The sequence below is a fragment of the Cellulophaga sp. RHA19 genome (assembly GCF_002813425.1).
Classification (GTDB): domain Bacteria; phylum Bacteroidota; class Bacteroidia; order Flavobacteriales; family Flavobacteriaceae; genus Cellulophaga.
Window position 1 is genome coordinate 1,973,357 of sequence record NZ_PHUL01000001.1, and the last position, 115,343, is coordinate 2,088,699.

At 31.8% G+C, this 115,343-nt stretch carries 112 protein-coding genes, 2 tRNA genes and 1 pseudogene (1 of these 115 cut by a window edge); 50 read left to right on the forward strand and 65 right to left on the reverse strand.

All coding sequences use genetic code 11. From position 1 onward, the window contains the following. The 8 genes from AX016_RS08655 to AX016_RS08690 all read right to left on the reverse strand — a co-directional run. Positions 1 to 1,432, reverse strand: partial view of a beta-agarase gene (locus tag AX016_RS08655; RefSeq protein ID WP_100896833.1) — the 5' portion only. 386 nt of this gene lie to the left of the window's left edge; only the first 1,432 of its 1,818 coding nucleotides appear in the window; the start codon lies at positions 1,430 to 1,432; its stop codon lies beyond the left edge, outside the window. Between the two features lie 4 nt (positions 1,433 to 1,436). Then, on the reverse strand, positions 1,437 to 2,399 hold the full coding sequence (locus AX016_RS08660; RefSeq protein ID WP_100895225.1) for a hypothetical protein: 963 nt from the start codon (positions 2,397 to 2,399) through the stop codon (positions 1,437 to 1,439). A gap of 37 nt (positions 2,400 to 2,436) precedes the next feature. Beyond that, positions 2,437 to 5,310: a glycoside hydrolase family 2 protein gene (locus AX016_RS08665; RefSeq protein ID WP_100895226.1), complete on the reverse strand. Its 2,874-nt coding sequence runs from the start codon at positions 5,308 to 5,310 to the stop codon at positions 2,437 to 2,439. A gap of 199 nt (positions 5,311 to 5,509) precedes the next feature. Continuing rightward, entirely contained in the window at positions 5,510 to 7,105 is a 1,596-nt protein-coding gene (locus AX016_RS08670) for a sulfatase family protein (RefSeq protein ID WP_100895227.1), read from the reverse strand. A 24-nt stretch (positions 7,106 to 7,129) separates the two neighbouring features. After that, a complete protein-coding gene (locus tag AX016_RS08675) occupies positions 7,130 to 8,512 on the reverse strand; it encodes a sulfatase-like hydrolase/transferase (protein ID WP_100895228.1) in 1,383 nt (460 codons plus the stop codon). A 2-nt stretch (positions 8,513 to 8,514) separates the two neighbouring features. Further along, positions 8,515 to 10,986, reverse strand: coding sequence for a beta-galactosidase GalB (galB, locus tag AX016_RS08680; protein WP_100895229.1), 2,472 nt, complete (start codon positions 10,984 to 10,986; stop codon positions 8,515 to 8,517). A 12-nt stretch (positions 10,987 to 10,998) separates the two neighbouring features. Next, positions 10,999 to 12,522 (reverse strand): sulfatase-like hydrolase/transferase, encoded by a 1,524-nt coding sequence (locus AX016_RS08685; protein ID WP_232732614.1) that lies wholly within the window; start codon positions 12,520 to 12,522, stop codon positions 10,999 to 11,001. 150 nt (positions 12,523 to 12,672) lie between these two features. Next, positions 12,673 to 16,986: a two-component regulator propeller domain-containing protein gene (locus tag AX016_RS08690; protein WP_100895231.1), complete on the reverse strand. Its 4,314-nt coding sequence runs from the start codon at positions 16,984 to 16,986 to the stop codon at positions 12,673 to 12,675. Positions 16,987 to 17,225: 239 nt separating this feature from the next. On the opposite strand from AX016_RS08690, the gene AX016_RS08695 reads away from it, so the two are divergent. From AX016_RS08695 to AX016_RS08725, 7 genes are all read left to right on the forward strand, one after another. Next, a complete protein-coding gene (locus AX016_RS08695) occupies positions 17,226 to 18,233 on the forward strand; it encodes a zinc-binding alcohol dehydrogenase family protein (protein WP_100895232.1) in 1,008 nt (335 codons plus the stop codon). Positions 18,234 to 18,242: 9 nt separating this feature from the next. Then, positions 18,243 to 19,895 (forward strand): UxaA family hydrolase, encoded by a 1,653-nt coding sequence (locus tag AX016_RS08700; protein WP_100895233.1) that lies wholly within the window; start codon positions 18,243 to 18,245, stop codon positions 19,893 to 19,895. A 34-nt stretch (positions 19,896 to 19,929) separates the two neighbouring features. Beyond that, positions 19,930 to 21,408: a tagaturonate reductase gene (locus AX016_RS08705; protein ID WP_232732615.1), complete on the forward strand. Its 1,479-nt coding sequence runs from the start codon at positions 19,930 to 19,932 to the stop codon at positions 21,406 to 21,408. A gap of 1 nt (position 21,409) precedes the next feature. Continuing rightward, entirely contained in the window at positions 21,410 to 22,237 is an 828-nt protein-coding gene (locus tag AX016_RS08710) for an amidohydrolase family protein (RefSeq protein WP_100895234.1), read from the forward strand. 11 nt (positions 22,238 to 22,248) lie between these two features. Next, positions 22,249 to 23,040: an SDR family oxidoreductase gene (locus AX016_RS08715; protein WP_100895235.1), complete on the forward strand. Its 792-nt coding sequence runs from the start codon at positions 22,249 to 22,251 to the stop codon at positions 23,038 to 23,040. A 92-nt stretch (positions 23,041 to 23,132) separates the two neighbouring features. Further along, positions 23,133 to 24,473, forward strand: coding sequence for an L-fucose:H+ symporter permease (gene fucP, locus AX016_RS08720; protein WP_100895236.1), 1,341 nt, complete (start codon positions 23,133 to 23,135; stop codon positions 24,471 to 24,473). Positions 24,474 to 24,475: 2 nt separating this feature from the next. Beyond that, positions 24,476 to 24,817: an L-rhamnose mutarotase gene (locus AX016_RS08725; protein ID WP_100895237.1), complete on the forward strand. Its 342-nt coding sequence runs from the start codon at positions 24,476 to 24,478 to the stop codon at positions 24,815 to 24,817. A 138-nt stretch (positions 24,818 to 24,955) separates the two neighbouring features. On the opposite strand, the gene AX016_RS08730 is transcribed toward AX016_RS08725, so the two are convergent. The 12 genes from AX016_RS08730 to AX016_RS08785 form a co-directional block, all read right to left on the reverse strand. After that, a complete protein-coding gene (locus AX016_RS08730) occupies positions 24,956 to 25,969 on the reverse strand; it encodes an L-rhamnose/proton symporter RhaT (protein ID WP_100895238.1) in 1,014 nt (337 codons plus the stop codon). 34 nt (positions 25,970 to 26,003) lie between these two features. After that, the gene (locus AX016_RS08735) at positions 26,004 to 27,041 is read right to left on the reverse strand and encodes an aldose epimerase family protein (protein WP_100895239.1); all 1,038 of its coding nucleotides are present in this window, start codon (positions 27,039 to 27,041) and stop codon (positions 26,004 to 26,006) included. 10 nt (positions 27,042 to 27,051) lie between these two features. Next, the gene (locus AX016_RS08740; RefSeq protein ID WP_100895240.1) at positions 27,052 to 28,143 is read right to left on the reverse strand and encodes a mandelate racemase/muconate lactonizing enzyme family protein; all 1,092 of its coding nucleotides are present in this window, start codon (positions 28,141 to 28,143) and stop codon (positions 27,052 to 27,054) included. Between the two features lie 21 nt (positions 28,144 to 28,164). After that, entirely contained in the window at positions 28,165 to 29,619 is a 1,455-nt protein-coding gene (gene aldA, locus AX016_RS08745; RefSeq protein WP_100895241.1) for an aldehyde dehydrogenase, read from the reverse strand. A gap of 11 nt (positions 29,620 to 29,630) precedes the next feature. Next, on the reverse strand, positions 29,631 to 31,034 hold the full coding sequence (locus AX016_RS08750) for a sulfatase (protein WP_100895242.1): 1,404 nt from the start codon (positions 31,032 to 31,034) through the stop codon (positions 29,631 to 29,633). A gap of 20 nt (positions 31,035 to 31,054) precedes the next feature. After that, on the reverse strand, positions 31,055 to 31,825 hold the full coding sequence (locus tag AX016_RS08755; RefSeq protein WP_100895243.1) for an SDR family oxidoreductase: 771 nt from the start codon (positions 31,823 to 31,825) through the stop codon (positions 31,055 to 31,057). Between the two features lie 16 nt (positions 31,826 to 31,841). After that, positions 31,842 to 32,858, reverse strand: a complete 1,017-nt coding sequence (locus tag AX016_RS08760; protein ID WP_100895244.1) for a zinc-dependent alcohol dehydrogenase — start codon at positions 32,856 to 32,858, stop codon at positions 31,842 to 31,844. Between the two features lie 195 nt (positions 32,859 to 33,053). Next, positions 33,054 to 33,845, reverse strand: a complete 792-nt coding sequence (locus tag AX016_RS08765) for an IclR family transcriptional regulator (RefSeq protein ID WP_100895245.1) — start codon at positions 33,843 to 33,845, stop codon at positions 33,054 to 33,056. A gap of 112 nt (positions 33,846 to 33,957) precedes the next feature. Then, positions 33,958 to 35,184 carry a glycoside hydrolase family 117 protein gene (locus tag AX016_RS08770; protein WP_100895246.1) on the reverse strand — a complete coding sequence of 409 codons (1,227 nt, stop codon included), beginning with the start codon at positions 35,182 to 35,184 and terminating at the stop codon, positions 33,958 to 33,960. A 4-nt stretch (positions 35,185 to 35,188) separates the two neighbouring features. Then, positions 35,189 to 37,720 (reverse strand): glycoside hydrolase family 2 TIM barrel-domain containing protein, encoded by a 2,532-nt coding sequence (locus tag AX016_RS08775; RefSeq protein ID WP_100895247.1) that lies wholly within the window; start codon positions 37,718 to 37,720, stop codon positions 35,189 to 35,191. 386 nt (positions 37,721 to 38,106) lie between these two features. Continuing rightward, positions 38,107 to 38,179 (reverse strand) — tRNA-Lys (locus AX016_RS08780). Between the two features lie 197 nt (positions 38,180 to 38,376). Continuing rightward, positions 38,377 to 38,449: transfer RNA gene (locus AX016_RS08785), tRNA-Lys, on the reverse strand. A gap of 140 nt (positions 38,450 to 38,589) precedes the next feature. Here AX016_RS08785 and AX016_RS08790 point away from each other — a divergent pair. Further along, positions 38,590 to 39,105 carry a shikimate kinase gene (locus AX016_RS08790; protein ID WP_100895248.1) on the forward strand — a complete coding sequence of 172 codons (516 nt, stop codon included), beginning with the start codon at positions 38,590 to 38,592 and terminating at the stop codon, positions 39,103 to 39,105. Here AX016_RS08790 and AX016_RS08795 read toward each other — a convergent pair. Together AX016_RS08795 and AX016_RS08800 are read right to left on the reverse strand one after the other, a co-directional pair. After that, complete coding sequence (locus AX016_RS08795; protein WP_100895249.1) at positions 39,097 to 39,594, reverse strand: phosphoribosyltransferase family protein; 498 nt, start codon at positions 39,592 to 39,594, stop codon at positions 39,097 to 39,099. The two genes, AX016_RS08790 and AX016_RS08795, sit on opposite strands and share 9 nt — an antisense overlap. Before the next feature lie 48 nt (positions 39,595 to 39,642). Further along, the gene (locus AX016_RS08800; protein ID WP_100895250.1) at positions 39,643 to 40,026 is read right to left on the reverse strand and encodes an RNA-binding S4 domain-containing protein; all 384 of its coding nucleotides are present in this window, start codon (positions 40,024 to 40,026) and stop codon (positions 39,643 to 39,645) included. Between the two features lie 78 nt (positions 40,027 to 40,104). On the opposite strand from AX016_RS08800, the gene AX016_RS08805 reads away from it, so the two are divergent. Beyond that, the gene (locus AX016_RS08805) at positions 40,105 to 41,061 is read left to right on the forward strand and encodes an FKBP-type peptidyl-prolyl cis-trans isomerase (protein WP_100895251.1); all 957 of its coding nucleotides are present in this window, start codon (positions 40,105 to 40,107) and stop codon (positions 41,059 to 41,061) included. A gap of 99 nt (positions 41,062 to 41,160) precedes the next feature. Here the strand turns inward: AX016_RS08805 and AX016_RS08810 are convergent, their stop codons facing one another. The 3 genes from AX016_RS08810 to AX016_RS08820 all read right to left on the reverse strand — a co-directional run bounded on the left by AX016_RS08810 (position 41,161) and on the right by AX016_RS08820 (position 43,698). Continuing rightward, the gene (locus AX016_RS08810) at positions 41,161 to 41,745 is read right to left on the reverse strand and encodes an outer membrane beta-barrel protein (protein WP_100895252.1); all 585 of its coding nucleotides are present in this window, start codon (positions 41,743 to 41,745) and stop codon (positions 41,161 to 41,163) included. Between the two features lie 105 nt (positions 41,746 to 41,850). Then, entirely contained in the window at positions 41,851 to 42,804 is a 954-nt protein-coding gene (locus AX016_RS08815; RefSeq protein WP_100895253.1) for a transketolase family protein, read from the reverse strand. Positions 42,805 to 42,852: 48 nt separating this feature from the next. Next, positions 42,853 to 43,698 carry a transketolase gene (locus tag AX016_RS08820; RefSeq protein ID WP_100895254.1) on the reverse strand — a complete coding sequence of 282 codons (846 nt, stop codon included), beginning with the start codon at positions 43,696 to 43,698 and terminating at the stop codon, positions 42,853 to 42,855. A gap of 170 nt (positions 43,699 to 43,868) precedes the next feature. Here AX016_RS08820 and tgt point away from each other — a divergent pair, with 170 nt between their 5' ends. The 11 genes from tgt (at position 43,869) to pyrF (ending at position 53,844) form a co-directional block, all read left to right on the forward strand. Continuing rightward, positions 43,869 to 44,999, forward strand: coding sequence for a tRNA guanosine(34) transglycosylase Tgt (gene tgt / locus AX016_RS08825; protein ID WP_100895255.1), 1,131 nt, complete (start codon positions 43,869 to 43,871; stop codon positions 44,997 to 44,999). 3 nt (positions 45,000 to 45,002) lie between these two features. Then, positions 45,003 to 46,082, forward strand: a complete 1,080-nt coding sequence (locus AX016_RS08830; protein ID WP_100895256.1) for an LptF/LptG family permease — start codon at positions 45,003 to 45,005, stop codon at positions 46,080 to 46,082. After that, the gene (locus tag AX016_RS08835; protein WP_100895257.1) at positions 46,069 to 46,983 is read left to right on the forward strand and encodes a DMT family transporter; all 915 of its coding nucleotides are present in this window, start codon (positions 46,069 to 46,071) and stop codon (positions 46,981 to 46,983) included. Before AX016_RS08830 ends, AX016_RS08835 begins: the two co-directional genes overlap by 14 nt. 96 nt (positions 46,984 to 47,079) lie before the next feature. Continuing rightward, positions 47,080 to 48,258 (forward strand): AIR synthase related protein, encoded by a 1,179-nt coding sequence (locus AX016_RS08840; RefSeq protein ID WP_100896834.1) that lies wholly within the window; start codon positions 47,080 to 47,082, stop codon positions 48,256 to 48,258. Between the two features lie 50 nt (positions 48,259 to 48,308). After that, on the forward strand, positions 48,309 to 48,755 hold the full coding sequence (locus tag AX016_RS08845; RefSeq protein ID WP_100895258.1) for a QcrA and Rieske domain-containing protein: 447 nt from the start codon (positions 48,309 to 48,311) through the stop codon (positions 48,753 to 48,755). A gap of 29 nt (positions 48,756 to 48,784) precedes the next feature. Continuing rightward, a complete protein-coding gene (locus AX016_RS08850) occupies positions 48,785 to 49,219 on the forward strand; it encodes a thioredoxin family protein (protein ID WP_100895259.1) in 435 nt (144 codons plus the stop codon). A 35-nt stretch (positions 49,220 to 49,254) separates the two neighbouring features. Further along, complete coding sequence (locus AX016_RS08855) at positions 49,255 to 50,208, forward strand: FAD:protein FMN transferase (protein ID WP_100895260.1); 954 nt, start codon at positions 49,255 to 49,257, stop codon at positions 50,206 to 50,208. Between the two features lie 9 nt (positions 50,209 to 50,217). Next, positions 50,218 to 50,427: a DUF4266 domain-containing protein gene (locus tag AX016_RS08860; RefSeq protein WP_100895261.1), complete on the forward strand. Its 210-nt coding sequence runs from the start codon at positions 50,218 to 50,220 to the stop codon at positions 50,425 to 50,427. A 14-nt stretch (positions 50,428 to 50,441) separates the two neighbouring features. Continuing rightward, positions 50,442 to 51,728, forward strand: coding sequence for a DUF3570 domain-containing protein (locus AX016_RS08865; protein WP_100895262.1), 1,287 nt, complete (start codon positions 50,442 to 50,444; stop codon positions 51,726 to 51,728). A gap of 90 nt (positions 51,729 to 51,818) precedes the next feature. Next, positions 51,819 to 52,895 (forward strand): peptide chain release factor 1, encoded by a 1,077-nt coding sequence (gene prfA, locus AX016_RS08870; protein ID WP_100895263.1) that lies wholly within the window; start codon positions 51,819 to 51,821, stop codon positions 52,893 to 52,895. Positions 52,896 to 53,022: 127 nt separating this feature from the next. After that, positions 53,023 to 53,844 carry an orotidine-5'-phosphate decarboxylase gene (gene pyrF / locus AX016_RS08875; RefSeq protein ID WP_100895264.1) on the forward strand — a complete coding sequence of 274 codons (822 nt, stop codon included), beginning with the start codon at positions 53,023 to 53,025 and terminating at the stop codon, positions 53,842 to 53,844. Here the strand turns inward: pyrF and AX016_RS08880 are convergent. Further along, a complete protein-coding gene (locus AX016_RS08880) occupies positions 53,836 to 54,030 on the reverse strand; it encodes a hypothetical protein (protein ID WP_100895265.1) in 195 nt (64 codons plus the stop codon). The two genes, pyrF and AX016_RS08880, sit on opposite strands and share 9 nt — an antisense overlap. 199 nt (positions 54,031 to 54,229) lie before the next feature. Here AX016_RS08880 and AX016_RS08885 point away from each other — a divergent pair, with 199 nt between their 5' ends. After that, positions 54,230 to 55,009 carry an alpha/beta fold hydrolase gene (locus AX016_RS08885; protein WP_100895266.1) on the forward strand — a complete coding sequence of 260 codons (780 nt, stop codon included), beginning with the start codon at positions 54,230 to 54,232 and terminating at the stop codon, positions 55,007 to 55,009. A 217-nt stretch (positions 55,010 to 55,226) separates the two neighbouring features. On the opposite strand, the gene AX016_RS08890 is transcribed toward AX016_RS08885, so the two are convergent. The 22 genes and pseudogenes from AX016_RS08890 to AX016_RS17350 form a co-directional block, all read right to left on the reverse strand. Next, positions 55,227 to 55,931: a DUF4197 domain-containing protein gene (locus tag AX016_RS08890; protein WP_100895267.1), complete on the reverse strand. Its 705-nt coding sequence runs from the start codon at positions 55,929 to 55,931 to the stop codon at positions 55,227 to 55,229. Positions 55,932 to 56,017: 86 nt separating this feature from the next. Next, positions 56,018 to 56,620 (reverse strand): short chain dehydrogenase, encoded by a 603-nt coding sequence (locus AX016_RS08895; protein WP_100895268.1) that lies wholly within the window; start codon positions 56,618 to 56,620, stop codon positions 56,018 to 56,020. 16 nt (positions 56,621 to 56,636) lie between these two features. Then, positions 56,637 to 56,900, reverse strand: coding sequence for a CBU_0592 family membrane protein (locus tag AX016_RS08900; RefSeq protein WP_100895269.1), 264 nt, complete (start codon positions 56,898 to 56,900; stop codon positions 56,637 to 56,639). 50 nt (positions 56,901 to 56,950) lie between these two features. Next, complete coding sequence (locus AX016_RS08905; RefSeq protein WP_100895270.1) at positions 56,951 to 57,253, reverse strand: ArsR/SmtB family transcription factor; 303 nt, start codon at positions 57,251 to 57,253, stop codon at positions 56,951 to 56,953. 61 nt (positions 57,254 to 57,314) lie between these two features. Further along, entirely contained in the window at positions 57,315 to 58,202 is an 888-nt protein-coding gene (locus AX016_RS08910; protein ID WP_100895271.1) for a hypothetical protein, read from the reverse strand. Between the two features lie 53 nt (positions 58,203 to 58,255). Continuing rightward, positions 58,256 to 60,514: an FUSC family protein gene (locus AX016_RS08915; RefSeq protein WP_100895272.1), complete on the reverse strand. Its 2,259-nt coding sequence runs from the start codon at positions 60,512 to 60,514 to the stop codon at positions 58,256 to 58,258. Between the two features lie 154 nt (positions 60,515 to 60,668). Then, on the reverse strand, positions 60,669 to 61,337 hold the full coding sequence (locus AX016_RS08920; RefSeq protein ID WP_100895273.1) for a haloacid dehalogenase type II: 669 nt from the start codon (positions 61,335 to 61,337) through the stop codon (positions 60,669 to 60,671). 2 nt (positions 61,338 to 61,339) lie between these two features. Then, positions 61,340 to 62,419 (reverse strand): L-dopachrome tautomerase-related protein, encoded by a 1,080-nt coding sequence (locus AX016_RS08925; protein WP_100895274.1) that lies wholly within the window; start codon positions 62,417 to 62,419, stop codon positions 61,340 to 61,342. Between the two features lie 3 nt (positions 62,420 to 62,422). Next, complete coding sequence (locus AX016_RS08930; RefSeq protein WP_100895275.1) at positions 62,423 to 63,067, reverse strand: DsbA family oxidoreductase; 645 nt, start codon at positions 63,065 to 63,067, stop codon at positions 62,423 to 62,425. A gap of 3 nt (positions 63,068 to 63,070) precedes the next feature. Beyond that, positions 63,071 to 63,385 (reverse strand): EthD family reductase, encoded by a 315-nt coding sequence (locus AX016_RS08935; RefSeq protein WP_100895276.1) that lies wholly within the window; start codon positions 63,383 to 63,385, stop codon positions 63,071 to 63,073. A 188-nt stretch (positions 63,386 to 63,573) separates the two neighbouring features. After that, on the reverse strand, positions 63,574 to 64,125 hold the full coding sequence (locus tag AX016_RS08940; RefSeq protein ID WP_100895277.1) for a carboxymuconolactone decarboxylase family protein: 552 nt from the start codon (positions 64,123 to 64,125) through the stop codon (positions 63,574 to 63,576). Between the two features lie 79 nt (positions 64,126 to 64,204). Continuing rightward, complete coding sequence (locus tag AX016_RS08945; RefSeq protein WP_100895278.1) at positions 64,205 to 64,768, reverse strand: TetR/AcrR family transcriptional regulator; 564 nt, start codon at positions 64,766 to 64,768, stop codon at positions 64,205 to 64,207. Positions 64,769 to 64,868: 100 nt separating this feature from the next. Beyond that, the gene (locus tag AX016_RS08950) at positions 64,869 to 65,759 is read right to left on the reverse strand and encodes a hypothetical protein (protein WP_100895279.1); all 891 of its coding nucleotides are present in this window, start codon (positions 65,757 to 65,759) and stop codon (positions 64,869 to 64,871) included. Between the two features lie 120 nt (positions 65,760 to 65,879). Further along, positions 65,880 to 66,716 (reverse strand): phosphatase PAP2 family protein, encoded by an 837-nt coding sequence (locus AX016_RS08955; protein WP_100895280.1) that lies wholly within the window; start codon positions 66,714 to 66,716, stop codon positions 65,880 to 65,882. Between the two features lie 165 nt (positions 66,717 to 66,881). Next, positions 66,882 to 67,400, reverse strand: a complete 519-nt coding sequence (locus AX016_RS08960) for a GNAT family N-acetyltransferase (RefSeq protein WP_100895281.1) — start codon at positions 67,398 to 67,400, stop codon at positions 66,882 to 66,884. 14 nt (positions 67,401 to 67,414) lie between these two features. Continuing rightward, entirely contained in the window at positions 67,415 to 68,392 is a 978-nt protein-coding gene (locus tag AX016_RS08965; protein WP_100896835.1) for a glycosyl transferase family 90, read from the reverse strand. A gap of 152 nt (positions 68,393 to 68,544) precedes the next feature. Then, entirely contained in the window at positions 68,545 to 69,282 is a 738-nt protein-coding gene (locus tag AX016_RS08970; protein ID WP_100895282.1) for an SDR family oxidoreductase, read from the reverse strand. Positions 69,283 to 69,288: 6 nt separating this feature from the next. After that, positions 69,289 to 70,083 (reverse strand): haloacid dehalogenase type II, encoded by a 795-nt coding sequence (locus tag AX016_RS08975; RefSeq protein WP_100896836.1) that lies wholly within the window; start codon positions 70,081 to 70,083, stop codon positions 69,289 to 69,291. 54 nt (positions 70,084 to 70,137) lie between these two features. After that, a complete protein-coding gene (locus AX016_RS08980) occupies positions 70,138 to 70,740 on the reverse strand; it encodes a TetR/AcrR family transcriptional regulator (protein ID WP_100895283.1) in 603 nt (200 codons plus the stop codon). 78 nt (positions 70,741 to 70,818) lie between these two features. Beyond that, the gene (locus tag AX016_RS08985; RefSeq protein ID WP_100895284.1) at positions 70,819 to 71,316 is read right to left on the reverse strand and encodes a hypothetical protein; all 498 of its coding nucleotides are present in this window, start codon (positions 71,314 to 71,316) and stop codon (positions 70,819 to 70,821) included. Continuing rightward, positions 71,317 to 72,060, reverse strand: a complete 744-nt coding sequence (locus AX016_RS08990; RefSeq protein ID WP_100895285.1) for a YoaK family protein — start codon at positions 72,058 to 72,060, stop codon at positions 71,317 to 71,319. A gap of 161 nt (positions 72,061 to 72,221) precedes the next feature. Beyond that, positions 72,222 to 72,296: pseudogene (locus AX016_RS17350) on the reverse strand (glyoxalase); the annotation flags it as partial. 26 nt (positions 72,297 to 72,322) lie between these two features. On the opposite strand from AX016_RS17350, the gene AX016_RS09000 reads away from it, so the two are divergent. Continuing rightward, positions 72,323 to 72,439, forward strand: coding sequence for a winged helix-turn-helix transcriptional regulator (locus AX016_RS09000; protein ID WP_232732657.1), 117 nt, complete (start codon positions 72,323 to 72,325; stop codon positions 72,437 to 72,439). 9 nt (positions 72,440 to 72,448) lie between these two features. On the opposite strand, the gene AX016_RS09005 is transcribed toward AX016_RS09000, so the two are convergent. Together AX016_RS09005 and AX016_RS09010 are read right to left on the reverse strand one after the other, a co-directional pair. Next, a complete protein-coding gene (locus tag AX016_RS09005) occupies positions 72,449 to 72,967 on the reverse strand; it encodes an NUDIX hydrolase (protein ID WP_100895286.1) in 519 nt (172 codons plus the stop codon). A 94-nt stretch (positions 72,968 to 73,061) separates the two neighbouring features. Further along, positions 73,062 to 74,093: a serine hydrolase domain-containing protein gene (locus AX016_RS09010; protein WP_100895287.1), complete on the reverse strand. Its 1,032-nt coding sequence runs from the start codon at positions 74,091 to 74,093 to the stop codon at positions 73,062 to 73,064. A gap of 363 nt (positions 74,094 to 74,456) precedes the next feature. On the opposite strand from AX016_RS09010, the gene AX016_RS09015 reads away from it, so the two are divergent. The 11 genes from AX016_RS09015 to AX016_RS09065 all read left to right on the forward strand — a co-directional run bounded on the left by AX016_RS09015 (position 74,457) and on the right by AX016_RS09065 (position 82,966). After that, positions 74,457 to 75,137, forward strand: a complete 681-nt coding sequence (locus AX016_RS09015) for a hypothetical protein (protein ID WP_100895288.1) — start codon at positions 74,457 to 74,459, stop codon at positions 75,135 to 75,137. A 233-nt stretch (positions 75,138 to 75,370) separates the two neighbouring features. Next, positions 75,371 to 75,814 (forward strand): hypothetical protein, encoded by a 444-nt coding sequence (locus tag AX016_RS09020; protein WP_100894247.1) that lies wholly within the window; start codon positions 75,371 to 75,373, stop codon positions 75,812 to 75,814. A gap of 157 nt (positions 75,815 to 75,971) precedes the next feature. Beyond that, complete coding sequence (locus AX016_RS09025) at positions 75,972 to 76,472, forward strand: carboxypeptidase-like regulatory domain-containing protein (RefSeq protein WP_100895289.1); 501 nt, start codon at positions 75,972 to 75,974, stop codon at positions 76,470 to 76,472. A 318-nt stretch (positions 76,473 to 76,790) separates the two neighbouring features. Continuing rightward, positions 76,791 to 77,306: a carboxypeptidase regulatory-like domain-containing protein gene (locus AX016_RS09030; protein WP_100895290.1), complete on the forward strand. Its 516-nt coding sequence runs from the start codon at positions 76,791 to 76,793 to the stop codon at positions 77,304 to 77,306. A gap of 242 nt (positions 77,307 to 77,548) precedes the next feature. Then, on the forward strand, positions 77,549 to 78,436 hold the full coding sequence (locus tag AX016_RS09035) for an energy transducer TonB (protein WP_198519420.1): 888 nt from the start codon (positions 77,549 to 77,551) through the stop codon (positions 78,434 to 78,436). 79 nt (positions 78,437 to 78,515) lie between these two features. Beyond that, positions 78,516 to 79,184, forward strand: coding sequence for a hypothetical protein (locus tag AX016_RS09040; RefSeq protein ID WP_100895291.1), 669 nt, complete (start codon positions 78,516 to 78,518; stop codon positions 79,182 to 79,184). Between the two features lie 100 nt (positions 79,185 to 79,284). Continuing rightward, on the forward strand, positions 79,285 to 79,974 hold the full coding sequence (locus tag AX016_RS09045) for a M949_RS01915 family surface polysaccharide biosynthesis protein (protein WP_100895292.1): 690 nt from the start codon (positions 79,285 to 79,287) through the stop codon (positions 79,972 to 79,974). Positions 79,975 to 80,268: 294 nt separating this feature from the next. Beyond that, positions 80,269 to 80,883, forward strand: coding sequence for a hypothetical protein (locus AX016_RS09050; RefSeq protein WP_100895293.1), 615 nt, complete (start codon positions 80,269 to 80,271; stop codon positions 80,881 to 80,883). Positions 80,884 to 81,082: 199 nt separating this feature from the next. After that, positions 81,083 to 81,571, forward strand: coding sequence for a DinB family protein (locus tag AX016_RS09055; RefSeq protein ID WP_157811115.1), 489 nt, complete (start codon positions 81,083 to 81,085; stop codon positions 81,569 to 81,571). A gap of 20 nt (positions 81,572 to 81,591) precedes the next feature. Next, positions 81,592 to 82,326 (forward strand): hypothetical protein, encoded by a 735-nt coding sequence (locus tag AX016_RS09060; protein ID WP_100895295.1) that lies wholly within the window; start codon positions 81,592 to 81,594, stop codon positions 82,324 to 82,326. Between the two features lie 196 nt (positions 82,327 to 82,522). Next, positions 82,523 to 82,966, forward strand: a complete 444-nt coding sequence (locus AX016_RS09065; RefSeq protein WP_100895296.1) for a hypothetical protein — start codon at positions 82,523 to 82,525, stop codon at positions 82,964 to 82,966. Positions 82,967 to 83,079: 113 nt separating this feature from the next. Here the strand turns inward: AX016_RS09065 and purU are convergent, their stop codons facing one another. Next, positions 83,080 to 83,925 (reverse strand): formyltetrahydrofolate deformylase, encoded by an 846-nt coding sequence (purU, locus tag AX016_RS09070; RefSeq protein WP_100895297.1) that lies wholly within the window; start codon positions 83,923 to 83,925, stop codon positions 83,080 to 83,082. A 144-nt stretch (positions 83,926 to 84,069) separates the two neighbouring features. On the opposite strand from purU, the gene AX016_RS09075 reads away from it, so the two are divergent. After that, on the forward strand, positions 84,070 to 87,519 hold the full coding sequence (locus AX016_RS09075; protein WP_100895298.1) for a methylmalonyl-CoA mutase family protein: 3,450 nt from the start codon (positions 84,070 to 84,072) through the stop codon (positions 87,517 to 87,519). A gap of 92 nt (positions 87,520 to 87,611) precedes the next feature. Here AX016_RS09075 and AX016_RS09080 read toward each other — a convergent pair whose 3' ends face one another. Continuing rightward, complete coding sequence (locus AX016_RS09080) at positions 87,612 to 88,001, reverse strand: hypothetical protein (protein WP_100895299.1); 390 nt, start codon at positions 87,999 to 88,001, stop codon at positions 87,612 to 87,614. A 114-nt stretch (positions 88,002 to 88,115) separates the two neighbouring features. Here AX016_RS09080 and AX016_RS09085 point away from each other — a divergent pair, with 114 nt between their 5' ends. The 3 genes from AX016_RS09085 to AX016_RS09095 all read left to right on the forward strand — a co-directional run bounded on the left by AX016_RS09085 (position 88,116) and on the right by AX016_RS09095 (position 91,008). After that, on the forward strand, positions 88,116 to 88,568 hold the full coding sequence (locus AX016_RS09085; protein ID WP_100895300.1) for an Lrp/AsnC family transcriptional regulator: 453 nt from the start codon (positions 88,116 to 88,118) through the stop codon (positions 88,566 to 88,568). 70 nt (positions 88,569 to 88,638) lie between these two features. Then, positions 88,639 to 89,472 (forward strand): mechanosensitive ion channel family protein, encoded by an 834-nt coding sequence (locus AX016_RS09090; RefSeq protein WP_100895301.1) that lies wholly within the window; start codon positions 88,639 to 88,641, stop codon positions 89,470 to 89,472. 123 nt (positions 89,473 to 89,595) lie between these two features. Beyond that, positions 89,596 to 91,008: an alpha/beta hydrolase gene (locus AX016_RS09095; RefSeq protein ID WP_157811116.1), complete on the forward strand. Its 1,413-nt coding sequence runs from the start codon at positions 89,596 to 89,598 to the stop codon at positions 91,006 to 91,008. Here the strand turns inward: AX016_RS09095 and AX016_RS09100 are convergent. Next, positions 90,989 to 91,756 carry a DJ-1/PfpI family protein gene (locus AX016_RS09100; RefSeq protein ID WP_100895303.1) on the reverse strand — a complete coding sequence of 256 codons (768 nt, stop codon included), beginning with the start codon at positions 91,754 to 91,756 and terminating at the stop codon, positions 90,989 to 90,991. The two genes, AX016_RS09095 and AX016_RS09100, sit on opposite strands and share 20 nt — an antisense overlap. Beyond that, complete coding sequence (locus tag AX016_RS09105) at positions 91,753 to 92,955, reverse strand: MFS transporter (RefSeq protein WP_100895304.1); 1,203 nt, start codon at positions 92,953 to 92,955, stop codon at positions 91,753 to 91,755. The genes AX016_RS09100 and AX016_RS09105 overlap by 4 nt, the downstream gene beginning before the upstream one ends. Before the next feature lie 224 nt (positions 92,956 to 93,179). Between AX016_RS09105 and AX016_RS09110 the strand changes: the two genes are divergently transcribed. After that, entirely contained in the window at positions 93,180 to 93,830 is a 651-nt protein-coding gene (locus tag AX016_RS09110) for a DUF1684 domain-containing protein (RefSeq protein WP_100895305.1), read from the forward strand. A gap of 70 nt (positions 93,831 to 93,900) precedes the next feature. Here the strand turns inward: AX016_RS09110 and AX016_RS09115 are convergent, their stop codons facing one another. The 4 genes from AX016_RS09115 to crcB form a co-directional block, all read right to left on the reverse strand. Continuing rightward, positions 93,901 to 94,917 (reverse strand): outer membrane beta-barrel protein, encoded by a 1,017-nt coding sequence (locus AX016_RS09115; RefSeq protein ID WP_100895306.1) that lies wholly within the window; start codon positions 94,915 to 94,917, stop codon positions 93,901 to 93,903. 116 nt (positions 94,918 to 95,033) lie between these two features. Beyond that, complete coding sequence (locus AX016_RS09120; RefSeq protein WP_198519421.1) at positions 95,034 to 96,314, reverse strand: ammonium transporter; 1,281 nt, start codon at positions 96,312 to 96,314, stop codon at positions 95,034 to 95,036. Between the two features lie 32 nt (positions 96,315 to 96,346). Beyond that, the gene (locus AX016_RS09125; RefSeq protein ID WP_100895307.1) at positions 96,347 to 96,685 is read right to left on the reverse strand and encodes a P-II family nitrogen regulator; all 339 of its coding nucleotides are present in this window, start codon (positions 96,683 to 96,685) and stop codon (positions 96,347 to 96,349) included. 253 nt (positions 96,686 to 96,938) lie between these two features. Then, positions 96,939 to 97,310, reverse strand: a complete 372-nt coding sequence (gene crcB / locus AX016_RS09130) for a fluoride efflux transporter CrcB (RefSeq protein WP_100895308.1) — start codon at positions 97,308 to 97,310, stop codon at positions 96,939 to 96,941. A gap of 543 nt (positions 97,311 to 97,853) precedes the next feature. On the opposite strand from crcB, the gene AX016_RS09145 reads away from it, so the two are divergent. Further along, complete coding sequence (locus tag AX016_RS09145) at positions 97,854 to 98,240, forward strand: nucleoside triphosphate pyrophosphohydrolase family protein (protein ID WP_100895311.1); 387 nt, start codon at positions 97,854 to 97,856, stop codon at positions 98,238 to 98,240. 51 nt (positions 98,241 to 98,291) lie between these two features. Here AX016_RS09145 and AX016_RS09150 read toward each other — a convergent pair whose 3' ends face one another. Continuing rightward, positions 98,292 to 99,359, reverse strand: a complete 1,068-nt coding sequence (locus AX016_RS09150) for a branched-chain amino acid aminotransferase (RefSeq protein WP_100895312.1) — start codon at positions 99,357 to 99,359, stop codon at positions 98,292 to 98,294. A gap of 107 nt (positions 99,360 to 99,466) precedes the next feature. Between AX016_RS09150 and AX016_RS09155 the strand changes: the two genes are divergently transcribed. The 9 genes from AX016_RS09155 (at position 99,467) to AX016_RS09195 (ending at position 107,738) form a co-directional block, all read left to right on the forward strand. Further along, positions 99,467 to 99,970 carry a DUF4920 domain-containing protein gene (locus AX016_RS09155; protein WP_100895313.1) on the forward strand — a complete coding sequence of 168 codons (504 nt, stop codon included), beginning with the start codon at positions 99,467 to 99,469 and terminating at the stop codon, positions 99,968 to 99,970. 4 nt (positions 99,971 to 99,974) lie between these two features. Continuing rightward, positions 99,975 to 100,637 (forward strand): tRNA (5-methylaminomethyl-2-thiouridine)(34)-methyltransferase MnmD, encoded by a 663-nt coding sequence (gene mnmD / locus AX016_RS09160; protein ID WP_100895314.1) that lies wholly within the window; start codon positions 99,975 to 99,977, stop codon positions 100,635 to 100,637. A 100-nt stretch (positions 100,638 to 100,737) separates the two neighbouring features. Beyond that, the gene (locus AX016_RS09165) at positions 100,738 to 101,298 is read left to right on the forward strand and encodes a nucleotide exchange factor GrpE (protein ID WP_100895315.1); all 561 of its coding nucleotides are present in this window, start codon (positions 100,738 to 100,740) and stop codon (positions 101,296 to 101,298) included. A gap of 9 nt (positions 101,299 to 101,307) precedes the next feature. Continuing rightward, on the forward strand, positions 101,308 to 102,429 hold the full coding sequence (gene dnaJ, locus AX016_RS09170) for a molecular chaperone DnaJ (RefSeq protein ID WP_100895316.1): 1,122 nt from the start codon (positions 101,308 to 101,310) through the stop codon (positions 102,427 to 102,429). Between the two features lie 120 nt (positions 102,430 to 102,549). Then, positions 102,550 to 103,479 carry an ABC transporter ATP-binding protein gene (locus tag AX016_RS09175; protein WP_100895317.1) on the forward strand — a complete coding sequence of 310 codons (930 nt, stop codon included), beginning with the start codon at positions 102,550 to 102,552 and terminating at the stop codon, positions 103,477 to 103,479. Continuing rightward, positions 103,479 to 104,816 (forward strand): ABC transporter permease, encoded by a 1,338-nt coding sequence (locus AX016_RS09180; protein WP_100895318.1) that lies wholly within the window; start codon positions 103,479 to 103,481, stop codon positions 104,814 to 104,816. The genes AX016_RS09175 and AX016_RS09180 overlap by 1 nt, the downstream gene beginning before the upstream one ends. Before the next feature lies 1 nt (position 104,817). Then, positions 104,818 to 105,663 (forward strand): mechanosensitive ion channel family protein, encoded by an 846-nt coding sequence (locus AX016_RS09185; RefSeq protein WP_100895319.1) that lies wholly within the window; start codon positions 104,818 to 104,820, stop codon positions 105,661 to 105,663. A gap of 35 nt (positions 105,664 to 105,698) precedes the next feature. After that, positions 105,699 to 106,565, forward strand: coding sequence for a DUF6268 family outer membrane beta-barrel protein (locus AX016_RS09190; RefSeq protein WP_100895320.1), 867 nt, complete (start codon positions 105,699 to 105,701; stop codon positions 106,563 to 106,565). Between the two features lie 9 nt (positions 106,566 to 106,574). Further along, positions 106,575 to 107,738 carry a sigma-54-dependent transcriptional regulator gene (locus AX016_RS09195; protein WP_100895321.1) on the forward strand — a complete coding sequence of 388 codons (1,164 nt, stop codon included), beginning with the start codon at positions 106,575 to 106,577 and terminating at the stop codon, positions 107,736 to 107,738. Positions 107,739 to 107,811: 73 nt separating this feature from the next. Here AX016_RS09195 and AX016_RS09200 read toward each other — a convergent pair whose 3' ends face one another. The 6 genes from AX016_RS09200 to AX016_RS09225 all read right to left on the reverse strand — a co-directional run bounded on the left by AX016_RS09200 (position 107,812) and on the right by AX016_RS09225 (position 112,722). After that, on the reverse strand, positions 107,812 to 108,189 hold the full coding sequence (locus AX016_RS09200; RefSeq protein WP_100895322.1) for a PH domain-containing protein: 378 nt from the start codon (positions 108,187 to 108,189) through the stop codon (positions 107,812 to 107,814). Between the two features lie 14 nt (positions 108,190 to 108,203). Continuing rightward, positions 108,204 to 108,557, reverse strand: coding sequence for a hypothetical protein (locus tag AX016_RS09205; RefSeq protein WP_100895323.1), 354 nt, complete (start codon positions 108,555 to 108,557; stop codon positions 108,204 to 108,206). 47 nt (positions 108,558 to 108,604) lie between these two features. Continuing rightward, positions 108,605 to 109,384, reverse strand: coding sequence for a carboxypeptidase-like regulatory domain-containing protein (locus AX016_RS09210; protein ID WP_100895324.1), 780 nt, complete (start codon positions 109,382 to 109,384; stop codon positions 108,605 to 108,607). A gap of 158 nt (positions 109,385 to 109,542) precedes the next feature. Continuing rightward, positions 109,543 to 111,360, reverse strand: a complete 1,818-nt coding sequence (locus tag AX016_RS09215; RefSeq protein WP_100895325.1) for a DEAD/DEAH box helicase — start codon at positions 111,358 to 111,360, stop codon at positions 109,543 to 109,545. A gap of 155 nt (positions 111,361 to 111,515) precedes the next feature. Continuing rightward, a complete protein-coding gene (locus AX016_RS09220) occupies positions 111,516 to 112,145 on the reverse strand; it encodes a DUF4337 domain-containing protein (protein WP_100895326.1) in 630 nt (209 codons plus the stop codon). Continuing rightward, the gene (locus AX016_RS09225) at positions 112,138 to 112,722 is read right to left on the reverse strand and encodes a non-canonical purine NTP diphosphatase (protein ID WP_100895327.1); all 585 of its coding nucleotides are present in this window, start codon (positions 112,720 to 112,722) and stop codon (positions 112,138 to 112,140) included. Before AX016_RS09225 ends, AX016_RS09220 begins: the two co-directional genes overlap by 8 nt. A gap of 95 nt (positions 112,723 to 112,817) precedes the next feature. Between AX016_RS09225 and AX016_RS09230 the strand changes: the two genes are divergently transcribed. Next, positions 112,818 to 113,270 carry a methyltransferase family protein gene (locus AX016_RS09230; RefSeq protein ID WP_100895328.1) on the forward strand — a complete coding sequence of 151 codons (453 nt, stop codon included), beginning with the start codon at positions 112,818 to 112,820 and terminating at the stop codon, positions 113,268 to 113,270. A gap of 147 nt (positions 113,271 to 113,417) precedes the next feature. Next, positions 113,418 to 115,310, forward strand: coding sequence for a phosphoglycerate dehydrogenase (gene serA / locus AX016_RS09235; protein WP_100895329.1), 1,893 nt, complete (start codon positions 113,418 to 113,420; stop codon positions 115,308 to 115,310). The last annotated feature ends 33 nt before the right edge of the window (positions 115,311 to 115,343 follow it).

Genomic DNA, 115,343 nt, shown 5'->3' on the forward strand with positions numbered 1-115,343 from the left:
CTGCTAAGTCATAATCTAAAATAATAGTTTCACCAGGTTTTAAAGTTAGTTCTTTTATAGCTTTTTCATTAGTAAAAAAAACGAGTTTTGGAATACCATTTTTGTTGTTATAAGACCTTTTTATAGTTAAGTTGCTTACTAATTTATTACTAGTGTTTAAATAATCTAAGTTAATAGTTTGTGCATTATTAGCTAAATTATTTAATGCTACATAGCCTTTATTTTTATTTGCAAACGCGTGTACTTGTATGTCTGGATTGTTAGATGTTGCGTAAATACGTTTGCCTTGCACACCTTTCCAAAGCTGCCAAAATTTTCTTAGATGTGTGTATTTGTACGCCCCATTTTTTCCTTTACGTAGTATTACCCAAGGATAAGGATGACCATCTGGGTTTCTACTATCTTTATAAAACCACGTTGCTTTACCTGTAATAAATGGTACTGCTTTAAGTAACCTGTCTGGTTTGTCTAATAAAGACATTAATATGTTGTTGTATGATGTTAAACAAATACCATTTAATGCAGCAGAATAAGGTTGCCCTTGTAAACCTTTTGCAGTGTAACCGTATTCAGATATTAGATGAGGTTTTACAACACCCCATTTCTGGTAACCGTAAGACTCAATAAGGTCTAATATTGCTTCAGAATTACTCCCAGACCTATAATTAAAGTCGCCTTCTACATTTCTGCCATCATAAATATGAGTAGCAAAAAACTGCATACTTTCCCCAGCAGTATCCATAAAAACCTTCATTTTAGTATTCCAAATAGCAAAGTTATTTTTGTCATATTCTGGCCAAGCAGCACTATAACCACCAACCATAATATTAGGAATTTCTGCGTGTACTTTATCTGCTACTATTTTATGAAATTTAGACATTTCTAAAATTACTTTAGGAGTCTTATCATAACTATCTACAAAATCTTTTGCGTGTACAAAAGGCTCGTTCATAACCTCATAATATTTAGGCATTACAGGATATGCTTTTTTAATGTATGCAACGTTAAAAGTAGCAGCTTTTTCAAAATTCATTCCTAGTTTATAAGCATCTCTAGGGTGATTTGTAATAATTAAATCTGTTGTTTTTTGTGTAGCAAATAAAGGAGCTTGTTTAAACCTCTGTGCATTTGCAATAGCTAATTTTGTAGCATTATTTACAGATAAATCTCCTTTTTTATATTTAGAAAAAGGTCCTGGCCCAGCAAATGTTCTCCCAAATTTAATACCTAGGTCGTTAAATAAATAATTGGGGTCTTCAGCCAAAGCACCGTCATTGTATGACGCGTGCATTGCAAAGTATTTTTCTCTGTTTAGTTCACTTTTATCTCCAATAAATTTTTGAGTAGTAAAATCTATTTGTACACTATTATTCTGAGAAAAACATAATGAACAAAGTGTAACGCCTATAAGCGTTAAAATGTTATTTTTCATATGTTTAAAATTTTGCAAATTTGTAATATTCGTTTGTGCTAGTAATGGCAAAATAACCACCATTAGGAAGATTTTTTATATTAATAGATTTACTGTTTTTTGACTCTGAAACGGTTTTCCCTTTTAATGTAATTATTTTTATATAATCATAATTAGTAGCTGATGGTAGAATTAAAATATCAGATGTGTTATTTACAGATACCTGTATGCTTTTATCGTTTATCTCTGCAATAGATAAACGGTTGGCAGCTTTGGTAATTTGTACTCCAGAAATTTCTTTAGTTACATATGATTTTGAATCAAAGTCTTCTTTGTCTCCAAAAGAGATTGAATACTTATAATTTTTACCCTCTAAAGCCTGTTCATAATTTATTTGTAACTGCTTTTCTCCTTGCCCTGGCATAACTTTTATACGGTCTGATGATGCTAACCATTTACCACCCTCCCAAATGGCAGCTTGTATAAATATTGGTTCTTTTGTAATGTAACTTACAGGCACATTGTATTTTGAATTACTAGAAATATTAGTAGCCAAAAGTGGAGAAAACGTTACATTGTTAGAAAATGAAACAGCTTGTTTAACCATTTCTATGTTGCTAATAACCTGCCCTGTACGTGTAGTTTTCCAATTGCCATTTACATCTCTTAAACTTAAAACAAGTTTATAGCCTTTGCCTTTAGTTGGTTTTTTATTAGTGGTAATAGTTAACTTTTTTATACCCTGACCTTTTTTTACTTTTACCTTGCTACCAGCATAAAATTTAGATGGTCCACCGCTAAGTTCAACACTTAAATCGCTATCAGTTAAGGCAACATAGCCAATAGTAAACTCATACGTAGTATTAGCTTGTAAAGTAGTATTTGGTTCTTTAATAAAAATTACTTTCTCATTTTGTCCTTGGGCTATTATGCTTGTAAAGCATAGTAGAAACAGCCAAAGAAACTCTTTTTGTAGCATTATTTTCATTTCTTTTAGTTTATTAAGTAGGTGTTAGTACAATACATTATTTTACTTGTTTTATTACAAAACCATTTAGCCACAAATCGCCTGTATTTTGCAAGTTTTTAAAATTGATGGTTATTGTGCTTTTTCCATCGGCAGAAAAGTTAGATGTTATAGATAATGGCTTGCGTTCTCCTGTATTATCATTCTGGTAATAATCTACTATATGATCATCAGATTTTCTTGAAAAAGAACCAGTAGTATCTACAACCTGTACTTCAATTTCATTTGTCATTTTAACGTTGCCTCTTCTAGTGTGGTGAAACGTTTCTATTTCATAATTTCCGGCTTTTAAGTTACTTATGTTAAGACTTAAATTTCCTTTTTCTGAGTATAAACCATCTGTTCCCACAAAGCTTAAATCACCTAACATTGCAGTATCTCCTAACCATTTAATTTTATCTGTAGCACTAACTGCAATAGTTGCGTTAAAATCCTTTAGGTTATAAGTTAAGTTAGCATTGCTGTTACCTGTCCATTCTTCCCAATCAAATTGTACTAATTGTTTATTGCCTCCAATGTCTACTTTGGTTACCGGAAAATCGTAAATAGGAGTAGCATTATTTACAATTTCATTTGTGTTATAGGTTGATGTTGTAATGCTTGTTTTGGCAGATTTTAAGCCCTTAGCTTTAGCTGTAATTGTAATTTTTCCTGGATTATTTTTACCTTTAATATAAATTGATGCCACGCCGTTAAAAGAGCGTGCAGGGTTGGCATCTATTTTACCATTGTCTATTAATTCTCCTGCTCCAGATACAAAAAACTCTACGCGTTGCTTTGTATTAGTAACCACCTCGCCATTTTTATCTAAAATAGATGCGTGTACCAGTCGTATGTCAGATCCGCCAGCATAAAAAGGTTGGTCTGTGATATTTAAATCTAATTTTAAAGTATACGGACTTTCTTCCTTATGCCTAATAAATTCGGTTACTTTTTCTCCGTTTGTATAACCAATAGCTTTTAAGGTTCCGCTTTTCCAATTATATTTAAATGTAAACGAAGGGTGGTTTAGGTTTAGTTTGGTAAGACTATTATCTGGAGTTTGCCTTGCAATAAGTTTCCCATTATGATAAAGAGCTACCTCTTGGCAATTGCTAAAAACTCTAACTTTTCCGTTTTTAGAAGCTGTTTCATCTGCAATATGTACTATTGGTTTTTTCACCAATTCAGATTGATACCAGTAGTAAACCGGTTTAGGTACTCTAAAAGCAGACAATACACCGTAAGTAGTCATAAAATCCCTTTTCCATTGATCATCATCTACATCTGGTTGTAAATGATTATAATCTGCCCCCAACCAAGTTATGGCTGCAAAATTGTTTTTATTTCCTTTATACCTAGAAATATGAAACTGATTTACCTCGGAATCTGGCGTACTACCGTGCTCCATAACCATAGTAAAAGCACTCTCAGGAAATTCTGTTCTACGGTAATCCATAGTTGCGTGTATATCTGTAACACCTTCATTTTTTACTCCGTTCCATGGGCTAGATGCAGATGCTGTTAACCTAAACGGATCTTCTTCTTTAGCAACGGTTTGCATTCTTGGTACTGGACCTCTGTGGTTTATGCCAGCACCCCAAACAATAATAGACGGGTGGTTTCTGTGGTTACGTATCATAGTTCTTGTAGCGTCTTCTAAATTAGAAAACCAAGCCTCATCTCCCCATAAAATCCATGTACTAGGTTCTTCATAAACTAAAATACCCAACTCGTCACAAGCTTGTAAAAAAGCATCATCTTGCGTGTAGTGAGATAGGCGAATAATATTCATACCTGCTTTTTTGTATTGTAGAGCTTCATTGTAATGAAAAGAATTAGGAACAGCATCACCTATATTTGGGTAATTTTGATGACGATTAGCACCAACTAAAAATAATGGCTCACCATTTAGAACAAATCCTTTGCCTTTTTCTAAACTAAATTTTCTGAAACCAAATTTGTTTTCTACAAAATCAACAGCATTATTTTTATCATATATAACAGAGTTAGCCCTGTACAAATAAGGAGAATCTGGAGACCATAAATGGTAATTATCTTCTATAGTTGCAGATTGTCTAAAGGTGTATACAGTATTAGGCGCTATTGTTTTAGCAGAAGTAATTTTTTTTACAACCACGCCATCTTTATTTATAATTTTAGTAACTATTTTGGTGTTTTTGGCAGTAGCATTTTCGTTTTTTACGGTAGTTTTTATAGTAACTGTTCCGTTATGCTTATTTACTGTTGGGGTTGTAATATGCACGCCAGCATTAAAATCTTCCCAGTTGTAGTTAACGTGTAACTTATTTGTTGTTACCAAGTACACATCTCTATATAACCCGCCAAATTTTACATAATCTGTTCTGTGTGGATCAGGAGCAATTACCTGACTAAAACTATTATCTGCCTTAATAGCAATAGTATTTTCTTTTCCTAAGTTTACAAAGTCTGTAATATCAAAATAAAAAGGCACATAACCATTTACAGCATAGTTGCCTACCTTTTTACCATTTACCCAAAGTTCTGTAGCATTATGTATAGCTTCAAACTCTAAAAATATTTTTCCTGTAGCATTGGCATCAATATTAATTTTTCTGCGGTACCAACTTATGTCACGTAAATACTTTTCTTGTATCCAGGTTTCTTTTATGCTATCCATCTCATAAGATACCAATTGTGGTGCATGAGGCACAGAGACATTTTCCCAATTACTATCGTCAAAATTAATAGTAGTAGGAGCGTTTGGTAAATCTCCTAAATGAAATTTCCAGTTAAAATTTAAGTTTGTTTTGGTTCTGTCACCAACAGTAAATCCTTCTGGTAAATTATTACTTTGTGCAAAAGAAATTGCAGTAATAAATAAACTTAAAAGCGCTAATTTTATTTTCATTATAATGAGTTTGATTTATAAGAAATTAAAATTATTTATTCTTAGTCTATTTGGTAATTATATATGTATTGAAAAATAGAACATATGGTTTATTACATATTTTTAAGGTATTACTAGTACAAAAAGGTAAAGTGTTTGTATAAAAAAAGACCTTGAATTATGTTTTCAAGGTCTTATAAATTTTGGTTAAAGTAATAAGTTATTTCAATTCTAATTCTTTTATTTCCTCTGTAGTTTCTCCTCTTAATTGTGTGTATACAGAAATAAGTTCAGATAGCTTTTTGGCGTTTGTTTTTGCCAAGTTGTTTTGCTGCTCTTTGTCTTCTTTTAAATTATAAAGTTGATACTCATTAGCTATACCCAATTCTATGTTTACTTGTGTATTTATAGCTTTACCAGGGTAAGGCGGAATCAGTACCCAGTCGCCACTCCTTAAAGCTGTTTTTTTGCTAGCTTCTAAAATTAGATGTTCTCTTCCGTTTTTAGATGTACCCAATAATACATCTAACATTTGTTTACTGTCTTCTGTTTTAGTTTTATTACCAGTTAGTTTAGCAAACGAACTAAGTAAATCTACTTGGCAAACTAGCGCATTAGATACCCCTGGTGTAATTTTCCCTTTCCAATACGTAATAAAAGGTACACGTGTACCAGCATCAAATAAACTGTATTTTCCGCCTCTTAAGCCACCTGCGGGTGTGTGTTTTCCTAATTTTTCTACAGCATCATCAAAATAGCCATCGTTTAAAACAGGACCATTATCACTTGTAAATACAATTAAAGTATTTTCTAATAACTGTTCTTTTTCTAAAGTTTTTATAAACTCACCAATAATCCAATCTGCTTCTAAAATTACATCACCTCTTGGTCCCATACCAGATGTACCAACAAAACGAGGGTGAGGTGTACGGGGTACGTGTGGTTGTTGCAAAGCATAGTATAAAAAGAAAGGCTCGTTTTTATGTTTAGTAACGTAAGATTTAGCCTCTTTTAAAAAATGATCTGCCATATCTACATCACTCCATTTAGCAGCTTCGCCACCTTTCATAAAACCAATTCTAGGAATACCGTTTACAATACTATTATTATGTCCGTGATGCCATTTCATACTTAACAATTCCGGATTGTCTTTACCTGTTGGCTGGTTGTCATAATTTTTAGAGTAATCTACCTCTATAGGATCTTTTGGATCTAAACCATCTACGTGTCCGTTTTTTATATAAACTGTTGGTACACGGTCTTGCGTAGCCGCCATAATGTAAGAATAGTCAAAACCAACCTCATTTGGGCCAGGAGAAACACGTTCATTCCAATTTACATTACCACTACCAAGACCTAAATGCCATTTACCTACAATGCCAGTAGCGTAGCCTTCTTTTTTTAACATTTTAGGAATAGTAGTTTGCTCTGTGCTAATTATAAGTGGTGCTGTACCAGGCAAAATAGCGGCATCTTTATTACGCCAAGGGTACACACCAGTTAGTAAACCATATCTACTAGGGGTACAAGTTGCAGATGTAGCATAACCATTAGTAAACCTAACGCCTTCGTTGGCAAGTTTATCTATATTTGGAGTATTTATTTCTGTAGCACCATTAGCACTAATATCTCCATAGCCTAAATCGTCCATATAAATAACAACAATATTTGGTTTGGTAGCCTCCATTGCTGTTTCTTTATTGGCAGATTTGTCTGTGTCTTTTTTAGTTTCTTTACAACTGCTTGTAAAAATACTAGCTACAATTGCTAGCGAAAAGTAAATATTTTTTCTTTTGGTTTTAAGTAAATGTATCATTGAATTGGTTTTGTGGCTAAAGTATTACTTTTTTAAGGATTTTTCGCGTGTTTTTTTCCATCTTTTATCCTCTTTAATTACATTTTCTGCATGAGGATCTAACCAACCAGGAGCCTTATTTTTAGCATCCCAATTGGCATAAGACTTTTCTAAATCTAAGCATATCTCTGGATGTTGTTTAGCAATGTCATACCGCTCTAAATTATCTTCTTCAATATTAAAAAGTAGGGTTTTATTTTTATAGGCACTTTTGTATAATTTGTATTTTCCTTTTCTAACAGCATATTCAAAATTACCAGAAGACCTCCAAAATAGTATGTTGTGTGGGTTACCTTTATTTTTATTTAATATGTAAGGCATTAAATCTACACCATCTAATTGTTTTTCTTTTGAAGCACTAGCACCCGAAGCATTTAAAAACGTAGGAAATAAATCTAATGATGAAATAGGTTTAGAATACAGGCTCTTTTCTTTTATTTTACTTGGCCAGGAAATAAAAAATGGCACTTTTATTCCGCCTTCAAACAACATTCCTTTGTGTCCTCTGTTTGGGCTGTTGTCTGCATGCTCTATTCTTCCTCCATTATCACTTAAAAAAACTAATATAGTGTTGTCTTTTATACCATTAGCAACTAGTGTAGAGTCTATTTTGCCAACATTTTCATCAACGGCATTAACCATAGCTGCATACACACTTCTGCCAGCATACTCTATATGTTTAGTTTTCTCTAAATACTTTTTTGTAGCGTGGTCTGGTGCGTGTGGTGCATTGTAAGCCAAGTAAATAAAAAAGGGTTTCTTATCTTTTTTATTAATAAAATTAATGGCTTCATTGGTAAAATCGTCTGTTAAATAACCAAGTTCCTCTTTGGGGACTGGTTTTCTGTTACGATATATGGTCTTAATCTTACTTTGTGCTGTTCCCCAGTAGTTCATAGCTCCGCCAGGAAAGCCAAACCAATGGTCAAATCCTTGTGCAGGAGGGTACAAATCTGGGTGATCTCCTAAATGCCATTTACCAATTGCACTTGTTCTATAACCTTGTTCTTTTAAAGCTTCAGATATTAGTTTTTCTGATAAGGGTGTACCAACTGTAACATCATTTTCTCCGTTATAAGGCATATTACAATCGTGCCCAAAACGCGCCTGATATCTACCCGTAAGTAAACCCGCTCTAGACGGACTACAATATGGATGCGAAACATATCCATTAGAAAATACAACACCTTCTGATGCTAGCCTGTCTAAGTTTGGTGTTGGAATATCTGTTGCACCATTAAACCCCACATCTGCCCAACCTTGATCATCTGTTAGTATAACAATAATATTGGGTTGCTTTTGTGCTGTTACTATTTGTATAAAAAGCAGAAAATAAACAAAGAGTATTATATTTTTTAAATAGCTCATATTTACTTAGTTTTTATAGTTATTGTAGCAGAACTAAGTTTATCTGAACTTGCGGTAATTTTAATTTCACCAGCAGTTTCTGTAGCTTTTATAATAGCTAAGCTTTTACCGTAAAAGGATTTAATATAATTTGCTTTAAAAGACTCTAGTGAAGCAGAGTTGCCATTACCAACAGCTTCTAAATCTCCATTACCAGATACTTTAAATGTTATAAGGTTATCTGCTTTAGGACATAAATTACCATCTTTATCTTCAACCCTAACTGTAATAAATGATAAATCTTTTCCAGATGCATTAATCGTATTTCTGTCTGCTGTTAATTTTATTTTATAAGGTTTACCTGCTGTTTTAATTTCTTTAGTAGCAACTGGTTTCCCATTTTTATAACCAACAACTTTTAAGCTTCCGGGTTGGTAAGGTACATTCCAAGATAATCTGTATTTAGAGTCAATAGTACCGCCTTTAAAACCGTTATATTCTGCAAAAATAGTAGTGGTGTCTTTTCCTTTTATTTTTTTGCCGTAAGATTTTCCGTTTACAAAAAGTTCTACTTCATCGCAATTTGTATACGAATAAACAGGAATGGTTTGCCCTTCTTTGCCCTCCCAGTTCCAATGTGGTAATACGTGTACCATTGGCTCTGTTGTCCATTGACTTTGGTACAAATAAAACCTGTCTTTAGGAAAACCTACCAAATCTACAGGCGCAAAATAAGAAGCGTGAGATGGCCAATCATCATTCCAATATCCGTTTGTAGAGTTATCTCTTCCGCCATATGGAGTAGGTTCTCCTAAATAATCAAAACCTGTCCATATAAATTCTCCCAACGAATGTGGATTTTGCTTTTGGGCTTCAAATTCTACCTCTGGAGGATACGTCCAAGACGGACCAATATTTACATCATAACTAGAAACTTGATTTGTTTCTTTGCTAACTCTTTCTTTTAACGGAAACTCATAATAACCTCTAGTACTTGTTTGTGAAGATGTTTCTGAACCGTAAAAAATCATATCAGGGTTCTGTTCTCTAATTTCTGCATAGTAAGCAGGTTTGTAGTTTACACCAACAACATCTATTTGGTATGCCAATTTATTTGTAAACGAAGTAGGGTAGTAGTTAAAACCAGCAGTTGTAGGTCTAGAGGCATCTTCATTATGGCAAATGTCATTTAGCATTTTAGCTATTTTCCAACCATCTTTTTTACCTTGTTCTAAAATTTCATTTCCAATACTCCACATAATTACAGATGGGTGGTTACGATCTCTTTTTATCATATCTCGTAAATCTTTTTCTGCCCATTTGTCAAAATATTTATGGTAACCATTAGGTACTTTAGCCTCTTTCCATTCATCAAAAGCTTCATCTATAACCACAATACCTAGTCTGTCACAAACCTGTAGCATTTCTGTAGAAGGTGGGTTGTGACTTGTGCGTAATGCGTTGGCACCCATTTGTTGCATTATTTGCATTTGGCGTTCTGTAGCTCTATAATTTACAGCGGCACCCAAAGGCCCAAGATCATGATGCATACAAACACCATTAAGCTCTACAGCTTTTCCGTTTAGGTAAAAACCTTCTTTTTTAAACTCAATAGTTCTAATACCAAATTCTGTAGTATACTCATCTACAACAGTATTGTTTATTTTAATACGACTTACGGCTTTGTATAAATTAGGCTTACCAATATCCCATAGAGTAGGGTTAGAAACTGTAATTTCTTGTGTTTGTTTTTGTTCTGATGTTTTATCTAGTTCTACTTTGTTGTTAGAAACAGCAACAGTTGCATTATTTATATCTAAAATAGTTGTCTCTAAGACTATGTTGGCAGTACTATTTAATGTGTTTTTAATTTTAGTTTCTATGTTAACAATAGCTTTGTTGTCATCTATTTTAGGTGTAGTAATATATGTACCCCATTGCGGAATATGCACTGGTTCGTTTAATTTTAGCCTTACATTGCGGTAAATACCAGCACCAGGGTACCATCTTTCAGACAAAATTTCTGGTGCCAATTGTACGGCAATAACATTGTTTTCTCCAAATTTAATAAACGGTGTTAAATTATACTCAAAACCACTATATCCGTAATGGCGTTCTCCAACAAAATTACCGTTTATATACACTTTAGAGTTATCCATAACCCCATCAAACTCTATAGAAATTTGCTTATTCTTATTTTTTGCATCTACTTTAAAATGTTTTCGGTACCAAGCAATACCATCTATGGGTAAACCACCATTACGAGCATTATTTTTGTCGCTAAACGGACCTTCTATAGCCCAATCATGTGGTACGTTTACTTTTCTCCAATTGCTATCATCAAAATTTACAGTTTCTGCATTTGGTACACTATCTTTTATAAATAACCAGTTTTTATTAAAATCTTGATCCTCTAAAACTTCTATTTCTTTTTTTTGACAAGAAGAAAAGATAACTAGAAAAAGTAGTAAAGCAGTTAGTTTATATGTTTGCATAAGGTTTATTTTTTAGTTTGATTTAAGTTGAGGTTTAGAAGTAGAAATATCTAACGGGTCATTCATTGCTTTTTGAAGCTTTTGTAGTTCATTAAATAATTGTACCACCCTGTTTTGTTCTTCAGGTAGGTTAGCAATGTTATTCATTTCTTCTGGGTCTTTGTTAAGGTTAAACAGCAGTACTTTTTTTATTTTTGGATATACAAGTAGCTTGTAGCCATCTTTTCTAATCATTCTTTGTACGTCTAAATACGCACCATAAACACTAGTGTATTTACTTTGGTTAGAGTTTTGTTTTGCTAATTGTAAAAAGCTATTAAACTCTACATAACTGGGTTTTTGTATACCTGCAATTTCTAGTGATGTTGCCATAGCATCTTGTAAGTACACATCTGCAGTATTTTTTTTGTTTTTTGGAATATCTGGACCAACAATTACCATTGGAGGCCTAATACTATGGTCAAATAAATTTTGTTTACCAAGTAAGCCGTGTTTTCCCATAGCTAGTCCATGGTCTGATGTAAAAATGATATACGTATTGTCTATTTTTCCAGAGTTTTTTAATGCTTTTAGTATTTTTCCTATTTGAGCATCTAAGTGTGTTATGCTGGCGTAATACTCTTTTATATGTGTTTTTATTGCAAGCTCTGTTCTAGGAAAAGGAGCTAAGGCTTCGTCTCGTAAATCATCACCATTGGCAATACTATGCCTGTACGGATACTCTGGCAAAAAACTTTTAGGCAAACTAATGTCTTTTACATTATACATATCTTGATATGCTTTTGGAGCCTGCCTAGGATCATGCGGAGCATTAAAAGCCAAATACATAAAAAAAGGTGTTTCTTTTTCTTTTGCTGTATTTATAAACGTAATAGCATCGTCTTTTAAAACTTCACTCCAATGTTTTCCGTCTTTCCAGTATCCGCCTTTAGTATTATCTGTAGGCAACCAAGTTGTATCTGTAGTAGTTTTTGGTCTATTGTAACCATTGGGCATAATTGTTTTAGAATCTGGGTTTTTAGTTTTGTAAAGCGAATCGAACTTTGCTACCATAGTTGCATGGTCCCAAGCATCTTTAGGCATACCAGGTCTTATATGCGCAGTGTTTTTAAAAACTTTTGTTGCTGCAGCATCTACGTGCCATTTGCCGGTCATATACGTGTCATAACCACTATTTTCTAATAGTTTTCCCCATGTTTTATCTAAAGAATCTTGTTTTTTCCAGTTTTGTCTAAAGTTATTAGCTCTCCATACAGATCTGCCAGAAATAAGCATTGCTCTAGATGCAGCACATACTGCACCGCTCCAAGAACCCATATTGTAAGCGTTAGTAAAGGTTGTACCTTGGTGTACAAGAGCATCCATATTTGGAGTCTTAATTTCAGAATTTCCTAAGGCATTAATAGATGTGTATGTTTGGTCATCTGTAAAAATAAAAACAATGTTAGGTTGTTGTTTTTTTGACTTTGGATTGCTTTTTTTACCACAAGCACTAAGTGTAAGTACTAGTATTAAAACAGCTGCATAAATCTTCATAACTATATGTTTTACCATAAAATTATTGTGCACACTAAAGTTGTGCGCACAATAATAAAATTAACTCCTATGTAACAAAGTTGAGATTTGTAGCTTTAAAAGCAGTATACAGATGGTTTTAATAATAAAACATATGTTTTTTACTAAAGTCTATTCTTTATCTGTGGTGTCTTCATTATTAATTCTTATGTATTTGCTAGGGACAACTCCAAATTGTTTTTTAAAACATTTAGAAAAGTATGATGCTGTGTTAAAACCGGTCATATACATAATTTCTTTTACAGATAAATCGCTTTTTTCAAAAAGCTGTACAGCTCTTTTTAATCTAATATTTCTTATAAATTCACTAGAAGAAAGTCCCGTTAATTCTTTAATTTTTAAATACAAGTTACTTCTACTCATATTCATTTCTTTAACCAACATTTCTACACTAAATTCTGAGTTCATCATATGTTTTTCTACAATTTCTATGGCGTTTTGTAAAAAAGTCTCATCAGAAGATGTAACTGTAACTTCATTTGGTTGCAGTGTAATTTCTCTGTTAAATTTTTTCCTTAATTTTTCTCTGTCATTTAAAATATTAGAAAGTTTAAGCTCTAGTAATTCTAAGTCAAAAGGTTTTCTAATGTAAGCATCTGCACCTGTTTTAAGCCCCTCAATTTCTTTTTCTTGAGATGTTTTTGCTGTTAGCATAACTACAGGAATATGACTGGTTTCTTGTGTAGATTTTATTTGGTTACAAAATTCTATACCATCCATAACTGGCATAACTAAATCTGTAATCACAATATTAGGAATAAACTTTTTGGCAAGTTCTAGTCCTTTTTCTCCATTTTCAGCTTCGTAAACGTAGTAACTTTCACCTAGTCCCTTTTTAATAAAAGACCGTATGTCTTGGTTATCATCTATAATTAATAATATAGGTAGTTTAGATCTAGACCTAGTCATATTTTGGTCTATAATATCATCCATAAAACTAATTGCGTGTGACTCTGCATCTACCTTACTAATAAATGTATTTTCCTCAAAAACTTCATGAAAGTTAAGTTCTTTCTTTTCTTGGTAAGTTTCTTTATCTTTTGGCAACCAAACATAAAAGGTAGATCCATTTTCAGAGTCGCTCTGTACTTTTATAATACCTTGATGCAGTTCTACCAAGTTTTTGGTAAATGACAATCCAATGCCTGTTCCTTTGGTGTTTACGTGAGTTGTAATACCAATATCTGTATAAAAACGCTCAAAAATATGTTGTAACCTGTGTGCAGGTATACCAGGTCCAGAATCTTTTACTTGTATCACTATATATTTAGACTGATCTATATTAAGATCTATATCTGTAGGTTTTATAAAGTCTTTGCCATTAAATATATCTAGTTTAATACTACCATTTTCTGGAGTAAATTTAAATGCATTGGAAAGTAAATTGTTTATAATTTTTTCAACAGCATCAGGATCAAACCAACTTAAAATAGATTCATTAGAAACATTAATTTTAAAATTGATATTCTTTTTTCGACTTAAAAACTGAAATGGTTCACCAACATCCTTTAAAAACTCTACAATATTATTTTTACTTAGGTTAAGACTCATTTTACCGTGGTCCATTTTTCTAAAATCTAATAGTTGATTTACTAAGCGTAACAAATAATCTGTGTTTTTGCGCATTAACACATATTGGTCTTTTGCTTCTTTAGGGCTAATGGTATCTGCTTTTTTTAATAAAAAATCTAAAGGGCCTTTTATAAGTGTTAGTGGAGTTCTAAACTCATGAGATATGTTTGTAAAAAACTCTAGTTTTAAACGGTGAATTTCTTCGTGTTTTTCTTTCTCTAGATGATCTAACTCTAGCTTATGTTTTTCTGCAGATCTTATAATGGTGTATCTTCTAAAAGCAAGTAATAGTACAACTGCAAGCAATACGTATAGCACTTTAGCAAGTGTTGTTCTCCACCAAGGTGGCGTAACATCTATTTTTAGCTCAATTGGTGTCTCATCCCAAATATAATCGTTATTAGATGCTTTTATTTTTAGCACATAAGATCCTGGTTCTAGATTTGTATAGGTAGCATATCTATTTTTTGATGTTGTGTATATCCAATCCTTGTCAAAACCTTCTAATTTATAAGCATATTTGTTTTTTCTAGATGCGGCATAGTGTAATGCAGCAAACTCAAAAGAGAAATTGTTTTCGCTATATTTTAGTTTTATTTTATCTATAGCGTTTATAGACTTGTCTAGAATTACTCTTCCGTTTATACGTTCTCCAATTGCAACAGGTTTATTAAAAATAGAGAAGTTGGTAAGTACAGTTTCAGCTTTAATTTTGTTACTTATTATTTCTTCAGGATAAAAAGTGGTAAAACCATTTACACCACCAAAAAATAACTGACCTTCCTTGGTTTTTAAAGCTGTTAGCTCGCTAAACTCATTACTTTGTAATCCGTCATTAACATCATAATTCTGAAAACTTTCATCAGTAGGGTTAAATTTAGATAATCCATTGTTTGTAGATATCCATAAATTACCTTGGTTATCTTCTAAAATACCTTTAATTACATTATTGGGTAACCCTTCCTTTTCTGTGTAACGTTTAAAACCTATTGTTTTATCTTTATTTACAATTAGTTTATTTAGTCCGCCTCCAAATGTACCAACCCATATGGTCCCCGATTTACACTCAAAAACAGTTAGTATATAATTATGACTTAATGTTGTATCATCATCAGGATTATTTTTAAAGGTTATAAATTTAGGGTTTTTAGAATTTTGTTGTTCAGGAGTTAACTTACTTAAACCATTACCTGTGGCAAACCATTTATTTCCTTTAGAGTCTTCAAAAATATCTCTAATAATATTATTAGGTAAGCTATACTGTTGGTTGTTATTCTGTTTTAAAATATCTTTAGTAAATGTAGAGCCATCTTTATTAATTAGCCATCTGTGTACACCGTCATTATAAGTTCCTATCCATATATTTTTTTCTTTGTCTTGTAAAATAGAAAACACACTACCAGATATGTCTGGGATTAATTTTAAATCGTTTTCAGATAATTTTTTATCATTAGTAACATCAATCTCATAAAGTCCTGGAGAAAATTCACCTCCAATGAATATTTTTCTTTTATTTTTTAATTCTATTTCTTCAATAGCAAAAATTTTGTTGACATTATTAAAGTGTTGAAACTGATTAAAATCTTTGGTAATGTTATTCTTTTTGAGAAAATTTAGCCCGCCACCTTCTGTTCCTATCCATAAGTTTTGACGACTATCTTCAAATATAGCACGCACTTTGTCATTACTTAGGCTATTTGGATCTAAGCTCTTTTTTATATGAGAGAACTGCTTTCTATGCGGATCAAATTTATTTACACCGCCACCATTGGCACCAGCCCAAATAATTCCAGTATGGTCTATAAATAAAGATTTTATAGCATTTTTACTTAAACTATTGCTAGGGTTTTTAGGATCGTATTTATAAACACTAATTAACTCTGGCTTAGCAGTGCTAGATATGTTAGAAAACTCTAGTAAACCGTTATCTCTACCTGCCCATATATGATTGTTATTTATAGAAATAGCGTTGTATGTACCTTCTTGTAAAAGTTCAATTTGGTTGGTGTCTTTATATGGTGAGTACTTGTATAAACCGTTACTGGTACCTAACATTAAATTACCATAACTATCTTCTGCAATAGCTTTAACATTAACGCTAGGAAGATTAATAAGGTGGTTAACAGACTGAAAGTAAATGTCGCCATTATTATCTCTAGATAATTTAGACAACCCGTTTATACCACCAATCCAAACTTGATGTTTACTATCCTCAAAAAATGAACTAACATTGTTGGTGTTTTTTATTGGTCTAGAGCTGTTTTGGTATAAGTTGTAGTGTTTAAATTTTAAGGAATCTGTAGGCTCATTTAAATCTACCATACTAACACCTTTAACTGTACCAACCCATAGCCTATTACTACTGTCTCTAAAAAGTACAGTAACATAGTTGCTTTTTAAACTGTTATCATCATTAGGGTCATGTTTGTATGTTGTAAATTCTTCTGTTTCTCTATTAAAGTAATTTAATCCTCCACCAGTAGTTCCAATCCATAAATCGCCTTTTTTATCATCAATAATTTTCCAAATTAAATTACTGCTAATGCTTTTTTTGTTTTCAGCATTGGGCTTAAATACCTTAAAGTTATAGCCATCATATCTATTTAATCCGTCATGAGTTCCAAACCACATAAACCGATCAATATCCTGAAAAATGACATTTACATCACTTTGTGATAAACCATTTTCTGTTGTTAAATGCTCAAACTTTAAAGAATTTTGAGCATAAGTAATTGCAGTTAATATTAAGAATAAGCTAAGTGTTAGTAGCTGTATTCTATGGTAAGGGTAAAGTTTAGTAGGGTTGCTGGTCATACTAACAAATATATCAAAATAGTAAATACAATAGATCATATGTTTTATTACTTAAATAGGTGATAAAACATATGTGTTGTGTGTAAGGTGTTGTTTTTAAGTTGTTTGTGTGTATTTGGTTGATGTTCTATAGGGTGAACAAATAACATATGTTCTAGTTTTTAAATCATTTACTGTAATTAACAAAAATGATATAAACGAACTTTACCAAAGAACTAAAGATCGTATTTGGGTAGTAATATCCAAATAAAATTAAACGCAAAATAACGCCATAAATAATGAAATATATAGTTTGTGAAAAACCAGGTGAATTTCTTTTAAAAGAGAAAAATGCACCAGTTAGAAAAGAAGGTGAAGCTCTACTAAAAATAAATAAGGTTGGTATTTGTGGTACAGATTTACACGCGTATGGTGGCAACCAAGCTTTTTTTACATATCCAAGAATTTTGGGTCATGAGTTAGCGTCTGAGGTATTAGAAATTGGAGAAAACCCAAAAGGTATTAAAGCAGGTGATAAGGTAGTAGTAATGCCATACATAAGCTGTGGAACTTGTATAGCTTGTAGAAACGGAAAAACAAACTGCTGCACTAATATCAAAGTTTTGGGTGTGCATACAGATGGTGGTATGCAAGAACAAATTACCGTACCTGCTAGTATTTTAATACCAGCTAATAATTTATCTAATGATCAAATGGCAATTGTAGAACCTTTGGCAATAGGAGCACACGCTATTAGAAGAGCAAATATTACAAAAGGAGAAACTATAGCTGTTGTTGGTTGTGGTCCTATTGGTATAGGAATTATGAAACTAGCACAAATTGCAGGTGCCAAAGTAATAGCTCTAGATTTAAACGAGCAACGATTGCAATATGCTAAAGAAAAAATAGGTGTAGACTACACTGTAAATGTTGCAGATGATCCTGTTGCTAAAATTACAGAGATTACAAATGGCGATTTATGTACTGCTGTTTTTGATGCATCTGGTCATAAAGGAGCATTAGAAACTTGTCCGTCTTATATGTCTCACGGCGGAAGATTTATACTTGTTGGCTTGTCTAAAGGAGAGTTAACCTATACGCACCCTGCAATACATGCTAAAGAAATGACATTAATGTGTAGCAGAAATGCAACAAGTCAAGATTTTGAACACGTAATTAATGTTTTAAATCAGTTTCCTACAGAATCATTTATTACTCATACTGTGCCTTTTACAGAGATGATTTCAAATTTTGATAGTTGGCTTAATCCAGAAACAGGAGTAATAAAAGCAACTGTAAATTTTTAAAAAATAGCAATGTCTAAAAACTACATACAAATAGATGCTAAAGACAATATTATAGTAGCTATTACAGCATTAAGTAAAGGTACAGTAGTAACTATAGCAGGTAAACAAATAGTTTTGCCACAAGACATAAAGCAAAAACATAAGTTTGCTTTACATGATTTTAATACTGCAGATAAAATTTATATGTATGGTGTTTTAATTGGTAAAGCAACAACAACTATTAAAGCAGGTAGTGCAATTACAATAGAAAATGTAAAACACGCATCATCAGACTTTACAAATAAAAAAGAAGAGTTTGTTTGGAGTGCACCAGACATATCTAAGTTTAAAAACAAAACATTTAACGGGTACCATAGAAAAGATGGTAAAGTAGGTACAGCCAATTATTGGTTGGTAATACCACTAACATTTTGTGAAAACAGAAATATTGATGTTTTAGAAGCTGCACTTGCAGAGAAACTTGGCTATCAAACAAAAAAAGATTTTGCTGTAGATACAGATGCTTTAATTAAGCAGTACAAATCTGGAGCAAGCAAAGATGCTATTTTTAATACGCCTATAATTACTACTCACGAGGAAATGGCTAAAAATAGAGTATTTCCTAATGTAGACGGAATTAAGTTTTTAAAACATGATGGTGGTTGTGGAGGCATACGTCAAGATTCTGAAACTTTATGCAGACTATTAGCTGGGTACATTTGTAACCCAAATGTAGCAGGAGCTACAATTTTAAGTTTAGGATGCCAAAATGCACAAATTTCTATGCTGCAAGATGCCATTTTAGCCATAGACCCAAAGCTTACTAAACCAGTAAACTACTTAGAGCAACAAGGTAGTTTAAGTGAGCGTAACTTTATAGAAGAAGCTGTAAAACATACGTTTTTAGGTTTAATAGAAGCCAACAAAATAAATAGAAAACCCGCACCGCTTAGCAAACTAATTTTAGGGTTAGAGTGTGGTGGTTCTGATGGGTTTTCAGGAATATCTGCAAACCCTGCTTTAGGTTATACATCAGATTTATTAGTAGCATTAGGAGGTAGTCCTGTTTTAGCAGAGTTTCCAGAACTTAACGGTGTAGAACAAGAAATAATTAATAGGTGTGTAACAGAAGAGGATTCTAAAAAGTTTTACAATTTAATGAGAGCGTACTCAGCTGCTGCTGTTGCTGTTGGTTCTGGTTTTGAAAACAATCCGTCTCCCGGAAATATTAAAGATGGCTTAATTACAGATGCTATGAAATCTGCAGGAGCGGCCAAAAAAGGAGGTACATCACCAGTAGTTAGTGTGTTAGATTATACAGAGCAGGTTACAAAGCCAGGTTTAAATTTATTATGTACACCAGGTAACGATGTAGAGTCTACTACCGGTTTGGTTGGTTCTGGTTGTAATGTGGTTGTATTTACAACTGGCTTAGGAACACCCACAGGAAACCCAGTTGCTCCTGTACTAAAAGTATCTAGTAATAGTGATTTGTACCAACGTATGAAAGACATTATAGATATAAACGCAGGTACTGTTATAAGTGGAGAAGATACTATAGAAACTATGGGAGAAAAATTTTTAGAACACATTATAAAAGTAGCTAGCGGAGAAGTAGCATCTAAAGCAGTAATACACGGTAATAACGACTTTATTCCTTGGAAGAGAGGAGTTTCTTTATAAATAAGATTTACGTAGTAAACAACGCATTGTAAAAATGACAACAAAAGAAAAAACTATACAATTATTAGACAGGTACACAGCTCAAAAACCAGTTAAGCATCCCGTACGTGTTATGCAATTTGGTGGAGGTAACTTTTTGCGCGCCTTTTGTGATTGGATGTTTGATGTGTTAAACAAAACAGCAGACTTTAATGGTAGTGTAGCTGTAATTAAACCAACAGAAAGAGGAGATTACACAGCTCTTAGGGAGCAAGATGGTTTGTTTACTGTAGCCTTAGATGGTATTAAAAATGGAGAAACAGTATCAGAAGTTACTTTAGTAGAGTCTATAAGTACCATTATTCAACCTTACACAGAATGGGATAAATACTTAGAGTTGGCAGAGTTACCAGAATTAAGATTTATAGTATCTAACACTACAGAAGCCGGAATTCAGTTTTCTGAAAATGATAAAATTACAGATTGTCCTCCTAAAGAATTCCCTGCAAAACTAACATTATGGTTACATCATAGATTTAGTTACTTTAATGGAGACAAGGATAAAGGCTGTATTTTTTTGCCTTGTGAGCTAATAGAAAATAACGGTGAGGCTTTAAAAGAAACAGTTATACAGTATGCAAAACATTGGCAGTTAAAACAAGAGTTTATAGACTGGATTTTAAATTGCAACCATTTTTGTAGCACACTGGTAGACCGTATAGTATCGGGTTATCCTAAAGATAGGGTTGCGTCACTAGAGAATAAAATAGGCTTTAAAGACAAGCTTTTAGTTGCTGGTGAAGAATACCATAGCTGGGTTATTAAGGCAGATGAATTGGTACAAAAAGAATTGCCTTTTTCTAAAACAGATTTAAACGTACAGTTTGTAGATAATTTAGACGATTACCGAGAAATGAAAGTGCGTATTTTAAATGGTGCACATACTTCTTTAGTTCCGGTTGGTTATTTAGCCGGATTAAGAACGGTAAAGGAAAGTATGGATAATGATATAGTTAGTAATCATATTTTTCAAATTTTAGCTACAGAAATTAAACCTACGTTAACTAAGTTTTCTTTTAACGAAATAGATGCTTTTATAAACGCTGTGGTAGACAGGTTTAAAAATCCTACGCTTCAACATTTTTTAATTGCAATATCATTAAATAGTACCTCAAAATTTCAATCAAGATTATTGCCTGCATTTAAAGACTATAATGAGCTAAATGGTTCTTTTCCTAAACGCATTGCTTTTTCGTTGGCCAGTTTAATTCGTTTTTACAAAGGCAGTTTTAATGAAGAGGATATAGCTATTAAAGATGATAGCTTGGTAGTTGAATTTTTTAAAAATCAATGGCATATGGTAGATAATAAGTCGCAATCTGTAACAGATTTAGTTACGCATACTCTAGCAAATAAAACTATAGTAGGTAGTGATTTAACTAAATATAAAGGGTTGGTAAACTTTATAGCTAAATCTATTTTAGAGATTGAAAAAAACGGAATAGAAGAAAGTCTTAAAAGTTTAGAAGAATAATATGATAATAGATGCTCATCAACATTTTTGGAAATATGAACCAACAAAACATAGTTGGATAGACGATACTATGGCTGTAATTAGAAAAGATTTTATGCCAGCCAAACTAAAAAAAGTTTATTTAGAAAATAATATAGATGGTTGTGTAGCTGTACAGGCAGACCAAACAACTTTAGAGAACGACTTTTTAATAGACCTGGCTTCTAAAAATAGCTTTATAAAAGGTGTTGTTGGTTGGGTAGATTTTAGAGCTAAAAATATTGATGAGGTTTTAAAACATTACAGTAAAATAAATATAATAAAAGGCTTTAGACACGTAGTACAAGGTGAGCCAGATCATAATTTTTTATTAAGAACAGACTTTTTAAACGGAATATCAAAATTAGAAAAATACAATTTTACGTATGACATTTTGGTTTTTCCGCATCAGTTAGGAGCAGTATTAGAGTTTGTAAAAAAGTTTCCTAAAATAAACTTTGTCATAGACCATATTGCTAAACCATATATAAAAGATGGTTTTTATGATGGTTGGGCAAACTTAATGTTGACAATTGGCGCACAACAAAATGTGTACTGCAAACTATCTGGTATGGTAACAGAAGCAGATTATATAGCGTGGACACCAGAAACTATACAACCTTATATGCAATTGGTTTTAAAAGCTTTTGGAGTAGATAGGTTGTTATTTGGATCAGATTGGCCTGTGTGCTTAGTAGCGGGCAACTATAAAAAAGTAAAAGAGTTAGTTACAGATTTTATTTCCCAATTAAGTGCAGAAGATCAAGAAAAGATACTTGGGTTAAATGCTGTAAAATTTTATAATTTATAAAAAGATATAAAATGGATTTAGGATTAAAAAATAAAGTAGTTGTAGTAACAGGAGCTGCCGGTATAAAAGGTAGTATAGGAGAAACAATAGTACAACATTTAGCGGCAGAGGGTGCAATACCAGTTATAGTTTGTAGAAATGATAGAGGTTTTGGATATGAAAAAGAACTTAAAGAAAAAGGTATAGATGCTTTGTTTGTAAAAACAGATTTATCAGACCATACACAAATTGAAGCTGCAGCTAAAACAATAGAAGAAAAATACGATAAAATTGATGCCTTAATAAATAATGTTGGTGTTAATGATGGTGCAGGTTTAGATGCACCTATAGAAGATTTTATGTACTCTCTTAAGCTTAATATGGTAAGTTATTTTGCAATGGCCAAATACTGTTTACCAATGCTAAAAAAAACTAAAGGAAATATTTTAAATATTGGGTCTAAAGTAGCACTTACAGGCCAAGGAGGTACATCTGGCTACGCAGCATCTAAAGGAGGTGTATTTGGGTTAACGCGTGAGTGGGCTGTAGATTTAATTAGCTACGGGATACGTTCTAATGCCATTGTTATTGCAGAAAGTTGGACACCTGCTTATGAGGCTTGGATTAAAACTTTAGAAAACGGAGAAGAAAAACTTCAATCTATTGTAAAAAAAATACCATTAGAAAATAGAATGACTATGCCAGCAGAAATTGCAGACCAATGTTTGTTTACAATATCTTCAAAATCATCACACACAACAGGACAGTTTATCACAGTAGACGGTGGTTATGTGCATTTAGATAGGTCTTTGTTAACAGAGTAAAATAATAAAACATTTGTTCTATTATTTAAGCCAGTAGTGGCCTTTACAAGTAGCTATCATTTTTAATTTTATATCAAAGTAATTACCTAAGTATGAATCAACCAAAAGTTAACCCAATAGTAAAAAAGGAATTGTTATTTCCTTTTATAATGATAACTTCTTTATTTGCTTTATGGGGAATTGCAAATGACTTAACCAATCCTATGGTTTCTGCGTTTAAAAAAGTAATGCCAGAATTGTCTAATATGCAGGCTTCTTTAGTACAGTTTGCTTTTTATTTTGGGTATTTTTTTATGGCATTACCAGCAGCTTTATTTATTAGAAAGTACAGTTACAAATCTGGTATTATATTAGGGTTGTGCTTGTACGCAATAGGAGCTTTTTTATTTTATCCGGCAGCAGCTTTACAAGAGTTTAATTACTTTTTAATTTCACTTTGGGTAATAACATGTGGTTTGGCATTTTTAGAGACCACCTCTAACCCATTAATATTGTCATTAGGAGCAAAAGAAACTGCAACGCAGCGTTTAAATTTAGCACAAGCTTTTAACCCAATAGGATCTTTAATTGGGATGATAGTAGCACAACAATTTGTAATTTCCTCTTTACGTTCTGATGACAAAAATGAAGCAGGAGAGTTGGTTTATGATTCCTTATCTACTTCTGCAAAAGCTGTTATAAGAGAAAACGATTTAAACGTAATTAGTGTACCATACATTATACTTGGTGTAGTTGTTTTGTGTATTATGGGCATTATATTATTTATTAAAATTCCTAAATCTGTAGACGGAGATAAAATGTCTATTTCAGATTCTTTTAAAAAATTACTAGCTAATAAAAACTACATTTTTGGAGTTGTAGCACAGGCATTTTATGTAGGAGCACAAATTATGTGTTGGACCTATATTTTTCAATATGTAGATAACATAAATGAAGGTTTACATAAAAACGAGGCATTAACAGCTACGTGGTATAATGTAGCAGCAATGATTATATTTTTATCTGGTAGATGGATAGGTACAGCTTTAATGAAAACATTAAATCCGTCTCGTGTATTACTATTATTTGGTTTAGGAGGAGTATTGTTTTCTGCCGGTGCAATTTTAATACAAGGCCAGTTAGGTTTATATTCATTGGTTACAGTGTCTTTATTTATGTCTATTATGTTTCCTACCATTTATGGTATTGCACTTAAAGATATGGGAGATGAAGCTAAAATAGGATCTGCAGGTTTGGTAATGGCAATTGTTGGCGGTGCTTTAATGCCAGTTTTACAAGGAGGAATTTTAGATTGGGGAGGACCTGGTTTTTCAGATGTAAAAGTGTTAGGGTTTATACCAGAAATTAATTTTTCATTTATACTACCACTTATATGTTTATCTGTAGTTACTGCTTATGGGTATGTAACTTATAAATCATCAAAAAAAATATAATAATGAGTACCAAAAGATATTGCTATTCTTGCGATTTAAAAGACGACTCTAAACTTATAGAAGAGTATAAAGCATACCACGCAGCAGGTAAAGCTTGGCCAGAAATTACTAAGAGTATAAAAGATGCTGGTATTGTAGATATGCAAATTTACCTAACAGGTAATAGAATGTTTATGATAATGGAGGTAGACGCAACTTTTGATGCTAATAAAAAGGCTAAAATGGATGCAGAAAACCCCAAAGTACAAGAGTGGGAAAACTTAATGTGGAAGTACCAACAAGAATTGCCATGGGCAAAAGATGGTGAAAAGTGGATTGCTTTAGAGAAGATATTTCAATTATAAAAAGTTAGTTTTTTTAGTTCTTTTTGTTTAAGTTTAGGCTGTTTTTATTAACAGTCTAAACTTTTTACAGTTAAAAGGCCTGCTTAAAAAAGCAGGCCTTCCTTACAAATAAAACTAAACTAACTACAAGTTTTGGTTTTAAACTATACTGTTGCTATAAGCAACTATTACAATACCAATTACCATACAACTAAGTCCTAGGTATAAAAAGTTTCTTGCTTTTTTAGATGCGTTAATCCACTCTTTGGTTATTATACCACTTAAAATTGCTGTTACCACACATGAAGTATTAAAAATTGCGTAACCAACAGTGTTACCCGAAGCTCCTAATTTATAAGCTGCAAATGCAAATAGGGCAGAAGCGGCATAGTGAAAAAATGCCATTACTAATATTAATACAAAGTTTTTACTAAAAGCAGGCGTTTTAAAATCTTTCCAAGCTTTTTTACTGTTTAATTGCCATAGAAAATAGGCAGTCATTACAATACCACCACTAATAAAAATAGGAAACATAACAGCAACAGCAGTAATCCACTCAGCATTTCCTGCAGCTTGGCTAGCCTCATGTAAGTAAGGTCTTCCTGCTGCATTAGCATAACTAAAGCCAGTTGCTAACAAACCGCCAACTACAGCAATTAAAATACCTGTGGCCATAGAACCTTTTTTTAAAGTATCATCTTTTGTGTTTTTTTCTACTTTTTCTCGTATAAAACCAGCTTTTCCGTTAGCAAATATGCCTATTAAAACAACAAACAAACCAATCAAAATTATTGATAGTTTATTAGTAGGGGGTAAGCCATCTTCAATAAAAGGTAATACAGAACCTACTAAAATTATGGTTCCAATAAATAAAGAAAACCCTAAAGACAAACCAATGTGATTAATAGCCTTGCTCCACATCATAACTCCAACTCCCCAAAGAAAACTTGTAAGTCCCATTTTTATCCATATATCTGTTGGCATATTTCCAAAAATATCACCAAACCCTTTTATTAAAGTTATTGATGCAATTATTGGAACAACAAACATTGTTAGTAGAAAAAATAAGCTCCAAGTATTCTCATATTTAAAATCTTTGGTAAATTTTTCTGGTAAGGCATATAGGCCCAACATTAATCCTGCAAAAATTGCTAGTAATACTCCTTCTGTCATAGTTTGGTTGTTTTTTTGAGTGAATTAGTTATTGTTAAAATGAAAATTTAAAGACGGTTGTGCTCTTAAAATTTTCACCAGCTTTTGTGATAGATTTTGGTGAGTTTTTAATATTTGGTCCGTTAGGATATCTATGAGTTTCACAACAAAAACCTCTGTATTTGCCGTATTTAAGTCCGTTTTCTCGTTTTAAATTATTGGCAGTGTATTTACCTGTGTATAAAAGCATACAAGGCTCTGTAGTAAAAACATCTAAACTTAATTGCTCATTTTCATTGGCTACTGTTGCCACTTTAGTTACTGTTTCTCCAGTATTATCAAAAACATAAAAATGTTCAAAACCATCATTCATTGCATTGTGTGCGTCTGCAATTTTTTTTGGGTTTCTTAAATCATCTACATCATTAGAAACATCTACTATTTCTCCTGTTGCCGCACCAGTATTATCTAATTTTAAACGTTTATTTGTAAATACTTGAGCTGTATGGTTCTCTATAGATGTACTAAAGCCAGACAAGTTAAAATAGGTGTGGTTTGTTAATGATAATGGTGTATCTGCGTCTGTAAAGGCATAATAATTAATAGTAAGTTCATTATTCTCTGTTAAGGAGAAAGTTACAGATACGCTGACATTTCCAGGAAAACCTTCTTCTAAATCTTTACTTATTAAAGTTAGTTTTACTAAGTTTTCATTGGTACTATCTAGACTCCATAATCTTTTGTCAAAACCCACTGTACCTCCGTGTAAATTATTAGGGCCGCAATTTTTCTCTAATTGATATTGTTTACCGTTTAAAGTAAAATTAGCATCTTTAATTTGTGAGCAATACCTACCTACGGTACTTCCAAAATAAGGAGCATTTTCTTTATAGTCATCAGAGAAATAACCATCTAAAGTATCAAAGCCACAAGCAATTTCTACTAGGTCTCCTTTTTTATTAGGTATTTGTATAGACGTAATTGTTGCTCCGTAATTGGTTATTTTTACCACCATTCCGTTTGCATTTTTTAAAGTATATAAATCTACTTTTTTATCATCTATAAGTCCAAAATTGCTTTGTATTGGTTTCATACTATTTTTTTTATTGTTGATAAGGAGCTAGTTTTTCCCAGTTAAATACTACGCCTGTTCCAGGTTCGTTTGGAGCCACAGCTCTATGATTTTTTACAACAAGTGGTCTAGTTGTGTATTCATCTATAGGAAAACTATGTACTTCTGCCCAACCTGCGTTAGGTTGGGCAGAAACTAAACTTACGTGCAGTTCTTGCATACCATGTGAACAAGCAGGAACTCCTTGTTTATCTGCTAAACGAGCAGCTTTTAACCAGCCTGTAATACCACCACAGTTAGATGCATCTGGTTGTATAAAAGAAAGCTTTGCTTGCTCAAAAGCATACTCAAACTCATGTATAGTGTGCAGGTTTTCTCCCATAGCTAAAGGAAATCCAGTTTTATCAACTATTTCTGCAAACCCTTTGTAATCATCAGGGATAATAGGTTCTTCAAACCAAGTAATATCATATTGTTTAAAACCTTCAATAGCTTTAATAGCCTTTTCTATAGACATAGAATAATTGGCATCTACCATAAAAGTAACGTCTGGCCCAATAAATTCTCTAACAGCTTTTATTCGTTCTAAATCTTCATCTAAATTTTCTCTTCCTATTTTAATCTTAACAGCATTAAATCCGTTAGCTAAATAGGTTTTCATGTTATTAAGAAGCTTTTCTATTGGAAACTGTAAATCTATTCCGCCACAATAAGCTTTACATGTGTTATCTGTACCGCCAGCCATTTTCCATAGAGGAAGATTGGCTTTTTTACATTTAATATCCCAAAGAGCTATATCTATAGTAGAAATTGCAAATGATGCAATGCCACCACGACCAACGTAGTGAATATGCCACTCCATAAAATCGTATAAACCATCTATATCTGTGCCATCTTTACCAATTAAAACAGAAGCAAAGTCATATTCTATCATTGCTTTAATTGCGTGTCCGCCTTTACCACCAGTATAAGTATAACCAGTTCCTTGGCTGCCATCTTCTAAAGTAATAGTAGTAGTTACTAACTCAAAATGTGTGTGGTCACCGTGTTTGGCATCATTTAAAACCTCTGGCAACGGAACTTTAAATAGTTTAGCAACTACATTTTTAATTTTTGTACTCATTTTAAATATATAAAGTTGCTATTATGCTTTGTGTTTAATGTAAAAAGTCTTTTTCTCCATATACTGTTCAAAACCATATTTACCATCTTCGCCACCCGAACCAGAAAGTTTGTAACCATTATGAAAACCCTGGTGTTGTTCTCCGTGACCACGATTTACATAAATTTCTCCATATTCTAGTTCATCATTACATTTCATAATGGTATTCATATCATTGGTAAAAACCATTGCAGCAAGTCCATATTCGCAGTCATTTGCATAACCAATAACTTCATCAAAAGTTTTAAACTTTAAAACAGGTAAAATAGGACCAAAAGATTCTTCATGAACAATAGTCATATCTTGTGTTACGTTGGTTAAAACAGTAGGCTCAAACCAGTATCCTTTTTCAAATTCTGCTCCTTCTGGTCTTTTACCACCAGTAGCTATAGTTGCACCTTCTTTTACACTAACAGCAACTAAATGCTCCATATGTTTTAACTCGGCAGCATTTACTTTAGGACCCATATCTGTATTCTCTAACATAGGATTACCAACTTTTAATGCCTTAGTTTTTGTTATAAATTTTTCCATAAAAACATCGTAAATATCTTCATGCAAATACATACGTTCATTACAGGTGCAAACTTGTCCGCAATTATCAAATCTAGAATGTAAAGCAGCGTCTACAGCAGCATCAATATCAGCATCTTTAAAAACTATAAAAGGAGCTTTACCACCAAGCTCTAATTGAACATGAGTTAAGTTATTGGCTGCATTTTTTGCTATTTGCTGACCAACAGGTGTAGAACCTGTCATTGTTACCATTTTTGTAATAGGACTTTCTACCAATGCGTTACCCATAGCTCTGCCAGGACCAGTAATAATGTTTATAACACCAGCAGGTATCCCCACTTTATTTGCTAAGTTTCCTAACTCTAGTGTTGCTAATGGTGTTTCTGATGTAGGCTTAATAACAATACTATTACCAGCAACTAAAGCCGGACCTAGTTTACGGCCAGCTAAAGCCAAAGGAAAATTCCAAGCTGTAATTGCAACAACAACACCACGAGGAACTTTTTGAATCCAAATTTGTTCATTAGGATTGTCAGAAGGGATAATATCACCTTCAATTCTACGTGCACCCTCACAGGCATATCTAATAAATGAAGCAGTAACAGCAACCTCAAAACGGGCAACCTTTAAAAGTTTCCCTTGCTCTTTAGTTAATAGTTGAGCCAAATGTTCTGTATTTGCATCAATTTCATCTGCCAATTTATATAACATATCTGCTCTAGAACGGGCAGGTAATTTTTTCCATTCCTTTTGGGCTTTGTCTGCAGCTTTTAATGCATCTAAAGCTTCTTCAGCTGTTCCGTTTTGTACATTTGCTACCACTTCTTCTGTAGATGGGTTTACAATGGCTATGGTTTCTCCAGATGTAGATTTTACCCACTCTCCGTTAATAAATAACTTGTATTCTTTAGTTGATGACATAGTATTTGGTGTTATTTTTTTGTGTTCGTTTTTTTATAAGCATCCATACGCTCGGCAGCGTGGCCTTCAAACTCTCTTCTTAATTGCCAAAGAGGTCTTTCTAGGCTTAGTTCCCAAGCAAATAGTTGCTTGTATAATTTTTTAACTTTTTTAGGATATTGTGTTGCTAAATTGTTTGTCTCAGAGACATCTTCTTGTAAGTTGTATAGCTCTGCAGGCCTATCTGGAAATCGTATTAGTTTCCAATCCATATTCCTAATAGCTCCTCTGTTTTCTTTTTTCCAGAAAAGAACTTTATGCGGTCTTTCTTTATCTTCTCCTTTTAGATAAGGTATTAGATCTACACCGTCTAATTTTTTTAAGCTTGATGATTCTCCGTTTGCAACATTTAAAAATGTAGGAAAAAGATCTAAGGTGCTAATTGGGTAGTTGTATGTTGTATTTTTCTTTAACTGACCAGGCCATGACATTAAAAAGGGAACTCTAATACCACCTTCCAAATGGTTAGCTTTTGTGCCACTAAGCGGATTATTGTTAGATTGGTTTGAGTCTGATGGTCCTCCGTTATCATTGGTAAATACAACCAATGTATTATTAGCTAATCCTTGCTTTTTTAACTCATTTAAAACAGTCCCAATAGCTCTGTCCATTGCTAAAGTCATTGCAGCTAATGTTTTTCTTTTTCCGATAAGATTTGGAAATTTATCTAAATCTTGTTTTGTTGCCTGCATTGGAGTGTGTACAGCATTAAACGATAAATAGATGAAGAACGGGTCTTGTTTGTTTTTTTTAATGAATGATATTGCTTCTTTAGCCAATTCATCTGTTAAATAGCCATTGTGTTCTAAAAAGTTTCCAAACCCTCTTTCTAATCTGTCTTCATTTTTAGTTAGTACATTATTTTCGTTATAGGGTAGGTAGCTACGAGCACCTCCTCTAAAACCATAAAATGTATCAAAACCACGTTTTGAAGGGTGAAAACGGTCTGCGTTACCCATATGCCATTTTCCAAATAAGGCAGTGGTATAACCTTGTTTTTTTAAGTAATCTGCAATAGTAAGTTGGTTTGTAGGCAACCCCATATTATCACCTGTTAAACCAGAATAGCTCATATAACCGGGTACGTTATTTTCTTCAAAACCAAATTTTTGTTGGTATTGACCTGTTAACATACCGGCTCTAGACGGTCCACAAACAGCTGCACTTACGTAAGCTTGTGTAAATTTTACACTCTTTTTAGCAAGTTTATCTAGTTCTGGAGTTTTAAATTCAGTACTACCTTGAAAACCAAAATCTGCATAACCAGCATCATCAGATAGTATAAAAACAATATTAGGTTTTTGCTGGCCAAATAGTAAACTCACCTCTAAAAGGACACAAAAAAGAACTGCTATTTTTATATTTTGATGATGCATTGTTATACTATATAAATTAATTATCTACCCATCCATCCGCCATCTACTAAGACGATAGAACCACTCATATAATTTGCAGCTTCAGATGCTAAAAAGACTACAGGACCAGCAAAATCTTCTGGTTTACCCCATCTTCCTGCAGGTATTCTTGCTAAAATAGATTCTGCTCTTTCTGGATTATTACGTAAAGCTTCAGTATTATCTGTGGCAATGTAACCAGGAGCAATAGCGTTTACATTTACTCCTTTACCAGCCCATTCATTAGCAAATGCCATAGTTAACTGGCCAATAGCGCCTTTACTAGCAGCATAGCCAGGAACTGTAATACCACCTTGGTATGTTAATAATGAAGCTGTAAAAACAATTTTTCCGTTACCTCTAGCAACCATTTCTTTACCAATTTCTCTAGTAAGTATAAATTGTGCATTTTGGTTAACTTCAATTACTTTATCCCACATTTCATCTGGATGCTCTACGGCCGGAGCTCTTAAAATTGTACCAGCATTGTTTATTAGAATATCTATTTGTGGATGATCTTTTTTTACCTGATTTATAAATGTGTATAATGCTTTTCTATCAGAGAAATCGCATTGGTATGCGCTAAACTTTTTGCCTTTAGCTTCTACTTCTTTAGCCACTTTACTGCCCGTTAACTCTAAACTTGCCGAAACACCAATAATGTTTGCGCCAGCTTCTGCTAAGCCAATAGCCATAGCTTTACCAATTCCTCTTTTACAACCTGTAACTAAAGCTGTTTTTCCTTCTAATTTAAATGTATCTAAAACACTCATTTTCTTATTTCTTAAATTATAAACTACAATCCATTAATACTTTCATCCCAGAAGGATTTTTATCTATATTTTCAAATACATCCTGAATTTTACTTAATGGCTGTACATCTGTAATCATTGCCTCAAAAGGCAGTTTGTTTTCTGTTATTAATGCAATAGATTTTTCATAATCTTCTTTTTCGTAAACTCTAGCTCCAATTAAGCTTAGTTCTTTCCAGAAAAATTTAAAAAGATCTACAGGCTTTTTATCTCCGTGTATAGCAACCATTAAAATTCTACCTCTAATACCAGCAACCTCACACATAATATCTAAAGCAGGTTGTACACCAGCTACTTCAAAAACTACGTCTGCTCTTTTATCATCAGTTTTGCTTTTAACGTATTCTACTAAATCAACCTCAGTAGGGTTTACAGCATCAAAACCTAGGTCTTTAGCCATCTTAATTCTGGTAGGGTTAACCTCAGAAATTATTACTTGTGCACCAACTTCTTTAGCAACCATAGCAACCAACATACCTATTGGTCCACCTCCTAAAACAACAGCAGTTTCACCTTTTATAAGTCCGCTTCTACGTACATCATGTGTTGCTACAGATAGTGGTTCAATTAAAGCAGCTAGTTTTAAATCTGTTTCTGGTTTTAATTTATGAAGTACAAATGTGGGAACATTCCAATACTGTTGCATAGATCCAGGACTGTCTATACCTATAAATTTTAAATCTTCACAGATGTGGTTAAATCCCTTATCAGAAGCTTTAACTTTTCTGTCATCTAAAGGTCTAACAACAATTTTTTCCCCTACTTTGTAATCGGTTACATTTTTACCAACAGCATCAATAACGCCAGACATTTCATGACCAATTGTTTGTGGTATTGAAACTCTTTTATCCATCATACCGTGGTAAATGTGCACGTCGGTACCGCAAACACCAGAGTAGGCTACTTTAATACGTACTTCATCTTCAGTAGGTTCTTCAATTTTTTTATCAATTATGGCAAAAGTTTTATTGCCCTTGTATTGTGTTGCTATCATTTATTTAAGTTTCAAATAGTAAACTAGTTTCATATTTGAAACAAATATACATTTTTTTATAAGATATAAACTATCTATATAAACTTAAATTAAGTGTAATGTGTTAAAATATAGTAGTGTAGGGGTAAACCCTTTATTAAATAAGGGCTTGTAGATTATGTGTGCAATTTATGTATTGTATTATAAAGCTTGCTTTTACTGAGAAATAAAACCAAGTTTTACAGAAATATTTAAGGCATATTTTGCTACAATTTGCCCTTTTTTATGAAAATCTTCATGAGGTAATCTACCATGTGGAGCTGTTATCCAAAGCGCAGCTACTGGGTAACCAGACTCATTAAATATTGGTGCGCCTATACAGTGTATACCTTGTATATCTTCACCATTATCTATAGCATAACCATTTTGTTTTACCAATGCTAATGTTTCTTTAAACTCCTTTTTAGATGTAATGGTGTTTTTTGTGTACTTAGTAAGTGTTGTTTTTTTTAAAATTTTATCTGATTCTTCTTTGGGTAAAAAAGCTAAAATACATTTACCTCCAACCGAGCTGTGCAGGTTAAATTGCGTGCCAGGTTCTACAAATAATTTAACAGGATATGAAGATGAAACTTGTTCTAAAATTGTTCCTTTGCTGTCTAACAGAACCCCTAGCATTACAGATTCTTTTAGCTCGTCTCTTAAGGCTCGCATAACATCTATAGACATCTCTACAATGCTCTGTTCGTTCATTGCAGATATGCCTAGAGTAAGCATTTTTCTGGATAAAGTTATTTTTTTTGTAGTCTCGTTTTTCTGAAGATAATTTTTAAAAATAAGCGTGCTTACTACTCTAAAGGCAGTAGTTTTTGTTAAAGCAAGAGCTTCTGTAATTTCTGCAAGAGTTAAACCATCTTTTTTTGTAGCTAATATTTCTATAACCAATAATCCTTTTTCTAAATTAGGAACATTGTATTCTGATTTTAAATCTACTTTAGGTTTGCTCATAAGACATCTACTTATATACCGTAAAATTACTACTATTTATTCAACTACAAATAGAATAAAAAAAGGAACAATGTATAACTGTTCCTTTTTAGTGTTTAGTTTATAGTATTGCTTATTTAGATTTTACACCTTTTGCTTTGTGCGAAGTTTTTTTAGCAGAGGTAAAGCTCATTATACTTTGGTAGTCACTACTGTTGTAAATGTGAGTTAATCCCCAGCGTAAAATTTCGGTAGGATCTTTTTCTGTGTCTGCAGATCTGTTTAAGCCTATTGCATGTGCTGGTACGCCAGGAATAACAGATTTAATTTCAAAATTAATACCATCTGGAGCCCATTGTATAGTGTTTTTCTCCGGACCATCTGTAGTAATTAATGATGCAATACCACCATTATATGGCCAAACACAAATTTCATGACCACTATTACTTATTGGGTTGTATGGCGATTTTACATAAGGACCTAAAGGGTTGTCTGCAATAGCAACTCCATGGCGTATTTGTCTACCGCCAAATGTAATTTTTTCGCCCATTTGTTCTCCTTTATAATACAAGTAAAATTTACCTTTGTATGGTAAAATACAAGGGTCATGTACTTTATGACTATCAAAGTCACCTTTTTTCTCTACTGCAAAACGGTCTTGCTCTTCACCTTTCCAAATACCGTTGTCTGCTGGGCTAAGAATAGGTTCTTTGCTTTTTGTCCATGGTCCATTAGGAGAATCTGACCAAGCCAAGCCAACTTGGTTTTTTACACGTACATTGTATGGCGATTTTACAGTTTGATAGCATAGATAATATTTGCCTTCATATTTCATTATTTCTACAGTAAAAACAGATCTATCATCATAAGCACCTTTTTCACCTCTTGCTACAGCAACACCTTCTTCTTTCCAAGTTTCACCATCTTCAGACGTGGCGTACCAAATATCACACCTATCCCAAGGAAAAACTTTTTCATTTTCTATATCACCACCAAAACCCTGAGACGGGCCTAAGCTTTTACTGTACCAAACGTAATATTTACCATTTTCTTTAATAATAGCACTAGGATCTCTACGTACAACACCTTCTTCATAAGCTAAATCTCCTTTTAAAGGTTTTAAGTTAGAAAACTGTATAAACCAATTGTTACCCAAATCTGCTGGCCACTCTAATGCTCTTTTAGTAGCACTGCTTAGTGAATCTGGATTTGTAATACCTAATTCATCAATTTGCTCTGGAGTAATTTTTGTTTTAGATTCCTTTGCAACACTGCTATTGTTTGTGTTGGTATTGTTTTTACATGCTGTAATTAAAAGTAAATAAGTAAATGCACATAATAATATTTTATTTCTGTTCATAGTATTAATTGTTGTTTGGTTCTATAGTAATTTTTATTTCGTTGCTATTTATTGTGTCAGAGTTTACTTTAATTGTAATTGGGTTTGTCTTGTCTTTTAAAGACTGAATAATTAAAAGAGCTTTTCCTCTATAGGTTTTAATTTTATTATTTTTAAAATACTGTGTATTGGTTATACTACCATTATCTACACCAAGTAATTTGGCATCACCAATAATTTTAAAATCTATAGTCTTGTCTTCTGATTTTATAGGGTTTCCGTCTTTATCTTCAATTTGCGCAACAATGTGTGCAACACTATAACCGTCTGCTGTTAATATCTCTTTGTCTGCAGTTAGTTTAATTGTAGTAGGCTCTGATGTTGTAATTATTTTGGTTTCTACTTTTTTATCAGCTTTTAACCCTACTGCTTTTAAAGTACCTTTTTTAAAAGGAACAGCCCATTTGTATATATGATCTTCAAAATCACTTAGTTTTTTTATCCCTAATGATTTGTCATTCAAATAAAGCTCAACCTCTTCACAGTTAGAGTATACTTCTATAACTGTAGTTTCATTTTCTTTATAGTTCCAGTGTTCATTTACGTTATGCCATTGCCATAAAGCAGTTTTCCATTTGCCTTCTTTTTTTTCTACAGGATTGCTGTTGGCATCTAGTTTGTAAATAGATTTATCTAAAATTTGAGAAGTAATGTAAATATTTGGTTTGTTATTCCATAGCGTATTAAACATATGGTATGATGGTTTTTTAAAGCCAGCTAAATCTAACAGACCACTAGAGGTACCTTTTTTTGGCCAGCCTTTGTTAGATTCCCCCATGTAATCTATACCTGTCCATAAAAATGTACCAGAGATAAAAGGTCTTTCCATTACAGCTTTCCATTCATGCCATTGCCCTAAATTTTCTGTTCCCATAACAGGTAAATTAGGATAGTTTTTGTGTCCGTAGTCATATATTACTCTACGGTAACTAAAGCCAATAATATCTAAAGCATCTGCATAACCAGACTCATAACTAGAAGAAGGTAAAATGCTGTTTGCAATTACATATCTAGTAGTATCTAACTCTTTAGTCCATTTTGCTAGCTTTTTGGCTGTTTCACCAATATCATATTTAGCTTTAGGTAGGGTGTTTAATTTTTCTTTTATGGTGTTAATATCGTTAGGTGGTAGTGACCAAAAATAGTTTCCACTCCAATCCATATTATTAAAAAAGCCTGTAGATTCTGCATTTCTTGGATATGTCCATTCAATTTCATTTCCTATGCTCCATTGAAAAATTGACGGATGATTTCTGTGTGATAAAACTGTGTTTTTTAAATCTTTTTCTGCCCATTCTTGAAAATGTTCTACATAGCCTCTTGTGATATAGTCAACACTTTTTTCGTTCATATTTTTTCTCTTGTCCTTTGGGTTGTCCCATTCATCAAAAAATTCATCTTGTACAAGAAATCCCATTTCATCGCATAAATCTAAAAACTCATTAGAAGCAGGGTTGTGAGATATTCTAATAGCATTACAACCTATATCTTTTAATGCTTGTAATCTTCTTTTCCAAACTCCTTTTGGTACAGCTGCACCAACAAGCCCAGCATCATGGTGTAAACAAACACCTTTAATTTTTCTGTTTTTTCCGTTTAAATAAAAGCCTGTATCAGCATCAAACTTTATACTGCGTATTCCAAATTTTGTTTTTTGAGTGTCAATTACATCATCATCTAACTTAATTATAGTAATTGCAGTATATAGAGTAGGGTTGTTGGTATCCCATAACTTAGGGTTATCAACAGTAATAGCAGTTATGTCTTTTAATAATGCATTTTTAGCTACAGATATTTTTTTGGTGTCTGTATTTACAACTATATCATTTTTGTCATAAATAGTTGTGGTTAGCTCTGCTGTTTTTGTAGTGTTGTATTTGTTATTTATAGTTGTTTGTATGTTAACAGTAGCTAGTTCACTAGTTATGCTAGGTGTTGTAATAAAAGATCCCCAAATAGGAATATGTAGCTTGTTTTTGGTTATAAACTTCACATTTCTGTATATTCCAGAGCCAGTATACCATCTACTATCTGCGTATCTAGTCCTATCTACTTTTACGTTTATAGTATTTTCTTTTCCATTTTCTTTTAGAGCATCAGTAATATCATAATAAAAGGGAGAGTAACCATAGGGGTGAAAACCTAACTTGGTGTTGTTTAATGTAATAGTTGCATTGTTATATACACCGTCAAAAACAATATATGCTACTTGGTTATTATTTAAATTTGCAGTAAATTTTTTCTCATAATATCCAATTCCACCTAATAAATAACCTGTAGCACCTTCACCTTTTATAGAGTCAAATTTATTAGAAATACTCCAATCGTGTGGTAATCTTATTTTTTGCCAATCGTTATCTTTAATGCCTGAGACAGAATCTTCAAGTTTAAAATTCCAATCAAAATTAAAGTCGTTTTTTGGAACTACAGTTTCTTGTGTACTACAGCTAATTGCTGTAATTAAGAATAGAGTAATAATAGCTATTTTGTATTTCATTTTACAATTGTTTGTATTCTAAAACTTTTAGGTGTTATGGTAAGGCTATACTTGTGTCAATTCTAAAATGAAAAATGTATAGTCAATAATGCAAATATGTATATATATTGATACTAAAATATATATAAGGACTAGACAATAACTGAACAACACACAATACGTTCTATCTTTTTAAACATTTGGACTAGACATTAATTTAACAACTTAAAAAATGAAGACTTTAAGTAGAAAATATTTTTTTTACAGTAAAATAACAGAAGCTTAAAATATAGAGTAAAAGAGGTGTGTTATATCTTGGGAAGCAAATGGTAGAAAAACAATTTATTATAAAATAAAAAAACCTTGCAGAAAAAATCTGCAAGGTTTAAAGTAAAGATTTCTCTTTGTGACCGGGCTGGGGCTCGAACCCAGGACCCTCTCCTTAAAAGGGAGATGCTCTACCAACTGAGCTACCAGGTCATTATTCCAGCGAAGCAGCATATTGCTGTTTGCGGGTGCAAATATATAACCTTTATTTTATTCTGCAAGGGTTTTTCTTGTATAAATACATTTAAAATATAATAAAATTTGTAACCCCTTAACAAAGAATAAATTAAAATAAATAATATTAAAAATAAAGCATAAAAAAAACCGAAAGTTTATACTTTCGGTTTTTGTGACCGGGCTGGGGCTCGAACCCAGGACCCTCTCCTTAAAAGGGAGATGCTCTACCAACTGAGCTACCAGGTCATTATTCCAGCGAAGCAGCATATTGCTGTTTGCGGGTGCAAATATATGACCTTTATTTAATTTCACAAGGACTTTTTTAAATTTTATTCTATTTTTTTTATTTCGATATAAAATAGAGCATCTTTGTATAAAAAAGATACATGCAGATAGTACTTATTGGTTATATGGGGAGTGGAAAATCTACAATAGGGAAGGAGCTTTCCAAACGTTTGAAAATCAATTTTTTGGATTTAGATTCTTATATAGAACAAAAATATGAAATGACTATTTCTGAGCTCTTCACTGCTAAAGGAGAAATATTTTTTAGGAAAGCAGAAATAGTATGTTTGAATGAGATTTTTGCCTCAAAAGAAGATTTTGTACTCTCTACAGGAGGAGGAACTCCTTGTTATGGAGATAACATTAACGTAATGACTAGTAATACCAATAATGTATTTTATTTAAACGTACCTATCCCAGAATTAATAAAAAGGTTAGTAAAAGAAAAAGAACAAAGACCGTTGATAGCTAATGTCCCAGAAAACGAGTTACCAGAGTTTATAGGAACGCACTTGTTTGAGCGTAGTTACTTTTACACAAAAGCACACCATACTATTTTAGTACAGCAGAAAGAGGCATTTAAAGTAGTAGATGAAATTGTAGAGAAACTAGTTTAAGTAAACAGCATCATCATTATCTTTAAATTCTACTTCTATATGTTCTTGTAACGATGTAGATAAAGAAATTCCTTTGTAGTCTGCCTTTACAGGATATTTTTTGTGATTTCTATTTACTAAAACCCCTGTTTTAAGCTGGCGTAATGGTACTTTTAAAAAATGAAAAACACCATAAATTAATGTGGTTCCAGAGTTTAGTACATCATCTATTAAAACAACAGATTTGTTTGTGTATTCTTCTTTTGTGATAGATGTAGTGACACCACTTTCTAATGGGTTTTTTTTGTTCATTTTTACAGTGCAAAGCGTAATTTTTGCAGTTGTAATATCTTCTAGAACAGCACTAAGTTTTTTTGCAAATTTGAGCCCGCCACCTTCTATACCGGCAATTATAATCTCTGTCTCTTCAACATTAGCTTCGTATATTTGGTAAGCTATGCGTCTTATTTTATGCTGAATTTGGTTGTGAGATAATATTTTGTTCTGCATTTGTGCTTTAGTTTTATATAGTCAAAGATAGTAAACACTTTTTAAGTGTTATTCTTCTTCTGTAGAATTTGTGGTCGTATAATCGTCTATTTCTCTACGGTCTTTTTTGGTAGGTCTTCCAGTTCCCTTTTTTCTGTAATAATCCTTAGAGTATTTTAGTAAGTCAGAGTGCTCAAAAGCTTCTTTAGGTGTAGTATCTTTTCTGTACATATCTACTAATTTTGCTCCAACTCTGTTTGGCGGTACATCTAAAATAGTAAACTGGTAATTAATTTGGTTTTTGCGTACTGTTATTTTATCCATAGGAAAAACATCTCTAGACGGTTTAACTACTTTATCATTTACTTTAATATGTCCTTTTTTACAGGCCTCAGTAGCAATATTTCTTGTTTTAAAATAGCGTGTGCACCATAAATATTTGTCTATCCTCATATTAACTCTAAATTCTTTGTTAACTACTTCTGCAAAAATAGGGGAAAATTGTATCTTGCGACTCATAAATTAGAATAGATGAAATTTAAGAACATATTTTTAGTTGCGTTACTTGTCGTAATACTTTGGGCTTGTAATAGCGATGATAATGGTTTTACAATAGAGCCTCCAAAAGCATTAAGTGAAATAGTAGACCAAGATAAAGACTCTATAGTTAAATACTTGGAAACACACTTTTACAACTATGAAGAATTTCAAAGTCCACCAGCAGATTTTGATTATAAAATTGTTTTAGGTAAAATTGAAGGGGATAATGCAGATAAAACTCCGTTAATAGATATGATGACGGCTGTTAAAACAACGGTGCGCTCTGAAGAAAGAGGTATAAATGATGATAAAGAGGTAGAGCATACCTTTTATTATTTAGTTGCTAGGGAAGGAATAGGGCAAACAGCACAGACTGCAGATTCTACCTATATACATTATGAAGGTTTATTGTTAGATGATACAGTTTTTGATGCATCTACATCTGCACCTTTGTGGTTGGGTTATACTAATAGAATTAGAGGAATTTCTGAAGCTGTACAGTTCTTAAAAGCGGGTAAAGTATTAACAAATGATGATATAAATGATGATGGAACATTTGAAGTAAGTGATTATGGGGTAGGTATGATAATTTTTCCTTCGGCACTTGGTTATTACAACAGTGCTCAGCCATCTATACCTGAATATAGTCCTTTGATTTTTAAAATTGATTTAATAGCCGTAAATAAAGCAGATCATGATAATGACGGTGTACCATCATATTTAGAAGATTTAAATGGAAATGGTTATTTATATGATGATAATACAGATTTAAAATCAGAAAACAGTTCAACATCAATAGCAACAACACCAGACTTTTTAGATACAGATGATGATAATGATGGTATATTAACTAGAGATGAAATTAGTGATGAAGATGGTAATATTATTTTACCTTACCCAGATACTGATGGTGATGGTGTGCCAAACTATTTGGATCCAAATAACTAATAGTATTAACACTATTTAGTATAGTAAAATTAAAAAGCCCTAGAAATTAATTTCTAGGGCTTTTATAATTTTAATTAAGTTCTTTAAAATAAAATACTGTTATAGTTTTAAAGATAAACTTAATATGAGTTGATCTGGTCTGGTGTCTATTCTGTCTCCTCCATTAATTAAGTTGTTGGAGTTTAGTATAGAAACTTCATTATCACTAAATCCTCTTTCATACCTTACGTCAACTCCTAAATTACCTAGGTTAACACCTACGCCTACGTTAAGACCTACGGTAAAGTCGTTATCTACATCGCCAATAGTTATACCATCATAATCTGTATCTAAAATATACTGGAAAGCAGGACCTGCAAATACGTTTACAGGGCCAATAACTTTTGCGCCAACTAAAACTGGTAAATCTAGTTTTTGCATTTTAAAATCTTCAGCATATCCAGATTTTAAAGATGTGTACACTAATTCTGGTCTTAAATACAAGTTGCCACCAGTTTGTGCAAAAATACCAAAGTGAAAACCTACATTTTTGTCAGGATCATTATATGCATCTTTTGCAGAGTCATAATAATCTCCGTTACCACCATAGTTTAAACCTCCTTTAATACCAAAACTTGCATCAGTTTGGGCAAAAGTTGTTAAACTTGCCAAAGCCATTGTAATTACTAAAAGTGTTTTTTTCATTTTAAAAGTGTTTTAAACAAAAAGAGAGCGACTGTAAAAAAACAATCACTCTCAATATGTTATTAATTAATATGTAAGTTAAGTATCAAAAACGATACCATTTTCTTACTTGCGTTCTATAACTTTTAAAACGGCTTTTTCTATAGCTTTATTGTCTAAACCGTATTTTTCCATTAACTGTGCAGGAGTACCACTTTCTCCAAAAGTATCATTGGTACCAATAAACTCTTGCGGAGTTGGTTGGCTAGTTGCTAAAACACGAGCAACACTTTCTCCTAAGCCACCTAAAACATTATGTTCTTCTGCAGTTACAATACAACCTGTTTTTTTAACAGAGTTAATAATTGCGTTAGCATCTAAAGGTTTTATTGTGTGCATATTTATAACTTCTGCAGAAATACCTTGACTTTCTAAGTTTTCGGCAGCTACTAAAGCCTCCCAAACTAAGTGACCAGTAGCTACAATAGTAACATCTGTACCTTCTGTTAAGTGTAATGCTTTACCTATTTCAAATTTTTGATCTACAGGAGTAAAGTTAGCTACTTTTGGTCTTCCAAAACGTAAGTATACAGGACCTTCATATTCTGCAATTGCAATGGTTGCAGCCTTTGTTTGGTTGTAATCACAAGGGTTAATAACTACCATTCCTGGTAACATTTTCATTAATCCTATGTCTTCTAGTATTTGGTGTGTAGCACCATCTTCACCTAGAGTAACACCAGCGTGAGAAGCACAAACTTTTACATTTTTACCAGAATAAGCTATAGATTGGCGTATTTGGTCATAAACTCTTCCTGTAGAAAAGTTTGCAAAAGTACCCGTAAAAGGTATTTTGCCACCAATAGTTAAACCTGCAGCAATACCCATCATATTAGCTTCAGCAATACCTATTTGAAAGAATCTCTCTGGATTTTCTTCTATAAATTTATCCATTTTAAGAGAACCAATTAAATCTGCACATAATGCAACAACATTAGGATTTGTTCTTCCTAATTCTGCTAAACCTGCACCAAAACCACTTCTAGTATCGTTTTTTCCTTGATCTATGTATTTTTTCATATCCTTTATGATTTTTCTCTGTGTAAGAGAAGGTAGATTTAATTTTTATTAGTAGTCTCCTAAAGTTTCAGGATTTTGTGCTAGTGCAGTCTCTAGTTGTTCATCACTAGGAGCTTTACCATGCCATGCGTGTGTGTGCATCATAAAATCTACACCATTACCCATAACTGTGTGTAATAAAACACAAATTGGTTTGCCATTACCTGTCATAGACTTCGCCTTTTTAAGACCATCTATTACAGCTTCAAGGTTGTTACCTTCTTTAACATCTAAAACGTCCCATCCAAAAGCTTCAAATTTAGCTCTAATGCTACCCATATTTAATACAGTGTCAGTAGAACCATCAATTTGTTGACCATTTAAATCTATAGTAGAAATTAAATTATCAACTTTATTGGCAGAAGCATACATCATAGCTTCCCAATTTTGACCTTCTTGTAACTCGCCATCACCGTGTAAACTATACACAATGTTGCTGTCTTTGTTTAGTTTTTTAGCAAGTGCTGCACCAATAGCTACAGACATTCCTTGTCCTAATGATCCAGATGCTATACGCACACCAGGTAAACCTTCATGTGTAGTTGGGTGTCCTTGTAGTCTAGAATTAATTAGTCTAAAAGTGTTAAGCTCGTCTACAGGAAAATACCCGCTACGTGCTAATACACTATAGTAAACAGGAGAAATATGACCGTTAGATAAAAAGAAAAGGTCTTCACCTTTACCATCCATGTCAAATCCTTCGTTTAGTTCCATTAATTCATTGTACAGGGCTACAAAAAATTCTGCACAACCTAAAGAACCACCTGGGTGGCCAGAGTTTACTTTGTGCACCATTCTTAAAATATCCCTTCTCACTTGCGTGGTCAAATCTTGTAATTCTTCCAGTCTTGGCATTTTATATGTTGTGTTAATTCGCGTGTAAAAATAAGCTCTATCTTTTGCGTGTACAAGGCTAGTTATTATAATTTATTAACTACTTTATAATTAATACAGAACTTTATTTTTTTGTTAGCAATTTTTTGTAGATGAGTTGATTATATTTGCGGTTATAAATACTATAGTTTTTGAAATTTACATTAGAAAAAAAAGACCCGCAGAGTAAAGCACGTGCAGCTACAATGGTAACAGATCACGGTGTTATAGAAACACCTATTTTTATGCCAGTTGGTACAGTAGCTTCTGTTAAAGGGGTTCATCAGAGAGAATTAAAAGAAGAAATAAATCCAGATATTATTTTAGGAAATACATACCATTTGTATTTGCGTCCTAAATTAGATATACTTGAAGCTGCTGGTGGTTTGCACAAGTTTATGGGCTGGGATCGTAATATTTTAACAGATAGTGGTGGTTACCAAGTTTATTCTTTATCTGCGAATAGAAAAATAAAAGAAGAAGGTGTTAAGTTTAAATCTCATATAGATGGTTCTTACCACTTTTTTACTCCAGAAAACGTAATGGAAATTCAGCGTACCATTGGCGCAGATATTATTATGGCTTTTGATGAGTGTACACCTTACCCTTGCGATTATAATTATGCAAAGCGCTCTATGCATATGACGCACCGTTGGTTAGACCGTTGTATGAATCACTTAGAAAAACTACCTTTTAAATACGGATACGAACAAACATTTTTTCCTATTGTACAAGGTTCTACGTATAAGGATTTACGTAAACAATCTGCAGAGTATATTGCAAACGCAGGTGCAGAAGGTAATGCTATTGGCGGCTTGTCTGTAGGTGAGCCAGCAGAAGAAATGTATGCAATGACAGAGGTTGTTTGCGATATTTTACCAGAAGAAAAACCAAGATATTTAATGGGTGTTGGTACACCAATTAATATTTTAGAAAATATTGCTTTAGGTGTAGATATGTTTGACTGTGTAATGCCAACGCGTAATGCACGTAATGGTATGTTATTTACAGCGCACGGAACTATCAATATTAAAAATAAAAAGTGGGAAGCAGATTTTTCTCCTATTGATGAAATGGGAATTACATTTGTAGACACAGAGTATACTAAAGCTTATTTACGCCATTTATTTGCTGCTAATGAGTATTTAGGTAAGCAAATTGCTACCATACATAATTTAGGTTTTTATTTATGGTTGACTCGTGAAGCTAGAAAGCATATTATTGCCGGAGATTTTACCGAATGGAAAAATATGATGGTAAAACAAATGGATAAAAGATTGTAATAGTTGAGTATATTAGATAAATACATATTAAAACGCTACCTGCTTACCTTTGCGGTAATGCTACTGTTATTTGTGCCAATAGGTGTAATGCTAGATTTGGCAGAAAAAATAGCTAAAATGGTACGTAATGAGGCACCAACTATAGAGATTTTAAAGTATTATATGAACTTTATTATTTATATAGGTAGCTTATTATTTCCTATATTTTTGTTTTTATCTATCATCTTTTTTACATCTAAACTCGCCTCAAATACAGAAATTGTCGCAATATTAAGCTCAGGAGTTTCTTTTGGTAGGTTTTTAAGGCCTTATTTTATGGGTGCTACCATTATTGCTGTACTAATGTTTGTAATGGCAATGTTTATTGTCCCCAAAGCCAGTTTAGATTATCATGAGTTTATATTTAAGTACTTAAAGAAAGGTAAAAAGTTTCAGGAGACCAGTAATATTTATAATCAATTAAACGAAAACGAATTTCTTTACATTAGTAATTTTGACCCAAATAGGCAGTTAGGTAGCAATTTTGTGTTAGAACATTTTAATGATGATGATAAATTAGCATATAAGCTTACAGCTTCTAGTATTAGATGGATACCAAAAGACACTGTTTATAGATTAACAGGTTTTACATCTAGAGTATTAAAAGAAGATATAGAAGTGGTTGAAAAGCAGAGTAGACTAGATACTATTTTTAATTTTAAAATAGATGATTTAACTCCTGTTAGTTACGTAGCTGAAACTAAAAATATTTTTGAGTTAAACGAGTTTATTGAAGATCAGCGCAAAAAAGGAGCGTCTAACATAAATACATATGTAATGGCTAAGTATAAGCGTTGGGCATTACCTGTAAGTGCTTTTATACTAACTTTAATAGCAGTATCTGTTTCTTCAATAAAGCGTAGAGGAGGTATGGGGTTAAATTTAGCATTTGGAATTGTAATTGCCTTTGTTTACATATTTTTTGATAGAGTTTTTGCTATTCTTGCAGAAAAAGCAGGTTTGTCACCCTTAATAGCTATCATAATACCTAATGCAATATTTGCAATCATTGGCTTATTCTTGTTAAAAAATGCTAAGCGATAAATTTAAAAACTATCTACACTTACACTTTATTGTGTTTGTTTGGGGCTTTACAGCTGTATTAGGTAAATTAATAACTATAGACGCGCTACCATTAGTTTGGTATCGTATGTTTTTTGCAGCTATTTTTGTGCTGCTATTTATATTGGTACGTAAAAACAGATTAAAAGTTAGTCGCAAAACATTATTGTTACTGCTTGGTACTGGTGTAATAATAGCCTTGCATTGGGTAACTTTTTTTTCCTCTATAAAAGTCTCTAATGTATCAGTAACATTAGCAACAATTTCTTCTGGGGCATTTTTTGCAGCTATTTTAGAACCAATTTGGTATAAACGTAAAGTTATTTGGTATGAGATTGTTTTTGGACTTGTGGTTATTGGCGGTTTAGGCTTAATATTTAATATTGATGCATCATATAAAGAAGGTATTATACTGGCATTAATTTCTGCATTTTTAGCCACAGTTTTTTCTTTAATGAATGGTAAACTTATTAAAGAGCACAAACCTTCAATTATTTCTTTTTATGAGCTTGGAGCAGGTGTAGTGTTTTTATCAATTTATATGCTTTTTCAAGGTAATTTAGAACAAGTAAGTTTTAAACTATCAACATCAGATTGGATTTACATTCTAATACTAGCATCATTTTGTACAGCTTACGCATTTATTGCATCGGTTAAAATAATGAAATTTTTAAGTCCGTACACTGTAATGCTAACTACAAACCTAGAGCCTGTTTACGGTATTTTATTAGCGTTTATAATTTTTGGAGATAGTGAAAAAATGGACCCTATGTTTTATTTAGGAGCATTTATTATTTTGATAACAGTAATTGCAAATGGTATTTTAAAAAATAGAACGGCCAAAAAGAATTTAAAAGCCGCTAACAAGCAAGTAGTTGTTTAACTTTTTAAGGTTATAAACTATCTTTGTTGATATCTACCAAAGTTTATTGCTGCTAATTTTATGGATTACATTATTTTTGCGTCAAAGCAAAAAAGTATGAGTTCATCTAATAGCGAAAGATATAACCAAAGAGGAGTTTCTGCATCTAAAGAAGATGTACATAATGCAATTAAGAATATAGATAAAGGTCTTTTTCCTAAAGCGTTTTGTAAAATTGTTCCAGATTACTTAACTGGCGATAAAGAGCACTGCTTGGTAATGCACGCAGATGGTGCAGGTACAAAATCGTCTTTAGCATATATGTATTGGAAAGAAACAGGAGATATTTCTGTTTGGAAAGGCATAGCGCAAGATGCTTTAATTATGAATATTGATGACCTTGTATGTGTTGGAGCAACAGATAATATAATGTTATCTTCTACCATAGGAAGAAATAAGAATTTAATTCCAGGAGAAGTTTTGTCTGCTATTATAAATGGTACAGAAGAACTTATTGAAGATTTAAAAAATCACGGAATAGTAATACATTCTACAGGTGGTGAAACGGCAGATGTAGGTGATTTGGTACGTACAATAATTGTAGACTCTACTGTAACAGCAAGGCTTAATAAAAAAGATGTTATAGATAATGCCAACATTAAAGATGGCGATGTTATTGTAGGTTTAGAGTCTTTTGGACAAGCAACATATGAAACCGAGTATAATGGTGGTATGGGAAGTAACGGACTTACCTCTGCAAGACACGATGTGTTTTCTAAATACTTAGCAGAAAAATACCCAGAGAGTTTTGATGCTGCTGTACCTGAAGATTTGGTATATTCTGGCGCTGTTAAATTAACAGATGCTGTAGAAAACTCTCCAATAGATGCAGGTAAATTGGTATTGTCACCAACTAGAACGTATGCACCTATTATTAAAAAAATATTAGAAAAGTATAATGCAGCAGACATACACGGTATGGTGCATTGTAGTGGAGGAGCACAAACAAAAATTTTACACTTTGTAGATAATTTACACATTGTAAAAGACAACCTTTTTCCTGTGCCACCTTTATTTAAATTAATACAAGAACAGTCTAAAACAGATTGGAAAGAAATGTACCAAGTTTTTAATTGTGGTCACCGTATGGAGTTGTACGTAAACCCTGCAGTAGCAGAAGACTTAATTGCTATTTCTAAAAGTTTTGGTGTAGATGCTAAAATAGTTGGTAAAGTAGAGGCTAGTGCAACTAAAAAATTGACTATTACTAGTGAGTATGGAACTTTTGAGTACTAACTAACAACAATTTTCACCTTTTAATCGTTGTATTTATAAAACAACTAATTATGGAAAGAAAACAGTTTTTAAGAACCTTAGGAGCAGGTGCGGCTTTTGCTTTAACGTTTCCTTGTTTAGGTGGGTGTTCTAGTGATAGCGACAGTGAAGAAGGAGATAAGAAAGAAGTACCTACTAATGTAGATTTTACAATAGATTTGGAGTCTAGTGAAGCTTCTAATTTACAAAACAATGGAGGTTTTATTTTGAAGAATGATGTTGTTGTGGTTAAAAATTTAGAAGGTGAGTTTGTAGCTGCTACTCAAATTTGTAGTCACGAAAATTATGACCAAATACGTTTTGCAGATGTAGATGGTGGTATTTTTTATTGTGACGTTCACGGCTCTAGATTTAGTCAAACTGGTGAGCCTTTAAACCAAGTAGATAGTAAAGCAGCAAAACCATTAAAAGTGTACCAAATAGCACTTACTGGTACTATGCTACGTGTATTTGAGTAGTTTGGCAATATTTTTGTTTTTAAATTGATATGAAAAATTTAATATTAGTCTTTAGCTTATTATTTTCTGGAATAATAACAGCACAAGAGTGGAGTACTAGTTTTTCTGATGCAGTAAAAAAAGCAAAAGAAGAGCAGAAGCAAGTATTATTGGTTTTCTCGGGTTCAGACTGGTGCGCGCCTTGTATAAAGTTAGATACTGAAATTTGGAAATCATCAGAATTTAAAAAATATGCAGAAGAACATTTAGTTCTTTACAGAGCAGATTTTCCTAGAAAAAAGAAAAATAGATTAGCTAAAGATATAGAATTAGCTAACAAAGAGTTAGCAGATACCTATAACCAACAAGGTTTTTTTCCGTTAGTACTACTTTTAGATGCAGATAAAAATATTTTAGGTAAAACGGGATATAAAAACGTTTCTCCATTAAAATATATAGCGCATTTGACTACTTTTGTTAAGTGAAAAAATTAGTATTCCCCCTGTTTTGTTTTTTCTTTATGCTTACAGTTGCACAAGAAAAGCATATTACTGCCCACAGAACTGTAAAATTAATGGGCAATAGATTTGATTTTACCATAGTAGCAAAAGAAACAGCTACAGCAAATGCATATATAGATGAATGTATTGCAGAGGTAAAAAGAGTAGAAAAAATTATTTCCTCTTGGGATGCAAATTCCCAAACTACACAAGTAAATAAAAATGCAGGTATTGCTCCTGTTAAAGTGGCACCAGAGCTTTTTGGTTTGGTAGAGCGTGCTATGCAAATATCTAAGGTTACAGATGGCGCTTTTGATATTACATATGCGGCTTTAGACAATGTTTGGAAATTTAATATAAATACGGAGTATTTGCCTACAGACTCTCAGGTTGCAAACTCAATTGCAAATGTAGGTTACCAAAATATTATTTTAGATAAAGAAAAGCAAACCATTTTTTTATCAAAAAAAGGAATGAAAATAGGCTTTGGAGCTATAGGTAAAGGCTTTGCAGCAGATAAAGTAAAAGAGCTAATGATTGGCAAAGGTGTTGTTGGTGGTATAATTAACGCATCTGGAGATTTAACAACTTGGGGAACGCAAGTTAGTGGTAAAAAATGGTTGGTAGGTATTAGTAATCCGTTAGATGCAGATAAAATATTTTCTTGGTTACCAATTGTAGAGTCATCCGTGGCAACATCTGGTAATTATGAAAAATATATCATTTTTAAAGGAGAAAAGTACTCGCATATTATAGATCCTAGAACCGGTTGGCCTTCTAAGGGCGTAAAAAGTGTTTCTATTTTTGCTAAAAAAGCAGAACTGTGTGACGCACTTGCAACATCAATATTTGTAATGGGAGTAGAAACTGGCTTATCTGTAATAGAGCAACTAAAAGGTGTAGAAGTCATAATTGTAGACCAGAACAACCAAATACATAAAAGTAAAGGCATTGCTTTTCAGAATAATTATTAAATTTAAAGTATGAAAAAATTATTCATTCTTTTTTGTTTAGCACTTTCTGCAACATCTTGCGTTACCGTAAAAGGGTATGATAAGGTATATCTTAATGATGAAGAAATGACCTTGGCGGCAAAAAACATAGAACGTTACGAAACTAATTTTCAGGTTTACAGGGAGTCTGCTTCAGGGGCTAATGGCGGTAAAACCGGTGGTGGCTGTGGCTGTAACTAATAAAAATTAAAGTAATGCAAAAGGTTTTTATACTAATGGCTATGTTGTTTTCTGTTGTTTTTTATGCGCAAGAAACAGAAGAAGCTACTTATACTAAGCGCGTTTTAGAAGAGACAGAAGTAGATTTACTTTTTAGTTATTATGACCAAGACGGTGATAATGCAGCTGTAAGTGGTGGCGAAGGTACACAAGAATTAACAGACGTAACATCTACAATTGTTGTAAAAATGCCTCTAAATAATGATGACGTACTTACTGTAGATGTTGGTATATCTGCGTATACGTCTGCTTCCTCTAGTAACGTAAACCCTTTTGATGTCGATGTAACAAAAAAAGCAAGTCCTTTTAGCGCATCATCTGGTGCATCTAAAAGTGATAAATTGGTACACATTAAAGCAGGTTATGAGCATAGTTCTAAAGACCGAAACCAAATTGTAGGCGCAAACTTTTACGCTGCCAAGGAGTATGATTATAGTTCTTTAGGTTTAGGAGTTAGTTATGCATATTTATTCAACGAGAAAAATACAGAATTATCATTCTCTGGACAAGTATATTTAGATACTTGGAAACCTCAATATCCGACGGAATTAAGAACTGGTTTTTTTGATAATAGAATAACAGGCACAGGTACATACAACCCTAATTTTACAGCATTTACAGATAAAAACAGAAATACCTATTCTGTTTCTTTAGGTTTATCTCAAATACTAGGTAAAAAAGTGCAAGGCTCTTTATTTGCAGATGTTATTGTACAAAGCGGATTATTAAGTACACCTTTTCAAAGGGTGTATTTTGGAGATGTAAATAATTTTTTTATAGATGATTTTCAATTAGCTGATGATGTAGAAATTTTACCAGACAATAGAGTTAAAATTCCAATAGGAGGTCGTTTAAATTATTATGTAAATGATGCATTAATAGTACGTACTTACTATCGTTTTTATACAGATGATTGGGGAGTAAGCTCTAATACAGCAAGTATAGAGTTGCCTATAAAGTTAAATAATGCCTTTACATTATATCCTACATATAGATTTTACAACCAAACGGCCGCAGATTATTTTTATGAAAAAGAAGCAGCTGTATCTACTTTAGATTATTATACATCAGATTATGACTTAAGTAAGTTTGTATCTCATCAATACGGTGCCGGATTGCGTTACAAAGATATTTTTGCAAAACAGAAGGTTTTTGGTTTTGGTTTAAAAGCTGTAGATGTAAGAGGTACAATGTATAATAGAGACAACGGACTAGACTCTTTTATAGTTAGTTTGGGTGCTACTTTTGTAAATATGAAGTAGTAAAAAGCTCTTTTTTATTGTCAACACTGTTTTGTTGTTTATAAATCTTTAAAAATATCGTAAATTCGCAGTCCAAGCGAAGCACGGATTATGATTGACAAATTAAATATAGTAAAACAACGTTTTGATGAGGTTTCGGATTTAATTATCCAACCAGATATTATATCAGATCAAAAACGCTATGTAGAGCTCAACAGAGAATACAAAGATCTTAAGAAGTTATGTGACAAAAGAGATATTTATCTTGAGTACACAAACAATATAGAAGAAGCTAACGAAATTATAGCAGACGGAAGTGATGCTGAAATGGTAGAAATGGCTAAAATGCAGCTTGAAGAAGCTAAAGCAGGTTTACCTCCGTTAGAAGAAGAAATTAAACTATTGCTTATACCAAAAGACCCAGAAGATTCTAAAAATGTTGTGGTAGAGGTAAGAGCAGGTACTGGTGGAGATGAAGCTAGTATTTTTGCAGGAGATTTGTTTAGAATGTACACTAAGTATTGTGAGTCTAAAGGTTGGAAAACCAATGTTATAGATTTAAGTGATGGTACCAGTGGTGGTTATAAAGAAATTCAGTTTGAAGTTACAGGTGATGAGGTTTACGGTACATTAAAGTTTGAAGCTGGTGTACACCGTGTACAACGTGTGCCACAAACAGAAACTCAAGGTAGAGTGCATACAAGTGCAGCAACAGTAATGGTACTACCAGAAGCTGAAGATTTTGATGTGCAAATAGATCCTAAAGATGTACGTATAGATTTCTTTTGTTCTTCTGGACCAGGTGGGCAGTCTGTAAACACAACTTATTCTGCAGTACGTTTAACTCACGTGCCAACAGGTTTAGTTGCGCAGTGTCAAGATCAAAAATCACAACACAAAAACAAAGAAAAAGCATTTAGAGTATTACGTTCTAGATTGTATGATTTAGAATTGGCTAAAAAGCAAGAAGAGGATGCGGCTAAACGTAACTCACAAGTTAGTAGTGGAGACCGTTCTGCAAAAATTAGAACTTACAACTACCCACAAGGTAGAGTTACAGACCACAGAATTGGTTTAACTCTTTACGATTTGCAGAATATTATAAATGGTGATATTCAAAAAATTATAGATGAATTAAGACTGGTAGAAAATACAGAGAAATTAAAAGAAGCATCTGAAATTTTCTAATAAAACATAATTCTAATAAAAAGAAGAGATTTTGTACGTTGATATATTGAAGAATGAAGAAGTTCAGATTCAAAAAAAATCAATTACAAAATCTTTTTTTATACACTAAAGTCAAAAAAAACACAAAATGACAACAGAACAGTTAGTAGCACAAATACATAAAAAAAAATCTTTTTTGTGCATAGGTTTAGATGTAGACTTAACTAAAATTCCGCAGCATTTATTAAAAGAAGAAGATCCTATTTTTGCTTTTAACAAAGAAATTATAGATGCTACGCACCATTTATGTGTTGCCTACAAACCAAATACAGCTTTTTATGAAGCATATGGTATAAAAGGTTGGATGGCTTTAGAAAAAACAATAAAATACCTTAATACCAACTACCCAGAAATTTTTACTATAGCAGATGCTAAACGCGGAGACATAGGAAATACCTCTACAATGTATGCTAAAGCTTTTTTTGAGGACTTAGGGTTTGACTCGGTAACTATTGCGCCTTATATGGGAAAAGACTCTGTAGAGCCTTTTTTAGCCTTTACAGACAAGCATACAATATTATTAGCTTTAACATCTAACGCAGGTGCTTTTGACTACCAAACAAAGCTTGTAGATGGTAAAGAGTTATATAAACAAGTATTAGAGACCTCTAAAACATATAAAGGGGCTAAAAACTTAATGTATGTTGTTGGGGCAACTAAAGCAGAATATTTATCTGAAATTAGACAAATAATACCTGACAGTTTTTTGTTAGTACCAGGAGTAGGGGCACAAGGAGGTAACCTTGCTGATGTTTGTACTTATGGGATGAGTTCTAATGTAGGTTTATTAATAAACTCATCTAGAGGTATAATTTATGCTGGCGCCGATTTAAATTTTGCCGATAGCGCTGCAAAAAAAGCTCTAGAGTTACAACAGCAAATGAAAGTAGAGTTAGAAAAATTAAACTAATTTCTCTAAAGTTCTCCTTGTTTTAACAGCCTTTACTTGTAAAAACTCTGCCAACTTAGTGTTACTATTTCCTATCTGAGCAGCCATTTCTACAAAAGAATTGTATCTGCGTTCTAGAAGAGAAACCATATTTTCTTCGTTAGTTAAAGGAGTAGTTGTGCCTACTTTGCAATATTGATTTTTCATAGCTAATGTTTTGTTCTTTACAAAGATACGTTTCAATTAGGGGTTTTGGTTCACTGGAAAAGTGGTGTACAGCTAATAAATAGGTTATTTATCTTTTTTTTAACTTTAATTTCTGAAAATCCTAACATTGTGATACAATCAACATATAAAATTCCTATTTTTACGTGCTTAAAGCATCATCAATCAATACAAAAATATATTGCTTAATTATACAACTTATAGACACAAAACTTCTGAGAAATGGGTTACGTTTATTCACGGAGCAGGAGGTAGTTCTTCTATCTGGTTTAAACAAGTAAGAGCATTTAGGAGTGAGTTTAATATACTACTTATAGACCTTAGAGGTCACGGTGGTTCTAAACACAGTTTTAAAGATGTGTATGATAAAAAGTACACCTTTAATTTTTTAACTGAAGATATTGTACAGGTACTAGAGTTTGAAAAAGTTGAAAAATCGCACTTCATAGGTATATCATTAGGTACAATTTTAATTAGAAACTTAGCAGAAAACTATCCAGAAAAGGTAGAGAGTATGGTATTGGGAGGTGCAATACTAAAATTAAACTTTAGATCGCAAGTATTAATGCGTTTAGGAACCATTTTTAAATCTGTTGTTCCTTATTTATGGTTGTACAAGTTTTTTGCGTTTGTAATAATGCCTAATAAGAACCATAAAGAGTCTAGATCTCTTTTTGTACGTGAAGCTAAGAAATTATACCAAAAAGAATTTATACGTTGGTTTAAGCTTACGGCAGACATAAATCCGTTGTTGCGTTTTTTTAGAACAAAAGATATAAAAATACCTGCGTTATACATTATGGGGCAAGAAGATTATATGTTTTTACCATCAATAAGAAAAGTAGTACAGCAGCATAAGTCATCGGAACTGGTAGTAATTGAAGACTGTGGACACGTAGTAAATGTAGAGCAACCAGACGTTTTTAATGAAAAAGTTATAAAATATATAGCATCATTTTAAATACAAAATGCTATAAAAAACAAAAACCGGTGCTCCCACCGGTTTTAAACTAACTAACTCAAAAAAATACTAACTCAATTTTTTTACAAAAATCGAAAATTTTGTAATATCCACGGTTAACTAAACATTAATAATAAGTTAGATAACGCGTTTCATATTTAGATAACGTCCTTATTTTTAGATTATTGTAAAAGAGTAAAAAAAATTAGTAATATTTTTAATCTTGTAGGGCAAATACTTTTTTAAGAAGATCTGTAGACCTAGAAGACACTTTGTTTCTTATTTCTTTTTCTTCAACAGCAATCATTGTAAATACACCTTCTAAAGCTTGTTGTGTAACATAGTCTGTTAAATCTGGATTTACAGGTTGTACCAATGGTATGTTGTTGTATTTAGTAATTAATTGTGTCCAGATTTTATCTGCACCAACTTTAGAAAAAGAGCTTTTAATTACAGGATTAAATTTATTGTATAATGCCGTTTCTGTATTTGTAGTTAAATATTGTGTAGCAGCATTATCAGAACCAACTAATATATTTTTAGCATCTGTAAAGCTCATATTTGTTATCGCGTTTACAAAAATAGGAGTAGCCTCACCAACAGCATCTTCTGCAGCTCTGTTAATAGCTTTTAAACCTTCGTCTGCTAAATTACCTAACCCAATTTTACGTAAAGTGTTATCTACTTTTTGTAATTCTTCTGGTAGTAATATTTTTACAAGTTCATTTTTATAGTAGCCATCTTTAAGAGTAAGCTTGCTAACTTGTTTTTGTACACCTTGGTTAAGTGCTGCGGTTAAGCCATTTGCAATTTCTTGGTTGCTTAATACAGCTCCGCTTTGTGGTAATTGATTAACTACTTGTTGTAACTCTGCACAACTAACTAAGCTAAAAATAGCAAAAAGTAATAGTAATTTTTTCATAATGTAATGGTTTGTGTTTTTTACTGTCCCATATTAAGGAGGTACAAAAGTAATAAAAGCCCTGAGTTTTATGTCTTTTTTTAACCTTAATTATAAAGTCTTATAATTTCACCATTACGTTTTCCTTTTACGCTCCTAACATAAGCACCAACTAACTTGTTCATAGATATTGGCATATTACCAGGAAAAAAATCTTTGTACTTTTCATAAGCATCTTCTACAACATTAGCAGACACGGCATTAACTCTTATTCCGTTCTCTATTTCTAATGCTACAGCCATAACAAAGCTATGTATAGCTCCGTTAACCATAGCTGCACTGGTTGTTTTAGCTATAGGATCATCTGCTAAAATACCTGTGGTTAAGGTAATAGAGCCATTTTTATTTAAATAGCTTTTACCTATACGTACAAGGTTTACTTGTCCCATTAGTTTGCTATTAAGTCCAATATGGTAATCCTCTTCGGTTAAGTTATTAAATGTATCCCATTTGGCTTCACCTGCAATAGATATTATAGCATCTAGTTTTCCTATTTTAGCAAACATTTCTTTTATAGAGTTGCTATTGGCAATATCAACAGTTATATCACCACTTGTTCTACCTGCAACAAGTACCTCTGCTTCATTTTTAAAGTGTGTTGTTACTTTTTTACCAATTGTTCCGTTACCACCAATAATTAGAATTTTCATATCAATATATTTATAATTACACATTTCTTTTTTGTCTGTGCGTATTGCTTTTTCGTTTTTTGTAAATTGTTAATGTAGCTATTATGCTCCATAATAAATTAGTTACAAATGGCGGAATTGCATTGTAATAGTAACAGTTTAGAGCAATAAAAAGTCCGCCTATTAAATTAAGATACTTACCGTAGTCTAAATACTTTACATTCTCTATAAGGGTAAGTGCATAAGCTAAAATAATTAATACAGATCCTGACCAACCTAATATATCTATTGTTAATTTCATTTTATATATTGTTATATCTATATATGTCTATATGATAAAGTAAAAAAATACTAACTAATAAAGTTAGTATACTCTTTAACAGTTTTTTCATTACGCTTAAAATAAGCCCATTTACCGTGCTTGGTAAGTATTAACAACCCACATTTTTCCATATTTGTTAAATAGGTAGATATTGTAGATTGAGATAATCCAGATTTTTCTTGAATATAAGTTACACAAACCCCGTCATTAAAATGTTTTAAGGTTTCGTGAGGTGGAAAATTAGCTTCAGGTTTTTTTAACCACTCCATAATTTGAACTCTGGTTTGGTTAGATAAGCATTTACCTATTTCTGTGGCTAATTTTACATTCATATTTCAAATATATCTATAATTCTAGATATATAAAAATGAGAAGTGTAGTTTAAACAGGATTTTAACAAATAGGTTCCCAGTAGTTTGCGTGTAGTAAAAAGTTTTTAAACGTAATAGTTTTAGGTTTGTCTCCCTTTTCTTTTATATAAAATGCAGCTTTTTCTTTATCCCAACCTAAAATTATATAACTGTGTTTTATACTTAAATAAGATTGATAAACATTTTTTAACTCTTCAAGTGTAGAAGAAAGTTCTTTGGTGTTAGAAAAACTTTTGTTTGTTATACTAGTTTTAATAATTTTTAGATCGTGTACATCTATACTGTCTAAAGTACCTAATATTAGGTGGTCTAATGTTTCATCATTTTTAATACTATTTACAATCTCTTTAATTGTAGATATAGATTTTGGATTAGCATTGTTTTGATCGTAATTAAATACCCAAGCACTTTTTTTATCTACGTTTAACCCAAAAGGTATAAGTTCTGGTGTAACTTTGGTATCTGTACCTTCTCTTGGTATGGTAAAGTTTAAATAAAAAGCAGGACTTTTTAAAAAAGGAATTATTTGAGCAGAAGAAAAACTATTAAAGCCAAAATTATCTGGTAAAATTGAAGATATTTCTTGATTAGAGCTTACACTTTTTGTCCAGTTACAAGTTTCTTCATTTGTTTGCAGAAATGTGTAGTTTTTATTAGAGTCTTTGTAAGCTGCAACTATGGCACTACAGTAGCAACCACAAGTAGGGTAGGTACCGCAAATTTCTAAGTAACCATTTTTAGCATCATCTATAATATCTAAATTCTTTTTCTCTTCTTTATTTAGATCCTGAAAATTAGAATAACAACTTTTTACTTTTTGCCAAAGAACTTTATTTAAATCAATTTTTGTTTGAGAATAAATAGTGTTGGTAAGTAGTATAGCTAAAAGAGTAATAACAATTTTTTTCATAGAGTCTAAATTAATTACACTTGTATTTTATTTAAAAGTAGACAATTTTAGCTCTATTTAAAAACGTCTGTATATTTTATGGTAACCTTTCTTAGATTTTCAGACAGTGTTTTTAACCAAACCAATTGGTTAGATATTAAGTGGGACTCTTGTAGATTTAGCAAAGTGTCTTTATCTATTTCTGTTTTTCCGGCTTCAATATCTTTATCTCTAGCTAAGGCTAAGGCATCAAAATCTTTAATAAGTTTTTGTTGTGCTTTGTCTACTTGTAACTCTTCTTCAACTGCAGTAAAGTTTACTTTTTCTAATGTTAAAGCCGAATTTTTTAATGAAGTATTTATACTAGAAACAATAATATCAAACTCCTTAGAAGCAGGAGTAGTCTTGTGGTTTAAAATATAACTTCCTATAGACGCAATAGCAGATAACATTGTATGGTTAAGCGTAACAATGTCATAAATTAAAACAGATTCTTTTTGTTTAGATTTTGGATCTTGTGTTAACCTTTGGAAAGCAGCATTTAAATTACTCATAGCCAAAAAAGCTTCTTTTCTATAAACTTTATATTCTAAAGTGTTGGTTTCTTTATTTTGATATAACTTTTTTGTTGCCTCTAAATAATCTCTATTAGACAATATTACTTTTAAAATTACAGTATCTAAGTTTTTATACTCCCAACTAGGAAAAACAACATAATTTGCAAGTAAAGCAATGCCAGCCCCAATAACAGTATCTATTACGCGGTACTGAATTACAGAAAAAGCGTTGGGGTCTAATAATGCATATACAAAAACAATGTTTAAAGTAATAAAAGCTGCCCCAGCTTTGTAACTCTGCTGTATTAATGAAAAGGCAAAGGTTAGTGAAATAACTGCCAATACCATATAAACTACAGTATTCTGTGTAATAAGTATTATAATTGTTGCAATTACAGCTCCAATTATAGTTCCTATAATTCGGTTTTTAGAGCGCTCTTTGGTTAACCCATAATTGGGTCTCATAATTACAATTATGGTAAGCACTATCCAATAGGCATTTTTTAGATCTAAAATACTACCAATTAAAAAACCAAAAACAATAGCTAAAGACAAGCGCAGAGCGTGCCTTAACATTGGAGATTTAAAACTAAAATGCTGTAAAAGAATATTAAATTTGTACTCTTGCAGCGTTAAAAACTTTTTAGATTCTTGTGTTTTTGGTAAAACCTTATCAGCATTTTCTGAGTTGCTTAATACACGTCTAATAGCTTTAATTTCTGCTAAAAGTTGTTTTTGGTAATCGTATAAATTACGTAATGTAATAGCACCGTCTCTAGCTTTTGGCAATTTTACCTCTGCCACAAAAGCATTTATAGACTTGTTACACTCCTTAAAAGTTTTATTTAATATGGCTATCTCTGGTAACTTATCTTTTTTAAGTAGTAGTTCTGATAATGTAATAAGATGATTTCCCATTACTTTATTCATTTTTTTAAACGACTTAATATGATGTTTTTGAAGCTCAAAAAGAGAATCTATTTTAGAATAATCTAGATTATTAGCAAGAGCAAGTTCAAAAATGTCTACCAGCGAAATAAAAATTAGTAATCTTTTTTCGTTTGATAAAGACCTGCCAGAACGCTTACGATCTTTTAATAAAAGCTCTCTTAGCGTTTCGTGTTTTTCACTTATCTGTGTTTGTATAACAAGTGCTTTTGTAGAGAATTTATCTCTTTTTGCAGGCTTAGTTAAAAGTTTGGCTCTTATTTTTAAATACTTACCGGTAAGCGCAGAAGTGTCTGATAATAACTGATCTACATCTTTTTTAGGAGAAATCCACCCAGAAATTAAGGATACAAATAAATACCATAATCCACCAATGCCAAGTAAACCAACGTGTTGCCAAATTTCACTAGCTTCTGGTTTTTTAACAGCCAATCCTAAAACAATAGCAAGTAAACCAGAAAAAGAGACCAAAGAAGCTCTAAAACCGTAAGCAGAAATTAAAGCAATTATAAAACTTAATATTGCAATAGAAATAAGCAGTACTACAAAAATAGGTTTTGTAAAAAGTATAATAGTAGTAACTAACATTGTTAGTACTATGCCAATTAAAATGCCGTTTATTTTACGTTTTAAACTACCAGGAACATCACTTGGCGCATTTAAAAAAGCACCTAAAACAATTGATGGCGCGTATTCCATTTGTCCAATTGCGTAAAAAAATACTAAAGGAATAACAACAGATATAGTTAGTACAATGCCTCTATAAAAGCTAGACCCTTTTAAAAAGAGTTCAATGGTTTTTAAATAAGAGGTAATCTTTTTTTGCATTGCAGACAAAGATAGTCTAATTGTTTTTAGCTATTTTACCTATAATGTTAGCTAAATGTATACAAACTATTAGGTTTATAATATTACAATTATAGGTAGTGTATGTTTATAAAAAAACACCCTAAAAACAATATCTAGAGTGTTACTTTAAAGGCTATAAATTTTTAGCTAAATCTGTTAACTTATGTATTACTGTTGTAGGCTCTATTCCCCAAGGATCCATAATAGCATCTGGCGTACGTTGTACCCAAGCAGAATGCATACCAAACATTTTAGAGCCAATAACATCAAAATTATTGCTAGATATTAACCAGCTTTCCTCTTTTTTAGAGTTTGTAGTTTCTAAAAAGTAGTCATACACAATAGGGCTAGGCTTAAACATTTGTACATTTTCTACACTAATTACAGCTTCAAAATAATGAATAATATTAGCGGTGGTAAGTAATTTTGTAACAGCCTCTTTACTACCATTAGAAAAAGCAAATAAACGATGACCAGCATTTTTTAACTCCTCTAAACCATTTGCAACATCATCAAAAACAGGTAATGTTTTATACTCGTTTAATAGTGCTTTTTTTTGGTCACAACTTAAGTCTATTGCAAACTTTTTACAAGCGTAGTTAAGTGCGTTGTCTGTACATACAGAAAAATCAGTATACTTATTCATTAATCCACGCCTAAAAGAATACTCTAATTGCTTGTCTCGCCAGGTATCCATAAAAGATTTAGCTACATTTTTGTCAATTAGTTTTTCTAGTGAAGCAAGTACAGCAGATGTATTTATAAGAGTGCCGTAAACATCAAAAGCTAAAGTAAATTTCATAATTAGTTTTTTGCTAATTCAATTTTATTAACTGTAAACTCCATATCAGAAATATTTGCGGTTACCTCATTTATTCTAGAGTTGGTATAATATAAATATCCATTGTATATACTAAAGGTGTCTGCCCATTTTACAGCATCACCCTTAAGCAAAGTATGTGTGCTACCGTCTGGTTTACGATACATAATTTTATTGTGTTCTAAATCTGCGTAATATAAGTTTCCATTTTGGTCAAAAATCATTCCGTCAGGAGCAGATGTTTTAGCTTCAAAAGTTACTTCTTTTTCTAAAGCAACACTATCTTTTAAAATTAGTGAAGCAGTAGGTATGCTATATAAACTATAACCTGTAAGTGCATGGTAGTATAATTTATCATTTTTAGTATCTAAAGCAATCCCGTCAGAATTTACAGAATTTGTCCATTTTTTATCATCAAAAGTTAAAAAGCTAACTTCTGCCTCGGTAGAAGAGTGATTGTCTAAAACTCTAGTAAATTTCTCAGTATTTAAATCTAAAATTACGAGTCCAGAATTACCAGAATCTGTAAAGTAAATTTTGTTATTCTTTTTATCTAGTCGTAAATCATTAATATAAGAATTAGCGTGATAAGTGCCTTTATCCAAAATGTAAGTATGCTCTAATGTTTTGGAGTCTATATTAAATACAAAGATCCTAGGTGCATCTAGTACTTCTTGAAAAAGAGGACTTCTAGTATCTAAAACATAAATAAGGTTATCATAAACAACTACAGATTGCACACCAACAAATTTAGTAGCTTCTACTGTATCTCCAATTTCCCAAGAGTTCCACTCTTTGTTAGGAAAAGGCGAGTTAGAACCATTTGTTACTTCTACTACAGAATTATGAACTCCTTTCCTCCATCTGGGGAAATTTACAAAAACACGCCCATTATTGCTTACAGTTACACCAGTTACTTGCTGCCCTTTAAAAGTTGCTATTTGAGTAACTTTTGATATACTAGCCTCTGTTTTATTAACATTGGATTTTACTTTGTCTTTTGGTTTCTCTTTACACGCAATAAATAAAATACTAATTGCAATTATGTAGCTTAATTTTTTCATTGTTTAAGATTGTAATAATTCCGTTAATACTTGCTTGTACACACTTACAGGTTGTGCGCCGGTTAATGCACTTTTACGGTTAAAAACAACTGTTGGTACAGAGTTTACACCTAAACTTTTCCAATAATCTTCTTCAGATCTAACTTTGGTTCTTAGTTCTTCATTATCTAATAAAGCAAAAGCTTCTGTAGTATTTAAACCAACAGTTTCAAGTTCTTTTTTTAGAATATCTCTGTTAGATACATCTTTACGTTCACCAAAAAAAGCATTCATTAATCGCATTTTTAGCGCTGTTTGTTTGCCTTGTTTTTTAGCGTAGTCTAATAAAACGTGGGCGTCAAACGTATTTGCCATACGCATACCTTTAAAATAATCAAACTTAAAATTAAGTTCAGCGCCAAAATCTGTCATACGCTCCTGTGACTCTTGTTGCTGTTCTGGAGTAGAACCATATTTTTCTGTAATATGTTCTTCTACATCCTGACCTTCAGCAGGCATATTTGGGTTTAACTCAAACGGTTGCCATTCTAGCTCTATCTTATCTTCTATATTAAGTTCATTTATGGCTTGTTCTAAGCGTTTGTAACCAATGGCGCACCAAGGACAAACAACATCAGAAACAACATCAATCTTTATTTTTTTATTCATAATTTAAAATGTAACTAGTTCACTAATTTGTAATTTTCCTTGTACATTGCTGTAGTTTTTTACATCTGCTGCAAAGTTTTCAGAATGTGGACCAAAAGATGCTTTAAAAGAAGCAATATCATCAAACTTTAAATGTGCAATAGCTACATAAGGAGCAGGTTCTCCGGGAACTCTACTGGCTATTCCTAAGTCTAATTCTAATCCTTTTAATGCACTACCAAGAGCGTCTACTATCATTGGTAAATGTTTAGTTTTATAATACTCAGTATTAAACTTAACGTCTTTACCATTAGGGTACATTACAGATACTTTTATCATAACTTATTTGTAAAACTTTATATTATTATACACACAGAAATAGTACTCTTATAAAATTACAAATTGTAAATCTCTATACATACTTATTTGTGTTTTGTTTGAGTTAAAAAAAATAACCTTCCGCGGGGGCACGGAAGGTTAAATACCGCTATCTTCTTCATAGCAAATCTACATATTGCGGTAATTTTTTATTTTTTAGACCAAGCAAATTTTTTGAATGCATCATCTACCGGAGTATTAGCAATATGATTTGTGTAGTTGCTAATTACTTTTTGAGACAGACCTAAAATAATTTCTAATACTTGTTGCTCACCATATCCAGCAGCATAAAAAGCTTCTAAATCTTCTTTAGAAACATTACCACGGTTACGCGTTATAGCTAAAGTCATTGTACGTAATGCTTCTAATTTAGCATCAGCAAGAGGGGTTTCATCACGTAGAGCATCAATAATGGCATCATCAACCTTCATCATTTTTGCTATACCTGTATGTGCAGGAACACAGTAATGACAAGCGTGTTCTACGTTAATTGTTTGCCATACAACAGTAAGTTCATCATTATTAAAAGATGTCTCTGTAAATAATTGGTGTAACTCTTGGTAGGCTTTTAGTAGGCCGGGAGCAGCCGCTAAAACACCGTGTAAACCAGGAATCATTCCGTATGCTTTGTTAGATGCCTCTAGTAATGGTTTTGCTGCTTCTGGTGCAGATTCCATATTGTGTACTTTTAAAGTTGTCATAATTGTTAAATTTTATGTTATTAATTTTTATTTTAAATTTATATCTAAGCACTCGCTTAGTTATGAAGCAAAAAAAACGTTACAGGTTTGTAAATGTAACTTCTATTATATTTTCTAATTGTTTTTTTGTAAATACTTTAGATGAGATAGATAATCCTAAAAGAGTATTCATTAGATAATCTGCTTGCTCTTGTATTAAAGTTTTTTTCTTTTTGTCGTCCTGTTTTAAATTACTTACAAATAAATCTCTTATTTCATTTGCAAATTTTTTGAGCTCTGTCATTACTTCAGGTTCGGCGTCTTGTTTAATCTCATTAACAGTATTAGTTACTAAGCAACCTTTGCGCAAATTACCTTCTGATGAAAACTCAATAAAATCATAAAAATATTGCTTAAGACCAATAACACCGTTGTTAGATGTTTTTAGCTTCTCTTTAATGGTATTTATTTGAATTTTATAATATTTTACACTTTCTAAAAACACTCCTTGTTTATTTTTAAAACTAGAGTAAATAGAGAATTGGTTAATACCCATTTCTTTTTCTAACATACGAACAGAAGTAGCCTCATAGCCATTACGCCAGAAAAGACCCATTGCTTTTTTTATTACTTCTTCTTCGTTATATTGTTTTTTACGTGCCATTATTAAATAACTACAGCACAAAACTAAGCACTTGCTTTGTTATGAAAAAATATTTAAGATTATTTAACACAAAATCAAGATAAATGATTGTTTAAAGGCTTTAATTATCATTGTAAACAGGTTTTATTATTGGTATTTCTTTAATAAAACAGTTTGTAGTGTCTTGCTTTTTTAAAAATAGAGGTGTAAAGTTTTTTAATTTACTTGTAAGCTGTTTTTTAGTAATTGTTGTATTGTATGAGGTAAAGTAGAATAGGTGAGTTGTATCTTTTAAATTAATTCTGGGTCCCATAATAAGTTTTAGCCCAGATTCAATTTTTTTATTTTGTAGTTCTGTTTCTGAAAAAATAATTTTTCCTGACTGTAGGCTGTCTAGCTCGCTTATTTTTTGCTCTTTAGATTTAAAAGCAGAAATATAGTTTTTTCTTGTATTTATTAAATTGGCTAATTGTTCTTTTTCTTTTTGATTGTAATAAAAGCTAGAGTAGGTGATATAACTTGTTTCTTCCTTTGTATTGACTATGTTTTTAATAAAGAAATTAGTCTTACTAGTTGTTAAAATAACTTTACAGCCCAGGGAGTCTCTATTTTCTAAAAAATTATTTAACTCATTAGTTATTTCAGTGTTTTTACTAATTACAGTCTGAAAATCATAACTATCAAAAACATCATAGTTTAAATTGGGTTTAATTATAGCTTCTACATTACTAGTGTCATTGGTATAAATAAACAAACTACTATTTTTAGAGGTAACACTATCTGTATAGCGCCTAAGTGCCATAACTGCTTTGTTGTAGTTATCTATAGACTCATTTACTTCAGACTCGTCTCCTCCGTAATGAATGTTTTGAAATTCTTTATTTTGTTTGTAATTCTGAATAATTCCAGGTCCAAACCATTGGAATAAATAGAATAATATTACACCACCAATTATTGCAGTTTTTAATAAGAGGTATTTTATATTGTCTTTATTTTGGTTTTCCTGTTGCATATTACTTTTTTAATATACCCCAAAGATAACCCGCATCTAAAGCAATAAAACCACTGTTTACAGCTAAATTTAATATCCGTAAAACAGGTTAATAATATAAATGTAACGCTTTAATTTTTTTTAAAAAGTACCTACAATACCAATTTGACTACCAGAAAATTTTAAATTCCAAGTAACTAGTTTTGGTTTAATTGGGTAGTCATATAACTTTTCTTTAAACAAAAATTTATCAATACCATCTACAACAAAAATGCTAAAAGCAGCACCAAAGGCAACATCACTTAGCCAATGAGATCCATTGACCATTCTAGAAATTGCTGGCACACTACCAACAGTATAAATACCAATTTTTGCCCAAGTATTATCAAACTGTTTAGCAACAGAATGTGCTACCGTCATCCCTAAAACGGTATGTCCAGATGGAAAAGAAAAGTATTCTTCTGTACCCTCAAAAGGTTTAAAAGTATATGGGTCTTTACCAGAATATGGCCTTGCACGCCCAAAAGCAGAACGTGCCATAATTTGTAAATATCCAGCAGTAATAGAAGATGATATTATTAAAACACCTGTTTTACGTACTTGTTCGTTTTTAGTAAATAAGCCAACACCATAAACACCTGCATTTAACGCAAAATAGTATTGTGGCTTGGCAAAGTAAAAACCAAATTCTTTTACAGCGTGTGGTAAGTGTGGTTCTTGATTTATAAAAAAATCGCTTGTTTGTCTGTCGGCAGCAGAGATAATAGCAGTACCAACAAATAAACTACCAAACTTTGCAAAATCTTTACCTTTCCAGTGTAACGGTCTAGTAACAGAGTGTTTTATACCTCTCCAAGATGAGTTAGCATCATACTTAAATGTTTTCCAAATAGTAGTACTATCTGTAGGTTTGTTTAGCTGTTGTGCAAAGCTATTTATAGAACAAAAAAGTAATAGTAGTATAAAACCTAAACGCATAACTTGTGGTGTGTATTAGTTAATAATACTAATTTGTACTTACTAATTTAAGACAGTAATAAGCAATATTAGTATAGGATTTAGCTGGCGAAATTAGCACTATAAATCTACAGTAACAACGTAATTTAGCTAATTTATTATGTATTTAAAGTCTTTTATATTTTTTTAAGCCTCTAATTTAAATAGTAAAAGCTCTTCAGTATCATTGGGTAGGGTTGTGGTCCCCACTAGTTTTAAATCTAATTTTAACAGCAAATTTTGAGATCCTAAATTATCTTTAGTTGTTATAGCACTAATTGTTTTAAGATTAAATATATTAAATGCTGCTTCTTTTAATTTTTTACTAGATTCATATGCATATCCTTTTTTTTCGTATTTAGGTAAAAAGGCAAAACCTATATCTATGCCATCCAAACCGTCTCTGTTGTATAAACCACAAGAACCAATTTTAATATTATCTTCTTTTCTAATAACAGTATAGTTAGAGAACCCCAATTGGTATAGCTGAGGTAGCATTTTCTCTTTTATATACGTTTTAGCATCAGTAATATTGCTAATATTACGGTCACCAATATAGTGTAACCATTTAGGTGAATTTAAAAGTTGAAAAATAAATTCGGCATCTTCTTCTGTAGTAGGCTTAATGTATAGTCTATCTGTTTCAAATGCCCTGTAGTTTTTCATTTTAAAACAATAAATTATAATTGATTAGTTTTCTCAAAATATTTATTCAATACAAGAAGAGATATTAGATCTTCTCTTTTTTTATTTTTAAATTTTTGCACGTATGCATTTGCATTTTTTACAATTTCTTGTGCCTTATCTGGGTTATCTATATAAAATTGCAGTTTTTCTTCTAAATCAGAATAATCTTCTTTTATGGCAACATAATGGTAGTCTGGCACAAGCGAACCTTCCATAAACCAAGTTTCAAACTTAGCTTTAGGCATAACAGCTAAGGAACCAGATGACATAACCCATTTAAGGTTACTAGCTACATCATTGCCTTCTAAACATAATATAAACTTATAGTGTAAATGTTCTGAAATTGTTAAACGTTCCACTTTCCATTTAGGAATACATCTTCTGGTATTCACCATGCCAATATCACACATAGGGTGATCAAAATACATTTCCAAAAACTTAAGTCTATTTGTATGCTTTTCAAATATTTGACCACGACTAACTAGAATATTTTTCTTTTTAGCAAAGGGTATGTTATCATTTTTAACAAACATAAAGTGTCTAACCTTATTCCATTTAAGTAAAATAGAATTCTGGTTATTGTCACTAACTGGTCTACTTTTAACAAAGGCAGGTTGTTTTGGTATGTGAGTTATATCTCCAAAAAGAAACTTACCTGTAAAAGTTTGCTTAAAATATCTGGTATATTCAAATGCATCAAAATAATATTCTTTATATCCTTTTTTTAAAACTAATTCTGATAGCTTTTTAATGTTTAAAGGTAAATCTTTATTAGTCTCAAGCTTATTATAATAATTTACTCTAGCATTAATTTCTTCAATTTCATCACTACTTAAATCGTTAATACAATTTAATTTTTTTTGTAGCTTTTTTTGATAAAAACTTAAAGGTATAAGCTGTCTTAAATAGTTTTTTCCATAGTATTTTATTTTACTATTTTTATGTTTATAAGACAACCTTTTTAATTCCATTAGTTTAAATTTAGTTAAAGACAACTTAAATGTACTAGTAATAATACCAGATAATTTTACAAATATAAAAGACTAGTTTTATATAGGGTTAAAAATTAATACAAACCATACATAAACTTTTATTACAGTAATTTTGATTTAATGTTTTATAGTTAAACCAGTGCTCCGTTAGCGCCAATCACTTGTCCAGATATCCATTTAGAGTCATCACTCGCTAAAAATAACACAACTCTAGCTATATCTATGGGTTTGGCTAGTCTGTTAAAAGCATTCATACTGCTTAATTTATCTATTTGTTCTTTAGATTTACCTGTTAAAAATAACTCGGTTTCTGTTGCTCCTGGGGCAATTGCATTAACAGAAATACCTCTGCCAATTTCTTTAGCAAATACTCGTGTCATTTGTTCCACAGCTGCTTTTGTAGCAGAATAGAGAGCATAAGTTGGTAGCATTAATTTTGTAGTACTAGAAGAAAAATTTATTATAATACCATTATCTGCTAGTTTACTATCAGCTTCTTGCAGGGTATTAAAAATCCCTTTTACATTTACATTAAATTGAGTATTGAAATCTTCTTGAGAATTATCTTTCAGTTTTTTAGAAATCATAGTACCAGCATTATTAATTAATACATCTATTTTTCCAAAGGCTTCTAAAGATTTATCAAACAACTCTGTAACTGCTTTTTTATCGCTTACATCTGCCTTAATTACAATTGCTTCCCCGCCATTATCTTTAATAGTAGTTGCTGTGTTGTTAGCTTCTTTTTCGCTATTAGAATGGTTTATAATTACTTTAGCTCCATTTTTTGCTAATAAAATAGCAACTTCTTTACCAATTCCTTTAGAAGATCCGGTTACAATAATTACTTTGTTATTTAGTTTTTTCATAATAATTTATTTTAAGGCTATAAGTTTATCTGCTACTAGTTTTAAATTATTCTCGTTTATTTCTGGTTTATCTGCAAGCGGATACAATTGCGCTCCAGGTCTGTTTATAAATGCGCCTCTCCAATTTGCCCATAAAGCACCAGCAATGTCCCATCCGTGCGCAGCAATTAACATACATTCTTCTGGTTTAACTTTCATTTTGCGTGCAGCCCAATCGTATGCATCTGTATGTGGTTTAAATTTTCCGATATCCTCAATACTTAATCTGTCATCAAAATACGAAGTTAAACCAGCGTTTTTAAATTGTGTTTTTACACCTATGTTTGATGAATTTGTAAAAGAAACAATTTTATAACCAGCCTTACGTAGCCTTTCTAAAGACTCTTTTACCTCTGGGTGTGCAGGTAAAGATCTAATTGGAATTAAAATAGCATTTTTTGCTTCTTCTGATGTTAGTTTAATATTGTTATTTGCAGCTACCATTTCTAAAGTAGCTGCTCCTATAATACCAAAATCATTATATTGCCTGCCAACGGTACTAACTAATGAGTATTGTAGCATTGTTGTAAACCATAGTTTAAGTAAATCCTTTTTACCTCCTAAGGCTTCACCAACACTATTTTTCATAGCGGTTAAGTCTAATAATGTTTCGTTTACATCAAAAAATAAAACTTTAGGTTTTACGTCACTATAAGTAATTATTTTATTTGCTGAAGAAGCAAAATTCAAATTAGGAATAGTTGCCGCACCTATACCAGCTGCTGTAGCTTTTTTAATAAAATTTCTTCTGTTTTTTGTCATAATTGGGGTTTTAAATAAAAACATTCTATACGGTATGTTTTTTGGGTAAAAAAATTAATTTTTTATTTGGTTTAAGTACAATTTAAGGCCCTTAATATATTCGTTTAAAATAGCGTCATCATTATATAATTTTCTAATGCCTCTAATACCTTCAAAAGCACTAATTAAATAAATAGCTACGGCAGTAGAGTCTATATTTGTATTTATAGATTTTTCATTTTTACCTCTTTCAATTACATTTACTAAGGCTGTTTTCCATTCTTCAATTATACCTTTTAATGCCTGTTGGTATGCAATTTCTGTGTTTCCTATTTCATTAATAAGATTGTTCATTGGGCAACCATTTTGCTTGTCAATAAAGGGAAAAGACTTTAAACGATTAATAAAAACTGTCTCTAAAATTTTAAAGGCATTACCAGAGTTTAGCAATGGAGCTATCATACCATCTACAACTCTTTTTTTTACTTTAAGGCTAATAACAGCAGTACCTAATTCTTTTTTGTTTTTATAATGATGATAAAAAGCACCTTTACTCAAGGTAGTCTCTTTCATTATTTTGTCTATACTAGTTGTTTTAAAACCATCTTTATAAAACAAATTAAAAGCCTTGTCTATTATAAGTTGTTTAGTAATTTCTGATTTTAATTCTTGTTGCATACTACAAATGTAATAAAAAATACTAACCCGAATGTTTTTAGTTTTGTAGATAGATGAAGAAAAAGGCTATAGTTTTAATTAGGTATACAAATCAACTTTACTAATAATAGCATTTTTTACAGTTACGCTTATTGTAGGGTAATTTACGTTATGTGTTGACTTTAAAGTTAATTCAAAATGTATAGACTCTAAAGTTAATTCAAAATCTAAGGCTTTGGCGTTATTAGCGTAAATGGCAGAGAGATAAAACTCATTTTCCCAATTTTTTAATTCTTCTTTTTTTGAAAAACCTTGAGTGTTTATTTCTTCTTCAATTTTTAAAAAATAGTCGTTTTTCCAATTTTGCACTAATTCAGATATAAAACTCAACTGGTTATTATATGGGCTATTGGTATTACCATTAATAAAAAGAGATGTTGCAAACTCATCTCCGTTATTATTAACTAAACAAGTGTCTCCAATCCAATAATAGGTTTTAAGAGAATTATTACTCTTTATTCTTTGGCTAGTAAAATTACCTAAATAAGGGTGGTTAAAAACTTTTTTACGGCCAAAAATAAGATCAATTAATCCCATTTAATTATCAATTTTCTTTTGATTATATTTTCTTTTCCTTTTAATTAATTTGTACCTAAAATCATCGTAAAACAAACTAATTAATAAAATAGCTGCAGCAATAATAAGCGTATTTAATTTAAAATTTAATTTAGAGAAAAAGAAACCACCAATAAGTCCGCCTCCAAAAAAGAATAAAATAATATAAACTCTTAGTTTTATAGTAGATTTTAGGTTTTGCTTATGTGGTGCAGATTTTATAAAAAACAACTGAGAAATTTCTATTCCTAAGTCTGTAAAAAGACCTGTTAAATGTGTAGTTCTAACTATGGCATTAGATATTTTAGTAACATAGGAGTTTTGTAAACCCATTGCAAAAAGTAATAAGCAGGCAATAGTATTGGGGTATTTTATCTCTATAAAATTGCTAAAAAGGGCAATAGAAATTAAAATTAAAGACTCTATAACTGTAGGAATTACAAAAACATTTAGTTTTTTATTTACTCTGTATTTTTCAATAAGAAAGCTAGAGGTAAATGAGCCAAACAGAAACGAGAAAATATATAAAAAGTAAATAGTTCCTTTCCAAAAATTAAAATTAGTAAGGTCATTTATAAATAGCGCAAAGTGCCCAGTAACATTTGTTGTTAATTGTTTAAATTGTAAAAAACCAGAAACATTTACCATACCAGCAACTAATGACAGTACTGTTGCAATTTGTAAGTTATGTTTATAGGTTCTGTTTTTGTTCTGGTGTCTAAACATTAAATTTTACTTAGTGAACTACAGTGATAAATAGTGTTATTAAACAAACTATTTTATGCCACTAATTTACTAAATACATACAGTATAATACTACTATAAACATTAAAAAGCAAAGAACCTTAATAACTAGTTTTTTGCTTTTAAAAGTACATTATATAATTTTATTTAGCATACGCTCCAGAGGAGTAAGTTAACTCATAACTGTGAGTGTAAATTTCAAAAACAATTTCAAAGGGATAAACTGGTTTTTAGAAAAATATATCTGGTAGTACCGCCAAAGGTAGAGTACGGGTTAACACCTAGAGGAAAATCCTTAGAACAAATATTAAGGAGTCTAGACCAATGGGGTTTAAAAGATTATACAGAGCTTAAAGGGTAGGTGTAAAAATTAAATTAGTTGCGCAGCAATATGTTTTAGTAAAAATGTTTCGCGTTCTATAGACATACCTTTTTTAGTGCTAGTAGCCATTGTGTTTTCATTGTGTTTAATAGCATCAAAAATGTTAACCCATTTTGCAGACATACCGTTTGTAATCTCATAAGATTCCATTTTAGAAGCACCCAACTCTTGGTTAATAGTACAAGTGTAACAATATGATATCATGTGCTGAATATCATAATCTGGCTTGTGCCAAGGTCTGTATTCTTCATAAGCACCAAAAGGCTTAATATCTGTAATGTCTTTGGCTCCAGTTTCTTCAACAAGCTCACGGATCATACCAATTACTTGGTCTTCATCCTTATCTAAGCCACCACCAGGTAAACTGTAATCTTCGTATCTTTCTGTGTATAGTAATAAAATATTAGCTCCTTTAATAGCAATACTTCTGGTAGCTAACCTAGTAAAAACAGATTTGTTATCTAGTGTTTTAATGTCTGGGTGATAATGAGTTTTTAAAACTTGCATGCAGTAATTCTAATTTTTACAAAGGTAAGGCAACCTGCTATTTGGTTTAGGCAATTGTGCAGTAAAAACTCTTTTGTTTAAATTTTTAGTAAGACTATTTACTATTATTTTTTTCAATAATTTTAATAATTCTGTTGTATGATATTTCAGATAAGTTCCAGTTGTAGCCACTAAAATCTGTTGTATTTGTAAACTGTACAACAACGGCATCTATATTTTTATGGTACTCTGCAATACTTTGGTAACCCGGTATAAGACCAGTGTGGTTGTATTTGTATATTGATGCGTAAATTTCATTTTCGGTACCAGTAAATAAGTTACCATTATTTAAAGCACGTAAAAATATACCAACATCTTCTGCAGTAGCAATCATAGAACCATAATTTGTAGTTTTTATATCATTATTTATGCCTACGTAATAACCACTCATTAGGTTATCTATGGGAACATCTTTTAAAGATGCATAGGTGTTTTTAAGCGCTAACGGATTTAAAATAACCTCCTTTATATAGTTAAACTTACTTTTGCCCGCTGTTTTATCAATAAGCATAGAAAGTAGCAAGTAATTAGTGTTGCTATACTCATAATCTGTATTGGGTTTAAAGCTTGCAGGTAAACCTTTTACTAACTCAAGAGCTTCTTCAGCATTTTGTGTAGGGTTGTTCCAAAAGTTAGGAGTATTGGTATAATTAGGAATACCACTACGGTGTTGCACCATCATTTTTACAGTAATTTTATCTGCATATTCAATTTTACCATTAAGTTCAGGAAAATAATACGCTAAGCTTTTATTTAAGTCTAGTTTATTTTTGCCAATGAGTTTGGTAATGGCAACAGCAGTGTACAATTTGTCTATGCTAGCAATTTTAAAAAAAGCATTTGGTTTAGCAGTAATTTTTTGTTCTGTATTATGCCAGCCCTCGGCATAAAAAGCAGGTGGTTTACCAGCAACATCTACGTATAGTATAACACCATCAAAACCATAATTAATAGTTTGGTTTAATTGCTCTTGTATAGTGTTTGGTACAGGTTTAAGCCAAGCGGTTACAATGGGCCAAGGCACATAAAAAAAAGATACAACTGTAGAGACAAGTAGTAGTACTCTAAAAATATTTTTTTTGTTCATTAGTTACATTTTTAACTGTGCATAAACAACCAATATATAATTTTAGCAACTAGTAAGGTTAAAATTATGCCTCCAGGAGCAAAAATATAATTATACCATTTTACTTTTTCTTTAGTGTTTTTCATAATGTGGTATGCTTAGTATTAACTAAGATAAAAAATACAAATTAACACCCAATAAGTACCATTTATAAAGTTATAGCATACAATTACACATATCCGTAATTCTACATTAAAAAAAAGTTTTACATTGTAAGAAAATTAAGCGCTAAAAACAGAAATGTGCGTTTATTACACCAATATGGGTGAATAAACGCAATGAATTGCGTTTATTTATAGTTATGCATAATACAAAAAAACTGATATGAGTGAATTAATTGGAAGTGGACATGAGGAAAGATGGTATCCTATTCCGATACATAAAATAAAGAATCATTTCTCAAAATATGTGATTGACGAAGAATTATGTCCTGATTCGAAATATATTATTGCAAACATCAGTTATAACATACAATACATCCAGTATTTACGAAAAACATTGAATGAATTAAATCTTTCAGAAGTTCTTCAAATTCAAACAATAAAGAGTTTCATAGTTATTAGCACTTCTATTATTGAAGCTATATTTTATTTAATATGTTGCAATGAAAACTTGCGAAAAAAAATTATCTGGAAAGAATTCAAAACTATTGGTAAATCTGAATTTTTACTTGACGGAAAAAAATTAAAAAGTGAAACTAAACTCTTTGAAAAAAATGCTGATTCTGGATTTGAGTCATTGACTTTTGACCAAATGATTAAAAAAATAGAAACAAAAAAAATACTAAAACAAGAAAATCAATTTTTTAAAGATTTGAATCACTTAAGAAAACTAAGAAATAAAATTCATCTTCAGGAAACCAAAACAATAGGAAAAACTGATTACAATTCATTTTGGAGACCAGAATATAATTTATCGAAAAAGAACTTGAGATTATTATTGCTTGATGAAATCTTTAAAGCTGACGAATGGAATATTGAATTGTTTGAATTTTTAAAAACATAAAGCACTATGCACAACAAAAGCTATAATTAATACGGGCTTTGGTGTTTAATTCAGAAGAAAGTGTATTTTTACTAAGTCCGCCAAATCTTTTGATTTGGCTTTAGAACAAAAAAAGATAAAACAAAATTAAAAGTTTTGGCTAAGTGCTAAACTGAAAGTCTCTGACTTTCTATTTCCGTACTAACCATAGCTAAAACGTTAGCTTTAATTTGAAAAATCGTTGAAGGAAGAGGATGAAACGAAGTGAAATTTTAATCATATCCATGACTTTTATTGGATTTGCCTCATTATTAGTATGGTTTGGACACCTATCTTTTGGAATTTTTCAAAACTCGAAACCAATTATCTTGGAAACTCCAATTACTGGAGTTATCAACGACCTAAACCAGTACAAAGGCTTCACTTATATTCAGCTCGAACATGAAAATGAGTATTGGAAAATAGATGGTAGCAAAAATTATGACTATTCAGAGCCTTTTATTGCCGATTTTTTACTGAAAGGAGATTTTTTGGAAAAAAATAAATGCTCGGACACACTTTTTGTTAAAAGGGATAATCAAAAATTTCATTTCTTGATTGGCGACGTACTTTATAATAGCAAAACGCGTTCGAAAGAATTCATTGAATATTGGCGAAATCAAAGACGAATTATAACGGAAAAAAGTGATTGTAAATAAAAAAACTAAAGCTAACATTACCTATAATTCAGTCTTGCCTTTTTCTAAAAATAAAATTTAGTACTTTTAATCCGGCTCGATTCCAATCTTGAAAAATCCTAACGGATTTCCCAGACCGAAATCATAGCCTAACCGTTAGCAACAAGTGCTCAAAAAAATGAAGAAAGTAATACAAGTTTTAATTTTTACAATTGTGCTTACTGGATTTAGCCAAACTGGGTCTGTTAGTGGGAAAGTAATTTTTAAACTTGATTCGCTTAGTGTCCCAGGAGCAACTGTAATAATAAGCGGTACTAAAATCGGTGCTGCCGCTGATATTAATGGAGCCTTTGAAATTCCGAAATTGAAAGAAGGTAATTATGATTTGGTGGTCGAAGCCATAGGTTATGGAAAAGATACTATTCAAAACGTAATCGTTAATAATAATTCGAAAACCAAAATAACACTAGGTTTACCAGCAGGAAAATGTCATGTAAAGACTAGCTCTAAAAAATGTCCAATAGATGGAAAAACTAAAAATGTTATTCCAATTCTTTATGGGTTGCCAAGAGAAAAAACAATACGGAAAATGAAAAAAGGAAAAGTCAAACTTGGCGGCTGTGAAGTTACTGGTTGTGAGCCAAATTGGTTTTGTAAAGAACATAAACAGGAATTTTGAGCAAGTTTGTACAGGTGGACTTCACTCGATCGCAATCACTGTGTTGATGGACTTTCAACTCGGACGGAAAATAATATAAAACGCAAAGTTACGTGCTTACTCGAAAGTGTCGCACCAGTTGCTAACAATGCCTATAATTAATACGGGTTTTGGTGCTTAACCCAAAGTTTAGTGCTTTTAACCAAGTCCGCCAAATCTTTTGATTTGGCTTTATAAAGAAAAAGATAAAACAAAATAAAAAGTTTTGGCTAAGTGCTTAATCGAAAGTTTATTACTTTTAATTCCCGTACTAATTATAACCGAGACGTTGCCAGTAATATGAAAAAACACATTCAAAAAAGAAAGGTTTTATTGAGATTTGCTTATTTAGGTTCATTTTTATTAATTAGCCTTTATTCTTGTATAATGCAAAAGCCTTATTCAGCTAAAATAGCAAAATTTCAACCATCTTTTTTGGGGGAAATTAAAGAAAATAATTTAAAAAGAATTGCAGATACAACAGCTATTCTTATCACCGGAAAAGTGTATGATTATGATAGGCCTGAAGGAGGTATTTCCGTGATTTTTATTAGTAAAGAAAACAAAAGAAAGTTTAGAACAGTCACTGATTCTAAGGGACATTTTAAAATAAACATTGTCAATGGATTGTACAATATACAGCTAATACCTTATAAATATGGTAAGTCTCCATCTTTAAACTTTGAAAATTTAAACTTTAAATCTGGAGAAATACGTGAATTAATAATTTATACAGAATCATCTGCTGAGACTGTATCAATGGATACCATTTTTGAAAGTAAAAGAGCTTATAATGAATATATTAAAAGGCAATAAGAAATACTACAGACAACAATGCCTATAGCAAATGGGACATAAAGAGTTAAATTTTTAGTCTTGTAAACTTTAAGATTGCTAATGCCATTAAGCATTAGCAATCTTTTTTGTTAGAAATTATAAGTTTCTGCAGAAAAAGTTTAATGCCAAATATGAATTAAAAACTAACGAATATAGGTTGATGGTTACATTAGTCTCAAAAATGTTTAATATTTACGTTGTTAACTATACAATAAAACATTATGAAATTAAAAATAGCTTATAGCACGTTCTTTGCCACTTTGTTTTTTACAGTCACATTAAGTGCGCAATACAACCAGACTAATGGTGATGGTGCAGAAATAACTTCTTACAGACCTTTTGAAGTGGCTACTGATTATGCCAACTTTAGCAAATGTATAATGCCTAGTGCAGGAGCACAAAAAACTTGTTTTACAGACAAATTACAAGAGCTTTTTAATGAGAACTTAAAAATGCCTAAAGATTCTATTTCTCAAAACTTTAATGGAAAAGTATATTTTAACTTTTTTACAGATGATAAAGGAGAGCTAGAGTCTACAGAGATTTTTAGTAGACCAGAAACTAAATTTATTGGAGAAAAAATAGATGTGGTTCTAAAAAAATTCCCAACCCTTAAAGTAGTTCAATTAAAAGATACGGCTGTTAGTACAGGTTATGTGTTGTATGCCAAATTTAACCCAGGAGAACCTATTCGTTTAAAGGTTGTAGATATTAAGGTAAGTAAAGAAAATTTAAAAGAAAATGAAAAAGAAGAAAATGATGTACCCTTTGTAATTGTGGATGATGTACCCGTATTTCCTGGTTGTGAAGATATGGCCATAAGTAGTAGGAGATCTTGTTTTCAAAATAAACTAGGTAAACACATTGCTAAACATTTTAGATACCCAGAAGAAGCTCAAGAATTAGGTATAGAAGGTAGAGTAAACATTATGTTTCTTATTGATAAAGATGGATTTGTAAAAAACATAAAAACCAGAGGACCGCACCCTTTATTTGAATTGGAAGGGCGAAGAATTTTTACAAAACTTCCTCGTATGACTCCGGGGAAAGTAAAAGGGAAACCTGTAAGAGTACCTTTTAGTATACCTTTGACTTTTAGACTTAACTAACTACTATTAATAAAGGCTTTTGGAGTAGAGTAATAAAAAACAAAAATGAACTACCATTATAGGCAATAGCTAAAACCTTATGAAAAATCAGTTTATATTTATAATAGCATTCTTTTTTATATTTTTTCAGATCTCTTGTTCTAAGAAAAAAGAATCTAAAATTAACTTTAAAGATTTTGTAATTAATTTATCAAAAGACGAAGAACCACCTTTAATTTTAGAGGTAAAGTCTAAAAATGATATTCAGTATTTTGTAGAGAATCAGTCAAAAAAATGGCAAGGGATAGCTAAAGATTCAGAAACAATAATTAGTGTTTACGATTGGAAATTATTTCCGCATAACAATATTGCTTTTGAATATCCAAGAACATATAGTTTTGAAGCAGATTTGACTACAACTAGCAATATTTGGACTTTATCTGGTAATGATTTCAAGATTATGATTATAAGTCTAAAAAAATCAATATCAGTTAAGGAATATGTAGACGGAATGGTTAGTCAGTTTGGACTGTCTAACTGTTCAACAAAAAAAATAACTAAACAAATAAACTCATATGATTTAGAAGGTATGAGTTTGTTAGTTTCATTAACAGGAGTTAATTTAGAAATGGAAATTTTTGAAGTAGTTGATACTAATGGAAAAAGTAGCTTGCTTGTGTTTCAAGATTCTTTAACAGACGAAAAAGACAATAGTAAAGAGTCTAAAAAAGCTATGAGAAAAATAGACCAAACTTTTAAGGTGTATTAATATGGTTAGTAAAAGCTTATTTGTAGGCCTTTAAATGTTGAATATTAAGTTCTTAAATTAGTTGCATATTTTGCAAAACACACAATAATCGCCATAAAAAATGAATAAAATTATAATAGTATTGTTTCTTTTTATTTGCAATGTTACGCTTGCGCAAAGCTTAAATATTACAAGTAAACAACTAAGTGAAAAAGAAATTGATTCTGTTTTTACAACTAATGTTAAAGATAAGCTTCAAATAAATTTTCCTATTTATAGAATTTATCAATTTAATGATAAAATAGGGACGCATTTTATTGTAATGACTGAGAATGAAACGGAATGTGAAGAGTTAGATAAATGTTTTAAGACCCTAAAAGGGTATTGTTTTTTGCTTAAGAACGATGATTTTAAGCTAAAATGGACTTTTAAAGATTACATACTACCTGATACATATGAATATACAATTTCTCATTGGACAAAGTACTTTAAAATAGATGATTATAACAAAGATGGTGTTGTAGATCCAATTGTTGTTTATGGTACCAAAGGTATGAATGATAATGATGATGGAAGAATAAAAATATTGATATACTATAAAGGTGAAAAAATAGCAGTAAGACACCAAAACGGAGTACATGACAATGAAAGAAATACACAAGTAGATAAAAAGTTTTACACTTTACCATTAGAAATACAAGCCCAAGTAAAAACTATTATAGAAAATATAGAGGAAAATAATCACGGCATTTTTCCTGCTGGTTGGGAACAGGCTATGAAAAATAAGGAAACTAAGTTTGATGAAAATTGAAAAAAGGAATTTATAATGAGTTTTATATTTAGAGTTATTTATAATTAAGTTTATAGTAACAGAAAAGGCTTTATACCATTCACTAAAGCCTTTTATACTATTTATAGTCTTATACTAGTTTATTTAAGTAGCTCTATGCCTTTTTTATTACGCCATCAATTTATTTTTAAGCTTCACAAAATAAAACCAATACTAACCTTCTGCTTTAATTTTATAAAAATGAATTCAAAATTGTATTTTCTACTATTTCTTATGTTTACGTCTTGTATTTCAATCAAGAATAGAGAAAAATTAATGAATATAGACAGTATTGGGTTGACTGCTAATGAATTGAAATTAAACGGATATTATTATCAAGAAAAAAGTTATGAAACCTATCCCTATTACCGAAACGAATATGGTGGTTACAGCCAAGATAAAAATAAAAAATATAATCAAATAAGAATTTTGCCTATTGTATTATACCCTGATGGAAGTGCCAATAAATTATCATCATTTTCGGGAACGCAAGATAATTCTGCTTTTAACTATGGAATTAAATGCTCTCTTGAAGAGAATAATACAATTGAAAGCGCATACGAACATTTTGAATGTTATTTAAAAAATAGACCAGAAGACAATTATATTTTTATAAATAAAAAAGCTGAAATTTGGAGTCAAGGCGTTTTTAAAACAGATGAAAACAAAATTGTTCTGCAGATATTTTACAATTCAAGAGGAAATTACTATTTGTATGAAGAATCCGGAAAAATTATTAATGATACTACTTTCATCTTAAATAAAGCGAAAGACTTTGAGACAGGAAAAGAATTTGAAATTAATAAAAAATATATGTTTAAGGCAATGAGAGATATGCCTAAAATTGAAAGCTATATTTTGAAAAACAAAAATAAGTTTGATAAAAACTAATGTTAACAAACTAAAAATAAAGCCAATTGTCTACACAACCTAAACATAATACTGATTTTAGTGCAAAACGGAAAAGTTCTTATACATTTACAAAATTGTTAGATTTTAAAACCAATACTTTGGCAAGCTTTTAGAACATTAAAAGCATTGTATTTTAAATATTAAAGTGTCAATGGTGGGTAATACAAAAACAATAAAAATGGAAAAGTATATAAAGCGACTAGAAGAGAATACAAGTGCATTACTTAAAACTGTAAAAGGGTATTCAGTTGATAAACTCACTGTAAAACAAGGCGAAGAGTGGAGCGTGTTAGAGATTTTAGAACACATTTATATAACAGACAAGGTTATTTGTGGTATTGTTCTTAAACCATCAGATAAGGAATCGATAACTAAAGAGCTATTTGGGCAAAATAAGTTAGAAAATATTTTAGTGCACCAAAGAGAAATAAAAATTAAATCACCAAATATACTTCAGCCAAAAGGTAACTTTAAGAACCTTTCAGAATTTAATTCAGCTTTTACCCATTTAAGAGAGTCTTTAAAAGAGGATATCAAAGCAGAGAAACTTATTGTTGATAACAGAATCCATAATCACCCTTTTCTAGGAGAAATGACAATAACAGACTGGTTAAATTTTATATTATTTCATACAGAAAGACATTTAAAGCAAATTGAAGAAAAATAAGTACTTGTCACAAAAAAAATATGAAGAAAAACGGTATATTAATTTTGTTAGGAGTAATAATTATGGGTTGCTCACCAAAAATCAGGAATACTATTTCTAATTCAACATTTAAACCATTAGATTCAAAGTCAGAAATTATAGTTTTAGATAGCACAGAAAGTATATTAGGCTCAATGCTAATTGGAACTTTTAAAATTGGAGATTCTGGTTTTACATCAGATTGTGGTTATAATAAAGTTATAAATGACGCTAAAGCTCAGGCAAGAAAATTTGGAGGGAACATTATTCAAATAACAGAATTAAAGAGGCCAAAAAAATGGGGTAGTACTTGTTATCGTATAAAAGGAAATATCTTAAGAAACTTTGATGAAAAAGTTATTTCAGAACTTAAATCTATATCAAAAAAGAATAATAAATCTCGACTTCCAAAAGGTGCTGATTATGCCAAAGTGTATATTTATAGACCTAAAATGATAACAGGTAGTTTTATAGGGTATAAAGTTAGAATGGACACAGATTCTATTGTTTGTAGAGCTAGAAATGGAGAAAAATGCGAATTAAAAATATATGATTTTGGAAAGCATACCTTTTGGGCTAAAACAGAATCTACGGATTCTGTTACTATTGATATAAAAAAAGGAAAAGAATATTTTATTAGATGTGCAATGAACCCAGGGTTTATTACCGCCAAACCTTATTTAAATGAAATAGAAAGTCATATTGCAATTGAGGAGCTTGAGAAAATGGATAAATAAAATTACTTAAACTTAAGTATAGGGTTAATAAAAACGAATTTTAAATAATAGCAAACCTTTTGCAGTGTACAATTGTTTCTAATTTAACCACTAATGTTAAGTATATGGACTACATTATTCATAGATATTCACTACATTTGAGATGTTGATTGTATGCGAAAATCGTTATCACTTATATCAAACTAAATATACTTAGATGAATAGACAGTTGAGCAAAAGTATTTTTTTATCCTATATATTAGGAGCTCCTATTGTGTTACTTACAGTAATTACAACTATTTTAATACCTGTTATTTATGTAGGTAAAGGCTTAAGCTCAATGTCTATAGTTTTAGGTAGTGGCTTTCAAACAATTGGGTTTGTTTTGGCGTTTTTAGTAGCATTTTGGTTAGGAGGAAAACTAGCTGATACAAATATAAAAAACAACAATCTATTAATTTCAACTTCATTTAAATACTCTGTATTAGTGAATTTAATAATTTGGATTGTTTTTTGTTTAATTGTTGGTCAGTCTACAGGTAATTCTTATTTTTTATTTACACCTCCTGCAATTATAGCCGTTATTGTAAGTACAACAATTACAACATTTACAATTGGACTTCTTATTTCTTACCTAATTAAAAAAATTAACAACTTGTAATAAACACAGTGTTTTTAATTTATTAAATAATGTAATTAGTATAGCTTAAAGTCTGATAATGTTACACATATAAAAACTTTGTAATAAGATTTTGTATTCTATAACACATCAACCTATATAAAAACAATAGTCTTATTATTAAATACCATTGTTTTGCGTTCTATATGTAATTTTACACCTCTTGCCAATACAATTTTTTCTAAATCTCTACCTTTTGCAATTAAATCTGTAATGCTGTGTGTATGAGATACCGTAGTAACATCTTGTTCAATGATAGGTCCTTCGTCTAAATCTGCTGTTACATAGTGGCTTGTTGCACCAATAATTTTAACACCTCTTTTATAGGCTGCGTGGTACGGTTTTGCACCTGCAAATGCTGGTAAAAAAGAGTGGTGTATGTTTATTATTTTGTTAGGGTATTGGTCTATTACAGTCTGACTAACAATTTGCATATACCTAGCTAAAACAATAAAATCTACATTGTATTCTGCTAGTAGAGCCAATTGTTTTTCTTCGGCTTCTATTTTAGTTGCTTTGGTTACTGGTATATGGTAAAACGGAATATTAAATTGGTTAGCAATACTTTTTGCTTTATCGTGGTTGCTAATAATTAAAGGGATGTCTACAGCTAATTCTCCAGAGCTATGTCTACTTAATAAGTCATACAAACAATGATCATACTTACTAACAAAAATGGCCATTTTAGGTATAGTAACCTCTTTATGTACCTCCCATTTCATTTGGTAAGTAGGTGCTAAAGTTTTAAAGCCATTATTAAAGTCTTCTAGGGATAGCGTGTTGCCAAACTCACTTTCTAATCGCATAAAAAAAGTAGCACTTTCTTTATCTACGTATTGGTCTATGTATACAATATTTCCGCCTTTGGTATGTATAAAATTGGTTACAGTGCATATAATACCTGCTTGGTCTGGGCAGTTAATAAGTATAGTTAGCTTCATAAATAATAAAATTAAGCTAACTAATTTAGGGTATTATCAAATAAGCACCCTAGCTTTCTTATATTTTTATAATATTGAATGTTTTTAGTGTAGATTTTTGCAATTTTCGTAAATTGCAAGTCTAAAATTAGCTATTTAATACGAATGGAACAACAGAAACCGTATACCCCAAAAAATAAAATAAGAATTGTTACAGCAGCGGCTTTGTTTGATGGGCACGATGCAGCAATAAATATAATGCGTCGTATAATACAATCTACAGGTGTAGAGGTAATACACTTAGGTCATGACCGTAGTGTTGCAGAGGTAGTAGATTGTGCTATACAGGAAGATGTAAATGCAATAGCAATAACATCATACCAAGGTGGGCATAACGAGTATTTTAAATATATGTATGATTTGCTTCAGGAGCGTGGAGCAACGCACATAAAAATATTTGGCGGCGGTGGCGGCGTAATTTTACCAGAAGAAATTAAGGAATTAATGGATCATGGTATTACTAAAATCTATGCACCAGATGATGGTCGTAAATTAGGCTTACAGGGTATGATTAATGATTTGGTAGAGAAGAGTGATTTTCCTGTGCCTGCATTAAAATTACCAGAAAATACAACGGTATCTAAATCGATAAAAAATAAAGATATAAATACCATTGCGCGTTTAATTAGTCTTGCAGAAAACAGACATGAAGAGTTTGTAGAGTACTTTTCTAAAGTTGAAAAGCCGACTAAAAATGTACCTGTACTTGGTATAACTGGTACTGGTGGTGCTGGTAAATCTAGTTTGGTAGATGAGTTGGTAAGGCGTTTTTTATTAGATTTTCCTGATAAAAAAATAGGATTAGTTTCTGTAGATCCGTCTAAAAGAAAAACTGGTGGAGCACTATTAGGTGACCGTATACGTATGAATGCTATTAACGATGATCGTGTTTATATGCGTTCTTTAGCAACAAGGCAATCTAACCTTGCGCTGTCTAAATATGTAGAGGAAGCAGTAGAAGTTTTAAAAGCTGCAGAATACGATTTAATTGTATTAGAAACATCTGGTATTGGTCAGTCTGATACAGAAATTATAGAACACAGTAACGTATCTCTTTATGTGATGACACCAGAATTTGGTGCCGCTACACAGTTAGAAAAGATTGATATGTTAGATTTTGCAGATTTAGTAGCTATTAATAAGTTTGATAAGCGTGGTGCTTTAGATGCAATTAGAGATGTAAAAAAACAATATATGCGTAACCATAATTTATGGGATACGCCACAAGAAGATATGCCAATTTTTGGTACAATGGCTAGCCAGTTTAACGATCCTGGGATGAACAAGTTGTACACCAGAATTATGGAAACATTGGTAGAAAAAGCTAATGCAGATTTAAAATCTACTTTTAAATTTGGAAACGAGATAGAGGAAAAGGTTTTTGTTATACCACCAGCTCGTACACGTTATTTATCAGAAATTGCAGAAAATAATAGAGGTTATGATGCTACTGTAGTAACGCAAACCAAAGTTGCACAACGTTTATACGGAGTGTATCAAACGATATTATCAGTTTCTAATACAACTAAAACTGAAGCTGCTTTATTACTTAAAAATGGTTTAGATATAGTTGCCATTTTAGAAGGTGTAAAAGAGGCAGCAGACAAAGACTTTTTAGACTTGCTTTTTAAGGAGTTTGATAGGGTTAAAATGAATTTAGATCCTTACAACTGGGAAGTTATTATTACTTGGGATGCCAAAGTAAATAAATACAAGCAACCTGTTTATAGTTTTAAAGTAAGAGATAAAGAAATTAAGATAGACACGCATACAGAGTCGTTATCTCATTCACAAATACCAAAAGTTGCTTTACCTAAGTACCAAGCTTGGGGAGATATTTTAGGTTGGTGCTTGCAAGAAAATGTTCCTGGAGAATTCCCGTATGCATCAGGTTTATACCCGTTTAAAAGAACAGGTGAAGACCCAACGCGTATGTTTGCTGGTGAAGGCGGACCAGAACGTACCAACAGACGTTTTCATTACGTAAGTTTAGGTATGCCTGCAAAAAGGCTTTCCACTGCTTTTGATTCGGTTACTTTATACGGTAACGATCCAGACCACAGACCAGATATTTATGGTAAAATTGGTAACGCAGGGGTTTCTATATGTTGTTTAGACGATGCTAAAAAATTATACTCTGGGTTTGATTTAAGTCATCCTATGACATCAGTTTCTATGACCATTAATGGTCCGGCTCCTATGTTATTAGGTTTCTTTATGAACGCCGCAATAGATCAAAATTGTGAAAAGTATATCAAAGAAAATGGCTTAGAAGCACAGGTTGAAGCTAAGTTTAAAGAAGTATATGACAGTAAAGGGTTAGAGAGACCAGTTTATAACGGGGATTTACCAGAAGGTAATGACGGTTTAGGTCTTATGTTACTGGGTTTAACTGGTGATATGGTTTTACCTGCAAATGTATATGCAGAAATAAAAGCAACTACTTTAGCGCAAGTACGTGGTACAGTACAAGCAGATATTTTAAAAGAAGACCAAGCGCAAAATACGTGTATATTTTCAACAGAATTTGCGTTACGTTTAATGGGAGATGTACAGGAGTATTTTATAGAAAAGCAAGTAAGAAACTTTTATTCGGTTTCTATATCTGGTTATCATATTGCAGAGGCTGGTGCAAATCCAATAACACAATTAGCATTTACACTAGCAAATGGCTTTACGTATGTAGAGTATTACTTAAGTAGGGGTATGGATATTAATAAGTTTGGTCCAAACTTATCATTTTTCTTCTCTAACGGTATAGATCCAGAATATGCTGTAATTGGTAGAGTTGCACGTAAAATATGGGCAAAAGCACTAAAATTAAAGTATGGTGCAGACCCAAGAGCGCAAATGCTTAAATATCATATACAAACATCTGGTCGTAGTTTACACGCACAGGAGATAGATTTTAACGATATTAGAACAACATTACAGGCATTGTACGCTATAAATGATAACTGTAACTCATTACACACAAATGCTTATGATGAGGCTATTACTACACCTACAGAAGAATCTGTTAGGCGTGCAATGGCAATACAATTAATTATTAATAAAGAATTAGGTTTAGCTAAAAACGAAAACCCAATTCAAGGTGCTTTTATAATTGAAGAGTTAACAGAACTTGTAGAAGAAGCTGTTTTATTAGAGTTTGATAGAATTACAGAACGTGGTGGTGTTTTAGGTGCAATGGAAACTATGTACCAAAGATCTAAAATACAAGAAGAGAGTTTGTATTATGAAACATTAAAACACACAGGAGAGTTTCCTATAATTGGTGTAAATACATTTTTAAGTTCTAAAGGATCGCCAACAGTATTACCAGCAGAGGTTATACGTGCTACAGAAGAAGAGAAACTAGCACAGATTGATACTCTAAAAAGTGTACAAGGGAGAGCTGCAAATGCAGAGGAATTATTAGAAGACTTGCAACAAGCCGCTGTTAAAAATGAGAATATTTTTGAAAAGCTAATGGAGGTATCTAAAGTATGTACATTAGGGCAAATAACAAGTTCACTTTTCCAGGTAGGAGGGCAGTACCGTAGAAATATGTAAACGCAATTAGAACAAAATTTATAGAGTATTATAAAGTAAAAAATCACCTAATGTAATTTTAGGTGATTTTTTTTATTCTGTAACTATGTGTATTAGCGTAAAGACCTACGCCAGTTTTTGTATGATTTTCTAAAGCTTCTAATCTCGGTGCGTAAAAGGTTTAGGTATTCTTGTTCTTTTACACCGTGGTGCTCTAAACCATTACAATAGCTTAAGATGTTTCTGGTAATAGTATTGATGAATTTAATGCTGTGTAGTTTTGTGTGCTTACAATCGCTACGTTCTGCTTGCTCTATTTGTATAGGCAACAAAATGGCATCTGTAAGTATAGAGTTGGCCATTATATCTCTTAGGCTACTAGACTTATATAGCTGCAATAAATCTTTATTGTAGCTAAAATAAGAAGCTAGTTCTCTACTAGTGTGGCAAAGCGATAATGCTTTTTTATAAACCGGTACTGTACTAAGATTTCTATATGGCATTGTACTTACTATTATATCATAAAATTACATTCTTATTCTTATTGTTTTAATTATGAATATAAAGTGATTTTTTATATTTACTTTTGATTCTAAATATTTTAAACAATAAAGGCTTTGAATAATAAGATTGATGCAATTAGCTGGAAAATTCTTAGTTACCTGCAAAAAAATGCAAGAGAATCTTTTGCAAATATTGGTAGGCAAGTAGGCTTATCTGCACCGGCAGTTGCAGAGCGAGTAAAAAAAATGGAAGACCTTGGTATTATTACAGATTACAAGGCAATGGTGTCTCATACAGAAACCGGTTACCAGTTAAAAGCAATTATTACTTTACGTGCTTTTATGGGTAAACTAAAGCCTTTTTTAGAACTGGTTGGTACTTTTGATGAGGTCATAAACTGCTACCGTATAACTGGTAACGAAAATATTATTATGGAAGTTGTACTCAGAAATCAATTTCATTTAGAGCAATTTATAGATAGATTAATACAATATGGAGAAGCACGTACACATATTATTTTGTCTGATGTAGTTTCTAATGCTCCCATTAAAAAAATTGAGGGCTAGAACACAGGTTTACTAGTAAATTTGTAATTTGCGCCTTTAAATAAAAACATCATTTTTTAGTATAGTTAAAATGCAAGCAGAAGATTTAGACGTTATTGGAAAATACTTACAGATAGCAACAGATAAAGCGGTGTTTTTTTTGCCACGTATTATTGGTGCAGGTTTAGTTATTTGGATAGGCTTTAAACTGGTTAAAAAAGTATTAAAAATGGTTGGTGTTGCCTTAGAAAAAACAGGCATTTCTAAAACACTACGCCCATTTGTATCTTCTTTAGTTGGAGTACTACTAAAGGGTACAGCTTTATTTATAGCGGCCTCAATTGTTGGTGCAGATTTAACAGGATTAATGGCAATTTTAGCAGCTGTTGGTTTTGCTGTTGGTATGGCTTTGCAAGGTAGTTTAGGAAATTTTGCCTCTGGTATTTTAATACTTACGTTAAAACCATATAAAATTGATGACTGGATTCAGCTTGAAGATAAATTTGGTAGAGTTTCTGAAATAGGAATTTTTAGTACTGATATTATTACTCCAGGAAATAAGGTATTAATTATACCTAACTCTAAAATCACAGATTCTGTTGTTACTAACTTTTCAGAAAAAGGAATGATTAGGTTAGAGCTTTTGGTAACAATGCCATACTCAGAAAGTTTTCCTAAAGTAGAAAAAATTATTATTGACGCGTTGTTAGAGCTTCCTAGCGTGTTAAAAGATCCAATTCCGGATATAGGTATACAAACTTTTGATACCCATAGCATACAGTTATTGGTTAGGCCTTTTGTTAATCCAGATGATTACTGGCCAGTTACCTTTGAGGCTAATAAGGCTATAAAAAACGCTTTTAGTAAGCACGGTATACAAGTAGCTTACTCAGAAGGTGTAGAAATGGGAGCTATAGGAGATTAATTTTTTTTAATAAAGTATTTTCTTTTGGCTAGGTTTTTGATGCTTTATATAGAGTTAAAAACAAATATTAATAGTAATTTAGTTTTTAACATCAACTAACTAAAAACCAAAAGACTTTAGCTTGTGAAAAAATTAGTATTTCTACTGTTGGTATCTCTAAGTTTGCAGATTTCTGCTCAAGAATTAACATTAAAAAAAGGAGCTGTTGTAGACAACATAAAGGTAGGAGATTCTTTGCCGTATAGTTTTTCTCTTTTACTTCCATCAAACTTTACAGTTAATAAAAAATGGCCTGTTGTATTTATTGTAGATTATAACAATAGGGAAAAACAAGTAATACGCTTAATGGCTAATATTGCAGAGGAGAAAGGCTATGTTTTGGCTGCGTCAAACAATTTAAACGATACTATTTCAATCTCTAAAAATATTTTAGCATTTTCAAAAACTTTTAATGCTGTGGTAGGAATGTTGCCTATTGATGAAAATCAAATTTATACATCTGGTTTTAATAGAGCTGGTAGGTTAGCATCTACAATTCCTGCATTTATTTCTAATATAGATGGTGTACTGTCTTACAACTCTCCTGTTGGTAATATTGAAATTATTAACGTTAAAAAGCCTTATCAGTATATTGGTATAGTTAGTAACTATAATTTTAATTATACAGAAATGATAGCTAATAAAGAGTTGCTTAATAAGTTAAAAATTCCAAATCAGTTATTAATAGAAGAGTCTACAAACAATTGGCCTTCTACAAATAATTTGTCTAAAGCACTAGATTTATTTAAAATGTCTGCTATGGCTAAAGGTAATGTGGCTGTAGATAGTTTATTTATAAATAATAATTACAATACTACGCTTACTACCATTAATAAATTAGTTGCTTCTAATAAGCTTAAAAAAGCTAAAAACTTGGTAGACCGATCTATAGTGGTATATAAGCCTTTTAAAAAAATAGATTCTTTAAAGGATAAAAGTAATGAATTACGTAAAAATAAAATTTATAAGTCATTAAAGCGTGCAGAAAATAATGTGTGGTTTAAAGAACAGAATTTAAAAAATGATTATGCATATTATATAGAAGAAGATGCGTACACTTACAATTTTAATAACCTTGGATGGTGGGCACATCAGGTAGAAGAGATTCAAAAATTTAAAAGCGGCACAAACCAGGAGCAGCAAAAAATGGGACACAGGTTGCAGGGGTATTTAAATGCATTAACAGATGACTATATAGACAATGCTTTAGCTGTAGAAAATACAGATTTTGATTCATTAAGTTTCTTGTATATGTTAAAAACCATAGTAGCACCTAAAAATTATGAATCTTACCTAAAAATAATATCTTTAAGTGCTAAGAATGATGATTTTGGAACATCGTTATTTTACTTGGAAGAATTACTTAAAAATGGGTATACTGATGCAGATAAACTTTATAATTTAGAGTCTACCACATTGTTAAAACTTACGCCAGAGTACAACCAGCTAATTGAAAATTACCTTAAAAAAGGACGATTTATTCTTGAGGAAGAATAAGGTGCGGTACTTTGTTTACATCCCAGTCTATAACCAAGCCACCAGCTAATGACTGTGCTACCTTTTTACCGTATAGATATTCACATAGGTAAAGAGCGGCTTCAAAACTTTTGGCTCCACCAGCAGAGGTAATATATTTTTTATCGTGTACAAATAATACATTATCTGCAACTTTTAAATTAGGAAACGTTTTTTTGTATAGCGCAATATCACTAGGAAAGGTGGTTGAGGTTACATTATCTAAAACACCAGCTTTTGCAAGTACAAAAGCACCATCGCAATGCGATGTTATAAATAGAGCTTCCTTATTCACTTCTTTTACAAAATTAAGCATCTGGGTGTCTTTTAAATCAGAATCTAAATGATGCTCTGCGCTTGGTACAACCAATATATCTATTTTAGGTAATTTATCTTCAATATAATTGTAGTCTGGTAAAATACGTACACCTTCAAACGTAGTTATTGGCTCTAAGGTGTTAGCAACTGTAAAAGCATTCATCGCTTTAATATTTTCTCTAAACTTAGTATGCTGAAAAATATCAAAAGGAGCTGTAAACTCAGTATTAAAAGTGCCATCCATAATTAAAAAAGCAACGTTATAACGTGTAGAATCTAGCTCAGGATAAAACCGTTCTTCAGTAATATTTTCAATAATTACTTCTGTTTCTGTAGTTTCTTTTTTCTTATCTGTACAGGCAAAAGCAAGACTAACTAGTGTTGCTAATATTATATAATTTAGTTTTTTCATTTGTTTGTAATTGTTATTTGTTTTAAAATTAAAAGCAACACCACGCCAAGTACAGCTATTCCTGTAATAGTATTCCAGGTAAATATATAACCATTATTTGCAATAGAGTGCATACCAAAGTTATGAGCAAAAATATGCGAAATAGAAAAAGCAATACTGTACAAAGCCATATATTCTCCTTGTTTACCACGTTTAGAGCGCTCCATAGCAATAGCATTAGAAAACGGAAAAGCTATCATTTCTCCCAAGGTCATTAGCAACATTCCAACAACTAAAATTCCTACCCAAGAGAAAATATTAAGTAGTATAAAGCTTAGTCCAACTAATATTAAACCAAAAATAACATAACTAGCCTTAGAGTATTTAAGTTTTTCTAGATATTTAATAAGTGGCATTTCAAAAGCAAATATTAAAAAGCCATTCATTGCTAGTAGTAGTCCAATTTTAAACTCACTAAGTTTGTATGCATCACTATAATATACAGGTACGGTAGAAAAATATTGTACAAAGCAAAAGCCAAATAATATCATAGAAGCAATAAATACCCAGTAATAACCGTCTAAATAGGCAGATTTTGGACTTTTGTTTTTAGTGCTATCCATAACCCGTGCTTTTTTAGGATTTAAAACAACAAGTAGTAAAATACTAGCCAGTACGCACGTTAAACCATCTACCCAAAAAAGACCAATGTAGCCTAAAGATGTAATTATAATACCACCTAAAGCAGGCCCAGCAGAAAAACCAAGGTTAATAGCAAGTCTAATAAGTGTAACAGATCTTGTTTTGTTTTCTGGTTTACTATAGGCAATTAAAGCAACAAAAGCTGCAGGTCTAAAACAATCTGCAACAATCATAAGCACAAAAATACCAGCACAAATACTGTAGTAATCGTGTAAAAATTGTAGTCCAATAAATAAAATACCACTGGTAAATAAGCTAAAAAGCATTACTTTATAATACCCAAATTTATCTGTAAGTGTGCCGCCAAGCCAAGACCCAATTAATGATCCTGCGCCAAAGCAAGACATAACCACGCCAACATTTTCTAAGGTTAAACCAACATCATTTTTTAAATAAAGTGATAAAAACGGAATAACCATTGTTCCGGCTCTGTTTATAAGCGTGATAAGTGCTAGCCACCATACTTCTGTAGATAAACCCTTAAATGAGTCTATGTAGTTTGCGTAAAGTTTTTTCATTTTGGTTGGAATAAAAAAAAGCCTGGCGAAAATTTATCGCCAGGCTTGTTAGTAATATAATATGTTTATTTCAATATTAAATACAGCAGCGCTGGCACCTTTGTAAGGTACAGATAGCAACAGATTTATATATTGAAAGTATTTGCATTTTCTTTTATTGAAAAACAAAGCTAAGTAAAAAAGTAATAAGTTGTACTTTTGTTATATTAATTTAATGTGATCTAATGAGGTATTCTATATTTTTATTTTTAATGGTGTTATTAAGTTGCAATGGGCAAAAAAAATACCACACTAATGAGGTTGAAGAAAAAATAGCGGCAGCAAAATCTGATAAGCTAAAAGGTATTTTAGAGTATCATAAGGAGTTAAATGATGAGTATAAAGATGCTAAAACATCACCATTACCTAACAAATACAGAAAAAATTTTGAAGGGTTAGAGTTTTTTGAGCCAGATACAAATTATATTGTAAAAGCAAGATTAGAATTAGTTTTAGGAGCACAATCTTTTTTAATGCCAACTACAACAAATCAAAATCAAGAGTATAAATTGTACGGTAGATTATTTTTTACTTTAAACGGTAAAGATTTACAATTAGAGGTGTATCAAAATCAACAATTAATAAAGCAAAAAAAGTATAAAGATCATTTGTTTTTGCCTTTTTTAGATAATACAAACGGTAAAGAAACGTATGGAGGAGGTAGGTATATAGAGTTATCTGAGCCAGATGAAGATTTTATTATGATAGATTTTAATAGAGCCTACAACCCATATTGTGCTTATAGTAAAAAATATTCTTGTCCTGTTGTACCTATGGTTAACACGTTAGATACAGAAGTTAGAGCAGGCGTAAAAGCATTTAAAAAAGAGGAATAAAAAAGAAGAAAGCCCAGCGCACATACTGGACTTTCTTCAACAACCAAACTATAAACTAAACTTAATTTTTTTAAAAAGAATAAATTGCTGCAATTAAAAAGGTAGATAAACTTTTTGATGGATCTCCGTTGTTATCTAAAAACGGCTCGTCGTTACTCCAAGCATCTAACCTAACTTCTGGCTTAATTGTTAAATCTTCAACAGTAAAGCTGCCAGTTAAAGTAGTTGCAAAAACACTAGCTTCATCGTCTAAACCATCAACTAACTCAGTAAAATACTCACCTCTTAATCCAAAAGTTGCAGTCTCAGAAGCTTTAATCTGTGGGTATAAAGCAACACCAGCAAAACCATTACCATCATTGTCTGCATATGCACCGTTAATACCTAAGTAAAAGCTATCAGATAAATCAAAACCACCAGTATAGTCAATTTCAAAACCTAGGTTAGCTTTATCATCATAATATAAATTTAAGTACTGGCCAGCATACCCTAATTGCGCACCTAATGCGTACTTACTAGTTAAATTATTATCTACATCTGTTACGTTCATTACAGCAAGCATAAGACTAAAGTCATCAGACAATGTAAAATCTGCTTTTAAACCAGTATGAGAAAAAGGTCCACTTGAAAATAGGTGAGATGTACTGTAGTTAAAGTTACCTACAGGAGAAATAACCTCGTAACCTAAATACGTATTAAAACGACCCATTGTTAACTTTGTTCCTTCGCTTACATTCCAATATGCGTACAATTGGTTAACATTTAAACCTGTAATAGCTTGCTCACCTCTTGGGCCAAATACAAGGTCAGCTACAGCTCCTGTTTTTTCACCCTCATAACTAGCAATAATATTAGCCATACCTAGTGCAAAACCAGTTTCATTAGCAAAGGAGGTTAAAGGAGCTATTGGTTCACCTTCAGATGCTTTATCATCTGCAGTTAAATTTGTTCTATAATACGCATCTACAGATCCGCTAATTTCTAATTTTTTATCTTCTTCTTCCTGAGCAAAAATTAATGCAGAGGATAACATAACTATTGAAAATGATATTTTTTTTAAGTAATTTGTTGTCGTATTCAATTTCATATTAAATAAATTTTAAACCCTTTAATATTAGGGGTTTGTTAGTGATTTTGTTTTGTGTTATTGAAACATTTTACGACGGAGCGTTCTGCCAAACGCTCCGTTTTTGTTTCTGTTGATTATTTTTCAGTTGTTGTAAACTCAGGATATACTTCAATATCGTGTTCATGAACATCTAAACCTTCTAATTCTTCTTGTTTAGAAACTCTTAAACCAATAGTTTTCTTTAGTATAAAAAGTATAACAAATGTTGTTCCTGCAGCCCATAAAATGTAAGCTAAAGAACCATATGTTTGCACTAGTAGTAAGCTAGCTCCACCACCGTTTAATAGTCCGCCATCTAGGGCAAAAACACCTACTAAAACGGTACCTATAAAACCACATACACCGTGTACAGATATTGCACCTACTGGATCATCAATTTTTAATTTTCTATCTATAAATTCAATAGAAAGTACAACTGCTATACCACAGATAAGACCTATAGCTAATGCTCCCCATGCGTTTACGGCACCACAACCAGCAGTAATACCTACTAAACCAGCTAAAGCACCGTTTAATGTCATAGATATGTCTGGTTTTCCGTACTTAATCCAAGTAAAGAAAAGAGCTGCAACTGCGCCAATAGCAGCGGCTAGGTTTGTATTTATAATAACACTTCCTGCAGCAATAGTGTTGTCTCCACCCCAAGCTAATTGAGATCCGCCATTAAAGCCAAACCATCCTAACCATAAGATAAATACACCTAAAGCACCAAGAATCATATTGTGTCCTGGTATAACATTTACTTTTCCGTTTTCATATTTTCCTATACGTGGGCCAACTAATATAGCTGCAACTAAAGCAGCACCACCACCAACGGCGTGTACTACAGAAGAACCAGCAAAATCTACAAAGCCAGCTACATTTAACCAAGCATTATCGTCAAAAGGCCAGTACCAGCTACCAGAAATAGGATATATAATAGTTGTTAATATTGCAGAGAATATTAAGTATGTAGAAAATTTAGTACGTCCAGCTATAGCTCCAGATACAATTGTGGCAGCTGTTGCGCAGAAAACTGTCTGAAAAAATAGATTGTACCAATCTGTTGCAGAAAAGAAAAAGTATCCTTGTTCTGTTGGACTTGTTCTAAAGAATCCGCCTAAAACAGTGTCGCTACCGTACATAATACCGTAACCAACTGCCCAAAACATAATAGATCCTACGCAAAGGTCCATAATGTTTTTCATTATAATGTTACCAGAGTTTTTACTACGCGTAAAGCCAACCTCTACTAATGTAAAGCCAGCCTGCATAAAAAATACTAGTATTGCTGCGATTATTATCCATAATGCACCCATATCACTATTGATGCTCTCAACAGCTTTAGTTAGTGCTTCTTGTTGTTCGTTAATCATAATCTTAAATTTTAATAGTGTCTTTGGTTTGGTTAGTTTATTCCTGCGTGCCCGTTTTCTTTAGTTCTAATACGGTATGCATCAATAATTTCAGATACAAATATTTTGCCGTCACCTACATTGCCTGTGTAAGCAGCATCTAAAATTGTGTTTACAGTTTTTTCTAAAAATTCGTCTGAAACTATAATAGATAAGTATCTTCTTTGGATATCAGTTGTGCTGTAAGATATACCTCTGTAGACGTGTCCCTGCTTTTCATTTCCAACTCCTGTAACATCCCAGTAGCTAAAAAAGTTTACTTCAATTTGGTGTAACGCTTTTTTTACATCATCAAATTGAGATTTTCTAATAATTGCTTCAATTTTTTTCATATCGTTTAGTTAATTACAGGGTAAATGTATTTAATTATGTATTACCCCTATTAAATTAATAGGGTTGAAATTAAATTTTTATGATATAAATAAAATAACCCCCACTTTAAATGGGGGTAATGTAATTATTATTTAATTTTTTGTTAAAATGATATTTAGATAATGAATAATTTGAGCACAAAGGGGTATTTAATAGCAAAAATGCTACTATTGGGTGTTAATAATAGAAATAATATTATTTTTTTAAGAAGTATTATAGGGATTTAGAAATCCAGAAGCCCGCTATTACGGCAAATATGCCAATAGTAATACTTAATAAGGTGTATAGTGCAAAATGTAAAAAGTCACCACTCTTTAATAAAGTTTGGTTTTCAAATGCAAATGTAGAAAATGTAGTGAAGCCTCCGCAAAAACCTGTAGCTAAAAGTAACGCTTGATTTTCTGTAAGGTAATTGCCTTTTAGAGTTAAGCCTATAATAAGACCAATAAGTAAGCTACCTATTATGTTAACTAAAAAAGTTCCTAAGAAATAGGGTTGAAATGAATTATTTAGTGTTTTGCTTATAAGAAAACGCAAAACACTTCCTGCTCCTCCGCCCAAAAAAACAAGTAATAACTGTTTCATACCTTACAAAGGTAAAAAACTATATTGCTTTTTTGTATTTTGTAGAGATTATATTAAGTGGGTATACTTTAGCAGTGTTTTCTGCTGTAGTTTTACTAATAGATTTTTTTGTTTTAGAGCTATTACGATTAACGCTAAACACTAGAAGTAAGGCATTTATAGCCACTAGGATAAATAAGATGTTAAGGAAAATAGTCATTAGGCAGGTTTTTTTATCAGTACAACGCAAAAATACGTGTTTTCTTACACTATAACGAAGGAAGTCTATTTTTTGTTGTGTGTTGCTTGATTTTTGTTATGAATGGTAAAAAAACGTTAATTTTTTAGAAATTGCTTAATAATAAACAAGGAGATTATGAAGATAATAAATGTAATTGCTACCCATTTTACACCAGAATAGTTTTTTAAATGTAATTTTTTGTCCTTTTTATATGTAATTACAATAATAACAGTAAAAACAATTACAAAAAGAGCAGCAAATATATATTGTCCGGTGGTAAACATATTTCTATTTTTGTGCAAAACTAACGTAAAATAATACAAATGAAAAATAAACTTAAAGCAGTAGAGTTATTTCATAAATCTTTTGGAGCAGGAGTTTCTGAAGAATTAAAATCAGATCTAGGAGAGCAAAAGAATTTATTGCGTTTTAACCTTATGGATGAGGAAAATAAGGAGTATTTAGAAGCTGCCAATAATAAAGATATGGTAGAGGTTGCTGATGCTTTAGGTGATATGTTATATATTTTATGTGGTACAATATTGGAGCACGGTATGCAGTATAAAATTGAAGAGGTCTTTGATGAAATACAGCGTAGCAATATGAGTAAGCTTGGTGCAGATGGTAAACCAGTGTATAGAGAAGATGGTAAAATATTAAAGGGGCCAAACTATTTTAAACCAAGTATAGAAGCTATTCTTAAAAAATAAAAAAAGTGCCTAATTAGGCACTTTTTTATATTATAAAGGTTGGTATTAAGATTATTCAACCTTAAAACGCCATCCAAATTTATCTTCAGCTTTGTTGTATTGTATGCTAGTGATACTGTCTTTTAATAAAGTAGCATAACTATCGTCAACAGTAGGTAGCATATAATCTGTATCTCTAAAGCCAAAACCAGCAATAGGAGAAATAACAGCTGCAGTACCTGCACCAAACATTTCTTTTAAGCTACCATCTTTTGCGGCATCTACTAATTCTTGTACTTTAATTTTACGAACCTCAGTTTTTATACCTTGGTCTTCAGCTATTTTTAAAATACTTTTACGGGTAATACCATCTAAAATACGGTCACTAGTTGGGCACGTTAATAAAGTATCATTAATACGTACAAAAACGTTCATTGCACCTGCCTCTTCAATATACTCGTGTGTATTATCATCTGTCCAAATAACTTGTTGGTATCCTTTGTCTTGTGCTAATTTAGTTGGGTAGAACTGGCCAGCATAGTTACCACCAGCTTTTGCAAAACCAACACCACCGTTTGCAGATCTAGAATATTTTTCTTCTATAAGTACTTTTACTTCTCCAGAAAAATAAGAACCAGAAGGTGCACCACAGATTATAAATTTATATTCATCTGCAGGAGATGCATGAAAACCATTACCAGTTGCAAACATAAAAGGTCTAATGTATAAAGAACTTCCAGCAGATTTCGGAATCCAATCACTATCAGTCTTTAATAGTGCTTTTAACCCTTCCATAAAGTAATTTTCTGGAATTTCAGGAATAGCTAATCTTTTTGCAGATAAGTTTAAACGTTTATGATTATCTAAAGGACGAAACATCCAAATAGCATCTTGCTCATCTTTATATGCTTTCATTCCTTCAAAAATAGATTGTCCGTAATGAAAAATCTTAGAAGATGGATCTAAAGATATTGGCTGGTAAGGAACAACCTTTGGAGCTTCCCAGGCACCATTTTTATAATCGCAGACCAACATATGATCCATATAAATACTTCCAAACGAAAGATTATCAAAATCAACATCGTTTATTTTACTGTTTTTAGTCTTTTCTACACTAATTTGATTTGTAGTAACATCCATAGTATTCATAATTTAAGATCATAAAATTAATCAATTATCAGTACTAGTGCTTCTTTTTTAGATTAAAATTGTTCAAATTTGCATTCTATCACTAAATTTTATCAGATATGAAAAGTTTTAACATTTTGCTTGTAGTAATTTTATTGTTTATGTCTTGCAAGGAGGCAAAAAAAGAAACAGTAGTTCAGGAACCTGAGCAAAAAATAGAAGAATTAGCATCTTTTGGAGAAAAAATAACAGTAGATAACGCTAAGGTAACCAAAGAAATGGCAGTTGTTTATCATAATTTAGCAGTTGCAGACACGGTAACAACTAAGTTTAAGGGTAAGGTATTAGATGTTTGTCAGTCTAAAGGGTGTTGGATGAAATTAGATTTAGGAGATGGTGAACAAGCAATGGTAAAATTTAAAGACTATGGTTTTTTTATGCCTAAAGATATTGCAGGTAAAGAAGTTGTAATAAACGGAAAAGCTTTTATAGAGCAAATGTCTGTAGATGAACAGCAGCATTATGCAGAAGATGGTGGTGCAACTAAAGAAGAAATAGCGCAAATTACTGAGCCTAAAAAAACCTACAGGTTTGAGGCAGATGGTGTGCTCTTAAAAGAATAAATATTTGAAACGTAAAATAATAACAACAGGTGATGGTTCTAAAACCATACAAATAGAGGATTGGAACGAGCAGTACCACTCTATACACGGAGCGGTGCAAGAAGCTTATCACGTATTTATAAAACACGGCTTATCTTTATTTAAAGATGAGCCTGTTTCTATTTTAGAAATTGGTTTTGGTACAGGGTTAAATGCTATAATTACAGCGTTAGAGGCTTTTAAAAGTAATTTAACTATTAATTACACTGGTGTAGAGGCTTATCCTGTTTCGTTAGAAGAAGTATCGCAATTAAATTATATAGAGCAGTTAAATGCTAAAGAATCTGCAGATGTATTTGCTAAAATGCATAAAGTAGAATGGGAGGTAAGTAATACTATTTTGCCAAATTTTCAGCTTTTAAAGAGAAAACAAGATTTTTTAGAGATTACAGATAAAGCTACTTGTAATCTTATTTATTTTGATGCTTTTGGTGCTAGGGTACAGCCAGAACTTTGGACAGAGACTGTTTTTAAAATAATGTACAATGCATTAAAAACTAACGGAGTGTTGGTAACATACGCAGCAAAAGGTAGTGTTAGGCGCGCTATGTTGGCAGTTGGTTTTAAGGTAGAACGCTTGCCAGGACCTCCAGGGAAAAGAGAAATGTTAAGAGCAACTAAGTCATAAGTAGTTTTTTACAATAAACTTTAGTGACATTTTGACATTTTTAAAGAAATGGCAGTACTTTTGCCATCTTAAAATCCAAGACATTAAACGTTAGCATATAATGAGTAAAAAAGATAAAGCTGAAGAAGTAGCACAAGAAGAAAAAATAAACAAAGCTGCTGAAGAAGTTAAGGAAAATGCAGAAGCTCCTGTAGAAGAAACAGTAGAGTTGTCTGTAGAAGAACAATTGCAACAAGACTTAGCAAAAGAAAAAGATAAGTTTTTACGTTTGTTTGCTGAGTTTGAAAACTATAAAAAGAGAACGTCTAAAGAGCGTATGGACTTGTTTAAAACAGCAGGTCAAGAAGTTATAGTATCAATGCTTCCAGTTATGGATGATTTTGACAGAGCAATGAAAGAAATTTCTAAGTCTGAAGATAAAGAGCTAGTTACTGGTGTAGAGCTAATACAAAATAAATTTACAGAAACTTTAAAGGGTAAAGGTTTATTAGAGATAGAAGTTGCGCAAGGTGATGCATTTAATGCAGATGTACACGAGGCTATTACTCAAATTCCTGCTCCGGATGAAAAGTTAAAAGGTAAAATTATAGACGTAATAGAGAAAGGATTTACGTTAGGAGATAAAATTATTCGTCACCCAAAAGTAGTTGTTGGGAACTAAAAATAAGAAATGAAAGAAGATTTTTACAGCATATTAGGCATCACTAAAAATGCAACTGCAGCAGAAATAAAAAAGGCATACCGTAAAAAAGCAATAGAATTTCACCCAGATAAAAATCCTGGTGATGCTAAGGCAGAGGAGATGTTTAAAACAGCAGCAGAAGCATATGAAATTTTAAGTGACCCTGATAAAAAAGCAAGATATGATCAATACGGTCACGCTGCCTTTGAAGGTGGTGCTGGCGGTGGCGGTGGCGGCTTTGGCGGCATGAATATGGATGATATCTTTAGTCAGTTTGGAGATATCTTTGGCGGTGGCGGCTTTGGTGGTGGCTTCGGCGGCGGTTTTGGCGGTGGCCAACGTAGAGTAAAAGGTTCTAATCTTAGAATTAGAGTTAAGCTTACTTTAGAGGAGATTGCTAATGGCGTAGAAAAAAAGGTCAAAGTTAAACGCAAAGTGCAAGCAGACGGTGTTACTTATAATACTTGTACTACTTGTAATGGCTCTGGGCAGGTTACTAAAATTGCAAATACAATTTTAGGAAGAATGCAAACTTCTGCTACTTGTAGTACTTGTGGAGGTAGTGGTCAAATTATAGATAAAAAACCAGCAGGTGCAGATGCACAAGGTTTAATAGCTAAAGAAGAAACTGTATCTATTAAAATACCAGGTGGTGTAGAAGATGGTATGCAGTTAAAGGTGCCAGGAAAAGGAAACAGTGCGCCAGGTAATGGTGTTAACGGTGATCTAATAGTACTTATAGAAACAGAAGAGCACAGTACTTTAAAAAGAGAAGGTGATAACTTGCATTATGATTTATACATAAGTATTTCTGAAGCAGTTTTAGGTACTTCTAAAGAAATTGATGCTGTTGGCGGAAAAGTGCGTATTAAGCTAGAAGAAGGTATACAGTCTGGCAAAATATTACGTTTAAGAGGTAAGGGTATTACAAGCTTAAATGGTTATGGTAGCGGAGATCTTTTAGTACACGTAAATGTGTGGACACCAAAAGAACTTAACAAAGAACAAAGAGAGTTTTTTGAGCGTATGGCTGGCAATGAGAATTTTGCTCCACACCCAGAAAAATCTGATAAATCTTTCTTTGAGAAAGTTAAAGATATGTTCTCTTAAAGAGCAAAGAGTATTGAGCAGTGCTTGTCACTGCTCATTTTTTTTCCCATCCTTATGTAAATAAGGGTGGGTTTTATTTTTATATGCTACCATTTATCTATCTTTGGAAAAATTGTGAAAATGAGTACTATTTTGGCGGCAAAAGGTGTTTCTAAAAAATTTGGAGACCATACAGCCCTAAACAATGTTTCCTTAGAAATTCCTAAGAATTGTATATATGGTCTACTTGGACCTAATGGCGCAGGAAAAACTACGCTAATACGTATTATAAATCAAATTACTTTTCCAGATACTGGTGCTGTTTTTTTTGATGGCGAACCCTTAAAACCAGAGCATATAGCAACTATTGGCTATTTGCCAGAGGAAAGAGGTTTGTATAAAAGTATGAAGGTTGGTGAACAGGCTTTGTATTTGGCACAGTTAAAAGGCTTATCTAAGGCAGAAGCTACAAAACGACTTAAATATTGGTTTGATAGGTTAGATATAGGAGATTGGTGGAATAAGAAAGTGCAGGAATTATCTAAAGGTATGGCGCAAAAAATACAGTTTGTTGTAACTGTACTTCATCAACCTAAATTATTAATTTTTGATGAGCCTTTTAGTGGTTTTGATCCTATAAATGCTAATATAATAAAGGATGAAATTCTTCACTTAAAAGAAGAAGGTGCTTCAATAATATTTTCTACTCACCGTATGGAATCTGTAGAAGAATTGTGCGAGTACATAGCACTTATTCATCAATCAGAAAAAATACTAGACGGAAAATTATCAGACATTAAAAAAGAATATAAAAACAATATTTTTAATGTAGGGTTGCAAGTATCTGAGCAGAATGATGTTTTAAAGAAGTTGGAAGAAAAACATAAAATATGGACACCATCTTACAATGAGCAAGATAAGCAGTTAGATTTTAAAATACAATTGCCTTCTAATGATACAGGTGCATTGTTAGGGTATTTATCAGAAAAAGGAAAAGTAAACCACTTTGTAGAAACAATACCGTCTGCAAACGATATTTTTATACAAACCGTAAAAAGCAAAACAAAGTAGTGGGTAAATTAAGCTTAATTATAAAAAGAGAGTATTTAGCTAAAGTAAAAAACAAGTCGTTTATAATAATGACTTTTTTAAGTCCTATTTTAATGGTAGGTATGGTTGCTTTGGTCTTGTATTTAGCAATGCTAAATGATAGTGATAAAAGAGTTATTACTGTATTAAATGAGAGTAGTTTTTATGCAGATGATTTCATAAATACAGAAAGCACATCTGTAGTGCGTTTTAAAAATATAAGTTTAGAGCAGGCTAAAGATTCTACAGAGCAACTTGGTTACTATGGTTTGGTTTTTATACCAAATGGTAAAACTTTAGAAGATGTGGCAAAATCTTCATATTTTTTCTCTAAAGAATCTCCTACAGATGGTTTTTTAGAGGATTTAGAAGATATTTTTCAATATAGATTAAAACAAAAAAGATTAGAGAGTTTAGGGGTTTCAGAACAGCAGTATAGTTCTATTAGCAAAAACTTTTCTATACATACGGCTACATTTCAAGGAAAAGAAAATTTAAAAGGATTAAACGAGCTTAACGCTATAATTGGTGGTGGTTTTGGCTATTTAATAATGATGTTTATTATAATCTACGGTAGTTTTGTAATGCGTAGTGTAATAGAAGAAAAAACTAGTAGGGTAATAGAAGTTATTATTTCATCGGTTAAGCCTTTTCAGTTAATGATGGGTAAAATAATAGGAACATCTTTGGCGGGTGTAACTCAGTTTGTAATATGGGTAGTATCTGGTTCTATTTTATTTTTAATTGTATTTTTAATTTTTGATTTAGATATGACTGCCTTGCAAAATGGTAGTTCTAGTTTACCGCAAGCACAAGCTATGAAAATGGCAAGTGGCGGTATGGAGGATAACATACAACAATATGCCGAAATGTTTTTACAAATACCGTGGGTATCTTTGTTTAGCTTTTTCTTGGTATATTTTGTTTTAGGGTATTTAATTTATAGTTCTATATATGCGGCAATAGGTGCTGCTGTAGATAATGAAACGGATACGCAACAGTTTATGTTACCTGTAATATCACCACTAATGTTAGCTATTTATGTTGGTTTTATTTCGGTTTTTAGTAACCCTCATGGGCCAGTGGCAGTTGGGTTTTCTTTATTTCCGTTAACGTCTCCAATAGTAATGTTAATGCGTTTATCTTCTGGTATAGGGGAAGGTGGTGTGCCAGTTTGGCAATTGGTAGTTTCTGTTTTGTTATTAATAGTTACCTTTTTATCTATTGTGTGGTTGGCAGCAAAAATATATAGAATAGGTATTTTAATGTATGGTAAAAAGCCAAGTTATAAAGATTTATATAAGTGGTTAAAATATTAATATGGAAGAGTTAAAAAATATTCTTAAATACTTAAAAGACTTAATGTCTTACAAGTTGGTAGATGGTGATAAAGTAGTTATTACGGTAAGTACTTTGGTTACTATTGTGGTGGCTATTTTGGCTGTTACCTATATTTTAAAACTCATACATAGAATAGTTGTTGCTAAATTACCGCAAGATGATAAAAATAAGTTTTTAAGTATATTTAATTTTTTAAAGTACTTTTTGTACATCCTAGCAGTAATAACTGTTTTGCATTCTTCTGGTGTAGATTTAACTGTTTTGCTTACTGCATCTGCCGCTTTATTTGTTGGTTTAGGTTTTGCACTGCAATACCTTTTTCAGGATATAATTTCTGGAATTTTAATTATTTTAGATCAATCTTTACATATAGGAGATATTATAGAGGTAGAGGGTAAAGTTGGTAGAGTTTTTGAAACTAGATTAAGAACAACAAGGGCTTTAACCAGAGATGACAAGGTAATTGTTATACCTAACCATAAATTTTTAACAGATAGTATTTACAACTATACTCAAAACCATAAAACTACAAGAGAAAATGTGAAAATAGGTGTTGCGTATGGTAGTGATGTAGAATTGGTGTCTAAGTTGTTATTAGAGATTATAGATGGTAAAAAAGGAATTCTAAAAAATCCGGCACCTTTTGTACTATTTGAAGATTTTGGAGATTCTGCACTTATGTTTTCTGTGAATTATTATACTAATGATAGTTACGGCGACCCTAGAATTAAAAGTGATTTGCGTTTTTTAATAGACGCGGCTTTTAGAAAAAATAATATTTCTATCCCTTTTCCACAAAGAGATATACATATTATTAATAAATAATTTAGTTGATATTTACGTATACATTAGTGTCTTATATGAAGAAGCTTTTATGGGTTTGTATATTTCTAATGGTACAATGTGCTTTATCACAAAGCTCAGACATTGTAAGGTTAGAGTATACTACTTTGCCAAAAAAAGAGTCCTCTAGAAGTATTTCTAGATTTAGATTCTTAGCAAATTTACCTATTAAATTAAATGATGAAAATTACATAATTACTGGTGCGGAATATGGTATCATAGACTTTGCAAACGATAGTATTTATGAGTTTGATGATAAGGAGTTAGAGAAATTAAGAATTGTAGATCTTAACTTGGGTTATGCGCATATTTTAAATGAAAAATGGACTTTTATTGGTTTGCTAACACCAAGGTTGGCTTCTAATTTTATCAACGGAGTGCAGAAGGAAGATTTTAATTTAAATTATTCTGTACTTGCTATAAAGGCAGATATGAAAAAGGAAAAACCTACTCGTTTAATACTGGGCTTGTCTTATAATAATGCAACAGGTTTTGATGTTCCTTTACCAATAGTAAGTTACTATAAAAAATTTCATCCTAATTGGTCTTATATGGTTGGTGTTCCTAGAATGGAGTTTAAATATCATTTGAAACAGCACCACACTTTTAAAGCGGCATTATTATTGGATGGTTATTTTGTAAATGTGCAAAATGATATTGCTTTGCCAGATAATGATTTAGGCTCTGGTTTGTCTTTATCTGTTGTGGTAGGTGCTTTTGGTTACCAATATAATATTAATAAAAACATTTCTTTTTATTGTTTAGCAGGTCACACTTTATCTCAAAGGGGTTTGTTAAGAGATGAAGAAAGAAAAAGTGTATATTCGTTATATGACGATGGTAATGTATATTTTAAAACAGGATTTAAAATAGGAATTTTTTAAAACACGTATATGTCAAAAATATTAGTAATAGAAGACGAAGCTGCAATACGCAGAGTTTTGGTAAAAATTTTATCGGAGGAGAGTGATACCTATAATGTTGAAGAGGCAGAAGACGGTTTAAAAGGTATAGATGCTATTAAAAAAAACGATTATGATTTAGTTTTGTGTGATATTAAAATGCCTAAAATGGATGGCGTAGAGGTATTAGAGGCTGCACGTAAATTAAAGCCAGAATTAGCTTTTATTATGATATCTGGTCACGGAGATTTAGATACAGCAGTAAATACAATGCGTTTAGGTGCTTTTGATTATATATCTAAACCGCCAGATTTAAATAGGTTGTTAACTACGGTACGTAATGCATTAGATCGTAAAGATTTAGTGGTAGAAAATACCAAGTTAAAAAAGAAAGTAAGTAAAAATTACCAAATGGTAGGGGAGAGTGATGGCATAGCTTTAATTAAAGATATGATAGAGAAAGTAGCCCCTACAGATGCGCGTGTTTTAATTACAGGGTCTAACGGTACAGGGAAAGAATTGGTTGCGCATTGGTTGCATGAAAAAAGTCCACGTAGTAAAGCGCCATTTATAGAAGTAAATTGTGCCGCAATACCATCAGAATTAATAGAGAGTGAACTTTTTGGTCACGTAAAAGGAGCGTTTACATCTGCAGTAAAAGATAGGGCAGGTAAGTTTGAAGCAGCAAATAAGGGAACTATTTTTTTGGATGAAATAGGAGATATGAGTTTGTCTGCGCAAGCTAAAGTATTGCGTGCCTTGCAAGAAAGTAAAATATCTAGAGTAGGTACAGATAAAGATATAAAGGTTGATGTTAGAGTAGTAGCAGCTACAAACAAAGATTTAAAAAAGGAAATAGCAGATGGTAACTTTAGAGAAGATTTATACCATAGACTGGCGGTAATACTTATAAAAGTACCTGCTTTAAATGATAGGAGAGATGATATTCCTTTATTAATAGCCTACTTTGCAGATAAGATTAGCAAAGAGCAAGGAACTACTAAAAAAGTGTTTTCAGACAAAGCAATTTCATTATTGAAGAGTTATGACTGGACAGGTAATATTAGAGAGTTGCGTAATGTGGTAGAACGTTTAATTATTTTAGGCGGAAAAGAGGTAACAGAGGAAGATGTAAAATTATTTGCTAGTAAGTAATAATAGTTTTAACAAATACAAAAAAGCCTAGATTTTAAATCTAGGCTTTTTTGTATTTATAGGTTTATGAGTATTACATCACTTTGCTTCCTAGGTATTTTTGTACTTCGTAAACATCTATGCTTTTATTAAATTTTTTACTTACAGATGGGAGGTTTTCACTAGAAATCCAAATTTTTAATTCGGCATCTAAATCAAAAGTACCAGCTGTTTCTAAAGAAAATCTAGAAATGCTTTTGTATGGCATAGATTTATATTCTGCTTTGCTGCCAGTAAGTCCTTGTACGTCTATTAATATTAAGCGTTTGTTCGTAAACATGAAAGTGTCTCTTACTAATTTAAAGCCTAATTCTACTTGTTCACCGTCTATTAGAAGTCTTCCGTATTTTTCATTAAGTTTATCTACAGATACCTCACTAGCGTTACCAAGTATTTTATTAAATAATCCCATTGTTTGCTTAAGGTTTAGTTTGCTTCTTCAGTTTTGTTCTCGTCTTTGTTAAGCAACTTTGCAGATACTTTGTAATCTGCAGTATATATCATTTTTGGTGTTGCCTTTTTTAAATCAAAATAAGCTCTTTTGTACCATTTGGCATCGGTAGCTTTTTTTCTGTAATCTTCATTGGTTTTAGTTGTACCAAATTCTTCATTTATATATGGTTTAATAGCGTGTATTCCAATACCAAAGTATTCTATACGCTCTAAAACCATTGCAAAATCTAACTCAGAGAAATAAAAGTTTTCTTCAGAGTCAAACCCAGTATTTAAATTTTTAAGATCTGTAAAAACGTTCTTCTGTAAAAATTCTAATTTAGTCATAGTTAATCTAAGGTGTATGTATTTTTTAAACAGTAATTTTTATACTGTTATTTTTTTCTGTTTAGTACTTTATATTCTTCGTAGCAACCGCTAATAGCGTCTAAAATTTGTAAATCGTTGGCAGTTTGTATAAAAGATTTAGAGTAGTTACAGTTGTTTAAAATGTCTTCAATGTCTACTTTTTCTAATTGAAGTAATTCTGTTAGTGTTTCTCTATCAAACTTTGCTGCTAGCAAATCTCTAATACGGTCATCTTCTTTAATTTGACGGAGTTTACGCATTTGTGCAGGTTTTTTTCCAAATAAATTACGGAGTAAATCTGCAGGGTTTAATATTGCGCCAAGTACTTTTGTAACTGCACTTGGGTTTTTATTACCAGCTTCATAACCTGTGTTTAGTCCAGATATTGCGTATTGGTAAGAGTCGTTTAAACTCACGTTTTTAGCGTCTATCTCTAAAAAACCTGTTAGTTGGTATGGTTTAACAACAACTTCTTCTAGCGCAAATGCTAGTTCTGTTAAGGTAATTTCTGTATCCTTAAATTTAAGCATATCGTTAGTTACTTTAATTTTTTGAGATTTAAAACCAAGATACGTTAAGTAAAGTGTATCGTTAGCAACTGCGGGTATTGTAAACTTACCATCTTGATCTGTAATGGTACCTTTTACTTGGTTTAGGTTTACAATGTGCACGCTAGGCATAGGTTCGTCTGTCTGCGAATTTATAATTGTTGCAGAAAACTCATTTTTGTTTTCTTTAGCTTTTTTGTCTTGAGGAAATCCAATAAATGTAACTAAGCTAAAAATAAGTAGGATGTATTTGTTCATAAAAAGGTGGTGTCATTTATCTTCTACTAAAAAGTCTAAGATATTAAAGTTTATCTCTTTAGCTGTGGTGTAAGGGTTAAATTTTTGATTTAAGTTGGTAAATAAACAAAAAAAATACGCCGAAGCGTATTTTTTAGTATTCTATTAACTTAAAAAGACTAGTATCTTCTTTTGCTTTTTTTGTTTCCGTATCCTCCACCGCTATCGCGACTTCCTCTACTGTCTTTGCTACGAGAACGACCTCTGTCTCCACCGCCGCTTCTATTATCTCTTCCTCCACGAGAAGAAGAACGACCTCTGTCGCCACCGCGTCCACCACGATCTCTTCCTCCTCTGCGGCCTCCGCCACCACCAGGGTTGTTAGATATTTCTACGTTAACAAATCTTCCGTCAACTTTAAATTCAGTAAACGTTGCTAATACTTTTTCAGAGTGTTCTGCATCTGTATTAAAGAAAGAGAAACTTTCTTTAACATCTACTTTAAACACATCTTCTTTGCCAAGACCAACTGTTTCTTTTAAGAAATCTTTTAATGTCATCCAATCGTAATCATCACGCTCACCAACATTAATAAAGTAACGTACAGAACCACTTGTAGGTATTTCTGCTTTGTTTCTGCCACGTTCATCACGATCTCCTCTTTCTCCACGGTCAGAGCCATTTAAGTCTCTAGTTTTATTGTAGTAGTCAAAGAAACGAGTAAACTCTACAGAAACAATCTTCTTAATAAGATCCTCTTTATCTAAACCTTCTAATATTTCATTAATGGCAGGTAAGTAACTTTCTACTTCCTCATTAATCTTAGTATCTTTAATTTTATTAGCTAAATGGTGTAATTGAATTTCACAAATCTCCATTCCTGTTGGAATCTTTTTTGATAAAAATTCAGTTTGTAGCTTTCTTTCTAAGGCTTTTATTTTACGTAACTCACTACGAGTTACAATAACCATAGATACACCAGATTTACCAGCTCTACCAGTACGCCCACTACGGTGAGTGTATGTTTCTATTTCATCTGGTAATTGGTAGTTTATTACGTGTGTAATATCATCTACATCTATACCACGTGCAGCAACATCTGTTGCAACAAGCATTTGTATTTGTTTTTTACGGAAAGCGTTCATTACCAAATCTCTTTGGTTTTGACTTAAATCTCCGTGTAAAGCACCAGCATTGTAACCGTCTTCAATTAATTTTTCGGCAACTCTTTGTGTATCTCTCTTAGTTCTACAAAAAACAACAGAGAAAATATCAGGATTGGTATCTGCTAATCTTTTTAATGCAGGGTATCTATCTCTACCGCCAACAACATAATACTCATGTTGTACTGTAGTTGCACCTGCATTTTTAGATCCCACTGTAATTTCTTGTGGATTGTGCATGAATTTTTTAGCAATGGTAGAAACTTCTCTTGGCATAGTTGCAGAGAATAACCACGTAAATTTTTCATCTGGAGTGTTAGATAAAATGTCTTTAATGTCTTCATAGAAGCCCATATTTAACATCTCATCAGCTTCATCTAATACACAGTAATCTAATTTAGAAATGTTAACCATACCACGGCTAATCATATCTTTTATTCTACCAGGAGTAGCAACAACAATTTGTGCTCCTCTTCTAATTTGGTTTGCTTGGTCTGTAATACTAGCACCACCGTAAATTGCAACTACATTAAGTCCTTTTTCGTATTTAGAATACGCTTTAAGCTCGTTTGTAATTTGTAAACAAAGTTCACGTGTTGGTGAAAGTATTAATCCTTGAGTAGTTCTGCTACTAGAATCAATTTTCTGAATTAACGGAAAACCAAAAGCTGCAGTTTTACCAGTACCTGTTTGTGCTAATGCTACAAGGTCTGTGTCTTCATTTAAAAGGATTGGAATTGCTTTTTCTTGTACTTCTGAAGGTGATTCAAACCCAAGATCTACAATAGCATCAAGTAGGGACTTGTCTAGCCCTAATGCTTCAAATTTTGTCATAATATGTTATTCTTAATCGCAAATATGTATGTTACATAGAGCGTTTATCATATTATAACTCAGAGTAACACATGCTATACCAGCGGCGTTTTTAATAAAGTGCAAAAGTACTCTAAATATTTTGAATAACCATACAACATAGATAATACTTGTTTTTATGGTGCAAGACTATAACCATATACAGACATAACAACACCAATAACACCAAAAATTATCATTAAAACTACTAATGATTTTTGCAACTTAGGATTGTCATAAATTATGATGCAGACAGCACCTAAAACAATACTTATTTGAAAAAAAAGAACACCAAAATCAAACTTACGAGTGGCAATATCATATTTGTTAGCAAGTACTTTCCACTCGTTAATACCAGTTATTACACCCATTTTGCCATCTAAGTCTTGTGTCCACTCTTTTTTTTCTATATTTTTTGAGCCAATTAAAATCTCGTGCTTCTCTGCTTTGTATTTTTCAATTTTAGCTTTCGTTTTTTCAATTTTACTGTAAACAAAATCTCTTTTTTCTTCTGCTATTGCATTTGTATAAAGCAGTGCTTCAAGATTGTCTAATTCACTTTCTTTTAAACTCTCTTTTATGCTTTTAGACTGATACCAGCTAGAATAATTGACCAATTTATTGTGAGCAATCATCATTTCTTCCTCTAATTCGCCGTTTACTAATTGAGAAATAGCCATAAGTGCAGCAAAAAATGCAATAAGTACACCACCATATGCTTCGGCACGTTCAGATGCTACTGAAACTTCTACGGTTTGCTTAGGCATTTTTGTATCCTTTTAAAAAAGTAATTAATTGTTGTGTTGCTTTAGCTCTATGGCTTATTTGGTTTTTTGTACTAAGTGGTAGCTCTGCAAAAGTAAGGTTGTAGTTCTCTGGGGTAAAAATAGGATCGTACCCAAAACCATCTTTACCTTGTTTGCTTTTAGTTATTTTACCGTTTACAATGCCTGTAAATATATGTTGTTCCCCGTTTAAATTTAATGCAATAGCAGTTTTAAAATGTGCAGTTCTATTGTTACTATCACCTAAATTGTATAGTAATTTGTTCATATTATCTTCTGCACTTTTTTGTTCACCGGCGTAACGAGCAGCGTAAATACCAGGTTCTCCGTTTAAAGCATCTACTAGTAAGCCAGTATCATCAGAAAAACAAGGTAAGTTATATTTTTCTGTAACGTAATTTGCTTTTTGTTTGGCATTACCTTCTATGGTATCTGCGGTTTCAGGAATATCATCAAAACAACCAATATCTGTTAAAGAAACCAGTGTAATGTTTTTAGGAACAAGAGCCTCTACCTCTTTAAACTTGTTAGTGTTATGCGTTGCAAATACTATTTTCATTGGTGATGCTTATTTGTTTTTTGTAATTCTTTAGGTGAAAACCTAAAAAAACAAGCGCAAAAGTAGTAATTTTATTTTCTTAAAAATAGTAATGTATGTCTTTAAAGCTTCCGCCAGTAGTAGTGGTTTTTGTGTTTGGATTGGTAATGTATGTTTTAGCTAGGTTTTTACCTTTTGGAATTTTTGATTTTTTTGGAAGAACAATGCTTTTAAAAGGTTTGTTAGTGGTTATGCTTTTGGTTTTAGCAGCATCAACCTATAAATTTTTAAAAGCCAAAACAACAGTAGATCCTAAAAACCTTAACAAAACTAGTGCATTGGTAACTACAGGTATTTATAAGTTTACAAGAAACCCAATGTATTTAGCAATGTTGTTATTACTTATTGGTTGGGGTTTATTTTTAAGCAATGCTTTTAATATGTTAATAGCAGCTGGTTTTGTGTCTTACATGAATGCTTACCAAATAAAACCAGAAGAAGAAATGTTAACCCAAAAGTTTGGTAAAGAATATACGAGTTACACTAAAAAAGTGCGTCGTTGGTTTTAATTTTATTATCATATTCTTAATTTAAGGGTGCTTAAAAAACAATTTTTATAGCATATGTGATGATACGCCTTTTTTGCTTTAATTTTATTTTGATTTAACTGCTTAAACACTAATATTTTTTACTTTTACTACTTAAATTTTTTTAAAATGGTAGACCAAGGGAGAAAATATGTTTTTGATTTTGATAGCACTCTAACCAGAGTTGAAGCTTTAGATGTTTTAGCTGAAATTACATTACAAGGTAATGCTAACAAAGATGAAATTATTAAAGAAATACAAGAAATTACCAATCTAGGAATAGATGGCGATATCTCCTTTACAGAATCCTTGGAGAAGCGTATAAAACTTTTAAACGCTCACAAAAGTCATTTAACACAATTGGTAGAAGAGCTTAGAGATAAAATTTCTAAGTCTATAGAAACTAATAAAGAGTTTTTTCATAATTATTCTGATGATATTTATGTTATTTCTTGTGGTTTTAAAGAGTTTATAGATCCTATTGTAGAGGAGTACAACATACCAGCAGAAAAAGTGTATGCTAATACTTTTAAGTTTGATGAGGATGGTAATATTGTTGGTTTTGATGAAGCTAATGTATTGGCGTCTCACAACGGAAAAATTGAATGCCTTAAAAATCTACATTTAGAAGGAGAAGTACAAGTAATAGGAGATGGGTATAGTGATTATGTAATGCGTGAAGCTGGTATTGCAGATAAGTTTTTTGCATACACAGAAAATGTGAGCAGAGACAAAGCTACAGATAATGCAGACCACGTTACGCCAAATATGGATGAATTTCTGTTTGTAAACGATTTACCAAGGAAAATATCATACCCAAAAAATAGAATTAAAATATTGCTGTTAGAAAATGTGCATCCGGCAGCATTTCATAATTTATCTGAAGATGGTTTTTCTGTGGAGTTAGTAAAGCACAGTCTACCAGAAGAGGAATTAATAGAAAAATTAAAAGGAGTACACGTTTTAGGTATTCGTTCTAAAACACAAGTAACCAAAAAGGTATTAGAAGCTGCAGATAAGTTATTGGTAGTAGGTGCATTTTGTATAGGTACTACGCAAATAGATTTAGAAAGTGCTAAAAAAAGAGGAGTTGTTGTTTTTAACGCTCCGTATAGTAATACACGTTCTGTTGTAGAGTTGGCTATAGGAGAAATAATTACGTTAATGCGTAATGTGTTTCCTAGAAGTCAGGAAATTCACAATGGACAATGGAATAAAACTGCTATAAACTCTAGAGAAGTACGTGGTAAAAAATTAGGAATTGTAGGTTACGGTAATATTGGTAAGCAATTATCTGTTTTAGCAGAAGCTATTGGTATGCGAGTGTATTATTATGATGTTAACGACCAGTTAGCACTTGGTAATGCAATTAAATGTAATACACTAGAAGACTTGTTAAATGTGTCTGATGTTGTTACGTTGCATATAGATGATAACCAAGCTAACAAGAACTTTATTGGTGAACGAGAAATTAAGCAGATGAAGAACGGAGCTATGCTTATAAACTTATCTCGTGGTTTTGTAGTAGATATACAAGCTTTAGTAGCAGCACTAAAAAGCGGAAAAATTGGCGGAGCAGCAGTAGATGTTTATCCAGAAGAACCACGTAGTAATGGTGAATTTTTTACGGAGCTGCAAGGGTTAGAAAACGTAATATTAACACCGCACGTTGGTGGTAGTACAGAAGAAGCGCAAAGAGATATTGCAGATTTTGTACCTAATAAAATTATGGAGTATATTAACTCTGGTAATACCGTAGATGCTGTAAATTTCCCTAGTATACGTTTGCCAAGGCAAACAAATGCGCACCGTTTTTTACATATACATAAAAACGTACCAGGTATAATGGCTAAAATAAATAAGGTTTTAGCAGAATACGAAATGAATATAACAGGTCAGTATTTATCTACAGACAATGAGGTGGGGTATGTAATTACAGACCTAGATAAAAAGTATAATAAAGAAGTTATTAAGGCTCTAAAAAAGGTAGAAAATACTATTAAGTTTAGAGTGCTTTATTAGTAATATACATATTACAAGTAAGTAAAAGGACTG

Bases quoted from the DNA above. Each gene is read 5' to 3' on its own strand.
- AX016_RS08660 (WP_100895225.1), bottom strand. From the start codon at position 2,399: ATGAAAATAATGCTACAAAAAGAGTTTCTTTGGCTGTTTCTACTATGC.
- AX016_RS08665 (WP_100895226.1), bottom strand. From the start codon at position 5,310: ATGAAAATAAAATTAGCGCTTTTAAGTTTATTTATTACTGCAATTTCT.
- AX016_RS08670 (WP_100895227.1), bottom strand. From the start codon at position 7,105: ATGATACATTTACTTAAAACCAAAAGAAAAAATATTTACTTTTCGCTA.
- AX016_RS08675 (WP_100895228.1), bottom strand. From the start codon at position 8,512: ATGAGCTATTTAAAAAATATAATACTCTTTGTTTATTTTCTGCTTTTT.
- galB (WP_100895229.1), bottom strand. From the start codon at position 10,986: ATGCAAACATATAAACTAACTGCTTTACTACTTTTTCTAGTTATCTTT.
- AX016_RS08685 (WP_232732614.1), bottom strand. From the start codon at position 12,522: ATGAAGATTTATGCAGCTGTTTTAATACTAGTACTTACACTTAGTGCT.
- AX016_RS08690 (WP_100895231.1), bottom strand. From the start codon at position 16,986: ATGATCTATTGTATTTACTATTTTGATATATTTGTTAGTATGACCAGC.
- AX016_RS08695 (WP_100895232.1), top strand. From the start codon at position 17,226: ATGAAATATATAGTTTGTGAAAAACCAGGTGAATTTCTTTTAAAAGAG.
- AX016_RS08700 (WP_100895233.1), top strand. From the start codon at position 18,243: ATGTCTAAAAACTACATACAAATAGATGCTAAAGACAATATTATAGTA.
- AX016_RS08705 (WP_232732615.1), top strand. From the start codon at position 19,930: ATGACAACAAAAGAAAAAACTATACAATTATTAGACAGGTACACAGCT.
- AX016_RS08710 (WP_100895234.1), top strand. From the start codon at position 21,410: ATGATAATAGATGCTCATCAACATTTTTGGAAATATGAACCAACAAAA.
- AX016_RS08715 (WP_100895235.1), top strand. From the start codon at position 22,249: ATGGATTTAGGATTAAAAAATAAAGTAGTTGTAGTAACAGGAGCTGCC.
- fucP (WP_100895236.1), top strand. From the start codon at position 23,133: ATGAATCAACCAAAAGTTAACCCAATAGTAAAAAAGGAATTGTTATTT.
- AX016_RS08725 (WP_100895237.1), top strand. From the start codon at position 24,476: ATGAGTACCAAAAGATATTGCTATTCTTGCGATTTAAAAGACGACTCT.
- AX016_RS08730 (WP_100895238.1), bottom strand. From the start codon at position 25,969: ATGACAGAAGGAGTATTACTAGCAATTTTTGCAGGATTAATGTTGGGC.
- AX016_RS08735 (WP_100895239.1), bottom strand. From the start codon at position 27,041: ATGAAACCAATACAAAGCAATTTTGGACTTATAGATGATAAAAAAGTA.
- AX016_RS08740 (WP_100895240.1), bottom strand. From the start codon at position 28,143: ATGAGTACAAAAATTAAAAATGTAGTTGCTAAACTATTTAAAGTTCCG.
- aldA (WP_100895241.1), bottom strand. From the start codon at position 29,619: ATGTCATCAACTAAAGAATACAAGTTATTTATTAACGGAGAGTGGGTA.
- AX016_RS08750 (WP_100895242.1), bottom strand. From the start codon at position 31,034: ATGCATCATCAAAATATAAAAATAGCAGTTCTTTTTTGTGTCCTTTTA.
- AX016_RS08755 (WP_100895243.1), bottom strand. From the start codon at position 31,825: ATGAGTGTTTTAGATACATTTAAATTAGAAGGAAAAACAGCTTTAGTT.
- AX016_RS08760 (WP_100895244.1), bottom strand. From the start codon at position 32,858: ATGATAGCAACACAATACAAGGGCAATAAAACTTTTGCCATAATTGAT.
- AX016_RS08765 (WP_100895245.1), bottom strand. From the start codon at position 33,845: ATGAGCAAACCTAAAGTAGATTTAAAATCAGAATACAATGTTCCTAAT.
- AX016_RS08770 (WP_100895246.1), bottom strand. From the start codon at position 35,184: ATGAACAGAAATAAAATATTATTATGTGCATTTACTTATTTACTTTTA.
- AX016_RS08775 (WP_100895247.1), bottom strand. From the start codon at position 37,720: ATGAAATACAAAATAGCTATTATTACTCTATTCTTAATTACAGCAATT.
- AX016_RS08790 (WP_100895248.1), top strand. From the start codon at position 38,590: ATGCAGATAGTACTTATTGGTTATATGGGGAGTGGAAAATCTACAATA.
- AX016_RS08795 (WP_100895249.1), bottom strand. From the start codon at position 39,594: ATGCAGAACAAAATATTATCTCACAACCAAATTCAGCATAAAATAAGA.
- AX016_RS08800 (WP_100895250.1), bottom strand. From the start codon at position 40,026: ATGAGGATAGACAAATATTTATGGTGCACACGCTATTTTAAAACAAGA.
- AX016_RS08805 (WP_100895251.1), top strand. From the start codon at position 40,105: ATGAAATTTAAGAACATATTTTTAGTTGCGTTACTTGTCGTAATACTT.
- AX016_RS08810 (WP_100895252.1), bottom strand. From the start codon at position 41,745: ATGAAAAAAACACTTTTAGTAATTACAATGGCTTTGGCAAGTTTAACA.
- AX016_RS08815 (WP_100895253.1), bottom strand. From the start codon at position 42,804: ATGAAAAAATACATAGATCAAGGAAAAAACGATACTAGAAGTGGTTTT.
- AX016_RS08820 (WP_100895254.1), bottom strand. From the start codon at position 43,698: ATGCCAAGACTGGAAGAATTACAAGATTTGACCACGCAAGTGAGAAGG.
- AX016_RS08835 (WP_100895257.1), top strand. From the start codon at position 46,069: ATGCTAAGCGATAAATTTAAAAACTATCTACACTTACACTTTATTGTG.
- AX016_RS08840 (WP_100896834.1), top strand. From the start codon at position 47,080: ATGAGTTCATCTAATAGCGAAAGATATAACCAAAGAGGAGTTTCTGCA.
- AX016_RS08845 (WP_100895258.1), top strand. From the start codon at position 48,309: ATGGAAAGAAAACAGTTTTTAAGAACCTTAGGAGCAGGTGCGGCTTTT.
- AX016_RS08850 (WP_100895259.1), top strand. From the start codon at position 48,785: ATGAAAAATTTAATATTAGTCTTTAGCTTATTATTTTCTGGAATAATA.
- AX016_RS08855 (WP_100895260.1), top strand. From the start codon at position 49,255: ATGCTTACAGTTGCACAAGAAAAGCATATTACTGCCCACAGAACTGTA.
- AX016_RS08860 (WP_100895261.1), top strand. From the start codon at position 50,218: ATGAAAAAATTATTCATTCTTTTTTGTTTAGCACTTTCTGCAACATCT.
- AX016_RS08865 (WP_100895262.1), top strand. From the start codon at position 50,442: ATGCAAAAGGTTTTTATACTAATGGCTATGTTGTTTTCTGTTGTTTTT.
- prfA (WP_100895263.1), top strand. From the start codon at position 51,819: ATGATTGACAAATTAAATATAGTAAAACAACGTTTTGATGAGGTTTCG.
- pyrF (WP_100895264.1), top strand. From the start codon at position 53,023: ATGACAACAGAACAGTTAGTAGCACAAATACATAAAAAAAAATCTTTT.
- AX016_RS08880 (WP_100895265.1), bottom strand. From the start codon at position 54,030: ATGAAAAATCAATATTGCAAAGTAGGCACAACTACTCCTTTAACTAAC.
- AX016_RS08890 (WP_100895267.1), bottom strand. From the start codon at position 55,931: ATGAAAAAATTACTATTACTTTTTGCTATTTTTAGCTTAGTTAGTTGT.
- AX016_RS08895 (WP_100895268.1), bottom strand. From the start codon at position 56,620: ATGAAAATTCTAATTATTGGTGGTAACGGAACAATTGGTAAAAAAGTA.
- AX016_RS08900 (WP_100895269.1), bottom strand. From the start codon at position 56,900: ATGAAATTAACAATAGATATATTAGGTTGGTCAGGATCTGTATTAATT.
- AX016_RS08905 (WP_100895270.1), bottom strand. From the start codon at position 57,253: ATGAATGTAAAATTAGCCACAGAAATAGGTAAATGCTTATCTAACCAA.
- AX016_RS08910 (WP_100895271.1), bottom strand. From the start codon at position 58,202: ATGAAAAAAATTGTTATTACTCTTTTAGCTATACTACTTACCAACACT.
- AX016_RS08915 (WP_100895272.1), bottom strand. From the start codon at position 60,514: ATGCAAAAAAAGATTACCTCTTATTTAAAAACCATTGAACTCTTTTTA.
- AX016_RS08920 (WP_100895273.1), bottom strand. From the start codon at position 61,337: ATGAAATTTACTTTAGCTTTTGATGTTTACGGCACTCTTATAAATACA.
- AX016_RS08925 (WP_100895274.1), bottom strand. From the start codon at position 62,419: ATGAAAAAATTAAGCTACATAATTGCAATTAGTATTTTATTTATTGCG.
- AX016_RS08930 (WP_100895275.1), bottom strand. From the start codon at position 63,067: ATGAATAAAAAAATAAAGATTGATGTTGTTTCTGATGTTGTTTGTCCT.
- AX016_RS08935 (WP_100895276.1), bottom strand. From the start codon at position 63,385: ATGATAAAAGTATCTGTAATGTACCCTAATGGTAAAGACGTTAAGTTT.
- AX016_RS08940 (WP_100895277.1), bottom strand. From the start codon at position 64,125: ATGACAACTTTAAAAGTACACAATATGGAATCTGCACCAGAAGCAGCA.
- AX016_RS08945 (WP_100895278.1), bottom strand. From the start codon at position 64,768: ATGGCACGTAAAAAACAATATAACGAAGAAGAAGTAATAAAAAAAGCA.
- AX016_RS08950 (WP_100895279.1), bottom strand. From the start codon at position 65,759: ATGCAACAGGAAAACCAAAATAAAGACAATATAAAATACCTCTTATTA.
- AX016_RS08955 (WP_100895280.1), bottom strand. From the start codon at position 66,716: ATGCGTTTAGGTTTTATACTACTATTACTTTTTTGTTCTATAAATAGC.
- AX016_RS08960 (WP_100895281.1), bottom strand. From the start codon at position 67,400: ATGAAAAACTACAGGGCATTTGAAACAGATAGACTATACATTAAGCCT.
- AX016_RS08965 (WP_100896835.1), bottom strand. From the start codon at position 68,392: ATGGAATTAAAAAGGTTGTCTTATAAACATAAAAATAGTAAAATAAAA.
- AX016_RS08970 (WP_100895282.1), bottom strand. From the start codon at position 69,282: ATGAAAAAACTAAATAACAAAGTAATTATTGTAACCGGATCTTCTAAA.
- AX016_RS08975 (WP_100896836.1), bottom strand. From the start codon at position 70,083: ATGACAAAAAACAGAAGAAATTTTATTAAAAAAGCTACAGCAGCTGGT.
- AX016_RS08980 (WP_100895283.1), bottom strand. From the start codon at position 70,740: ATGCAACAAGAATTAAAATCAGAAATTACTAAACAACTTATAATAGAC.
- AX016_RS08985 (WP_100895284.1), bottom strand. From the start codon at position 71,316: ATGGGATTAATTGATCTTATTTTTGGCCGTAAAAAAGTTTTTAACCAC.
- AX016_RS08990 (WP_100895285.1), bottom strand. From the start codon at position 72,060: ATGTTTAGACACCAGAACAAAAACAGAACCTATAAACATAACTTACAA.
- AX016_RS09005 (WP_100895286.1), bottom strand. From the start codon at position 72,967: ATGCAAGTTTTAAAAACTCATTATCACCCAGACATTAAAACACTAGAT.
- AX016_RS09010 (WP_100895287.1), bottom strand. From the start codon at position 74,093: ATGAACAAAAAAAATATTTTTAGAGTACTACTACTTGTCTCTACAGTT.
- AX016_RS09015 (WP_100895288.1), top strand. From the start codon at position 74,457: ATGAGTGAATTAATTGGAAGTGGACATGAGGAAAGATGGTATCCTATT.
- AX016_RS09020 (WP_100894247.1), top strand. From the start codon at position 75,371: ATGAAACGAAGTGAAATTTTAATCATATCCATGACTTTTATTGGATTT.
- AX016_RS09025 (WP_100895289.1), top strand. From the start codon at position 75,972: ATGAAGAAAGTAATACAAGTTTTAATTTTTACAATTGTGCTTACTGGA.
- AX016_RS09030 (WP_100895290.1), top strand. From the start codon at position 76,791: ATGAAAAAACACATTCAAAAAAGAAAGGTTTTATTGAGATTTGCTTAT.
- AX016_RS09035 (WP_198519420.1), top strand. From the start codon at position 77,549: ATGAAATTAAAAATAGCTTATAGCACGTTCTTTGCCACTTTGTTTTTT.
- AX016_RS09040 (WP_100895291.1), top strand. From the start codon at position 78,516: ATGAAAAATCAGTTTATATTTATAATAGCATTCTTTTTTATATTTTTT.
- AX016_RS09045 (WP_100895292.1), top strand. From the start codon at position 79,285: ATGAATAAAATTATAATAGTATTGTTTCTTTTTATTTGCAATGTTACG.
- AX016_RS09050 (WP_100895293.1), top strand. From the start codon at position 80,269: ATGAATATAGACAGTATTGGGTTGACTGCTAATGAATTGAAATTAAAC.
- AX016_RS09055 (WP_157811115.1), top strand. From the start codon at position 81,083: ATGGAAAAGTATATAAAGCGACTAGAAGAGAATACAAGTGCATTACTT.
- AX016_RS09060 (WP_100895295.1), top strand. From the start codon at position 81,592: ATGAAGAAAAACGGTATATTAATTTTGTTAGGAGTAATAATTATGGGT.
- AX016_RS09065 (WP_100895296.1), top strand. From the start codon at position 82,523: ATGAATAGACAGTTGAGCAAAAGTATTTTTTTATCCTATATATTAGGA.
- purU (WP_100895297.1), bottom strand. From the start codon at position 83,925: ATGAAGCTAACTATACTTATTAACTGCCCAGACCAAGCAGGTATTATA.
- AX016_RS09075 (WP_100895298.1), top strand. From the start codon at position 84,070: ATGGAACAACAGAAACCGTATACCCCAAAAAATAAAATAAGAATTGTT.
- AX016_RS09080 (WP_100895299.1), bottom strand. From the start codon at position 88,001: ATGCCATATAGAAATCTTAGTACAGTACCGGTTTATAAAAAAGCATTA.
- AX016_RS09090 (WP_100895301.1), top strand. From the start codon at position 88,639: ATGCAAGCAGAAGATTTAGACGTTATTGGAAAATACTTACAGATAGCA.
- AX016_RS09100 (WP_100895303.1), bottom strand. From the start codon at position 91,756: ATGAAAAAACTAAATTATATAATATTAGCAACACTAGTTAGTCTTGCT.
- AX016_RS09105 (WP_100895304.1), bottom strand. From the start codon at position 92,955: ATGAAAAAACTTTACGCAAACTACATAGACTCATTTAAGGGTTTATCT.
- AX016_RS09110 (WP_100895305.1), top strand. From the start codon at position 93,180: ATGAGGTATTCTATATTTTTATTTTTAATGGTGTTATTAAGTTGCAAT.
- AX016_RS09115 (WP_100895306.1), bottom strand. From the start codon at position 94,917: ATGAAATTGAATACGACAACAAATTACTTAAAAAAAATATCATTTTCA.
- AX016_RS09120 (WP_198519421.1), bottom strand. From the start codon at position 96,314: ATGATTAACGAACAACAAGAAGCACTAACTAAAGCTGTTGAGAGCATC.
- AX016_RS09125 (WP_100895307.1), bottom strand. From the start codon at position 96,685: ATGAAAAAAATTGAAGCAATTATTAGAAAATCTCAATTTGATGATGTA.
- crcB (WP_100895308.1), bottom strand. From the start codon at position 97,310: ATGAAACAGTTATTACTTGTTTTTTTGGGCGGAGGAGCAGGAAGTGTT.
- AX016_RS09145 (WP_100895311.1), top strand. From the start codon at position 97,854: ATGAAAAATAAACTTAAAGCAGTAGAGTTATTTCATAAATCTTTTGGA.
- AX016_RS09150 (WP_100895312.1), bottom strand. From the start codon at position 99,359: ATGGATGTTACTACAAATCAAATTAGTGTAGAAAAGACTAAAAACAGT.
- AX016_RS09155 (WP_100895313.1), top strand. From the start codon at position 99,467: ATGAAAAGTTTTAACATTTTGCTTGTAGTAATTTTATTGTTTATGTCT.
- AX016_RS09165 (WP_100895315.1), top strand. From the start codon at position 100,738: ATGAGTAAAAAAGATAAAGCTGAAGAAGTAGCACAAGAAGAAAAAATA.
- dnaJ (WP_100895316.1), top strand. From the start codon at position 101,308: ATGAAAGAAGATTTTTACAGCATATTAGGCATCACTAAAAATGCAACT.
- AX016_RS09175 (WP_100895317.1), top strand. From the start codon at position 102,550: ATGAGTACTATTTTGGCGGCAAAAGGTGTTTCTAAAAAATTTGGAGAC.
- AX016_RS09185 (WP_100895319.1), top strand. From the start codon at position 104,818: ATGGAAGAGTTAAAAAATATTCTTAAATACTTAAAAGACTTAATGTCT.
- AX016_RS09190 (WP_100895320.1), top strand. From the start codon at position 105,699: ATGAAGAAGCTTTTATGGGTTTGTATATTTCTAATGGTACAATGTGCT.
- AX016_RS09195 (WP_100895321.1), top strand. From the start codon at position 106,575: ATGTCAAAAATATTAGTAATAGAAGACGAAGCTGCAATACGCAGAGTT.
- AX016_RS09200 (WP_100895322.1), bottom strand. From the start codon at position 108,189: ATGGGATTATTTAATAAAATACTTGGTAACGCTAGTGAGGTATCTGTA.
- AX016_RS09205 (WP_100895323.1), bottom strand. From the start codon at position 108,557: ATGACTAAATTAGAATTTTTACAGAAGAACGTTTTTACAGATCTTAAA.
- AX016_RS09210 (WP_100895324.1), bottom strand. From the start codon at position 109,384: ATGAACAAATACATCCTACTTATTTTTAGCTTAGTTACATTTATTGGA.
- AX016_RS09215 (WP_100895325.1), bottom strand. From the start codon at position 111,360: ATGACAAAATTTGAAGCATTAGGGCTAGACAAGTCCCTACTTGATGCT.
- AX016_RS09220 (WP_100895326.1), bottom strand. From the start codon at position 112,145: ATGCCTAAGCAAACCGTAGAAGTTTCAGTAGCATCTGAACGTGCCGAA.
- AX016_RS09225 (WP_100895327.1), bottom strand. From the start codon at position 112,722: ATGAAAATAGTATTTGCAACGCATAACACTAACAAGTTTAAAGAGGTA.
- AX016_RS09230 (WP_100895328.1), top strand. From the start codon at position 112,818: ATGTCTTTAAAGCTTCCGCCAGTAGTAGTGGTTTTTGTGTTTGGATTG.
- serA (WP_100895329.1), top strand. From the start codon at position 113,418: ATGGTAGACCAAGGGAGAAAATATGTTTTTGATTTTGATAGCACTCTA.